Consider the following 115343-nt stretch of genomic DNA (forward strand, 5'->3'; position numbering starts at 1 on the left):
TCGTTTCTCAGAATCTTGACAGTGCAAGTATTTGGCTAAGCCAGACACTTACACCTATCGGTTATTCGTTCTGTTAAAGAGCAGTGCTGCGTCGCTTGTTTCGTTTGCGTCTGCAGCTGAGGAGACGAACTATAGCTAAGCGCAGAAGCAGCGTCAACAGGTTTTTTGCAGAAAAGTGCGGGTTTTGACAAAAAACACAGACAAGCCGCTGATTTGCAAACAATTACCCGATTAAACTATTTTGCAGACCATCGCAAAACCCGCCGCCTACCCGCCCGCCAGCCCCCTGCCCCGCCAGCCAAATATTCAAATCCCGCCTTTTTACGCCCGATTTTTATATTTACCCGCTTTTGAAACGTTAACGGCCGCCTGACGGCGGCCGCTGACGCGGACAACGTTGGCCGCAAACCTTGCGGCCAACCCTGGGCAACGCTTAGCTGCGGTAGTCGGCGTTGATCTTCACGTACTCATAGGAGAAGTCGCAGCTCCACACCGTGGCGTTGACCAGGCCGCGCCCCAGCACCACGCGCACGGTGATTTCGGCCTGCTGCATCACACGCTGGCCGTCCGCTTCCTGGTAGTCCGGATTGCGGCCGCCGTCCTTGGCCACCAGCACGTCGTCCAGGTACAGCTCGAGGCGATCAACATCCAGATCGTTGATGCCGGCGTAGCCGATGGCGGCGAGCAGGCGGCCGAGGTTGGGGTCGGAGGCGAAGAAGGCGGTCTTCACCAGCGGCGAACGGCCGATGGCGTAGCCGACGGCCTTGCACTCGGCGACGCTGCGGCCGCCTTCGACCTGGATGGTGATGAACTTGGTGGCGCCTTCGCCGTCGCGCACGATGGCCTGTGCCAGCTCGACGGAGACGTCCAGCAACGCGGCCTTCAGCTGTTCGTAGGCCGGGTGGGTGACGGAGTCGATGCGCGGCGCGCCGCTCTGGGCGGTGGAGATCAGCATGAAGCTGTCGTTGGTGGAGGTGTCGCCGTCGATGGTGATGCTGTTGAAGCTGAGATCGGCGACGTCCTTCACCAGCTGGCTCAGCACCGGACGGGTGATGGCGGCGTCGGTGGCGATGAAGCCGAGCATGGTGGCCATGTTCGGGTGGATCATGCCGGCGCCCTTGGCGATGCCGGTGATGTTGACGGCGTGACCGTCGATGTCGATGGTTCGGCTGGTCGCCTTCGGCGCGATGTCGGTGGTCATGATCGCCTCGGCGGCGTCGGCCCAGGTGGCGGCCTGCCGTGTCGGCAGCGCGGCGACGATCTTGTCGACCGGCAGCGGCTCGAGGATCACGCCGGTGGAGAACGGCAGGATCTGTTCCGGCAGGCAGTCCAGCTCGGCGGCCAGCGCCTCGCACACCGCGCGCGCGTTCTGGCGGCCGGATTCGCCGGTGCCGGCGTTGGCGTTGCCGGTGTTGATCACCAGCGCGCGGATCTGCACGCCGGCGTCGAGATTCTGTTTGCAGATCTGTACCGGGGCGGCACAGAAGCGGTTTTGCGTGAACACGCCAGCGACGGTATTGCCCTTGTCGATGCGGATGACCAGGATGTCCTTGCGGCCCGGCTTCTTGATACCGGCGCAGGCGTAGGACAGGTCCACACCGGCGATGGGCGCGAGCTGCGCGTTATCGATGGGCTTGAGATTCACTGGCATGACGTTTCTCCGTAATTTGGTGTCGCGTCATTGTAACTGAATCCGTGATCCCGGATCACGCCTCGCCGTCGCGCACCAGCGCCAGCAGCGCACTGCCGTAACGGGCGACCTTCAGCTCGCCGAGGCCGTAAATCTTCTTCAGTGCGGCCAACGTTTGCGGCCGTTGCAGCACCAGTTCCTGCAGGCTCTTGTCGGAGAACACCGCGTAGGCCGGCACGTTGTGCTCGTCGGCGGTGGCCTTGCGCCAGCGGCGCAGCGCCTGCCACAGCCGCTCCTCGCGCTCGGTGCGCAGCCAGCGCTCGGCGTGCACGCTCTGCCGTTTCTTGTCGTCGGCCAGCGGCCGCAGCGCGATCTGCTGCTGCCCCTTCAGCAACGGCCGGCAGGCGTCGGTGAGCAGCAGCGACTGGCCGCGCACGATGTCGACCACCAGCAGCTTGCGCGCCACCAGCTGGCGGATGATGGAACGCCAGCCCTTCTGGTTCAGCTCGCGGCCGATACCGAAGGTGGACAGCTTGTCGTGACCGAAGTGGGTGACGCTCTGGTTGGCGCGGCCGAGCAGCACGTCGATGACATGGCTGGCCGCGAAGCGCTGTTCCACTCTATAGATGCAGGACAGCAGTTTCTGCACCGGCACGGTGGCGTCGAAGGTGGCCGGCGGGCGCTGGCAGTTGTCGCACTGGCCGCACGGCGCCGACGCCTCGCCGAAGTAGGCGAGGATCTGCTGGCGGCGGCAGCTGGCGGTTTCGCAGTAGCCGAGCATGGCGTCGAGCTTGGTCAGCTCCACCTGCTTCTGCTGCTCCGCGCTGTCGCCGGACTCGATCATCTGCGTCAGCTGCACCATGTCGTTGAGGCCGTAGCACAGCCAGCTGGTGGCCGGCAGGCCGTCGCGGCCGGCACGGCCGGATTCCTGGTAGAAGTTCTCCGGGCTTTTCGGCAGGTCGATGTGGGCGACGAAGCGCACGTCCGGCTTGTCGATGCCCATGCCGAAGGCGATGGTCGCCACCATCACGATGCCGTCCTCGCGCAAGAAGGCGCGCTGGTTGGCGTCGCGCTCGGCGTGGCTCATGCCGGCGTGGTAAGGCAGCGCGCGCAGGCCGTTTTCGCACAGCCAAGCCGCGGTGTCGTCCACCCGCTTGCGCGACAGGCAGTAGACGATACCGGAGGCGCCGGGGTAGTCGTGCTCGATGAAGGCCAGCAGCTGCTTCTTGGCGCTGTCCTTCTCCACCACCTGGTAGAACAGGTTGGGGCGGTCGAAGCTGGTGACGAACTGGCGCGCGTCCTGCAATTGCAGGAAGTGCAGCATGTCGGCGCGGGTCTCGGCGTCGGCGGTGGCGGTCAGCGCGATGCGCGGCACCTGCGGCCAACGTTGGAACAGCAGCCCCAGCTGCTGGTATTCGGGGCGGAAATCATGGCCCCACTGGCTGACGCAGTGCGCCTCGTCGATGGCGAACAGCGCGATCTGCGGCAGGCTGGCCAGGAAATCGAGAAAGCGCGGGCTGAGCAGGCGCTCCGGCGCCACGTACAGCAGGTCCAGCTCGCCGCTGCGCGCCATGCGCGCGATCTCGCGGGCGTCGTCCGGTGCGGTGGCGGAGTTGAGGCAGGCGGCGGCGACGCCGGCTTCCTGCAGTGCTGCCACCTGGTCCTGCATCAGCGCGATCAGCGGCGACACCACCAGCGCCACGCCGTCGCGCAGCAGGGCCGGGATCTGGTAGCACAGGCTTTTGCCGCCGCCGGTGGGCATCAGCACCAGCGCGTGGCCGCCGTCGGCGACATGCTCGATGATGTCGCCCTGCATGCCGCGGAACGCCGGGTAGCCGAAAGTGTTCTGAAGTATCGAGAGCGCGTGCTGCATCGGTGATTTCCATTGGGGGCGTCCATTGTACGCCAAAGCGGCGCGCCGCCCGCGACTCGCCACTTTGGCTTTATCGGCAGAGTGTGCGAGACTTTCCCATGTCTTTAGAAAGTAGCCGTGATATGCGATTGATTTTCCTTGCCGCCGCCAGCCTGCTGCTGGCCGCCTGCGCCACCCAGCCGCGTCCGGGCAGCACCAAGCCGGTCCGGCCCGGCACCGCCAAACCGCTACCGGCACCGGTCACGGTGCCCAACGCCGAGTGGCAGATCATCGGCGTGTCGCCCAACGGCAATATCCTGCACGAGGTCGACGTGCTGAGCATTCGCCGCGAAGGCGCGCTGACGGTGTTCCGCGACCGCAAGACCATCTTCAATCCACGCAAGGAAAACTTCCTCAACACGCCGCAGCACAAGTATTCGCTGAACCAGTGGGAAGTGAACTGCACCGCCAAGACCTTCCGCCTGCGCAGCATGGCGCTGCTCGACGACGGCGGCCGCCAGCTGCTCAGCCGCAGCTTCAGCGAGGCAGAGATCAAGCCGATGCCGGTGGTGAAGCAGTCCGCCGCCTTCCAGCAGGTGGAATTCGTCTGCCAGCGCAGCCGCTGAGCGGCCTAACGATTTCGTGATTTGACCCCCGGGGAGCCAGCATGCGTCGCGTTGTATTCAATCAGAAGGGCGGGGTCGGCAAGTCGACCATCACCGTCAACCTCGCCGCCGCCGCCGCTGCCGCCGGGCGCCGCGTGCTGGTGGTCGATCTCGACCCGCAGGGCAACAGCAGCCACTACCTGAGCGGCAGCACCACGCCGCCGCCGGTGTCGGTGGCCGGGCTGTTCCACCAGATGCTCAACATCAGCATGTTCGAAAAGCCGGTGACCGACTTCGTCACCGCCACCGCCCACCCCAACCTCAGCCTGCTGGCCTCGCACCCGGAGCTTTCCGAGCTGATGGTGAAGCTGGAAGCGCGCTACAAGATGTTCAAGCTGCGCGACGCGCTGGAACAGCTCGATGGCGACTTCGACGAGATCTGGATCGACACCCCGCCGGCGCTGAACTTCTACACCCGCTCGGCGCTGATTGCGGCCAACCGCTGCCTGATCCCGTTCGACTGCGACAGCTTCTCGCGCCACGCGCTGCTGGGGCTGATCGACAGCGTCGGCGAGATCCGCGCCGACCACAACAGCGGTCTCAGCGTGGAAGGCATCGTCGTCAACCAGTTCCAGCCGCGCGCCAGCCTGCCGCAACGGCTGGTGCAGGAGCTGCGTGACGCCGGCCTGCCGGTGCTGGACCCGCCGCTGTCGGCGTCGGTGAAGATCCGCGAATCGCACGAGCGTAGCCTGCCGATGGTGTACCTCGATGCGCGCCACAAGCTGTCGCAGGAATTCGCCGCGCTGTACCAGACCCTGCGCCGCCAGTAACCGGACAGGGCCGCCCGGTGATAACCGCACGCTCGCCGCGCATCCTGTGGCTGCTGGGCACCTGCAGCGGCCTGCTGCTGTGGCTGGGCGCCAGCTGGCTGCAACAGGACAGCGAACGGCAGCAGCTGCGCAACCAGCAGCTGCGCGAAGCGGAACTGCTGGTCGACAACGCCGCCAACCAGCTCAACTACGCGCTGCTGGCCGGCCAGGCCGCCACCGAGCTGCTGCTGTCCGACAACGGCCACAACGGCCAGAGCGCGTTCCAGCGCTTTGCGCCGTTCATCCTCTCCGACAACACGCTGTTCGATTTCGTCGCCACCGCGCGTCGCATCACCCCGCCGCAGCGGCTGCTGTACGAGCGGCAGCAGACGGTGATCCTGCGCGAATACCGCGACAACCGGCTGACCACCGCGCAGCCGCGGCCGCTGCACTTCCCGGTGGAGCAGCAATACCCGGAAAACAGCAAGGCGCTGCCGGCACAGCTCGACCTCGCCTCGCAAGGCAATGTCGAGGCCGCGCTGCAGCGGGTGAGCAAGACCGGCCGCCCGGCGATCGCGCTGATCCAGGCCGGCAACGCCAGCCGCCTGTCCGCCTTCTTCAGCGCCCGCGGCCGCCCCGGCGACCAGCTGCTGGTGATGGGCATCAACCCCGGCGGCCTGATCAGCACGGTGCCGATGGCCGGCGACGTGTTCCGCCCGGCACTGCCCTACCGCCTGCGCGTGCTGCTGAAGGATCGCGCGCAGACGGTGATCCTCGACAGCGTGGGGCTGGATCATCCGCCGCCGCCGGAACAGCCGGCGCTGTCCTCCACCCGCACCATCGGCGGCCAGCCGTTGATCTTCGAGCTGTACCCGACCGCCGACAGCGACAGCGGCCACCACTACGGCCAGGACGCGGCGATACTGCTGGCGCTGGTGATCATGGCCACGCTGTCCGGCCTGATCGTGCGCCACAGCCAGCACAGCCAGCAGGCACAGCGCCAGCGGCTGCAGGCACAGGGCACGCAGAACGCGCTGCTGCAACAGCAGCTGCAGCAGCAGCAACAACAGGAAGACGGCTACAAACAGACCATCCTGCGCCTGCGCGCCATCGTCGAGGGCAGCGGCGACGCCATCCTGGTGATCGGCCGCGACGGCCTGATCCGCGACCTCAACCGCGCCGCCGAGGCGATGCTGGGCCAGTCGCGCGACGTGCTGCTGGCGCTGCCAGCCGGCGCGCTGCTCAGCGAACTGCATCCGGCGGAGCCGGCACTGGGCTTCGAGCACCACGTCGCGCCGCGCATCGGCCGCCCGTTCGAGGCGCTGATGATCTGCAGCGCCTCGCAGATGCTGCAGGTGGAAGTGTCGCTGACCCACGTGGTGATCGAGCAGGACGCGGTGTACATCGCGGTATGCCGCGACATCTCGGCGCGCAAGGCGAGCGAGGCGGCGCTGATCCAGCTGAAGGACTCGCTGGCGGAACAGGTGGAAACGCAGAGCCGGCAGCTGTCGGCGCTGCTCGACGCCAGCCCGATGGCGATGGCCTACATCGTCGAGCTGGAGTTCAAGCAGGTCAACCACGCCTTCCTCGAACTGTTCCACCGCCGCGAGGACGAGATCATCGGCCAGTCGACGCGCATCCTGTACGACAGCGACGAGCACTTCGCCCGCACCGGGCGCCAGGTCTACCCGGTGCTGCACAGCGGCCAGGTGTCGCAGGGCGAGATCTGCCTGCAGCGCGGCGACGGTGCCGCGCAGTGGGTGTACATGTACGGCAAGGCGGTCAGTGCCGACAAGCCGGCACTGGGCTCGATCTGGCTGTACCAGGACATCTCGGCGCAGCGCACGGCGGAAGACAACCTGCGCCACGCCAAGGAGCTGGCCGAGGAAAACAGCCGCGCCAAGACCGAATTCCTCGCCAACATGTCGCACGAGCTGCGCACGCCGATGCACGCCATTCTCGGCTTTGCCGAGATGGGGCAGAACCGTGTCGAGCGCGCCGCCGCCGACAAGCTGCGCCACTACTTCGAGCGCATCCACAGCAGCGGCACCCGCCTGCTGACTCTGCTCAACGACCTACTCGACCTGTCGAAGATGGAAGTGGGCAAGATGATCTACACCCTGGCGCCGTGCGACGTCGCCCAGGTAGCACGCGAGGCGGTGGACGAGCTGCGCGGCATGGCGCAGCGCCACGACGTGCACCTGCAATTGGTGGTGCACGGCAACGCCGCGCTGTACGCCGAGGTCGATGCCTTCCGCATCGGCCAGCTGCTGCGCAACCTGCTCAGCAACGCCATCAAGTTCAGCCCCGCCGGCACGCCGGTACAGATTGACCTCGCCATCGACACGGCGGCCAACCTTTGCCTCAGCGTGCGCGATTTCGGCCCCGGGGTGCCGGCCGCAGAGCAGGAGCAGATCTTCAACACCTTCATTCAAAGTTCGCTGACCAAGACCGGCGCCGGCGGCACCGGCCTTGGGCTGGCGATCTGCCGCGAAATCGTGCACGCCCACCGCGGCCGCATCGAGATCCTACCGGTTGCCGGCCACGGCGCCCATTTCCGCGTCACCCTGCCGCGAGGCAGCGTTGGCGCCAGCGAGGAATCAGCCTGATGAAAAAACGCCTGTTACTGGTCGACGACGAACCGTTCAACCTGGAACTGATGACCGACCTGCTGGAAGACGCCGGCTACGATACGCAGCAGGCGCTGAACGGCGAGGACGCGTGGCAGATCCTGCAGCGCGAGGGAGAACAGTTTTCCGCCATCCTGCTCGACAAGATGATGCCCGGCATCAGCGGCGTCGACCTGCTCAAGCGCATCAAGGCCACCGAGCGGCTGGCCTTCCTGCCGGTGATCATGCAGACCGCGGTCGGCGCCGCCGCCAGCGTGCAGGAAAGCCTGGCCGGCGGTGCCTTCTACTATCTGACCAAGCCGTTCTCGCGCGACATGCTGCTGGCAGTGGTCGCCGCCGCCACCGAGCACTGGGACCGCCACCAGTACTTTGTCGAGCTGGCCAACCAGCAGCTGGACGCGCTGCAGCATCTGGAGCAGGCCAGCTTCGGCTTCCGCCAGCTGCATGAGGCGCGCTGCGTCACCGCGCTGCTGGCGCGCACCAGCAGCAGCCCGGAAAAGACCGCCACCGGCCTGTTCGAGCTGATCGTCAACGCCATCGAGCACGGCAACCTGGAGCTGGACTACCAGGAAAAAACCCAGCTGCAGCGCGAGGACCGCTGGCAGGAGACGCTGCAACAGCGGCTGGCCGACCCGGTGCTGGGCGCGCGCGAGGTTCGCGTCAGCATGCAGCGCCACGGCGGCGACCTGCACTTCACCATCAGCGACCAGGGCAACGGCTTCGACTGGGCGCGCTACCTGGTCGACGACCCCACGCAGCTGATCAGCAGTCACGGCCGCGGCATCCTCATCGCGCGCAAGCTGTCCTTCGACCAGTTGCACTATCAGGGCAACGGCAACCAGGTGCTGGCCATCGTTCACGGCTGAGAACCTGTTCACGATCTGCTGTGACGGATGTCCACAGGGCGATGCGGCGTTGAAAACGGCTTCGGCATGCGGGTTTATCTCCCGCTAAACGCTGCGTCCTCTGCCGTTTTCGCCTTGTCTCGTGTGAGCGCGCGAGACTTTGAACTGGTTCTTAAGACGACGGCCGCCAGTAGCGTGCCGCCTGCGCCCGCCGCGCCTGCAGTTCGCCCTGTCTGGGCCCCAGCCGCAGCGCCAGCGCGCCGTCGTGATCGCTGCGCCACAGCGTGATGCCGGCCGCGTCCAGCCGTGACAGCACCTGCGGGTGCGGATGGCGGTAACGGTTGCGGTAGCCGGCGCTGACCAGCGCCATCTGCGGCTGCACCTGCCGCAGCCAGTCGTCACCGCTGGAGGTACGGCTGCCATGATGGCCGAGCACCAGCCACTGGCTGCGCAGCGCGCTGCCGTAACGCGCCACCAGCGCCTGCTCCACCGCCAGCGGCGCGTCGCCGGACAGCAGCAGCGCCTGACCGGCGGTGGCGACCCGCAGCACGCAGCTGTGCGCGTTGTCCTCGCCCTGCCACGCCGGTGGCGGCCACAACACGTCGAAGCGCACGCCGTCCCACACCCAGCTCTGCCCGCCACGACACGGCTCGGCGCCGGGATAGAACCGCGGCTGCCCGGCGAGGATGCGGCCAACCTTGATGCCGTCGCGCAGGCTGACGGCGGCACCGTCGTGATCGCTGTCGTGGTGCGACAGCAGCAGGGTGTCCAGCTGCCGCACGTCCAGCGCGCGCAGTGCCGGCAGCAGCACCCGCGTCGCGTCGCCGGCGCCGGTGTCGTACAGCAAGGCGTGCTGCCGCGTGCGCAACAGCACCGCCAGCCCCTGACCGACATCAAGCAGCTCCACCGCCAGCGTGCCGCTGGCCGGCGGCGGCACCCGGTACAGCAGCAGCGGCAGCAACAGGCAGCCGCCCAGCGCGCGCCCGCTCCACGACCACGGCAGCAGGGCCAGCAGTGTGCCGGCCAGTGCCGCCAGCAGCAGCGGCCACGGCAACAGCGGCACCGCGTACAGCGGCGCGCCGGCCAGCAGATCGACCCACCACCAAAACAGCTGTGCCGTCCAGACCGCCGCATCAAGAAGCCACGGCCACGGCAGCAGCGCCGCCAGCAGGGCCAACGGCGTCAGCAGCAGCGACACCAGCGGCGTGCCCAGCGCATTGGCCAGCGGCGACACCAGCGGCAGCTGGCCGAAGAACAGCGCCAGCGGCAGCGTCGACGCCAGCGTCACCAGCAATTGCGCCTGCAGCGCGGTCTGCCACTTGCCGCCCGGCGCGCGGCGGCCGGCCACCATCACGATCAGCGCCGCCACCAGCCCGAACGACAGCCAGAAGCCCGGCGCCAACACCGCAAACGGATCGAGCAGCAACACCAGCGTCAGCGCCGCCAGCCAGATCTGCAACGGCGACAGCCCGCGCTGGCTGGCCAGCGCCAGGGCCGCCACCAGCAGCATCCACAGGCTGCGCTGCGTCGGCACCGAAAAACCGGCCAGCGCGGCATAGGCGCCGGCTGCCAGCATCGCGCCGCCCAGCACCCACCACAACGGCCGCCGCAGCGGCGGCAGATGGCGCAGCACGCGCCGCAACAGCCACGCCACCAGCAAGGCGATCATCGTGATGTGCAGCCCGGAGACGCTGACCACATGGGTCAACCCGGTAGCGGCCAGCTGCTGCCAGTCGTCACGCGTCAGCGTCTGCTGCGCCCCCACCGCCAGTGCCGCCACCAGCGCCGCCGCGCGCACCTCGTCACTGCCGGCCAGCAGCCGCTGCGCCACCCGCTCGCGCAGGCGGTCGATGCGCGCCGGCCAGTCCGTCGCCATGCCCAGCGCCTGCCGCCCCTTGAGCACGCTGCCGGTGGCCAGCACCCCTTCCGACCAGTACCACGCCTCGGCGTCGAAACCGGCAACGTTGGCCGCACCGCGCGGCGGGCGCAGGCGCGCGCCGAGGCGCCAGCGGCTGCCGGCCGGCCACGGCTGCTGCCGGTAGTCGCTCAACTCCAGCAGTGGCGGCAGGCGGAGGCCCGGTGCCGCGTCCTCCACCTCGAAGCGCAGCCGCACGCCGAATTCACCGGGCTTGGCCAGACCGCGCACCACGCCGCTGAACTGCACCACCTCGCCAGCCAGCGCCGTATCCAGCCGCTGCGCGAGGCGCAGCTCCGCCCGCCACGCGGCGTAGCCCAGCCCCAGCGTGGCGGCCACCAGCGCCAGCAACCACAGGCGGCGCGTGCGCCACCACAGCGGCCACGACAACAGCAGCACGGTCAGCAACAAGGGCCAGCTCGGCAGCACCGGCAAAAACGCGCACAGCACCACCCCGGCACAGAAACAGGCAAGCAGCAACATGCCACCATTTATTCACATTGCATCAAGAAAGGCAAAGCGCTTGCTGCCGCCACCGCGATCCCGTATCGTCGCCGCGTCAATGAAGGAAGCCGCATGCAACCCACTCCCCTGTACTGCGCCGAAAGTGCGCGCCGCGACACCGCCGAGCAACTGGCCAGCCGCTTTGCCCTGCCCTTGGTACGGCAGCGGCCGACGGACGGCTACTGGCTGGAACTGGGTGCAGAGCGGCTGGAGCTGGTCACCAACGCCAAGCACGGCGCGGTGTACGCGGAGTTCGTCGAGGGCGCCGCCCGCCACCGCCGCGAACAGGGCGGCGGCCGCGGCCAGCCGGTGGCCAAGGCGGTGGGGCTGAAAGGCGCCAAGGACCTGCCGCGGGTGGTGGATGCCACCGCCGGCCTCGGCGGCGACAGCTTCGTGCTGGCCACGCTGGGCTGCCACGTCACCATGCTGGAGCGTTCTCCCGTCGCCGCCGCGCTGCTGGCCGACGCGCTGGAGCGCGCCGCGCGCGATTCCTCCACCGCCGACATCGCCGCGCGCATGACGCTGGTACACGGCAACGCCATCGACTGGCTGGCACAACAGGCCGCCCTGCCACGCGAGGCGCGCCCGGACGTGGTGTTCGTCGACCCGATGTTCCCCGATACCGACAAGAAATCCGCCGCTGCCAAGAAAGGCATGCAGGCGTTCCAGCACGTGATCGGCGACGATCTGGACAGCGCCCAGCTGCTGGAGGCCGCCATCGCTGCCGCCACCGTGCGCGTGGTGGTGAAACGGCCGCAGCGCGGCGTGGCGATAGCGGGTGTCAAGCCGTCGGTGGTGCTGGACGGCAAGTCCACCCGCTTCGACCTCTACATCATCAAGGCACTGCGGCCGCAGGACTTCGCGGACGCGGACTGAGGCAACGGCCAGGGTTGGCCGCAAGCCTGAACCCAGCGCCAGCCCGCTTGCCATTCCGCGCCGAGCACCCCTTGCGTTACACTGCCCTCCCCGTGCGGCACGCCGCCGCTTGCCCGCCGCGAAGCACAAGGCGGTGCGGTGCGCGCTGCCGTCAACCCCGATCAGGAGCCATAGCGATGTCCGTGTTTGCCGTTGAATTCAAGGTGCGTGATTACGAGTGTGATATGCAGGGCATCGTCAATAACGGTGTCTACTTCAACTACCTGGAGCACGCGCGCCACGAATTCCTGCTGCACAAGGGCATCGACTTTGCCGAGCTGGCGCGGCAGAAGGTGAATCTGGTGGTGGTGCGCTCGGAGCTGGACTACAAGGCGTCGCTGACCAGCGGCGACCAGTTCGTGGTTACCGTGGCGTTCGAGGCGGTGTCGCGCGTGCGCTTCGGCTTCCGCCAGCAGGTGATCCGCCTTGCCGACCAGAAGGTGGTGTTGGAGGGGCTGATCATCGGTACCGCCGTCAACGAGCGCGGCCGCCCGGCGATCCCGGAAGCGTTCGCCGCACAGCTGGCCGGCTGAAGCCGCCGCCAGGCAAAACGCCCCGCGCTGCGGGGCGTTGTCGTTTGCGGCCAACCTTGGCCAGCGCCGACGTCAGCCGTGATGCTGGCGGCTGTCACCCGGCGCCGCCGTCCGCTCGCTCATGCCGTAATCACGCACCACCGCCGTCACCCGCAGGCGGTAGTCGGCAAACACGCCGCCGCGCCCGGCGGCTTGCGCCATGCGGTGCGCCTCCAGCTGCCGCCATTGCGCCAGCGCCGCCTCGTCGCGCCAGAACGATAGCGACAGCAGTTTGTCCGGCTCGCTCAGGCTGGCAAAGCGTTCGATGGAGATAAAACCGTCGATCTGCTGCAATAGCGGGCGCAGCTCGGCGGCGAGCTGCAGATAGCGCGGCTGCTGCCCGGCCGCGAGGCTGACTTCGAAGATCACGGCGATCATGGCGTACTCCCTGCGGCAGCGGCATCGGCAAACAGGCGAATGCGGGCATTCAGCGACGCCCGGAAGCGGTGGCTGCGCGCCAGTGCCGGCCAGTCCGGCGCGCGGTGCAAGCACTGTTGCACGAACTGCCGTGCGATGGACAAGGCAAGGCTGCTGCCGGGACAACGATGCGTGGCGGCACCAAAGCCGAGCTCCTGCCGTTCGCGCTGCAATTCGAAGCGCAGCGGCTGCGGATGCCGGGCCGGATCAAGGTTGGCCGCAGCCAGTAACAGCAACACGCCATCCCCCGCCCGCAGGGTATGGCCGGCGATCTCGGCGTCGGCCGCCAGATAGCGGCGCGTGTTGTGGATGGCGGCATCCAGGCGCTGGCTTTCCGCGATGCAGTCATCCAGCCATGCCGGTTGCTGCCGCAGGATTTCCCGCAGCCCGGCGTCAACGGCCAGCCGGTACAGCACATTGCCGATCAGCCCGGCGCTGGCATCCCAGGTTTGCAACAACAGACCCAGTGCATTGGCGTGCAGGCTGGCCGGTGGCGTGATGCGGCTGGCCAGCGCGGCATGGAGCGGCGAGACCGCGGCAGGCAGCGCGGCAAACTGCGCCAGCAGCGGCGTGACGGCCGCACTGCCGCGTGCGATGTCGGCGGCGGTGGCCAGCGGCGACAGTGCCGCGACAAAATCGCGCATCAGCGCCAGCCGGTCTGCGTCGGGCGGCAAGCCCAGCAGGCGGGCCATGATCTGCAGCGGTGCCGCAAACAGCCAGTCATCCAGCGCCGCACCGTCCAGCCGTGCCGGCATGGAGGCCAGCACCTGCGCACAGCAGTCGTCCACACTCGGCGGCGGCAGCACCGCCAGCGCAGTCGCCAGCGCCGGCTTGAGCCGGGCGTGATACTCGCCGTCGCTCATGCGAATCAGGCGCCCGAAGACCCCGGCCAGCGGGGTGTCCCGCAACGCGGCCGGCAAGGGCTGCAAGGTTGGCCGCACGCGACAGGCCGGATGGGCCAGCACGGCCTCGACCACGCTTGCGCTGCTGGCCACCCACAGCTGCAGCGCGCGATCGAAATACAGTGGCCGCGTGGCTTGCAGCTGCTGGTAATACGGCGCCGGATCGGGGTGGGTGACCGCGGCCAGCGGGTCGGACGGGAAATCGCGCATGGGGCATCCTTGGGGTTGATGACGAGTGGCGCTATGGTAGGCTCGCGGCTCTGTCCACGTTTCAGCCCGGAGTGAACCATGAGCGACGACCTGCCCGACATCAGCCGTCTGGCCAGCCTGCTGGCCGACCCCGGCCGCTCGCGCATGCTGCTGGCGCTGCTGGGCGGACAAATGGCCACGGCAACCGATCTGGCACAGGTGGCCAACCTGTCGCCACAGGCGGCGAGCAACCATCTGGCACGCCTGCTCGACGGCGACGTGCTGCGGGTGGAAAGCCGTGGCCGCTACCGTTATTACACGCTGGCCAATGTCCAGATCGCCCATGCGCTGGAGGCACTGGCGGTGGCCGCCCACGGCCACGACCTGTCGCGGCCAACCTTGCGCCGCAAGGGCAATGGCGAGATCCGCCTGGCTCGCACCTGTTACCGCCATCTGGCCGGCCGGCTGGGCACCCTGTTGTGCGAGGCGATGGTGGCCAAGGACTATCTGCAGCCAGACGCCGAGGCTCGTGCCTTTGCCGTGACCGCCAGCGGCCAGCAGTGGCTGCAGGCCACGCTGGCCATCGACAGCACCGCCTTGCCGCTGAAACGGCGCGAGCTGGCACGCGCCTGCCTGGACTGGAGCGAGCGGCGCGACCATCTGGCCGGCGTGCTGGGCGAGGCGCTATGCACGGCCTTTGTGACGCAGGGCCTGGTACAGCGCCGCAGCGGCAACCGCTCGCTGATCGTGACCGCGGCCGGACACCATTTTCTGCGGCAGCACTTCGACCTCGTGCTGTAAACCGCGGCGGCGGTCTGGCCTGGCCGCCGCCTTGCCCCGTTCTCCCGCCATCCGCCGTTTCCCGCCTCGACACCTGTCGCCTCGACACCTGCCGCCGGACGCGCTACCCTTGCGCCCTTTTTTTCATTTCAAATCAGTACTTTGTATATACAAATGAATGCCATCCTGATCGCAGTAACCCTGATGCTGGCGCTGACCCTCGCCCGCACCCATGTCGTCATCAGCCTGCTGCTGGGCGCCCTCGTCGGCGGCCTCAGCGGCGGGCTGGATCTGGCGCAAACGCTGGCCGCCTTCAACAAGGGCATCACCAATGGCGCGGCGGTGGCGCTGTCCTACGCGCTGCTGGGCGCCTTCGCGGTGGCAATCGCCAAGTCCGGCCTGCCGCACGCGCTGGCCGATGCCGCGGTGGCGCGGCTGGCGCGCAGCGACGGCAAGACGCGGCTGAAATGGCTGCTGATCCTGATGCTGGCCGTGGTCAGCGTGATGAGCCAGAACCTGGTGCCGATCCACATCGCCTTCATCCCGCTGCTGGTGCCGCCGCTGCTGTACGTGATGGCGCGGCTGCAGCTGGATCGCCGCGCGGTGGCCTGCGTGATCACCTTCGGCCTGGTGACGCCGTACATGCTGTTCCCGGTCGGTTTCGGCGACATCTTCTTGAACCAGATCCTGCTGGGCAATATCACCAAGGCCGGCATGGACGTCTCCGGCGTCAACGTGATGCACGCGATGGCGATCCCGGCCGCCGGCATGCTGGTCGGCCTGCTGCTGGCGGTGTTCGTCAGCTACCGCAAGCCGCGTTCGTACTCGCTGGGCAAGATCGAGAACGCCGAGCGCACCGGTACCCGCATCAGCCGCAAGGGCACCGTCACCGCGCTGCTGGCCATCGCCTGCGCCTTCGCGGTGCAGCTGTACAGCGATTCGATGATTCTGGGCGCACTGGCCGGCTTTTTGCTGTTCATCGCCACCGGCGCGCTGAAATGGCACGAGGCCGACGACGCGTTCAGCGACGGCATGAAGCTGATGGCGATGATCGGCTTCGTGATGATCACCGCGCAGGGCTTTGCCGAGGTGCTGACCGCCACCGGCCAGATCGGCGAGCTGGTCAGCGCCTCCGCCAGCCTGTTCGGCGACAACCGCGGCATGGCCGCGTTCGCGATGCTGTTTGTCGGGCTGGTGGTGACCATGGGCATCGGCTCCTCGTTTTCCACCGTGCCGATCCTGACCGCGATCTACGTGCCGCTGTGCCTGCAGCTCGGCTTCTCGCCGCTGGCAACGGTGGCCATCATCGGCACCGCCGGCGCGCTGGGCGATGCCGGTTCGCCGGCGTCGGACTCCACGCTGGGGCCGACTTCCGGCCTCAACGTCGACGGCCAGCACGACCACATGCGCGATACGGTGATCCCCACCTTCCTGCACTACAACCTGCCGCTGCTGGCCGCCGGCTGGGTGGCGGCGCTGGTGCTGTAAGCCAAAAAAATGACGCGGGGACTTGCCAGATAAACAATCTTCGGCAATAATGCACGCCTCTTCGCCGGTGTAGCTCAGATGGTAGAGCACCTGACTTGTAATCAGGGGGTCGCGAGTTCGATTCCTGCCGCCGGCACCAGGATTTACGGGGTTTCCAGAAATGGAAACCCCGTTTTCCGTTCTATGATCAGAAAAGCACCACCACACTCAGCGGGTACCAATCATGGAATCACGCCTCATCGAACTGGAAATCAAGGTCGCGCTGCAGGAAGACCTGCTCGACGCGCTCAATCTCACCGTCACCCGCCAGCAGCAGCAGATCGACCTGCTGCAGGAACAGCTGCGCCACTTGTACCAGCTGCAACAGGGTGCCAGCCAGGATGAAAACGTCGGCTCGCTGCGCGACGACATTCCGCCGCACTACTGAACCGCCACACTCACTGCGTCGCCCCGCTTGCGGCCAAGGTTGGCCGCAACGGCGCCGCGCTTGCCGGAACCACCGCATGAGCACACCCCGCGCCTTCATCACCGCCCTCGCGCCGCAGCTGGCCGGCCTGAGCTGGGCCATCGGCGGCAGCACCCTGCTGCAACAACTCGGCCTCGTCGACGAGCCGCGCGACCTCGACCTGATCACCACTGCCGAGGACTTCGCCGCCGTCAAGGCACTGCTGCTGCAACACGCCAGCGACATCACCCCGCCACCGCACCCGCTGTACGCCACCCGTCACTTCGCCCGCCTGCAGAGCGCCGACGGGCTGGAGATCGACCTGATCGCCGGGCTGGCCATCCGGCTGGACAAGGGCCAGTTCCGCTGGCCGTTCGACGCTGCCGCCTGCTGGCAGGCGGACGGCCTCAACTGGTGCATGGCCGAGGACTGGGCGCTGCTGTACCGGCTGATGGGCTACAGCGAACAGACCGAGGCGCTGGACGAGTGGCTGGACGAGCACGGCGTCACCCACCCGCAGCGCATCGCCGCCAACCTGTTCGCCGGCTACCCGGAAAAATACCTGAAGCCGGCGCCGGACTGGTGGCCGTGGGAAGAATGAAACCCCCGCGTTTCACGTGAAACCGGCCCCCGCCCCGCCTTTATCCATCTCACGAGCACCCGCATGAGCCGCTACCAAGACGCCGAGATTGCCACCGTCTACCGCGTGATCCGCGAACGGCGCGACATGCGCCACTTCCGCCCGGCGCCGCTGGACCCGGCGCTGCTGCAACGGCTGCTGCAGGCTGCACACCACGCGCCCAGCGTCGGCTACATGCAGCCGTGGCGCTTCATCCGCATCAGCGATGCCGCGCTGCGCCAGCAGCTGCACACGCTGGTGGAACAGGAACGGCAGCGCACCGCCGCCGCCCTCGGCCAGCGGCAGGAAGAATTCATGCGCCTGAAGGTGGAGGGCCTGCGCGAGTGCGCCGAGGTGCTGGTGGTGGCGTTGATGGACGGCCGCGAACGCCACGTCTTCGGCCGCCGCACGCTGCCGGAGATGGATCTGGCGTCGGTGGCCTGCGCCATCCAGAACATGTGGCTGGCGGCGCGCGCCGAGGGCATCGGTCTGGGCTGGGTGTCGATCTTTGATCCGGACGCGCTGGCCGCGCTGCTGCGGTTTCCGCCGGGCGCACGCGCGGTGGCGATCCTGTGCATCGGCCACGTCGACGCCTTCTACGACAAGCCGATGCTGGAGCAGGAAAACTGGGCGCAGCGCCAGCCGCTGGCGGCGCTGCTCAGCGAGAACGGCTGGGGCGACGTGCCAGCCGCCGCCAGCGAGTAGCCGTCGCCCAAAACACTGCGGCCAACCTTGTGCAAGGTTGGCCGCAGTGTTTTAACGCCTGAGTTTAAAGGCTTAGCGCTTGCCGGCCGCCTCTTCGCGACGACGCTTGGCCTCTTCCAGCAGGTAGACCTGGTAGTCGTCCAGATCGCCCTCGAAATCGCTGACCCCGCCGCGCGACACCATCCAGAACTCGTCGCACACCGCGCGCAGCAAGGCGCGGTCGTGGCTGACCAGCATCACCGAGCCTTCGAACTCGTTCAGCGCCACGCTCAGCGCCTCGCGGGTGGCGAGGTCCAGGTGGTTGGTCGGTTCATCCAGCAGCAGCAGGTTGGGCCGCTGCCACACGATCATGCACAGCACCAGCCGCGCCTTCTCGCCGCCGCTCATGCTGCCGACCGCCTGCTTCACCATGTCGCCGCTGAAGTTGAAGGTACCGAGGAAATTGCGCAGCCCCTGCTCGCGGCAGTCGTTGGCCGACGGCCGCATCGCCGCCGGGGTGTCGCGCGCCAGGCGGAACATGTGCTGCAGCGGATCGTCCTCCGGCCGCAGCACGTCCAGCTCCTGCTGCGAGAAGTAGCCGATGTTCAGCCCCTTGCCGCGGATGATCTCGCCGCCGACCGCCTGCAGCGCCTCGGCCACGGTTTTCACCAGCGTCGACTTGCCCTGGCCGTTGGCACCGAGAATGCCGATGCGCTGCCCGGCCAGCACGGTGCGATTGACGTTGCGCACGATCACCGTCGGCGGCGTGTCTGCCGGCGCGCCCTCCGGTGCCGGATAGCCGAACACCGCGCCGGTCATCGACAGCATCGAGTTGGGCAGGCTCTGCGGCTCCTTGAATTCGAACTGGAAGTCGGCATCGGCCAGTACCGGCGCGATCTTCTCCATCCGCTCCAGCGCCTTGACGCGACTCTGCGCCTGCTTGGCCTTGCTGGCCTTGGCCTTGAAGCGGTCGATGAACTTCTGCAGGTGCGCCATCTTTTCCTGCTGCTTGGCCTGCGCCGCCTGCTGCAGGATCAGCTGTTCGGCACGCATGTCCTCGAACTTGCTGTAATTGCCGCCGTAACGCACCAGCTTGGCGTTGTCGACGTGCAGCGTCACCGTGGTGACGGCATCGAGGAATTCGCGGTCATGGCTGATCACCACCATGGTGCCGGCGTACTGCTTCAGCCACGCCTCCAGCCATACCAGCGCGTCCAGATCCAGGTGGTTGGTCGGCTCGTCCAGCAGCAGCAAATCGGACGGGCACATCAGCGCGCGCGCCAGTTGCAGCCGCATGCGCCAGCCGCCGGAGAAGCTGTTCACCGGCTGCTGCAGCTCGGCGACGCTGAAGCCCAGGCCGAGGATCAGCGCCTGCGCCCGGGCCGGCGCGTCATGGGCGCCGGCATCGTTGAGCGCGGTATAGGCGTGCGCCATGCGCATGTAGTCTTCGCCGGCCTCGGCCTCGGTCACCTCCTGCTGCGCGGCCAGCAGCGTGGTATCGCCCTCGACCACGAATTCGGTCGCCGTTTGCGCCGTTTCCGGCATGTCCTGCGCCACCTGCGACATGCGCCACTGCGACGGGATCGACACATCGCCGCCGTCTTCGTGCAGCGAGCCGTTCAGCACCGCGAACAGCGAGGATTTGCCGGCGCCGTTGCGACCGACGAGGCCGACTTTCTCGCCGGGATTGAGCGTCACCGACGCGTTGTCGAGCAGGACTTTGGTACCGCGGCGCAAGGCCACGTTTTTCAGAATGATCATGGGAATCGCCGTGCGGCGGCAGGAAACAGGTTAGGCCGCGACCGGCGACAAGGCGGGAAGACGACAGAAAATGCGGCCAACGTTGGCCGCATCAGGGTAAGGATGCTGCCGTGGCAGCGTGGCGCCACCGTATGCTGCAAAGCAATAAAAACGGCGCGGCGCAGATGGTAACACGCCCCCTGCCCGAGCGCCGGCCTGTCCATAAAAAACAGGCGCTTATGACGGGGACGACATGAAAGCGCGCGGCGGCCAAGCGCTGCCAGCGCGCCGGCTACAGCGGCACCGCGTGGGTCAGCTTCACCGTCTCCATCGGCACCTCGGTTTTCACGCTCTGCACGCTGGCGATGCGCGTCAGCTGCTCGGCGTGAAACTGGCGGTACGACGCCAGATCCCGCGTCACGATGCGCAGCAGCGCGTCGCACTCGCCGGCCATGATGTGGCACTCCACCACCTCTGCCATGTCGCGCACGCTGGCGATGAAATGGTTGGTGGTGTCGGCATCCTGCGCCTTGAACCACACCCGCGCGAACAGCGACAACCCGGCGCCGACCTTGGCGCCATCCAGCACCGCCACGTAGCGCTTGATCACGCCGCGCGCCTCCAGCAGCTTCACCCGCCGCAGGCACGACGACGGCGACAGGCCGGCCGCGCGCGCCAGCTCCACGTTCTGCAAGCGGCCGTCACGCTGCAGCGCGTGCAGGATACGGCGATCAATACTGTCCAGCTTTACGGCATCCACTGCGGCAATCTCCCAGATTATTCGCAGCCGATTCTATTTCAACGCTGCCACCCGCGTCACAACACAACCCGATTTCAGTGCGAAAACCCTAGAATTTTCGGCAGTAATTTGCCCTTGCCCGCCCGGCAACGGCCCCCTCCAATCTGCCCGAGAAAGTCCGTCCCATGCCCAGCGATACCCTGCTGCTGTTCGCCCTCACCGTGTTCCCGCTGGTCTGCAGCCCCGGCCCCGACATCCTGTTCGTCGCCTCGCAAGGCCTGTGCCGCGGCCGCGCCGCCGCCCGCAGCGCCACGCTCGGCATCCTCGCCGGTTACAGCGTGCACGCGCTGCTGGCCGCCTTCGGCATCGCCGCCCTGCTCGGCGCCTGGCCGCCGCTGCTGCACGCCATCCGCTGGACCGGCCTTGCCTACCTGCTGTACCTGGCGTGGCAGATGTTCCGCGCCGCCAGCCGCCCCGGCAGCCTGCGGCTGGACAGCCGCCCGGTGCACGGCCTGTTCCGCAAGGGCCTGCTCACCAGCCTGCTGAATCCGAAAGGCCTGCTGATCTACCTGTCGATCCTGCCCAACTTCATCCGCCCCGACGCCAGCGTGGCGACACAGGCGCTGCTGCTGTCCGGCATCTTCATCGGCTCCTGCGCGGTGGTGTACAGCGTGATCGGCTACAGCGTCGCCGGCATGGCAGGCAACGGTCGTTTCAGCGACCGCAAACGGCGGCTGGCGGAAGCGACGGCGGGAGGATTGCTGCTGCTGGCAGCGGGGAAGCTGGCGAGCTGAGGACTGCGGCCAAGGTTGGCCGCAAATTCGGCTTAATCAATCACTAACCATTGATCAAAGGCCAGGCTTCAAACACAGCCGTCCCTCTGACAAACTCCGACAACCAATCCAGATCTGGCAAGCTTCTATTCTTCAGACCGCACTCCCAAATTTCCAGAACTCGCCATCCGGACTTCAACAACGCGTCCTTTGCCTGTTCGTCGCGTATCTTGTTGACGCGAAATTTTTCCTGCCAAAACTCTGTTCGCGTTGCAGGCATAGTCGCAAACCGGCAGCCAAGATGCTGATGCCAAAAGCAGCCATGGACAAAAATACATAATCTGTACTTGGGCAAAACAATATCAGGACAGCCCGGCAATGCAGACACATGCAATCGAAAGCGAAAACCTTTCGAATGCAGATAACGTCTGATGCAGATTTCAGGCTTGGTATCTTTTGCCCGAATACCAGACATCATTCGCGAACGCGTCTGCTGATCAACTATATCCAATTGTTTCTTTCCGCTTCAGTAGCTTCCTGGTATCCTGGCATTTTGTTTTCGCCCTGACTTTACTCATATGAAACCGGCTGTAGCACCCATTCCTATCATCGACCTTTTTGCTGGCCCTGGCGGTCTTGGTGAAGGATTTTCCTCATTAGAGGATGGTACGTCATTTCAGATCGCGGTCTCAGCAGAACGTGACCCTATCGCCCATCAGACCCTTCGCCTGCGTGCTTTCTATCGCCTGCTGAGAAACAATCGGCCTGATTGCCTAGATGATTACTATCGTTACTGCAATGGGCTCGCACAATCGCCTTTCGGCGAAAAAATTCGTGACTTGTGGCAGCAGGCAAACGAAGAGGCACTTTGCCTGGAAATCGGCAGCAAAGAGGGTAATGCACGTCTAGATGCTGCCATTCAGGCAGCACTCGGGAGTACAACTGAGCAACCTTGGGTCCTGATTGGCGGCCCACCTTGCCAAGCCTATTCACTGGTTGGTCGATCCCGCAATATGGGGAAGGCCGATTACAAGGCAGAAGAAGACAGTCGTCATTTTCTTTACAAGGAATACCTGCGGATCATCCAGCAGTATCAGCCGCACATTTTTGTTATGGAAAATGTAAAAGGTATTCTTTCCTCCAAGGTCAACGGTGGTCAGATCTTTCACCAGATACTCAAAGATCTGGCGAACCCCGACAAGGCACTCAAGCAGCCTGAAACTGGCCACAAGTACCGGATTGTCTCGATCGTTGATGATCTCACCTTCCAAGATGGGGATGACCCTGCATTGCTTGATGCCCGCAAGTTTGTGATACGCGCAGAAGAGTACGGCATTCCGCAAGCCAGACACCGCGTTATTCTGATTGGTATCCGTGATGATATCTCATGCAAAAAGCTGCCAAAGCTGCAAGCTGCAGACCCTTTGAATGTTTCTGACGTTATTGGCGGCCTGCCCAAATTGCGAAGCCAGCTCAGCAAGCAAAAAGATTCTGCCGATGCGTGGACTCACATGGTAGCCCAACAACTCAGAAAACTCGCTGTATCGGCAGCAGGCAAACCACACAGCACAGCCTTCAGGCTGGCGAGCAAGCTCAGTGATACCGCCAACCAGCTTGGCGCACACCGCTCTTTTGGTGCAAACCAGTTAGCCAAAACCGAAAGCAATGAGGTTGGCGCAACCGGCAATCCCAGACTGGATGAATGGCTGTTGGACAAGCAGCTGACGGTCTGGCTGAACCACGAAGCGCGCGGTCACCGAATTGATGATCTCGGCCGATACGGCTACGCAGCCATCTTTGCTGAGAAACTTGGCAGATCACCAAAGGGACATGAAGAGTTTGATCTGCCTGAATTGACGCCAGATCACAAAAATTGGGAGAGCGGAAACTTTTCAGATCGGTTCCGGGTACAGACGGCTAAAGGTCCATCAACAACTATCACCAGTCATATCTCAAAAGATGGGCATTACTTTATTCACCCGGATCCTCTGCAATGCCGCAGCCTGACTGTACGCGAGGCAGCACGCCTGCAGACCTTCCCTGATAACTACTTTTTTCAGGGCGGACGCACGCAACAGTATCACCAAGTCGGGAATGCTGTGCCGCCACTTCTAGCAAAGCAGATAGCTCAAGTCGTTGCAGTTATCTTGGCATAAATAGCGAATTCTCACCTTGCCTAGGATGTCACCATGCTTGCATAGGTAACGTTGAAAATTATCTTTGCTACAGAATAATTTTTGAATATTTATGGAATATTTATGGAATGTTTATGGGATATTTATGGAATAATCATACTGCCAAATGAATACTTGCTAGGTGTCAAAATGGAAGAGAAACGTGAAAAGTTTGTTCGACTAGCGGAACAGCGAGTGAATCGTGCGCTGAACGATCTCCGTCTGATCGGCAATCTGTCGAACCGGAACGCTTATAGTTTCACTGATGAAGACGTGAAAAAGATCTTCAGAACGCTACAGAAAGAGCTTGACCAGGCCAAGGCGCGCTTCTCCGATGCTGACGGGATGTCTGCTGGGGATTTCAAGCTGTGACAGGAACCAACTTCTCAGGGACGAGTAAGTGAACAATCCAGATTTGGAATTTCCGGCGAACAATGCTGGTGAGCGAGATGGCCTTGGCGATGCCGGCATCGAAACCTTCCGTGATGCACCCTATGCAAGTTGCGCTCGTGAAGCTGGGCAGAACTCGCGCGATGCTGCAGCAGGGCAAAACAATCCAGTCAAAATGAGCTTTGACCTACTAGAAGTGAATCGCGCCCAGATTCCAGGAGTAGAGCGCCTAGAGGAAACCCTCAGCCTGTGCCTGGAGCAGGCTCATGATGACAAGGAAAGTGAGTTTTTCAAAAACGCTCTCTCTATCATTCAACGGCCTCAGATACCCGTACTACGCATTGCCGATTACAACACTACCGGGCTGGCGGGGCCACCGGATAAGTTAGGGACACCATTCAACTCTCTCCTCAAGGCTCGCGGAGTAAGTAGCAAGGAGAGCTCTACCTCTGGCGGCTCATTCGGCATCGGCAAGAACGCCTCCGTCGCGGTATCTGAACTCCAGACAGTTTTTTATTCAACTCGTTATGTAGATCCAGAGAGTAACCAAGATTGTTTTGCCGCTCAGGGTAAGGTGATACTCGTTTCCCATGATGGGAAAGATAGTCAACCACGCAGAGCCACCGGATACTGGGGGCACCCTGATGGGTTCCGCGCGGTAACAGATGAGAATCTAGTCCCCGACTGGATGAGACGTACCGATATTGGTACATCTATCTTCAGCATTGGCTTTCGCGGACATAGCAGCAACTGGGAAGAGCTGATGGTCTGCTCTCTAGTTGCCAACTTCTTTGCCGCTATTCAGCAGGGGCAGATGGAGTTCACGGTTGGGAAACACACTATCAATACAAACACCCTAGAATCTCTTCTCACATCTGATGAACTGCTTGCTGCTGCTGAAGGTACAGCGCTTCGAGAAGAACTTGAATTTGCACGTTACCTGCATCGTTGCCAAGTTTCCGCGCTCTCCGCCGAAGAGCTGATCGAGATTCCGTCTATTGGAAAAGTTCGGGTACGTATCCTTTCGGACAAAGACTTGCCGCGTCGTGTGGGCTTCATACGTAACGGAATGCTCATCACTGACAACCTCGGCTACTTCGGCCATAAGTTCGCCCGCTTTCCCCGTGCACGTGACTTCATCTGCCTAGTTGAGCCTGCAGATGACGATGCGAGCCGCCTAATGAAGAGCCTAGAAAACCCTCAACACAGGGATTTTTCTGCGGACCGCATTCCTGACCCTGAAAAGCGTCAGACTGCAACCAAAGCGATGCAGAATCTCGGAGTCCGAATCAGATCCTTGATAAACAGCAAAGCCGGTGTAGAGCTCGCTGACTCGGTGGTTGTGGAGGAGTTGGCTCATCTCTTCGGAGAGGGAGCAACTAATAACGCCAACAACCCTAGTTCTGAAAAGACCCCAGAGAAATACACTTACAGTGCGGTACGGCAGGTACCAAAGCGTACAGCCCCCCAAAACTCAATTGGTGCGGAAGAGGGACGATCAGGCGCTCATCAACCCGGAAATGATTCCAGTGCCATAGACTCAGGCAACAACAACAATGGCAAAAGAGATGGTAACGGCCAGACCGGATCATCTGATCGTCGCAAGCACGTTTACCTGAAAGACGTACGCAATAAAGTCTTGGCTGATGGCACATCAGAATATGGCAAGAGGGAGTTGTATTTCACCTCAGAAACCTCAGGTCAGGTCGAGCTAGGTGTTCAAGCATTGGGGGTCAATAATCCTGAACCTCTGGTGATTAAAGATGCCTATCCTCATAAGCCTAAAAATGGAGTCGTGCTTCTTAGTGTGGAAGCCGGGAAGCGCCAAAAACTCACGATTCAACTGGATGAGCCCTATGAAGGGCCGATTGAGGTCATCGCTGTGCAAGTTGAAGCTGCGGGGGGTACGCAATGAGGCTGTCTGACGAAACCCGTTATCCGCATCCGGTACTCGGACCACTAACCAATGACTACACAGTGGGTGAGTTCAGCGTTTCGTTTTCGGTCAGTGAGAACGTCGGGACAAGTGCATTGACGCTCATCCACGAAATCACCCTCACGGAGCCCTCTTTACTTGAGCTTGTCAAGTCAGGCAAAGCTACTGTTGGTTGTATAGTCGTGTGCAGAGATACCTATTACAACCAGCTTCACAAGCTCAGTTTCGAGAATGGGTCAACGGATTTCCAAGCTGGAAGCCTCCTCAATCGTGTGACCCTGCGCCCGGTGATCTGGTTAAATGACGAAAAGGCTGAGCTGACTTCGGAGTTCATTCACCCTGAATTCGGTTCATCCATTACCGTTACACAAGGCGACATTATTGCCATTGATATGGAGTACGTAATTACCGTCGGAAAGGCGAAGCTCGCTACGATGGAAAGTATCTTCGAGCTGACCAAGGTCCCTAACATGGAAGAGGGCAAAGTTGAGATTGATCTCGAATGTGAGCGTATTGCCATACTTCTTGGGCCAAAGACATTCGAAGCAATCAACCTGCTCCGAGGGCAGAGCATGCATCAGTCGGTAATGCTGAGCGCAGTTTATCTCCCGGCAGTAATGGAGGTATTGGATCAGCTGCGCAGCAATGCTGGCACCTATGCCGACCGGCGCTGGTACACACCATTTATCGCCAAGTGTGATCTGAAAGGTATCACCCTGAACGAAAATACCCCTTTACTTCAAGGGGGGCAGGCACTTCTGAATAACCCAGTAGCCAAGTTGGAACAACTGATGGAAGGAGACTCCAAAAATGGCGACTGAATCTTTCAAGTATCTGTCGGAAGCACGTCTAGCTCAGTTGCTGCGAGACGTCTCTGAAAATCGGGAGCGATATAGATCGGGGGATTTCATCGATCTTGCCAAAGAAAATGGCTGGGGAATCGAAAGCTCACTGATGAAGATAAATTCGGCAGCTCTCTCTGATCTTGATGGTACTAGCCAGACTGCCGAGGCCGATGCCAAGAATTCGTTGATCGTCTACCAAGCACTGCAGGGAATGACCCCTGCTCTTGCCATGGAGGAATGTGTCTGGACTCGTCTTACGCACACTGAGTGCATTGAATACACCCGCGCTCGCTGGTTCTCCAAAAGCTCATCTTACGATAATGAGAAATTCGACAAGCATGTTCTGCTACATTTCTTTGCTCGTGGATTGACTGGCGCTCGCGACGACAATGCCATTGCTCGCCTTTGGTGGAACATGCACATCGCGACCATGCTTTCGCCATCGTCCCCCAAAGATGCCCTAGATTGTATCCTCAAGACAGCTGATATTCGATCAAACCTAGTAGAACGATCTTGGACCGGGGCAAGAGTGCCTCTTTCTCGTGCGATTGTGGAGAAGATGAAGAAGGAAGCATGGTTAACCGCAAATGAAGACAACTTTCGTAGATTCATGAAGATTCTTAACCGAGTTGGCGGCGGGATTCTTCTTGAGGCTTTTCCTAATGAAAAGAGAGAGGATGCGGTTAATAAAATTATGGAGTACTGCCTGCTCAAGGCAAAAGAAACATGACCTGCGATTAGTATTACATAGCAAATGGCCCCCAATCGTGGAGGCCATTTGCTTATCTGAGCACTGATAGAAGAATCCCAAAAATCTAGAAAAGTGGGAAATACCTAGATATTCGTGGGATCCTGTGCCTTCGCATTATTGCTGCCAGCTGATACTCATGAAATCAGGCACTTGCGCGATAATTTAGCGAGGTTTCTACCATGGATTTCGCATAATTCATGCTCGTATGGTTCAAGTTTCGCCGAGTTCGTGCACAGCTGTTTTCGCATCACTTTTCCCTTGCATCGTTCAGCTGGCGGGGGCTGACGTGGGTATGACACGTAGTGCGGACGTTCCTGGATGGATTGGCGTGTCGGCTGACTGGTCGCTGACATGACGGACGTTTTTCCGCTACTCTTGGTTTGTTGCACGTCCCATAACTCAGCAATCGGAGCTGCGCCATCGTGTGCAACACCTCCATAGCAAAAAGCCCGCGTAAGCGGGCTTTTGCGTTATTGGCTGTGCCATCGCCGGATCTCTTCTCGGCGGTAGAAGTACTTGCGGCAGCCATCGACTTTGGGGCCTGTCACGGGGTAGATGGGCTTCAGCTCATCCAGCAAATCCCTTGGACGTCGCCTTTGCTGCTGCGCTAGCCAACTCAGCGAGACGTAGCTGGATTTGAAGCGTTCCAGCTCCTCCCTCGCAACCCGTCGGGCTGCTCCGATGCGTTGACTGGGGCTGACTGTTCGTAGCAGCCCCTTTTTCACCAGTTGGAAGACCACCTCATCCTTCTCTCCCAACAAGCGAGCGGCCTCTTCTATCGCCAGTTCATCCAGCTCTTTCGTTCGATACTGCAGCAGCCAGTCTGTCACTTCGGCCCTGTCCAGTAGCAACTTCCCGAAAGGCATGTCAGGTACACCATAAAGGTGTACTTGGTGATTTTGAAGCTGAGTGAAGAAGGCTTGAACCTCTTGGTCTGACAGTTTGTGAAACCGCAAGAAGTGGTAAGCAGTGAGCGGTTTGCCTGGAGGAGTCGCATCGATAATCAGGAAGCGGGCCATAAACGCGGTAATGTCACTCTGGCTGAAATGCCACCGTCGATCAGGCGACTCTTTCGCACATCGGTTTGCCTGAAGGATGTTGCTCTTCCACAGTTGCCTTACACGCTCTTGGTGAAGACCCAGCAGCTTGGCACTTTCCTTCAAGTCATGGCCAGTGTGTTCATCTAGCTGACAGCGATCCACCAGTGCTGCGAAGTCGGCAGTAAATGGCTTGTTGTGGTCTGTACCAGCAAATTGCACATCAAACGCATTCGGCATGTTCAGCACCAGCCGTACTGCCCTGCGAGAGTACTTTTCCATGATGGCCCGCTTATTTAGCCGGGGATGGCTCTCGATAATATGCGGTGGCAGCCTGCGGTTTTTCTCGTTGAGACTGCCTTTCCAGTTGCGGTGGATATAGCGCTCGGTTGCGGTACGTAGTGGTTCGAAGATCGGTGCACTGCAGTAGATGTAAGCTATCCGCATCCAGCAGCCCATCACTCGCTGTAAGCTGAAATCATTCGGTGCGCGTTCGTAAAGCAGATCAAGGCAGTGGTACAGATTTCTGGGCCAATCATTCAGAAGTTCGATGGCAGCTTCAAATACGAGCCGACCTACCGATCCATTCAGCATGTAATGGCTGGAGGGTGCATTTCTGGTGGTTTCTAGCCAGAATCTGCCCAGCTTGGTGATCAGGTGGCATACCTGCATGGGTTCGGGATAATGGGTCACGATAGGGAGCACATCGCTATGCCACGGTAGGCCGACGCATGATCCATCAATCAGCTTGCCAAGGGAGGCGGCAACGGTATCGCAAGACTCACCGACCTCTGGCAACGTGCCCAGCCATGAGCAGTCGCGTGTCGTCTCCAACGATTCAGCAGCGACAAGCCAGCAATGATGCTGATGGCAAGTCCAGTTCAGGCGAAGTCCCCAGCTCGACCTGACCCATGGGTCGGCCTTCCAGCATTCGGGGCAAACCTTGTAGTCGGTGATAGCGACCTGATGTGACGCATTGCCGTAGCTCTCGGTGGAAAGAGAAAAGCCTGTCGGTGGCATACCTCGCAGTCGGAAGCGTTCCGTCGTATTGATGGCCTGGGCGAGTCCGAAGTTACTGTTGCCATGTACGGTCTTGATGTATGCCGTCAGCCCGCTGACTGTGTGGAAACCATTGATGAACGCCAGCCGTTCGAGATACCCGAAGCAGTGCTCGTGATGTCGAGGTTTGGGACGGATGGGCAACATCATGCCGCCCTCCTGCGTTGTACCTTCGGTGCCATATTGGCTTGGGCAAATGGCTCTCCGACCAGCTTCAATTCTCGCCCGCAGAATGACATGGAGAACGGGTTCAGCTCGGCGTTGGCATCTGGCCAGACTTGTTCGGTAAAGGCCCGCTGCAGGACTTCATAGCCAACAGTTTGCCGGCATTCCTGCTGGGCGAGGCGCAGCGCACCAATCGCCAGAATCTTGAGGTAGCCGATTCGCATGTTGCTGGCAAAAGCCAGGCGTCTGGCCAGGTCTGCCCAGCTATCGACAGACAGTGTGACCTGCTGATAATCCAGCATGCCTTTGAACAACTCCAGGCAGATGCGCTCCTTGCTGTAACCGGCGTGTTCGGTGATTTCCAGACGTGACGATTGCAGAAAACGCCGGCGCAGTTGTTCATTGATACCGAGCAACCCAGCCGTGTGCGGAAGGCCGAACAAAACGAAGGGAACGCCGCTGGCGTCGATCAGGCTTTTGAGCCAGTCGGCTACCTGATACTGCGTGCGCTCTGTCCCCTTTTCCAAGATGTGCTGTACCTCGTCGATGATGATCATCTGCACCTGGCAGTTCTTGATCAGCCGAACAATCTGAGTGGTACTGCGGGTGTTGTTTTCGGCCTTCTTTTGCAGGCCCATCGCATTCAGCATCGCTTCGGCCATCGCCCCGATGGTGGCGCTGGCCGGCACACTGAGCGACAACACGGGGAAAGTAGTGGCCTCCGGTGTATCGACGGGTAGATAACTATCGGCAAACAGCCTGGCGAGGGTGGTTTTACCGGTGCCACTTTCGCCAGTCACCAGCAAGTGTCGGGCGATGCCTGTTTGCTGATATAGCGTGAGGTTTTCCTGGATTTTTTGTTTGGCCTGCAAGAATGCCGGGAAGTCCTGATACACACTGGCCAATATGGCTTCTGGTGCAATCTTTGTCATACATGTGCCTCCTGGCACTGTGGGCCATGTACCGGGAACAGCCCGATGGGGCTGCCCATGAACTCTTCCTCCAAATCATCGATGGGTGACAGATGAGCGTGGGGCGGACTACCCGTTGGCTGGCACGGGGTGGCGGTGGCATCAATCGTGAACTCGCGTTCCGGCGTGCTGCTGGTTTTGCCCTTGAGGTGGGCGGCCTTATGGCGATTGCGCTGCTTTTTACTTTCCTGCAGCGTATCAATCGAATCTGAGAATGCGATCTTGTTGGTCATCAGCACTTCGCGATCCTCTGGGGATTGGGCGGCTGCATGTACCCTGGCGATGATGTGCTTGTGCTGCAGCTCCGTCAGGCCTTTGGCATAGCGTTGATCAACGGCCGGAATGGTCAGCGGATCCTGGCTGTTGGGTAGCCAGACTTCGATACTGCCCAGGTCTTCGGGGTTGTAGCAGATGCGATACTTGATACCAAAGCCAAACTGCCGCAACGCCTGCTCCAGTACGGGGCTGGAGTAGCGGATATGGTTAATTTCAAAGCCTTCACGTCGAAGCATGCGCTCGATGACTTTACCAATCCGGCGATTCAATACGCTCATATCCGCCGGTAAACGGGGTTTGTGTCTGAGTAGCCCTTCTTGCCATCTGGCCCATGGCGTTGCGTGGGTATCGCTGTGGACGGTATGGGCATAGATGTCCAATAGCCACTTCTCAAAAGCATGCTTGAACTCCCCCAACGTCAGCAGGGCATGTTCTTCTGGCTTGTATTCACCGCGTTCCATGTAGTACGCCATCGACGTACCAGGCAGTTTGTGGACAAAGCTGTAGTTCACCGTCTTGATCAGCCGTTCAATCGTGCCCTTCAGCCACGGCTCCCTGACCCTGCAGAACACCAGGTTAAAACCCAGATCCAGCGCAATGGACGCCAAGGCAAGGCTGTGAAATTCCGGCCCGTTGTCTGTCACCAGATTGTAGAAAAGCCCATAGCATGGCCAATGGTTTTGTACGATCAAGCCCGGAATCACGGCCTTGGCGGGCTCTTTCGGCAGGATGGCGTGGCGCAGCGCCCCCATGACTGCTTGGGTCGAGCCACCTCCGAAACTGATGTAGTAGCCGAGAGGCATGCGGCTGTAGCAATCCACGACGAGGGTAAGCGTGGCTTTGCCCAGTACCATCCCGGTTTCATCGCAAACCAGAAAGATATCCAGTTGGGTATGGTCGATCTCTACCCGTTCCAGAATGTTGGAAACCAGAATCTGTTTCCTGACTAGCCGGTATTTGCGCTTGGCGACGTTCTTGCCATTCTCATAGCTATACGTCAGAAAGCCTTCAAGTTGATCGTACTTGCGGTACAGCGTCGAGATATGGGGCGGTTTGAGCTGTTTGTCAGTCGGGCGAGTCAGGTTGGCCAGGCGGATTTTCTTGTGCAGCCGTTCTTCAATGTCTGACATCGTGGCGCATGGACTACGCTCGAATACCTCTTCAACGGCCGAGAGAAACATGTGGGTGATCTCTTCCCCAATCCTCGGCTTGTGTGGCCCTCGCCGATGGAATTGCGGTATCAGTACACGGTAGTCGCCACCGGCATTGATCAGCTTGCGGTGCCACCGGAATACCGTACTGGGATGAGGAGGTTCAGGGTCGTTGCACGATTTACCGGCCTGTTGAATCTGCAATTGAATGGTACTGCGAGAGCAGAACTCCTCCAGATTGCCCAGATAGTCCAGGTAGAACTTGCATCTGAGAACCGCTTTCAGTTGCTTCTCAGGGAGATCTTCAAGGGGACGTGTCCAGTCAGGCTGCGGCACTGGATAGGATGTCACTGACGGCAGAAAGGACAGCTCTTGCCGGCGATAGCTGTTGAGCAAATCCGCCATCTGATGCAGCGAGAATGCCCCCGTTGCATTGTCGGTCAGTACGATCTGTTCGTGGGCACTGATCTGATTAATCGTGAACGCCGCCCCTTTCAGGGCGATGGCTTGGCCTACTTTCCAGGTATAGCTATGCATCTTCTCGCCCCTCTTGTTCTGTCCAGAAGAGGGTCTGGCTGATATCCAGCTGCCCCAGCCGTGACTGCATTTCGCTGGTGCCGTATGCGATCAGCGTTTCGTAGCTCAGTGGTTCCGACGCATCAAGGGCATGCAGGTAGCCTGCCAGCATCAAATATTCGGCATTGATGCGTTGCCCTGTCAGGTGGATGTTCGCGGTAGCGATAGAACACGGCAGGTATCGGGCTAACTTGCCCAAGGCCATGCGTGCCTCCTGCTTTCCTGGCTGCACATAGCTGGCGTTCTGGAATAGCCAGCGTAACTGTGCCAGGCAAGGCTGCTGACGGATGAACTTGTCTGTCAGCACAACGAACGGTTGGTGGTGTCGGCGGTAGTACTCATTCAGGCAGGCCAGACGGTGCTTGGTATCCGTTTCCAGGGTTTTGGCGAAGGGTTTGACTTCGATGCAGACCGATACCCCGCTAGTCAGGGTGGCGACGATATCTGGGGTATAGCGCCGCATCCTGCTGCCGTTGGGGTAGTAAATCTGTTGGCACTGTTCGCGGTACTCCACCACGTCAGGCGAAGCTTCCAGCCAATGAAAAGCATCAAACTCCAGCAGGCCTTCGGAATGCACCATGCGGCCGTTTTTCAGACTGCAAAACGCCGCGCACATATTGGTATAGGTATGCCGCAGCACTTCGCGGTCACGGGTGTGGAACTGCTGTCCAGGGGTTGCTGCAATGTGGCCAGGTTTGGCTTGCAGTATCGAACTCATGCATTTCTCCAGGGCGCAAGGATTCGCCACCAGCGTGCAGAAAAAAGCGCAGGCTGGTGGTGTGTGGAGGTGTAAAGGGAATAGGAGGGCTTGCGCGCCAGGAGGAAGGCTCAGATACTCAGGTTTCCACACGAGAGTATTTGATACTTCACCTGACGGGCTGCCTCTCCGAGGTAGTCCGTTTTGCTTTTCTACATGCTGTTCTCCTTCAAGGCGGTGCGGTGCTGTTCATCGGCCATCTGCATCACCAGCCGGATCATCGCGATATGTGTCTCCGATAACTGGCCGACTCTCCCCACCAGCTCGTGCAACAAGCCGTACTCCTCTTTGCTGGTTTCCTCTGGCAACTCAAGGTGACGCTGCGAAATCTTTGCCGCGTACTGCAAGGTGGCGGTTTCCTCCGCTGTTAGTTGCAGGGCACGTGCGATCTGGTCGACTCTTTCCGGTGACGGGGCATCTCTGCGCCCTACTTCCAGGGCGCTGATGAAGTTGCTGCCAAGGTGCAGCCTGGCAGCCAGGTCTTTTTGCCGCAGGCTACGGGCACGCCGCAGCTGGAATAGCAGGTCTGAGAACGGAGTCATGGCGATAAATGCAACACTTCAGGCTGCGAAATCCTGAAGAAAATTGTGGTAACTACAGAAGATTACGTAGCTTGGACACGGCTGTCGAAGCCCGAGAAGGAGACGTTTTAGACATGGGGCATTTCCATGAATGGAGATACCCCATGTCAATCCATCGGTATGCAAGGCATGAAAAAAGCCCTGATAGATCAGGGCTTTAAAGTGTCGTATTTGTACAATGCTTTTGCAGCTACGGTGCCGGAAGCGAGGTAACGTTTTGCCAGGTTTCACCGTCCCAGGCGGCAGTAAAGCCGGCCGTATTACGGATGGCCTGCGTATGCTCCAGCTGCCGGAAAAGCTGCATGGTTTTGCTGCTGACGTCAGGGATCGTACCGTCCATGACAGCGCGTAGCGCCTGCAGAAACTGGCCATGGCCCACCATCGCGACGTTATGTATCCCCGTTCCAGCCAGGCTTGCCAGCCTTTGCTGCGTATCAAAAACACGTCCCATCAGCTGGGCGAAGCTTTCTGCGCCCTCCCCATCGACATAATCTACATCAGCACGATGCCAATAGGTCTCGACCATGGGCCGACGAGTTGCTACTGTCATGCCTGAGCACTTCGCCGGTGGCAGATAGGTGAACTCGTGGATGGGCCAGGTCTCGACAGGCACATCAGCAAACTTTGCCATCAGTGGCGCAGCAGTTTGTTGTGCACGCAAGAAAGGCGAAACCACGATGAGGTCAGGCCGGAGTGAGAAGGCATCGGCAAGGTTTTGGGCCTGGCGATGCCCTGTTTCTGTCAGCGCGATGGTTGCCGGATCCGTAGTAGCAGATCCGGCATTCGCATCGCTTTCGCCGTGGCGGAAGGCGAGAAGGTGCAGCATGGGATGGGACTCATCTGTGGATATACCATTTAGATGGTACTCCATCTGCGCGGGTCAAGTGACCTGCCTGCAAGTCTGCAGCGGATTTTGAGCCAATAGAAAAAACTGTCCGCCCTCAAGTCTGTGGCTTGGAAACACAGCATGTATTCATCAGCCTGGCTGAACTTAAGGCAAAGCTTGACCAGACCAAATCTGGGCATGACTCAACCCTTCCAGACTAAGACTAACCCAATCACAACAGACCAAACCCGTTTTTAACCGGCCGGAAATGACGTAAACTATGGTCAGTTGCCGCCATTCTGGCGGTAAATTTCTGTTTGGATGCAGATATGGATGACCGCTGGCTCTCTGTTGATGAAATTGCTGAATATCTAGGGGTCGCTAAAGACACCATTTACACTTGGGTGACCAGCAAGGATATGCCAGGGCATAAAGTCGGACGATTCTGGAAGTTCAAGAAAACGGATGTTGATGCTTGGGTGCGCGCAGGGGGTGCAGCAGATGGGCTATCAGGTGCGAAAGAGGCAAGCTTGTGAAATTGGAAACCGAAAGTAGCAACCTGATCACTCACGGCGTCGAGCATCGTGAGGAACTTAGTATGACGACGATTTCATGTGTTGATTTGTTTTGTGGTGCTGGAGGATTGACACACGGATTGATCAAGGAAGGCCTGCCTGTGGTTGCGGGGATTGATCTTGATCCTGCATGTGAATTCCCCTATGAGGCGAACAACCCAGGTCGCTTCATCAAGCGTGATGTCAAAGACTTGACCACTGATGAGCTCGCGCAGCTTTTTGGCGATGCGGAGATTCGGGTACTGGCTGGATGTGCACCGTGCCAGCCATTTTCGACTTACGCTCAACGCTATGAGTCGGATGGTAAGGAAGGCAAGTGGGGGTTGCTCTATCACTTCGCACGCCTTGCTGAAGCGACAATGCCGGATATCGTCACGATGGAGAACGTTCCTACTGTCGCCAAGCATGTCGTTTTTCATGACTTCGTTGAGTCATTGAAACACCTTGGCTATAAAGTCTGGTTCGATGTCGTCGACAGTTCTCAGTATGGCGTCCCGCAAATGCGTAGAAGAATGGTTCTGCTTGCTTCTCTGCATGGTCAAATCGAAATGATCGCACCTACCCACAACAAACCCATAACGGTCAAGCAAGCCATTGGACGATTGAGAGCGATACGGGCAGGAGAATCTGCACCCCGAGACAAATTGCATACTTCCTCGTCGCTCACTGAGAAAAATTTGTTACGCATCATGCATTCACGCCCTGGCGGCACTTGGCGAGATTGGCCAGAAGACTTGGTTGCAGATTGCCATAAGGCGGATACCGGTCGCACCTACCCCGGCGTTTATGGGCGAATGGAGTGGGACAAGCCCGCGCCGACCATGACGACGCAATGCTATGGATTCGGCAATGGAAGATTTGGCCACCCTGAGCAGCATCGCGCGATTTCATTGCGAGAGGCGGCCATCCTGCAAAGTTTTCCTCGCAACTACAAATTTGTTCCGAAGAGAGGGGCGGTTAGCTTCACCGTTCTCGGACGGCTCATTGGCAATGCTGTACCGGTTGAGCTTGGTCGTGCCATTGCAAAGAGTATCAACGCGCATCTCGCATCAGTAAAAGCCCAATGACGGTCTCGGAGGAGGAGTTCGATGCCGCACGTACCTCCTTCCTCAGCGAGAGCCAGTCGCCGCATGGCAAAGGTTCGTCAAAAGGATACGGATGCCGAAATCGCCGTGCGACAAGAGCCGTTTCGTTGTGGTCTGCGTTATAGGATCGACTACGTCGTACTAAAGAAGCCTCGCCGTGTTGCGGACATTGCCTTTCCCCCGGCTGAAGATCGCCATTTTCATTGATGGATGTTTTTGGCATAGTTGCCCTATGCACATCACATGGCCCAAGCAGAATGCGGAGTTCTGGCGACAGAAGATAGAAGCAAACCGCGCACGAGACGCCTACACGAATGCCCGTTTGTACGAAGCGGGATGGACCGTGTCCCGATTTTGGCGGCACGAATCCCCTTCTGACGCAGCTGCCATAGTTGCCCAATCAGTTGCTGCGGCAAAAGAAGCTTCGAAACAGTCTCCGTAATCGACATCTGTGGCAACTGCCACTGAAAGAGGAACTGAACATCCGCATGGAACTAATGAACAATAAAAATAACCAGGCTTACCGCGCCCGTCCAGAGCCTGGCCAGCTGGTCGAGGTTCGGAGGCGCCAATGGGTAGTTGCAGATATAGTCTCATCCAATCTGGCTATAACGTCTGTCCAGCAGAATGCGGTAACCCTCTCATCCATAGATGAGGATGGCCTCGGCGAGGAGCTTGAGGTCATCTGGGAGATCGAGCCTGGCGCACAGATCATCGAGCGATCTGGTCTGCCTTCGATTTCCGGTCAGGATGATTCGGACACGCTGGAAGCGTTCCTTGATGCAGTGCGCTGGGGTGCCGCCACCAACGCGGACAGAGGCTTTCTACAAGCGCCGTTTCGCAGTGGCGTCAGCATTGAGGACTTCCAGCTCGACCCCTTGGTACGTGCCATCGATATGGCGCGCGTCAATCTGCTCATCGCTGACGACGTCGGCTTGGGCAAGACCATCGAGGCGGGTCTCGTCATCCAGGAGATGTTGCTGCGGCATCGTGCCCGCACCGTCCTGATCGTCTGCCCCGCATCGCTGCAAGAGAAGTGGCGCGTGGAGATGCTGGAAAAGTTTGGCCTTGATTTCCGGGTTGTCGACACGGCTTACATCAAGCAACTACGCCGAGATCGCGGCATCCATGCCAATCCGTGGACATCTCATCCACGCCTGATCGCGTCCATGGACTGGGTCAAGAGCGGCGAAGGACTACGCGCCATGCGGGACGTCTTGCCCACGCATACCAGCTATCCACGCAAGTTCGACATGCTGGTCGTCGATGAAGCACACAACATCGCCCCGGCTGCCGGGGCGAACTACGCGCTGGAGAGTCAGCGCACACGCTTCATTCGTTCGATCAGTCCACACTTTCAGCATCGCCTGTTTCTCACCGCCACCCCACACAACGGTTACACCGAATCCTTCACTTCTTTGCTGGAGTTGCTGGACGACCAGCGTTTCGCTAGAAACATCCTGCCGGATGAAAAGCAGCTGAGTCAGGTAATGATCCGCCGCCTCAAAAGCGATTTGGTCGATCCCGAAGGCAAGCCACTCTACGCGCAGCGCAAACTACAAGCGCTGCAGGTCCCGTACTCAGCACAAGAGCGCGCCATTCACCAAAAGCTGAACGACTACTGTGTGAGCCGCGAGCAGGACGCAGAAAGGGTTGGTAATGCGTTCGGCACATCGTTCGTCAACCAGTTGCTCAAGAAGCGGCTCTTCTCTTCTCCCGCTGCTTTTGCATCCACCCTTGAGAAGCACACTGCCACCCTGGCCAATGGGAGCCAACGCAAAGAGAAGGATGCGATGGCCGACCGCATTTTGCGCAAGGCCATTCTGCGAGTCGAAGAGGACTACGCCAACGACCAGGAGGTCGAGAACGCGCAGTCCGAGGCTGTTGAAGAGGCCTCACGTCGCGCGCAGCCGCTGACAGCAGAGCAGCAACAAATACTGAGCGAACTACGGTCGTGGGCGCAGACGGCCAAGAATCAGGTCGATGCCAAAGCCAAGGCCATCCTCGACTGGCTTGAGGCCAATCTCAAGACCGACGGTCAGTGGAATGATCGTCGAGTCATCTTGTTCACCGAATACCGCACTACGCACCAGTGGATGCACGAGATCTTGGCCAGCCATGATTTCGGTGGCGATCGACTGGCCATCCTTCACGGTGGCATGGCGCAGGATGAGCGCGAGAAAGTCAAAGCGGCCTTCCAGACCTCGCCCAAGGATTCAGCGGTGCGCATCCTGCTGGCCACCGATGCGGCGTCAGAAGGTATCGACTTGCAGAACCACTGTAACTGCCTCATCCATCTGGAGATCCCGTACAACCCCAATGTGATGGAGCAGCGCAACGGTCGTATCGATCGACACGGTCAGCGCCAGAAGGAAGTCCTAATCTGGCACCCCGTCGATGGTGGAGAACAAGGCAAAGCAACCATTGGCGGTCACGGCGACGACATCATCCGGGCGCTGCGCAAACTCGAATCCATGCGTGCAGACATGGGTAGCGTCAACCCGGTCATCGCGCCGCAGATGTCGGGGCTGATCGAAGGCTCGCTCAAAGACCTCGATACCCGTCTCGCAGAAGCCAAGATCGCCAAGGCCAGATGCTTCGTGCGCGCCGAGCGCGAACTGAAAGACCGAGTCGCTAAACTGCACGAACGGCTCCTGACTACGCAGCAGGATTTTCACCTCACGCCAGAACACATCCTCATGGCGGTCAAGACGGGCCTCGCGTTGGCAGGCCGTCCGCCGCTCGAGCCGTTTGCCTTGGCCGACGCCCCGGCGGGCACCGTATTCAAGATGCCCGCGCTGTCGGGCTCGTGGGCGCGCTGCCTCGAAGGTTTGCGTCACCCCCACACACTGCAAATCCGGCCTATCACCTTCGATCACGCCGTCGCCACCGGGCGTGACGACGTGGTGCTTGTTCATCTCAACCACCGACTGGTGCAGATGTGCCTGCGTTTGCTGCGCGCCGAAGTCTGGGCACAAGACGATGTGAAGAAGCTGCACCGCGTCACAGTGCGCTCGGTGCCGGACGCACTGATTGATGGCCCTGCTGTGGTCGTCATCTCGCGGCTGGTCGTCACCGGCGGCAACCATCATCGCCTCCACGAAGAGCTGACCGTGGCCGGAGGCTATCTGGGCGACAAATCATTCCGTCGTGAGGAGGGCGTCACCAAAGTCCAGCAATGGCTGGATCAGGCCAAGCCGCTGACGGCCGCAGACTCTCTGTTTGACGCCATCCGAGTTCGCTTCGACCGTGCACAGAGCGCCATCCTGCAGGCGGTTGACGCCCGTTCGAAAGACAGACTCAAGTTCCTGACAAATACCCTGCAAACTCGCAAACAGCAGGAGGTGGCTGACATTGAGGCTGTGCTTGACGAGTTGGAGAAATCCATTCGAGCTGAGCTGAATAAAACCAACCAGCCGGAGCAGTTCAATTTGTTCTCAGAAGACGAACGAACGCAGCTAAGGCGCGACACCGCCGCACTGGAAGCACGTCTCGCCCGCATTCCGGCCGAGCGTCAGCAGGAGGCCGAGGCCATTGAAACCCGCTACGCAAAACTGAACGACCGCACCTTCCCGGTCGCCGTCATCTTTCTGGTGCCTGCATCTGCCGTTCAGGGAGGTGCAGCATGAGTGCTCCCTGCGTGCATGACGATTGGTTGTCGCTGATCGAGATCTCCGGCCCTTTCCTCGCCGTTCCCGTTCTGAAAGAAGCCTTTCCACAAGGGCTGGAAGAACTGGATGCCACCAAGCGCAAACGTCTGCGCCAAGCCTACGAGGAATGGCGCGAAGCGCTGGAGCTGGACGACGCGCAGTTTGCCGAGTTACACGCGGCATGGATCGACGAGGTATTGTCGCGTGGCCTTGAGCTTGATGAAGACGGTAAAGGCGACGTCCTCAAGCGCGCCGACTGGTGCGCCGCCAACCTCAAAGCCAGCTTGCCCGAACACGGCGTGACGCTGTCCCCCGATCTTGCCGTGATCGATGAGCAACACGCAAACAAACCACTGCTGCTGATCCAGACCTATACGCAGGATGTCGATCTCGATGCCACCCTGAAGCAAGATGGCTGGGCCGCCACACCCGCCGATCGCATGGTCGCGCTGTGCCGCGCGCTGGGCTGCCGCCTCGGCTTGGTGACCAATGGCGAGCGCTGGATGCTGGTGGATGCACCGGTGGGTGCTGTCACCACCTTTGCCAGTTGGTATGCCCGCATTTGGAGCCAAGAGCCCATCACTCTGCAGGCCTTCGTGCATCTGCTCGGCATTCGTCGCTTCTTTGTCGATGAATCCGAACAATTGCCCGCACTGTTCGATCGCTCCCTGAAGTACCAGGACGAAGTCACCGACGCCCTCGGAGAGCAAGTACGCCGCGCCGTCGAAGTATTGATTCAGACACTCGACAAGGCCGACCAGGATCGCAACCGCGAACTGCTGCACGACGTCAAGGAACCCGAGCTGTATGAGGCCGCGCTCACGGTGATGATGCGCTTGGTGTTCCTGCTCTCCGCCGAGGAGCGTGGCCTGCTCCTGATGGGCGACGAGCGCTACGAAGCCAACTACGCGCTCTCCACCTTGCGCATGCAGTTGCGCAAAGAGTCCGAGGAAATCCTCGAGCGCCGCTGGGACGCTTGGTCGCGCCTGCTGGCGATCTTCCGCGCGGTGTTCGGCGGCATCGAGCACGAAAACCTGCGCCTGCCAGCCTTGGGCGGTTCGCTCTTCGATCCCGATCGCTTCCCCTTCCTCGAAGGTCGGGCCAAAGGCTCGAACTGGCGCAGCGATGCAGCCAAGCCGCTCCCCATCGACAACCGCACCGTTCTGCTGTTGCTGGAGGCCATTCAGCAATTCCAAGGGCGCACGCTGTCTTATCGTGCGCTCGATGTCGAACAGATCGGCTACGTGTACGAGGGTCTGCTCGAACGCACCGTCAAGCGCACCGATGAAGTGACGCTGGAACTGGATGCCACCAAGAACGCCAAGACACCATGGGTCAAGTTGGCCGAGTTGGATTCGGCACGCTTGGATGGTGCTGCGCGACTGGCCGAGTTACTGCAAGAACGCTCTGGCAGCTCCACCAGCAGGGTGCGCAATGATCTGGCAAAACCCGTCGACGACACCTTGGCCGACCGCCTGCTGACCGCTTGCTTGGGCGACACCAAGCTGCGCGATCGCGTCAAACCCTATGCCCATCTGCTGCGTACCGATCCATGGGGCTATCCGCTGGTCTATCCCGCTGGTGCCTTCATCGTTACCACCGGTTCTGACCGGCGCGAAACCGGCACCCACTACACCCCGAAATCGCTGACCGAAGCGATCGTCGCCGAGACCCTCACGCCGGTGGCCTATATCGGCCCGGCAGAAGGAACGCCGCGCGATAGATGGGCACTGAAGTCGCCCGCCGAGCTGCTCGACCTCAAGATTTGTGACCCCGCCATGGGCTCGGGCGCATTCCTGGTGCAGGCCTGCCGCTGGTTGTCTGATCGCCTCGTCGAGGCTTGGTCACTGGTCGAAGCATCGGGCAAAACCGTGAGCGTGGATGGCGAGGTTCTAGATGCCGGAGCAACCAAGGAGCCGTTGCCTCGTGATAGTGAAGCACGCACGGTGATCGCACGCCGCCTCATCGCCGAGCGTTGCCTGTATGGCGTCGATCTGAACCCGCTGGCAGTCGAACTCGCCAAACTGTCGATCTGGCTGGTGACACTGGCTAAAGGACGCCCGTTTGGGTTTCTTGACCATAACTTGCGCTGCGGGGACAGCCTGCTCGGTATTCACAGGTTGGATCAGCTCACTCAGCTTTCGATGAACCCTACGGGTCAGGGCCAGCTACGCCTGTTCGGGCAGAACATTGATCAGGCAGTATGCGAGGCGATCGAATTGCGACAGCAGTTGCGCCGCATGCCCATCCGCGATATCCGGGATGTGGAAGCCATGGCGCATTTTGACGCTGATGCGCGCCGGAGGCTCGAAGTGCCGGAAAGCGTCGCCAATGCATTCATCGGAGAGGTATTTGTGTCTGGCGGCCATGGCGCGGGACTAGAAGACGCGCTGGCGTCTCTAGCCATTCAGGCCGGACAAGCCTTTGACGGCGATCTCGACGTGATTACCTTGTTGTGCAGGAGATCGGTCGCCACGTTATCTACCGACTTGCTTGCCGATAAGGCTGCGCGCCGGCCTTTTCATTGGCCTCTAGAGTTTCCCGAGGTGTTTCAGCGTCACGATGGCGGCTTTGATTGTGTTATCGGAAATCCGCCATTCATGGGCGGAAGAAAGATTAGCTCTAGTTTTGGTGATGCATATTTGAGATTTCTGACCACCATTCGATCGGATATAAATGGAATAGCCGATTTGGTTTGCCACTTCTTTAGGCGCAGTTTTGAAGTCTTATCGAATAATGGGGCGTTTGGCTTGTTGGCAACCAAGTCGATATCGGAGGTTGATTCGCGAAGGGGTGGGCTGGGCGCTATCGTTGCTGATGGTGGTTTCATCTATGGCGCAAATGTAAACATCCCTTGGCCTGGCAAGGCTGCCGTTCTGGTGTCTTGCGTTCATGTTTCAAAGTTTAATTTCCTGTGCAAGAAATTAAACGGCAACATGGTCAACGAAATTTCGCCGTCGCTCCAAGATGATGCTCAGACTGAGGGGGAGCCTCATATCTTGTCCGTTTACCTTGGGAAAGGTAGATCCGGCTCATTTTTGCTTGGCGATGGATTTAAGCTCACACATGCAGAAGCTCAAGAAATTGTCGATCAGGGTTATTCGGCAAAAACAATAATAAAGGAGCTGATAAGAGGGACTGATATAACGAATTCGCCTCAGCAAGAGGCTTCATTTCTTGTGATTGATCCCGGCGGAATGAGCGAGGAACAGCTAAAGAAATTTCCAATAATCTACGATCGACTTAAGGCAACCGTCTACCCGGAAAGACTCTTGATCAAGGATGCCGCAAAGAAAAAGAATTGGTGGCGGTATGCCGGGGTCAGTTCTGCATTGTATAAAAATATCGACACCCTGACGGATTGTATTGTTTGCAGCCGAGTGACCAAGTATCCGGTTTTTCAGTTGATGAAAACTACGTCAGAAGCGTGGGGACGCCGAGTTTTTGATAACTCAACAATTGTACTGGGCTTGGCAGAATTCTCTGTTTTTGCAATTCTCCACTCAACACACCACAGTTTGTGGGTTGCAAAGTGGGGTTCGAAAATGGGGGCAACGCAAAGGTATACGCCAACAGAGGTTTTCGAGACGTTTGCTTTTCCACTACATAGCGATGCTGAGCGATTAACTGATTTGGGGCGAAGCTTTAAAAGCGTAAGGGACCGGGTGCAACGGATTCGTGGAATAGGCTTGACCGAGCTATACAACGCTTTCCATGATCCGAACGTCGTCGATTCAGACGTTGTGGAGTTGCGAGACTTTCAAATAAAAATCGACGCTGAAGTGCAAAAATCTTATGGGTGGGACGATCTGGAGCTGAGGCACGATTTTCTTGAGGTTCCTTTGCTTTCGGATAAGAACAAAATCCGCTTCACATTTGATGAGCAAACACGCCTTGAGGTTCTGCGTCGACTATCGGCGCTAAATCTCAAGCGATACGAGCAAGAGGTCGCTCAAGGGATGCCTCCTGACGGCACGTCGCGCGCTTTGACTCGTGCCCCGCGCGCTAGTCACACCACCAGCGCCGCAACGGCCCAACCGTCTTTCGACTTCGAGAGCGGGACTGCCACTATCGTCAATCGCGAGATGCCCTCAACGGCGATCCTCGGTTTCCTGAAAGCTCACGTTAGCTGGCACGCCAAGGCTGACATTCTTGCTGCCACGCGTATCACAGATGGCCAGTGGAACACCGCGATCGCGGAGCTGATCACAGGCGGCAAGGTTGAACGCCAAGGCGAGAAGCGCGGAGCACGGTATCGAATAGTCGAAGTAAATTCCTCCAATGGAGACGGCATATGAATCAACTCAACTTCACGCGCGGGGCCAATGGCAAACCAGTCGTCTCGCATGAGCTTGAAACGGCTTTGTCCGAAACGGATGGCCTTTCAGGCGAGTGTTTTTTTGGCTACCCACTCATCGCAACACCTGAAGGTAAGTATTTCCTTGATGCGACGGTTGTGACATCGGAGAAAGGCATCATTCTTTTCGATTTGGTCGAAGGAACGGAAGTTGGTGATTACGGGGCAAGACAGGATGACCTGGCCAATAAAATCGAAGCCAAGTTGAAGTTGCACAAAGATCTCGTAAAAGGACGAAGCCTCATTCCACCGCTTCAAGTTGTGACTTTTGCACCTGCGGTGGGCGACATCACGCGCATCGCGATTGATGGGTACCCGATCGCCAACGCAAACAACTTAAATGATGTCGTCAACGGCTTGTCTTGGGATGGATCATCCGAAGATCTCTATCGATTGACTTTGTCGGCGATCGAGAGTCTTTCATCCATCCGAAAGAGCCGCTTGAAACGTGAGGTGCACAAGCCGGACTCTCGTGGAGCAAAACTCAAGAAACTTGAGGACTCCATCGCGACACTGGATCATCGTCAAAACCGTGCCGTCATCGAAACGGTAGATGGGGTTCAGCGCATTCGAGGCCTGGCGGGATCGGGCAAGACCATCGTCTTGGCCTTGAAAGCAGCATATCTGCACACTCAGCACCCGGATTGGCGCATCGCAGTCACTTTCAATACACGGTCACTGAAAGGTCAGTTCAAAAGGTTGATCAACAACTTCTGCATTGAGCAAAGCGGAGAAGAGCCTGATTGGACGAAGATTCGCGTCGTAAACGCATGGGGAGCACCAGGCGGTGATGAGCGAGATGGCATCTACTATGAGTTTTGCAGAGCATCCGGACATGAGTTTCACGATTTCCGATCCGCCAGCTCTCGCTTTGGCGGCAATGACAAAGCATTCGACGGCGCATGCACAGCAGCGCTGAATGCAGTCCAGAACCCATCCTCCGTCTACGATGTCATTTTGGTGGATGAAGCTCAGGACTTCACCTCCAGCTTCCTTCGACTCTGTTATTCGATGCTTCGCTCTCCGAGGCGACTCGTCTATGCCTATGACGAGCTACAAAACTTGTCGGGAACGTCGCTTCCGCCACCGGAGGAGATTTTCGGCAACGACGATAGCGGGCGACCACGCGTAACGCTTGGCAGTGATACACGTCGTGATGTGATTCTTCAGAAGTGCTATCGCAATTCTCGACCTGTTCTGGCGGCAGCGCATTCGCTCGGTTTCGGCATTTACCGTGCCCCCTCGAAGAGTGCCGAAACTGGCTTGGTGCAGATGTTCGATCAGCCTGCACTGTGGGAAGAGATCGGATATCGGGTTCAAGCAGGCCATTTGACCAAAGGCGATCATGTAGTTCTCGAACGCACGAACGACACCAGCCCTTTGTTCCTTGAACAACACTCCGAGATTGATGATCTCGTGAGTTTTCTGAACTTTGAAAATGAGGCGGCTCAAAACGCGTGGCTCATCGAACAAATATCTAAAAATTTGGAGGAGGACGAGCTTCGTCATGATGACATCATCGTCATTCATCCTGACCCGATTTCAGCTCGAGATCGCTTGGGGCCAATCCGTAAGTCCCTTTTCGATAAGGGCATCCAAAATCATCTCGCAGGCGTTGATACCAACGCCGATGTGTTCTTCAAGACAGAGACGCAATCCGTAACATTGACGGGAATCTTTCGCGCAAAAGGTAACGAAGCAGGGATGGTGTACATCATCAATGCTCAGGACTGTGATACGAGCGCCATGGGCTTGGCAAACCTGCGAAACAGGCTATTTACAGCCATCACTCGCAGCAAGGCTTGGGTTCGTGTCGTTGGTTATGGCCGAGGCATGGAAAGATTGCTTAACGAATTCAACACCCTAAAGAGTCACAGTTTTCGGCTCGACTTCACATACCCAACGGACGAAATCCTGTCGAAGCTTCGTGTCGTACATCGAGACCTGTCTCCGGCAGACAAAGCCCGGCTGGAGAGAAAGAAACAAAGTTTCGATCAGGCCATAGATGGGATTGTGTCTGGCGAACTCGATATCGACGATATTGCCTCCTCGCTTGGGAAGCTGGATGAGAAAAAGAGAGCGGAACTCTTGCGCTTGCTTGAGGGGCGCAAATGACAACTCCCCGGTGCCCACAAAATACCAAGAACGATCTCGAAGGATTGCTATCGTCATTGATCGAAAGGGGTGTGGCCGACGATCAAAATTTCCCTGTTCTTCGCCAATATTCGGCTGAGGGATGGGAGGTCTCCTTTGCTGGGGCCGAGCATGTCTCCTTCGCAATGGGAGACATCGACTATGGCGAAATTCATCGCGAACTCAGTGAAAAACGTTCGTACAACGCCAAGCTCATTGATGGCGGATTACTTCAGTTGATGTATCGCTTCAATGGAGACCTGCTTGTCAAACACCGGCTTGCGTTCTATCCATCACCAAGTCTTCGCCCCTTTCAAGATGATCCAGAGGCGTATATGCGAGATGAGCTCTTTATCGATATCGTCTCCCGTCGCATCGTTCCTTTTCCACTGCGTTTCGATTACGACGCTGAGGCTGCAAAGGATGTAGAGCATCCGCACTGCCATCTCACCCTGGGCGATATCAAGGGCTGCCGCATCCCCGTTTCTGCACCACTGACTCCCCGTTGGTTCATTGAATTCGTCTTGCGCAATTTCTATCAGACTGATGAACACGATTTCGTCAGCAGCCTGCCTAAGCATGGCCTGGATTTTCCTTCCACGATCACAGGGAACGAGGCTGCGCTGATGCACATGGTCGTTCCATACGGAGTGAGCGCATGACGAATCACCCAAACGCATGGATCGCCATTGATCATGGCCTTGCTACCGATCTCACGCTGGCACCCTACACGTTACGGCTGAAAGGTGAGCATTCGCTGTACCATGCCATCGCCGATGACGATTGGGTGTTGATTTTGAACACCACTGGGCACATCACGCGGGTCGGGCGGGTGCTGCGGGTTCGTTCTGATCTGGAAACTACCACGATCTACTTCGACCGCATGTTGTTGGTTGATCCGGCTGTCTCGATGGGTCTTACTTCGCTCACCCCGCCATCCACCGGCAGCGTTGGCCGCATTCAATGGACGGACTTTCTGGAGTCGCTCCCCAAGGCATTGCACAAGACCATCGCCGAAGTGCCGACCATAGAGGATCAGGCCTATATCCGCGAACTGCTGCAACTGGCCGTGATGGACGACCTGCTCGGCCCGGCAGGCGGCCCCCGTGAACGCATCGTCGATATGGGTGTGCGCGACCGCTACCTGGTTGGCAAACTGGCCCCGCGTGAGGCTGCACAGGGCGGCATTGAGGGGTTGGACGGGCCACTGGCCAATGACGACGCAGAAGAGCCCACGGAGGCCAAGGTGCCCGGACGGCACGAGCCGGGTGCTGAGTTTGGAACGGCCACCGGGCGTGTGGAGCCGGAATCGGATTCGTCTGACGAGATCGATGCCGCCAGCAATCAATCACTGGTGCCCAGCAGCCTGGGCATGACCTTCTGCGTGGATGGTGATGCTGACCGGATCGAGATCGAGGCGCGCTGGGGTCGGTACGAGCGCAGTGACGAGCACGAGATATTCCGCACCCGCAAGAACAAGGAAACCGGGACGGAAGTGCAGACCAAGGCCAAGGTCTGGCAACGCATTCCTTGTGGCGGCAAGATCGTGTTGCCGCTGACCGAAGGCGTGATTCCGCATCAGGCACCTGACAACGAGTTTCCCGAAGTGCGCGTGCAGGGTTCCATTCGGGCCAAGAATGCCAATGGCGATCGGCTGGTCACCTTGTTCCTGGTGAATGCACAAGAAGAGCCAGGCACCAATCGCGACACGGTGTGGGTGTTCCAGCCCGAGCTGATCGTTCGTTCGACCCAGGATGCCGCCAAGCGCGCCATCTTCCGGCGTAGGCCGGTGTTGGACGCAGACGGTATGGACCCCGAGCGCGAAGCGCTGGAGATGATTTACCGCAACCGCGTCGAGTTCGCAGTGGGCCATGGCGTTGCCGTCCATGCCGAAACGGCAGAGGACGTGACGCTGGCGACCGAGGTGCGCACCACTGTGATGCCGCAGTACGAGGTGCAGGTGACAGAGACGCCCGGGCTTGATCCAATCGATCGCCCGGCGATGCGCGAGATGGTCAACAGCGGCCTGCTCGATATGCAGCGCCTGGCGTCTTTGGACATCGACCCGCTGGTCGACGCCTTGAGTACATTAACCCGCGACTACGCCGCGTGGATTGATGAGCAGCGCGAACGCGTCGGGTCCGAGGTGACCGGCTACGACACCCAGTCGCAACAGGCGATGGACCGATGCCAGGAGATCCACTCCCGCCTGCAGCAGGGTATCGACACGCTGAAAGGCAATGACAAAGCGCTGGCCGCATTCCGGTTTGCCAACCGGGCGATGGCGACGCAACGCGTGCGCAGCCAATACGCGCTGGCCATGCGCCGGGGCGAGGATGTCACCATCGACAAGTTCGATCTATTGAAGAACCGCAGCTGGCGTCCATTCCAGTTGGCGTTTCTGCTGCTCTCGATTCCGTCACTGGCAGACCCTAGCCACCCGGATCGCGTTGAGCCTGTCGAGGCCTACGCCGATCTGTTGTGGTTCCCCACCGGTGGCGGTAAGACCGAAGCCTATTTGGGCGTGGCCGCCTTCACCATGGCCATCCGGCGCATGCAGGGCAATCTTGGCGGGTTCGACAGTTCGCGCGGTTTGGCCGTGATCATGCGTTACACGCTGCGCCTGCTGACGCTGCAACAGTTCCAGCGTGCCACGGCATTGATTTGCGCCATGGAAGTATTGCGCCGAGAGGCGCTGGATAAGGGCGACAAATCCCTCGGCACGGAACCCTTCACCATCGGCCTCTGGGTTGGCAACAAGGTCACACCGGGCACGACCGAGGACAGCCACCGCGCCATTGAGGATGTACGCAACCCCGGCAAGTACAACGCAGGAGCGGCATCACCCGCGCAACTCACCAGTTGCCCGTGGTGCGGCTCGGAAGTAGCACCCGGACGGGATGTGGAGGTCGACAAAGGCTCTGGCCGCACCTTCGTCTATTGCGGCGACAAGAAGGGCCGCTGCGACTTCTCTAAGGGCAAGTCCAGCAAGCAGCCGCATCCGGGGATTCCGGTGCTGGTGGTCGACGAAGAGATTTACCACCGCCCACCGACGATGATGATCGCCACCGTGGACAAGTTCGCCATGATGGCGTGGCGTGGTCAGGTGCGCACGCTCTTTGGTCGCGTCGGACAGGAATGCGAGCGCCACGGACTGCTTTGGCAAGGTGCCGATTGCAATGGCAACCACCAGGCTGGCAAAGGGCTTCCTTCTTCGAAGGTAAAGACCATCAACCCGATTCGCCCGCCTGACTTGATCATTCAGGATGAGTTCCACCTGATCAGTGGGCCGCTGGGCACCATGGTGGGCTTGTATGAGACCACCGTGGATGAACTGTGCGGCTGGACGCTCAATGGCAAAACGGTCAAACCGAAGATCATTGCCTCCACGGCGACGGTGCGCAAAGCCAAGGAGCAAGTGAATAACGTTTTCATGCGTCGTGTTTCGGTGTTTCCACCTCACGGTCTGGATGTGGAAGACAACTTCTTTTCGGTGCAACGTCCGATCGAAGACAAGCCGGGACGGCGTTACCTCGGGGTGTGCTCACCCGGCAGTTCACGCCCCGCGATGTTGATCCGCGTTTACACCGCATTCTTGACGGCAGCACAGGAGTTGTTCGACCACTTTGGCGAACCCGCTGACCCGTACATGACCATGGTCGGCTATTTCAATTCCCTGCGTGAGTTGGGCGGCATGAAGCGATTGGCAGAGGACGACGTGCAAACGCGTTCCTACCGCGTGCAGATGAGCATGGTGGAGCGACCCGCACTGGCACAACGCAGCATCAGCAACATTCGCGAGCTGACGTCGCGGGTGTCGAGTCAGGACATTCCCAAGTACCTCGACAACCTGGAGGTCAAGTTCAAGTCTGAGTTCGACACCGCTACCGGCAAGTATGTGACCCGCTGGCAGGAAGGTGACACGCGCGCCATCGACGTGGTGCTAGCGACCAACATGCTGTCAGTGGGTGTCGACGTGAACCGGCTTGGCCTGATGGCCGTGAACGGACAACCCAAAGGAACCGCCGAGTACATTCAGGCCACCAGTCGTGTCGGGCGTTCCTTCCCGGGCTTGGTCTGCACGGTGCTGACGTGGGCGAGACCGCGCGACCTGTCACATTACGAAACCTTCGAGCATTACCACGCCACGTTCTACAAACACGTCGAGGCGCAATCGGTAACGCCATTCTCACCACGCGCAATGGATCGTGGTCTGACGGGCTCGCTGTTGAGCCTGATGCGTCTGGAGAACGACGAGTTCAGCCCAAACGAAGGCGCTGGCCAACTGAGCATGTCCAATCAGGCCGAGATCATTGATGCCATCAAAGTATTGGCTACTCGCGCAGGCAATGTCGCTGAAGACAACTCGCGTAAGCAGTTGGCAGAGACAGAACTTAAGGAGCGTGCCGACGAATGGGCGAAAGAAGTCAGCAAGGGTGGACGGATCTTGGCGTATGAGAAGCGCGGCCCCGAAAAAGACAAGACCGTGGCATTGATCAAGTCGCCAGGACTTCAAGCCTGGGACAACTGGACCGTGCCGATGTCGATGCGGGAAGTCGAGCCAGGCGTGCGCCTGATTATGAACACGAGCCATATCACGGACGATCACGATTGGAAGCCTCGTCCCGCAACGAAGGATGAGGATTGAACATGATCATCAACAACAAAACGCCAGTCGGCGAAGTGCGCCCTAGCCAATTGCTGTGGACTTATGGCCCCGGTGCGCTGATCGACCTGCCCAGCCTTTCCGTCGTGACGCTTGGTATCGACCGCTGGGAAAAGGATCGCTGCCAGCCGATTCAGGAGGCGCGGCTGCTCGCTGCAGTTCGGAAGGTTCTAGGCGCGCAGGTTGAGAACCTGCGGATGCCGCCTTTCCAGAAAAGCGAACTCAATGACGTCTGGTCGGCAGAGGCTAATATCGGTGTTCCCGTGCGGCCATTCCCGCGCTGGATGCGCTGCGTGAAGTGCGGCCTGCTGTCGCCCTTTGATGCTGGTCTGTTCGAGATCAAGGAGAACCGCTTCAGGCCAGAACGAACCCGTTTCGTGCACAAAGGCTGCCGTGGCTCCAAAGGCGACCAACCGGCCAAGGACGCGGATGCCGTCCCAGCGCGTTTTCTGCTGGCCTGCCGCGATGGCCATCTCGACGACTTCCCTTGGCACTACTTCGTCCACGGCGGCAACAGTTCTTGCAAAGGCACATTGCGCTTCTTCGAGAGTGGTGCATCGCTGCAAACCGAAAATCTGTGGGTGAAGTGTGATGCCTGTGGGGCGTCTAGAAGTATGGCGCACGCCTTTGGAAAAGCCGGAAAAGAGAATCTGCCGGGTTGCCGAGGGCGTCACCCACACTTGGATCACTTCGATAACGAATGTGATGAAGAGGCTCGCGCAGTTCTGCTGGGTGCCACGAACAGCTGGTTCCCGATCACGCTCTCCGCACTTGCAATCCCCCAGACCAAGGACCCGCTCAGTCAACTGATCCAGGATGGCTGGGAGTTTTTCGACGAACTTGAATCCGAAGCCGAGGTGTCGGTGACGGTGAAGACCTTGAAGAAGACCGGGGCGCTGCCAGGAGTCGACAAGTATCCGGCTGCGTCGATCTGGTTGGCCGTCGAAGCACACCGCAATGGCGGCGGACAGGAGGTCGTGGGTGAGGTCGAAATCAAAGGGCCCGAGTGGGATGTTCTGACAGAGGCCAACCCGCCCACGGACTACCCGCATTTCATGAGCAAGAAGGTCGGTACGCCAACGGGACTCGGTGGCCATATCAGTCGAGTCTTGCTGCTCGAACGTTTGCGCGAGGTGAATGCGCTGCTGGGTTTCACTCGGGTCGAAGCACCCGAAGAGTCTGGCGACCCCGGTAAGCGTCCGCAGATGGCCAGCCTTTCACGTAGCAAGCCCGATTGGGTGCCCGCCAACCAGGTTCATGGTGAAGGAATCTTCATACAGTTCGATGAGGCTGCGCTCGTCAAGTGGGAAGCTCTGGATGGCGTGAAGAAGGTCGACCAGATGCTCCGTGGTGGTCATAGGGGATGGCGCAATTCGCGTCATCTCGACCCAAGCGAGGGCTACCCAGGCATTCGTTACGCGATGCTGCACACGCTGTCTCACTTGCTGATTCGTGAGCTGGCACTGGAGTGCGGATACAACGCCGCGAGTATTCGTGAACGCATCTATGCCGATACGTCGGGCGCTAACCCGCAGGCAGGTATCCTCATCTACACGGCAGCAGCCGATTCTGACGGCACGCTGGGTGGTCTCGTCGATCTTGGCAAGCCTGAAAATCTTGGCCGCTTGCTGCAGCAAGCGCTGAATCGCTCGAAGATCTGCTCCTCTGATCCTCTCTGTTCGGAACATGATCCAGAAAAGGATCGATCACTGCATGGCGCTGCCTGCCATGCCTGCAGTTTGGTAGCGGAGACCTCTTGTGAGCGAGGTAACCGCTATCTGGATCGATCGCTGCTCGTACCAACACTCGAACGCACCGACGCTGCTTTCTTCAAGGGTTTCTGACATGGATGAACTCTTGGATGCCATTGCAGCTTTGGTCTCTCTGATTTCGCCTGAAAAGGTACAGGCCATTGCTACCCGCGTTCGTCGAACCGATGCCTGCAAAGCTGCGACGACTCTGTCGAGTGTAGTTGGAACCCCTGGGGCCAGAACCGTGGTCGAGCAACTCGCAGCTGCGTGGCAAAACACCACGGTCGGTTCAGATGAACTGGCTTCGATGCTTCTCGCCGCCAGCCACGTCCACACCAAAGCCGCTTTGGAGCAGTCCACCGAACTCGTGTGGACTGGCCCGACGACACCGTTCGTGTCGGCGCGTCGAACAGAGCAAGCGCTTCTGCAGGTCATCAATTCCGCTGAACAGTCGTTGTTCATCACCAGCTTCGTAGCCTATGACGTGTCGACCATCGTTAAAGCCTTGAATGCCGCCGCTGGGCGCGGGGTGAGCATCACTATGTTGCTGGAGTCCTCGCAAGACCATGGTGGCAGCATCAACATCGACGTCATTGGCAAGATGCGAGGCTTAGTGCCTGACGCACAGCTCTATGCATGGCGCGACAAAACCAGTGATTTTGCTGATGGCCGTGTGCACTCGAAGGTAGTAGTCGCTGATGATCGCTCCTGCTTCATTACCAGCGCCAATCTCACCGGCTATGCGATGGAGAAGAACATGGAGGCCGGAGTTCTGATCACTGGAGGGCCCATTCCGCACCTCTTCGATGCGCACTTACGTTCACTGATCGATACCAAAATCATTGAGCTTGCTTGAATCTTACTGATCAAATTGTCAATCCCGACCGCGTCGCGAAGAGGTATACCACCGCTTGATTTTTTTCGCTAGGACGACTGCTTAGCATCTCAAACTTCCCAGATAACCTCGCAAGCCAAGTACTCACCAATGACAAATTTGATACGTACAAAGCCTCCATCATCAATAGCTTGATATCTATAACGGCCTTCTTGAACCTCAACCCAATCGTTGAGGATTAAATGCAAAAGATGTTCATCACCGTCGGAATTAGCCAGCTTTACCGTGACTACACGCAAGCGTTGTATCCCACGTGAGCCTATCTCTCCGTAGGTCTGAATTGCGTAAGGGGAGTTGAACTCTTCCAAAAATTCCTCAGATAGCAGCGCCATGGGCTGCCACCATACAGAAGCAGGCTCTCCGCGACACTCTTGCCTTAATTCGTAGGCCGCATGGCATCTCGCTAGCTTTAGAAGAACGCGCTTTACTCTTTCATGCTCGACTTCAAATATTATCCGTGTCCCGTCGAAAGTCTTGGATGACGCAATACGAGCCTGCAGAACTGGTGACCTGTCTAGTAGCGCTGCAATATTTGATCGTCGGATTTTTGTGGGATCCGCAGAGCCAGCAATGACAGCCTCAATTAGGCAGGCAACATATTCCTCATCTTTGGAAAACCCATTATTGCAAGGATAGCAAGCGCCGACTATGGGCAGATTTTCAGGGTATGGCTTGTCCAGAAATACACGCGAAGGAACATGCTCACGCGTGTTGTCTTGAGCCCCGCAGTAAATGCAGCCCTGTAGCAGCCGCTCGTCAGAGTAGTCCCTTAACTGTTCCATCGTGCTTTCTCTCTGCCTATTTGTCTAACAGGATTTACACAAACATGATTACCCGTATATCAACCGATATTGCTTACAGTCATCATCCAACATAAATGTCATTATTTTCAACCATTAGTCAAGGGCTGACCACCCACAATCTACCGGATACCATGGCCTTGTCTCTATCATTCGCGGTAGCGGTGGCGGCCATGTTTCAAGTCGGCGAAATGATAGTGATTGTCAGACACGAAGCTATGGCAGTTTTGTGGTGAGAGCTAGTGGAGGACGCCGTGCGAATACTCATTGAAAGTCTGGCGCACACCAGTCGGGTAATTGCCGACTGGATAGGGTTCTACAACCACCGGCATAGGGATGAAGACGCCAGCGATGATGTACCAATTAGCAGCCTGACTTGTGCTGAAAAGGCTGGGTCATTACAAGTCTGTACTCACTAGCTTCAAGGTCTCTTCCAGACACGTGTCTCCCAAAAGTTGAAGCCCCCATCTTTGGGGGCTTCTGCTTTTGCGCACTATCTCTGCGAACTGGTGAGCACTAATGTGCGAAAAGTCGCATTAATTGTGCGAACGTACACCTACAACATCACACGTCAATATTCCGCGCAATCAAGGCGTGGCTTTCGATGAAGGCACGTCTTGGTTCCACGTTATCGCCCATCAGCGTGGTGAACACGTCGTCGGCGGCCATTGCGTCTTCGATGCGTACTTTCAGCAGGCGGCGTACGGTCGGGTCCATGGTGGTTTCCCACAGCTGGCCGGGGTTCATCTCGCCCAGACCCTTGTAGCGCTGGATGGACAGGCCCTTGCGGGTTTCGCCCAGCAGCCAGTCGAGGCCGTCGCCGAATTCGCTGATCGGCTTCACGGTCTCGCCGCGCTTGACGCTGGCGCCGTCGCGCAGCAGGCCGTGCAGCATGTCGCGGGTCTGGCACAGGATGTCGTAGTCGGCGGTGGCGAGGAAGTCCTGATCCAGCGCGGTGACCAGCACGTTGCCGTGCAGCTGGCGGGTGATCTTCAGCATCCAGGCGTCGTTCTTGTCGTCGCGCAGCACGTTGAGGCGGATCAGTTCCGGCGGCAGTACCGCGGCCAGTGCGGCAACGGCGGCATTGGCCGCGGCTTCGCTATCGAGGGTGATGCGGCCAACCTTGAGGAAGGCGTGCAGTACCAGCGGATCGACAACGCGGCTTTCGCGATCGATGGCGGCGCGGGCGAGCAGGAACTGGCGCGCCACTTCGCCCAGCGTGTCGCCGGACAGTGCGGCTTCGCCGGCGGCCGGGATCAGTTCGGCCTTGTCCAGTGCCAGTTGCAGCAGGTACTGGTTTAGCTCGTAGTCGTCCTTCAGGTAGCGTTCCTGCTTGCCGTGCTTGGCCTTGTACAGCGGCGGTTGCGCGATGTAGATGTGGCCGCGCTCGACCAGCTCCGGCGTCTGGCGGTAGAAGAAGGTCAGCAGCAGGGTGCGGATGTGGGCGCCGTCGACGTCGGCGTCGGTCATGATGATGATGCGGTGGTAGCGCAGCTTGTCCGGGTTGTACTCGTCCTTGCCGATGCCGCAGCCCAGCGCGGTGATCAGGGTGGCGACTTCCTGGCTTTGCAGCATCTTGTCGAAGCGCGCGCGCTCGACGTTGAGGATCTTGCCCTTCAGCGGCAGGATGGCCTGGAACTTGCGGTCGCGGCCCTGCTTGGCGGAGCCGCCGGCGGAGTCACCCTCGACCAAGTACAGTTCGGACATCGCCGGGTCTTTTTCCTGGCAGTCGGCCAGTTTGCCGGGTAGGCCGAGGCCGTCCATCACGCCCTTGCGGCGGGTGATTTCACGCGCCTTGCGCGCGGCTTCGCGGGCGCGGGCGGCGTCGACGATCTTGCCGATGATGATCTTGGCGTCGCCCGGGTTTTCCATCAGGAAGTCCTTCAGCGCTTCGCTGATCACTTCGTTGACCACCGGACCGATTTCGCTGGAGACCAGCTTGTCCTTGGTCTGGCTGGAGAATTTCGGGTCCGGCAGCTTGACCGACAGTACGCAGGTCAGGCCTTCGCGCATGTCGTCGCCGCTGGTATCGACCTTGGCCTTCTTGGCGGCATCGGATTCCTCGATGTAGCCGTTGAGGGTGCGCGTCATCACCTGGCGCAGTGCGGTGAGGTGGCTGCCGCCGTCACGCTGCGGGATGTTGTTGGTGAAGCACTGCACGTTTTCCTGGTAGGAATCGTTCCATTGCATCGCCACTTCCACGGTCATGCCGTCCTTTTCGCCAGTGGCGTAAAAGGTCTTCGGGTGCAGCACCGACTTGTTGCGGTTCATGTACTGCACGAAGCCGGCGACGCCGCCGGAGAAGGCGAAGCTTTCTTCCTTGCCGCTGCGCTTGTCGAGCAGGGTGATCGCCACGCCCTGGTTGAGGAAGGACAGTTCGCGGATGCGCTTGGCGAGGATGTCGAAGTGGAATTCGATGACGCCGAAGGTTTCTTCGCTGGCACGGAAGGTGACTTCGGTGCCACGGTAGGTGGTGTGACCGGTCATGGTCAGCGGCGCCACGGCTTCACCGCGGCGGAATTCCATTTCGTGCACCTGGCCGTTGCGCCAGATTTTCAGCTTCAGCCAGTCGGACAGCGCGTTAACCACCGACACGCCGACGCCGTGCAGGCCGCCGGAGATCTTGTAGCTGTTGCTGTCGAATTTGCCGCCAGCGTGCAGCACGGTCATGATCACCTCGGCGGCGGAGCGGCCTTCTTCCGGGTGGATGTCAGTGGGGATGCCGCGACCGTTGTCTTCCACCGAGATCGAGTTGTCGGGGTGGATGGTGACTTTGATGGTATCTGCGTGGCCAGCCAGCGCTTCGTCAATGGCGTTGTCCAGCACTTCGAACACCATGTGGTGCAGACCGGTGCCGTCCTGGGTATCGCCAATGTACATGCCGGGGCGCTTGCGTACTGCATCCAGACCCTTCAGGACTTTAATACTGTCCGCGCCGTATTCCTGTTCGCTCATAAAACCACTCTTTTGTCAGCCAGTGCGTCCGGGGCGGTTGCCCCACTGTTGAAAACTGTTGCCGTGCCGGCCTAACCGGCGTGCGGCCAACGCTGGACAAAGGTTGGCCGCAGTGCGATGCCGCCCGCCACCGTTGCCGGTGGCGGATGGCCTGTCGTCAGATGCGCATCGGCATCACGACATACTTGAAGTTGCTGTTGTCGGGGATGGTGACCAGCGTGGAGCGCACGCTGTCGCCAAACGCCATCTGCAGGGTGTCGGCCGACAGGTTGGTCAGCACGTCCAGCAGGTAGTTGATGTTGAAGCCGATTTCCAGCTCGCCGCCCTGGTAGGCGATTTCCAGTTCTTCCTGCGCTTCTTCCTGCTCGCTGTTGGTACACAGGATCGACATCGCGCCCGGCTTCAGCACCAGCCGCACGCCGCGGAATTTCTCGTTGGCGAGAATGGCGGCGCGCTGCAGCGCGTGCAGGAAGGTCACGCGCTCGATCAGGAAGATCTTGTCGTTATCCAGCGGCACCACGCGGTTGTAGTCGGGGAACTTGCCGTCGACCACCTTGCTGATGATCACGGTGTTGCCGAAGCTGAAACGCACCTGGTTGGACAGCAGCTCGATGTTGATCGTCTCGTCACTGTCCTGCAGCAGCTTGTACAGCTCCAAGATGGTCTTGCGCGGCAGGATCACCTCGGCCTTGTCGAGGCTGGCCTCGATGTCGGCGCTGGCAAACGCCAGGCGGTGGCCGTCGGTGGAGATCAGCCGCACCTGGTTGCCCTCGGTCTGCAGCAGCAGGCCGTTGAGGTAGTAACGGATGTCCTGCACCGCCATCGCGTACTGCACCTGCGAGATCAGGCGCTTCAGGTCGCGCTGGCTGAGCTGGAAGCTGGCTTGCGCGGCACTGCCGGCCGACAGCAGCGGGAAGTCGTCCGCCGGCAGCGTCTGCAGGTTGAAGCGGCTCTTGCCGGCTTTCAGCATCAGGCGGCCGTCCTGCTGTTCCAGCGTGACCATGCTGTTGCCGGGAATGGCGCGCAGGATGTCCTGCAGCTTTTTCGCCGAGGTGGTCAGGCGGAACGCGTCGCCGGCGATGTCGTCCGGACTGGCGGTGGTGATCTGGATTTCCAGGTCGGTCGCCAGGAAGCTGACGGCTCCTGCCTGTTTTTCGATCAGCACATTCGACAGAATGGGCAGGGTGTGGCGGCGCTCGACGATGCCGGTAACAGCCAGCAGTGGCTTGAGCAGGGCATCGCGTTCGGCTTGCAGAATCAGCATGTGCGGACTCCCGAAGGGTTACAGTGTCGTTATCAAATGAATCAGTTGCGCAACATCGCGAGCAACGTATCGTAATCGTGCGCGATTTCGCTGTCATTACCGCGCATTTCGGCAATGGTCTTGCAGGCGTGCAGCACGGTGGTGTGGTCGCGGCCGCCGAAGGCGTCGCCGATGTTCGGCAAGCTGAGCGAGGTCAGCTCCTTGGCCAGCGTCATCGCCACCTGCCGCGGCCGCGCGATGTCGCGCGAGCGCTTCTTGCTGTGCATGTCGGACAGCTTGATCTTGTAGTAGTCGGCCACCGTCTTCTGGATGGTCTCGATGGTGACCTGGCGGTTGCCGGCGGCGAGGATATCCTTCAGCGCTTCCTTGACCAGCTCCATGGTGATGCTCTGGTTGCTGAAGCGGGCGTAGGCCACCACGCGCTTGAGCGCGCCTTCCAGCTCGCGCACGTTGCTGCGCACGTTCTGGGCAATGAAGAAGGCGACGTTGTGGTCGAGCTTGGTGTTGTCGGCCTCGGCCTTCTTCATCAGGATGGCGACGCGCATTTCCAGCTCCGGCGGCTGGATTTCCACGGTCAGGCCCCAGCTGAAGCGCGAGATCAGGCGCTCTTCCATGCCCTCGATCTGCTTGGGGTAGCTGTCGCAGGTCATGATCACCTGCTTGCCGCCCTCGATCAGCGCGTTGAAGGCATAGAAGAACTCTTCCTGGGTGCGGTTCTTGCCGGCAAAAAACTGGATGTCGTCGATCAGCAGCAGGTCCAGGCTATGGTAGTAGCGCTTGAACTCGTCGAAGGCCTTGTGCTGGTAGGCACGCATGATGTCGGCTACATAACGCTCGGCGTGAATGTAGCGGATCTTGGCCTGCGGATTCTTCAGATAGACGTGGTTGCCGATGGCCTGGATCAAGTGGGTTTTACCGAGGCCGACACCGCCGTACACGAACAGCGGGTTGTAGGCTGGATCGCCCGGATTCTCGGCAATCTGCATCGCCGCGGCGCGCGCCAGCTGGTTGCCCTTACCGGTGACCAGCGTGTCGAAGGTGAAGCTCGGATTGAGGCGGGTGCTCTCGTGGCCGCCGCCGATGGCCTTGACCGCGGTCTGCTTCGCCGTCGGCGCTACCGCCGGGGCGTTGGCGGCGACCTTGGCCACCGCGCTTTCCACATCGACGCTGGCGGCAGGGGTGCCGTTGCTGCGCGGCGCACTGCTGGCCGGCGCCGGACGCGCCACCGCGACCGGTGCCCCGGCGGCGGCGCCAATGCGCAGCTCCACCGACACTTCGCCCAGCAGTTCGATCGCCAGCGCCTCGATGCGCGCCAGGAAACGATCCTTAATGAACTGCAGGATAAAGCGGTTTGGCGCGTACAGCACCACACCCTCGTCGCCTGCCTCGGCAGAGAGCGGGCGGATCCAGGTGTTGAATTGCTGTGAGGACAGTTCTTCCTCAAGACGCGTCAGGCACGCAGGCCAGAAGTTTTCCGGTTCAGTCATCAATGCTTCATGTTAAAAACGAAATGCCGCCGCAGACTAACGGGTAGTTCGGGGGCGGCGGGGAGGCTGCGCGCGCGGCGGGTGCCGGGCGGCAGTCACGATGTTTGGTGTGGAATCGCCCTGTTTCTGGTGTCTGGCGGGCGGCGATCCGGCGCTGCCGATGCCGTCCGGGCGGACAGGGTCACAAGCGATACATTCTACTGGCTTTGCCAAAAGTTATCCACAGCACCGGCAAAATATCGCCGCCGCCCACAACGATGGCTAACGGCAACAGCCGGATCGCCGCCTGCGCCACAGCATCGCCGACAATCGGGGCCGCAAACTGTTAATTAGGTTGACAATTCCGGCATTTATCTATGTAATCACGCGTTTATTTCCGTTTCGAAACAGGAAAATTATCATGAAACGTACTTACCAGCCTTCCACTACCCGCCGCAAGCGTACCCACGGCTTCCTCGTTCGCTCCAAGACCCGTGGTGGTCGCGCCGTTCTGGCCGCCCGTCGCGCCAAAGGTCGCAAGCGTCTGGCTGTATAACGCTTGGACAACACATTTCGCCGTGCGCACCGGCTTTTAAAAACGGATGAGTTCTCATCCGTTTTTCATTTGCGCAACGCGCGCAGTAACCAATTGTTCCAGGTGTATGCCCGCCCGAACGGTCTGACCCACGCCCGTCTCGGTCTGGTGGTCGGCAAGAAGGTGGCCAAACGCGCCAACCGCCGCAACTACATCAAGCGCACCGTGCGCGAGTGGTTTCGGCTGCACCGTCATGATCTGCCGCCGATGGATTTTGTCGTCAGATCACGCCAGGCCTACTATCGCGGCGAATATCACGAAGCGGTAAAGGCATTGGCTGCGCTCTTTGCTAAACTAGCCCGATGTCGCGACTCTTCGTCCTCTTGATCCGCTTTTACCAGCTGGCGATCAGCCCCTGGCTGCCGCCGCGTTGCCGGTATCAGCCAACCTGCTCCGGCTATGCCATCGAGGCATTGCAAAAGCACGGCGTGATCAAGGGCAGCTGGCTAGCGATACGACGGATTAGTCGTTGCCACCCGCTCGGTGGCAGCGGCCATGACCCGGTTCCCTGACTTTTCCGGTAAGTAAGATGGATTCCAAACGACTGATCATCTTTATCGCGCTGTCATTCAGCATCCTGTTGCTATGGCAAGAATACTTTGCGCCGAAACCCGTCGCCAAGCCTGCCGTGACACAGCAAGCCAGCACAGCCGCGAGCAGTAGCGATACCCCTGCCGCCAACGCCAGCAACGTCGCCCAGCCTGCCGACAGCAGCAGCCTGAGCCGCGGCCAGCGCATCACCGTCACCACCGACCTGGTCAAGGCCGAAATCGACACCACCGGTGGCGATCTGCGCAGCCTGCAACTGCTCAAGCACAATGCGGCGGAAGACGCCAGCAAGCCGTTCGAGCTGTTTACCGACAAGGGCGCCCACCTGTACGTGGCGCAGACCGGCCTGATCGCCGCCGGCAACGCCGCGCTGCCGACCCACAAGACCCAGTTCAGCGCCGAAAAGACCGCCTACACGCTGCAAGGCAACAAGGTCGAGATCAAGCTGACCGCGCCGGAAGCCAATGGCGTCAAGGTGAGCAAGGTGTACACCTTCCACAAGGGCAGCTACCTGATCGATGTGCGTTACGACATCGTCAACGCCGGCACCACGCCGCTGGCCAGCACCGCCTACTTCCGCCTGCTGCGTGACGGCAAGGCACCGGAAGGCGAAAGCCGCTTCGCACAGACCTTCACCGGCCCGGCGGTGTACACCACCGAAGGCACCTTCCAGAAAGTCGCCTTCTCCGATCTGGACAAGGGCAAGGCCGAGTACGTGAAGAGCGCCGACAACGGCTGGGTAGCGATGCTGCAGCACTACTTCATGAGCGCCTGGATCCTGAAACCGCTGGACGGCAAATCGGTATGCGCCAACGCACAGGCCTGCCAGTTCCAGCTGGAACCGAAGAACGGCGCCTACTCCGCCGCCGCCATGGTCAACGTGGCACCGATCGCGGCCGGCCAGAGCGCCAGCATCACGGTACCGCTGTACGCCGGCCCGGAAGAGTACAACACCATCACCAAGGTGGCCGACGGCATGGAGTTCGCCAAGGACTTCGGCATGGTGCACATCTTCGCCTCGCCGCTGTTCTGGCTGCTGACCAAGCTGCACTCCATGGTGCAGAACTGGGGCTGGGCCATCATCCTGCTGACGCTGATCGTGAAGGCGGTGTTCTACCCGCTGACCGCCGCTTCCTACCGCTCGATGGCGAAGATGAAGGTGCTGGCACCGCGTCTGGAAAACCTGAAGCAGCAGTTCGGCGACGACCGCATGAAGTTCCAGCAGGCGGTGATGGAGATGTACAAGACCGAGAAGGTCAATCCGCTCGGCGGCTGCCTGCCGATGCTGATCCAGATCCCGGTGTTTATCGGCCTGTACTGGGCGCTGCTGGCCTCGGTCGAGCTGCGCCAGGCTGACTGGCTGTACATCGCCGACCTGGCCCGTCCGGATCCGTACTACATCCTGCCGGCGCTGATGGCGATCACCATGTTCGCGCAGACCTTCCTCAACCCGCCGCCGGCCGATCCGATGCAGGCGAAGATGATGAAGATCATGCCGGTAGCGTTCTCGGTGATGTTCTTCTTCTTCCCGGCCGGTCTGGTGCTGTACTGGGTAGTCAACAACCTGCTGTCGATCACACAGCAGTGGTATGTGAACCAGAGCATCGAAAAAGCCCGCAAACTGGCACTGCAATCGTAAGCAGCCGCCAAGCTGGCGTAAAATCAAAGCCCGGCCGTCATGGCCGGGCTTTTTACCTTGTTGAGGGTCTCCAGCCAAGCGCGCACCGCTTGCCTCGACACCTTCGCCTTGCGGCCAACGTTGGCCGCAAGCAACCGACCCGACGGACCCCGCGATGAACCTTGCCTACACTCCCAGCACCATCTGTGCCGTTGCCACCGCCCCCGGCCGCGGCGGCGTCGGCGTGGTGCGCATCTCCGGCCGCGCGCTGCTGCCGCTGGCCCAGGCCCTCAGCGGCGGCAAGACGCCCAAGCCGCGCTACGCCACCTACACCGATTTTGTCGCCGCCGACGGCACGCCGATCGACAACGGCCTGCTGCTGTTCTTCCCCGGCCCGAACAGCTTTACCGGCGAGGACGTGATCGAGCTGCAGGGCCACGGCGGCCCGGTGGTGCTGAAGATGCTGCTGTCGCGCTGCGTCGAGCTGGGCGCACGCCTCGCCGAACCCGGCGAATTCACCAAGCGCGCCTTTCTCAACGACAAGCTGGACCTGGCGCAGGCGGAGAGCGTCGCCGACCTGATCGACGCCGCCAGCGAAAGCGCCGCCCGCAGCGCGCTGAAATCGCTGAAGGGCGCCTTCTCCGGCGAGATCCACACCCTGGTCGACGAACTGATCACGCTGCGCATGCTGGTGGAGGCGACGCTGGACTTCCCCGAGGAAGACATCGACTTTCTGGAAAAAGCCGACGCCGTCGGCAAGCTGCAGCGCCTGCGCGGCCAGCTGGGCAAGGTGCAGGCCACCGCCCGCCAGGGCGCGCTGCTGCGCGAAGGCATGCACGTGGTGCTGGTCGGCCAGCCCAACGTCGGCAAGTCCAGCCTGATGAACGCGCTGGCCGGCGACGACATCGCCATCGTCACCGACATCGCCGGCACCACCCGCGACACCGTGCGCGAGGAAATCGTCATCGACGGCGTGCCGGTGCACATCATCGACACCGCCGGCCTGCGCGATACCGACGACGTGGTGGAAAAGATCGGCATCGAACGCACCTGGCAGGCGGTGGAACGCGCCGACGTGGCGCTGGTGCTGGTCGACAGCCGCGACGGCATCGTGCCGGAGGTCGAGGCCATCCTGGCCAAGTTGCCGCCGCGCCTGCCGCGCGTGCACGTGTTCAACAAGGTGGACCTGTCCGGCGACCAGGTTGGCCGCAGCGAGGAAGATGGCCACCCGGTGGTGCGGCTGTCGGCGCGCACCCACGCCGGCGTCGACGACCTGCGCGCACTGCTGCTGGAGATGATCGGCTACCAGGGCGACAGCGAGGGCGTATTCCTGGCCCGCGAACGCCACCTGGATGCCATCGCCCGCGCCGCCGGCCATCTCGACCTCGCCGCGCAGGACTGGCAGCAGGTGGAGATCTTCGCCGAGGAGCTGCGCATGGCGCAGAACGCGCTGTCGGAGATCACCGGCAAGTTCACCCCCGACGACCTGCTCGGCGTCATCTTTTCGCGCTTCTGCATCGGCAAGTAAACGCCCCGCCCTGCCGCAACCGTACCCCACAAGCACCCGCCGCCATGGCGGGTGTTTGCTGTCTGCCGGCGCGCGGCGCCGCTATGCGGGCTAGCGCACCGACCGCCACCAGCGGGCGGCGCAGTGTGGCAGTCGGGCCCGCTGCGGGTCCGGCGTTGCCGCATCATGATGATGCGGCAACCGCAGGCACCCACGCCTGCCATCACGCTGAGGTCCGGCTATGACAGAAAACGAGATAATGGCAAAACTGAAGAGTATTCGCGGCGGGCGCGACCGTGCCGTGCTGGCCGGCTTCTGGCTGATGATGGGCTCGCGACAGGGCGTGAAAACGCTGGGCTTCGCCGAGCTGCGCAGCCTGAGCGGCGACAGCCGTGCGCTGTTTCATGCCATCAGCAACGGCCTGCTGTCGCACCGCCTGCCGCAGCTGTCCAGCCGCCACACCAGCGAGCTGTTGCACATGCTGCACGCCGACCACGGCCTGCCGGCACTGCATTAAGCCACCGCCATCCCGCGCCGCCCCCACGGCGGTGCCTCCCTGACCAGCAATCCGCCCGCGTGGCGGATTGTTGCTGCCTACCCTGCCTCAGCCTACCGCCAGCGCCGACGCGACAAAGGCCGCCACCAGCGGTGACGCCTCCGCCCCGGGCGCCTGCGCCAGCACCACCCGCTGCGCCGGCAGCGCCTCTGCCAGCGGACGGCAGGCGATGGCCCGGCCGTCGTAGCTGCAGTCGCCGGCCGGGCGGGTGCACGACAGCGCCACACCCTGGCCGTGCGCCACCAGCCCGCGCTGCATCTCGAAGCTCTGCACCGTCTGCGCGATGCGCGGCGTCAGCTGCTGCTGCCAGAACAGCGACAGCAGGTACTCGCGGGTGTGCGGAATGTCCTCCAGCACCAGCGGCTGGCTGGCCAGCTGCGCCAGCGACACCTTGTCCTGCGCCGCCAGCGGATGATCCGCCGGCAGCAACGCGTACGGCGCCAGCTCCGCCAGCGTGCAGCGCGCCATCTGCGCGTCGATGGCCAGCTCGTAGGTCAGCGCCAGTTCCGCCTTGCCGCTGCGCAGCGCGCGTTGCACCGTGGCCAGATCGCCTTCCAGCAGCGTGACCGCCACCTGCGGATGGCGCGCGCGAAAACCGGCCAGCAGCCGCGGCGCAAAGTAGGGGCCGAGATCCTGGAAGCAGATCAGCGCCAGCTGGCCGCGCAGCTCGCCGCTCGCACCGCCAGCGCCGAGTGCCGCCGCCTGGCCGAGGATGTCGCGCGCCTGCAGCAGCACGCGCTGGCCGGCACTGGTCAGCTCCACACCACGGCTGGCCTGGCGGCGGAACAGCGCGCTGCCTAGCGCCGCTTCCAGTTGCGCGATGGCCAGCGACACCGACGGTTGCGATACGTGGCAGGCGCGTGCGGCGGCGCTGACGCCGCCATGCTCGACGGTGGCGACGAAGTACTGCAGCTGGCGCAACGAGAAATTGATCATGTTTTCCAATAATGAAAAATAGGAAATATATATTTTCACTATGATAGCGCCGGATCCGATACTGAGGCGGCCAACTCGGCATTCCCCACCGCAAGCAAGGAGTCACAGATGCAGGCAGTCACTATCGGTAATGAACAGATCGCGGCGTTCCAGCGCGACGGCGTCATCGTGTTGCGCGGCGTGTTCCGCGACTGGATAGAACCGCTGCGCGACGGTTTCGAGCAGGTACTGGCCGCGCCCGGCCCGTTCGCGATCGAGAACGTCGGCAACAACGAACGTGGTCGTTTCTTCGAGGATTACTGCAACTGGCAGCGTATCGAACCATTTTCCCGCTTCATCCAGCAGTCACCGGCGGCGGCGCTGGCCGGCCAGCTGATGGGCGCGCACCAGGTGCAGATCTTCCACGAGCACATCCTGGTGAAGGAGCCGGGCACCGCCAAGGCCACGCCGTGGCATCAGGACATCCCCTACTACTGCGTCGATGGCGAGCAGACCGCCAGCTACTGGATTCCACTGGATCCGGTGACGCAGGACAACACGCTGCGCGTGGTGCTCGGCTCGCACCGCTGGCCCAAGCTGGTGCGCCCAAAACGCTGGGCCAGCAACGAGAATTTCTTCGCCGGCGACGATGACTACATGGAGATGCCGGACGTGGAGGACGGCAGCTACACCATCCTCGCGCCGGAGCTGGAGCCGGGCGACGCGGTGCTGTTCGATTTCCGCACCGTGCACGGCGCCGCCGGCAACCAGGGTGGCAACCGCCGCCGCGCCTTCTCGGCGCGTTTCCTCGGCGACGACGCGTGCTATGCCGAACGCCCGGGGCGCACCTCGCCCCCCTTCCCCGGTATCAACCAGCGCCACGGCGAACGACTGCGCGAGGACTGGTTCCCGGTGGTGTGGTCGGCCGACTGAGGCGGCAACGGTCGTAGGCGCGGCCGTCGTGACCGCCCGCGGCCAACGTCAGTGCCAATATCAACGCCGGCATCCGCACCGGGGTTGGCCGCAACCATGTCAAAGAGATACGTTGCCATCGGCAAGCCGGCACGGCGTGTTACGCTGTGCCACGGCGTACCCTCCCGCCACGGCGGGAGGCAACACGCCACGTTGCCAACCCTTGCCCCGCCCCCTGCCCATGATCGTCCGCACCCTGCTGTTTGCCCTGCCCCTGCTATGGCTGGCCCCACCGGCCAGTGCCGCCGTCACGCCCACCCCGACGTTGGTGTACGCCTTCAGCCGTTTCGAGCCGTACAAGACCGTGGACACCGACGGCAAGCCGGGCGGCCCCTATACCGTGCTGCTGCAGGAGCTGGCACGGCGCAGCGGTGTGCAGCTCGACATCGTGCACTGCCCGCTGCAACGCTGCCTGGCGCTGCTGCAGCGCGGCCAGGCCGATCTCAGCATCGGCATCCGCGGCAACGCCGAACGCGACCGCTATCTGGATTTCCTCGATCCGCCGTTCGCGCCGCCTACCGCCACCATGGTGTTGCAACGGCACGACGATCCGCGCCCGATCCGGCACTACGACGACCTGTATGCGCTGCGTGTCGGGGTGGTGGAAGGTGCCAGCTATTTCCAGCGTTTTGATGACGACAGGCTGATGCGTCGCGATGCCGCGCCCAGTGCCAGACTGGCGCTGCGCAAGCTGGCGGCAAAGCGTTTCGACGTGCTGCTGATCAATGCGCAACAGGGCCGCCAGCTGAGCCGGGAGCTGGGCGCCAGGCAGTACCGCCGCGCCGAATTGCAGTTTCCCGGCGAGCTGCCGCGCCGCATCGCGCTGTCACGGCTGTCGCCGGCGGTACAGGCCGCCAAACCGCGACTGGCGGCACAATTACAGCAGATGCTGCGCGATGGCAGCGTGCGGCGCATTCTGGACGGCGCTGCCGTTCAGGCCGCCCACGCCGGATCGAAGCGGTCGGGACGGTCGCTGCACAGCATGTCGACCCCCCACTGACGCAGGCACTGCATCTCCTGCGGCTGGTTCACCGTCCACGCCATCACCGCCAGGCCGAGGCCGTGCAGCTGCGCCACCCACTCCGCGCTCAGCGCACGGTGGCAGACATGCAGCGCGCGGCAACCGAGCGCCTGCGCCTGCGCCACCAGCGCCGGGTTCAGCTCTTCCACCAGCAGCGCCAGCGGCAGTTCCGGCGCCGCCTGGCGCACCCCGGCCAGCGCCTCGGCATTGAATGACGACACCAGCGGCAACAGCGCCGCGCCCTGCCAGTGCTGGCGGATCTGCGCCGCGCACAGCTGCCCCATCTGCCGCGCGTCGCCAGCCGGCTTCAGCTCCAGATTGACCGCCATGCCCAGCCGCCGCAGCGTGGCGGCCAGTTTTTGCAGGCTGGGCAGCGCCTCGCCGGCAAACGCCGGATGGTGATAGCGGCCGGCATCCAGCTGCAGCAGTTCTGCCGCGGTGTGCGCCGCCAGTGCGCCGTTGCCGCTGGTGGTGCGCTCCAGCTCGGCGTCGTGGGCGATCACCGCCACACCGTCGGCGCTGAGCTGCACGTCGCACTCCACCGCCGTCACCCCCAGCCGGTGTGCCAACAGCAGGCCGGCGAGCGTGTTTTCCGGCGCCAGCGCGCCGCCAAGGCGGTGGGCAAACCCCACCGGATAAGGCCAATGCATGAGCGTCTCCTTGTCATGAGAATGTCGCCGGTCGGCGACTTGGCGCCGCGAACAAAACCTCGCAGCGCACCTGAGACTAGGCGCGCCGACGCAGACCGTACACGTCGTACGGCAAGAAGGCGCAACGCAGGATCAGGGGTTTGGTCAGTGGCGCTTAGCGTTATCCCTTAAGCGTAAGCCCTTGTTTACAGCATGGCAGGCAAAACGGTTTACTGAAACGGCTATTGCGGCGCAATAAATCGCCTTGACATGAGAAATGCGGCCAACCTTGGCTGCCGGCCGGCGACAAGCACCGCCACGGCGTCCGGATGTTGCCCCGCAGCAACGTACAAAAATGGCAACAGTTGTGTGCTATCAAGCCGTGATTGATGAAAATACATCGTCAAATCATTTGATTAAAAAACTGTCAGACAGTATTCCTATAGCCAACTGCAACGTGCCCGGCGGCCAACGCCGGCAAGCGGATGTCGCTTTTATGTAAAAGCATTGCGCCAAATCACAAATTTGTGATTAATTACCAATTCAAACGCTCGTTCGAAATCAAGCCTCGCACGGGCGTTCGCTATCTCTGTCGTTTTTACATTTTTCATTCAACATTTGCAGAAAGGAAGACCATGCAAATCGCTATTGCCACCGAACGGCTGGCAGGTGAACTCCGCGTGGCCGCAACACCGGAAACGGTGAAGAAACTCGTCGCCATGGGTCACACCGTGGTGATCGAGGCCGGGGCTGGGCGGCATGCCGCGGCACCGGATGCGGCCTACTCGGAGGCCGGCGCAACGTTGACCGCATCGCGCGCCGCGGCGCTGGGCCAGGGCGACATCGTGCTCACCGTGCGCCCGCTGCCCGCCGATGCCATTGCCGAGCTGAAGGACGGTGCGGTGCTGATCGGCCAACTGGCGCCCTACCACAACGACACCTTCCCGCTGCTGGCGGCCAAGCAGGTGTCGGCCTTCGCCATGGAGCTGCTGCCGCGCACCACCCGCGCGCAGAGCATGGACGTGCTGTCCAGCCAGAACAACATCGCCGGCTACCGCGCGGTGTTGCTGGCCACCCACTACTACCCGCGCTTCATGCCGATGCTGATGACCGCCGCCGGCACGGTGAAACCGGCACGGGTGCTGATCATGGGTGTCGGCGTCGCCGGCCTGCAGGCGATTGCCACCGCCAAGCGCCTCGGCGCGGTGGTGGAAGCCACCGACGTGCGCGCCTCGACCAAGGAACAGGTGGAATCGCTGGGCGGCAAGTTCATCGAAGTGCCGATGAGCGAGGAGGAGAAAAAAGCCAACGACGGCGTCTACGCCAAGGAGATGTCCGACGACTACAAGCAGCGCCAGGCCGAGCTGGTGGCCAAGCACGCACGCCAGGCCGACATCATCATCACCACCGCGCTGATTCCGGGCAAGAAGGCGCCGACGCTGCTCAGCGCCGAGGTGGTGCAGGCGATGAAACCGGGCAGCGTGATCATCGACCTCGCCGCCGAAGCCGGCGGCAACTGCGCGCAAACGGTGCCGGGCGAGGTGATCACCACCGACAACGGCGTCACCGTCGTCGGCCTCACCAACCTGCCGGGCATGGTGGCGGCGGACGCCTCCAGCCTGTACGCCAAGAACCTGTTCACCTTCCTCGGCCTGATGCTGAGCAAGGAAGGTTTCACCCTGAATCTGGAAGACGACCTGCTGGCGGCCACCCTAGTCACCCACGCCGGCGAAGTGCGCTTCCCTGCGGCCAACGTGGCCAATCCGGCAAAGAAGGAGACCTCTCATGGTTGATCCGTTCATCACCAGCTTCACCATCTTTGTCCTCGCCGTGTTCGTCGGCTACCACGTGGTGTGGAACGTCACCCCGGCGCTGCACACGCCGCTGATGGCCGTCACCAACGCCATCTCCGGCATCATCATCGTCGGCGCCATGCTGCAGGTGGTGGACATCAATGGCAGCGAGCTGAGCGTCACCTCGGTGCTGGGCACCATCGGCATCTTCCTCGCCAGCATCAACATCTTCGGCGGCTTCCTGGTCACCCAGCGCATGCTCGACATGTTCAAGAAGAAGAAAAAATAAGGGACACACGATGGAAAATCTCTCGGCAATACTTTATCTGGTCGCGGCGGTACTGTTCATCCTGGCACTGAAGGGGCTGTCGTCGCCCACCACCGCCATCCAGGGCAACCGCTACGGCGTGATCGGCATGCTGCTCGCGGTGGCCACCACCTTCATGGTGATGGACAAGCCGGTGCTGGCGCTGATCATCGGTGCCATCGCCGCCGGCGGCGCCATCGGCGCCTGGAAGGCGAAGACGGTACAGATGACCGGCATGCCGGAACTGGTGGCGGCGATGCACTCGCTGGTGGGCCTCTCCGCGGTGCTGATCGCGGTGGCCGCCATCTTCCACAGCGGCGTCGAACACACCGCGGTGCAGAAGGTGGAGCTGTTCATCGGCGCCTTCATCGGTGCCATCACCTTCACCGCCTCGGTGATCGCCTACGGCAAACTGTCCGGTAAATTCGGCGCCAAGGCGATCAACTTCAGCGGCCAGCATCTGCTGAACCTGGTGCTGGCGCTGTCTATGGTCGGCTTCGGCGTGCTGTATTTCGTCAGCGACAGCCACGCCGCCTTCCTGGCAATGGTCGCCATCGCACTGGTGCTGGGCGTGACGCTGATCATCCCGATCGGCGGTGCCGACATGCCGGTGGTGGTGTCGATGCTGAACAGCTACTCCGGCTGGGCGGCGGCGGGTATCGGCTTCACGCTGAACAACCCGGTGCTGATCATCGCCGGCGCCTGCGTCGGTGCGTCCGGTGCCATCCTGTCCTACATCATGTGCAAGGCGATGAACCGCTCCATCGTCAGCGTGCTGCTCGGCGGTTTCGGTGCCGAGACGGCCAGCGGCGGCAGCAGCGACGCCGGCGGGCCGAAGCACTACAAGTCCGGCTCCGCCGAAGATGCGGCCTTCCTGATGGGCAACGCCGACAGCGTGATCATCGTGCCGGGCTATGGCCTGGCGGTATCGCGCGCGCAGCATGCACTGCAGGAATTCGCCGAGCTGCTCTCCGAGAAAGGCGTCAACGTGCGCTACGCCATCCACCCGGTGGCCGGCCGCATGCCGGGGCACATGAACGTGCTGCTGGCGGAAGCGGAGGTACCGTACGAGCGGGTGCAGGAGATGGAGGAGATCAACTCCGACTTCGCCAATACCGACGTGGTGCTGGTGATCGGCGCCAACGACGTGGTCAACCCGGCGGCGCAGAAGGACAAGGCCAGCCCGATCTACGGCATGCCGATCCTGGAAGCGCACAAGGCGCGCACCGTGATCGTGGTCAAGCGCTCGATGAACGCCGGCTACGCCGGTCTCGACAACGAGCTGTTCTACATGGACAAGACCATGATGGTATTCGGCGACGCCAAGAAGGTGGTCGAGGATCTGGTGAAAGGCGGCGGCCACTAAGCCACCCGCTGCAGCCAAGGTTGGCCGCAAGCAAAACCCCCGTCGCGTGGCACGCAGCGGGGGTTTTTTCATGGAGCTGGCGGTGTGGACAGCGCACGGGTCAGTGCAGCGCGACGCCGTACAGGAACGGCCCGGCCGCCTCACCCGGCGGCGGTGCCGACAGCAGCCGCATCCCCAGCCGCGCGCACAGGCGGTGTGCCGCCTGCTGGCTGTCGGCCACCGGCACGCGGATGTCGCGCACCTGGTAGTGGCCAAAGGCCAGCACCAGCATGCGCTCCACCGCCTCGGTGAACAGCCCCTGCCCCTGCCAGTCGCTGTGACCCCAGAACTGCAGCAGCCACGACTCGTCCGGCTGGTGTTGCAAGCGCAGCCAGCCGACCACCTCGTCGCCCAGCCACAGCAACGCCACCTTGCTGTCGCCGCGCTGCCAGTTGCGCTGCACCTCGTAGCAGTAGCGCTCCACCAGCGCCACGTCCAGCACCGGCTGCGACCACGGCAGATCGGCGGCAAAGCCCTGCAACTCGTGCTGCGAGGCGACGATGGCCTGGAACAGCGCCGCGCCGTCGCCCGCCTGCGGGGCCACCAACACCAGCCGCGGGGTTCGGATGCCATCCAACAGCGGGTCAGACTGGGTAATCACTGCCATGGCGGCCTCCCAGGTTTATTGATCAAGCTGGCTGGCCAGCAGCGCGACGATGCGCGCGCTGGCGCCACGATGCTGCGCGGTAAACGCCAGGCCGGCGTCGCGCATCGCCGCGCGCTGCGGCGCGTCGGCCAGCAGTTGCAACACCAGCGCCACCAGGGCGCCGGCGTCAGCCACCTGCCGCGCGGCACCGGCAGCCAGCGCCAACTGGCTGGCCTCGGCAAAATTATAGGTCGACGGCCCCAATAACACCGGCACGCCGATGCTGGCCGGCTCGATCAGGTTCTGCGCGCCGAAATCCAGCAGCGAGCCGCCGACAAAGGCGACATCGGCGGCGGCGTAATAGCCGAACAGCTCGCCCATGCTGTCGCCGAGCCACACCTGCGTTTCACGTGAAACCGGCAACTGGTCGCTGCGCCGCTGCACGGCAAAGCCCTGCTCCGCCGCCAGCGCGGCAACCGTGCCGAAGCGCTCCGGATGGCGCGGCACCAGCAGCAACAGCGCGTCGCCAACGTTGGCCGCACGCCACGCCGTCAGGATCAGCGCTTCCTCGCCGTCGCGGGTGCTGGCGCACAGCCACACCGGCCGCTGGCCGATGCGTTCGCGAAACTGCGCCCCCAGCGCCAGCTGCGCCGATGGCGGCGTGAAGTCGTACTTGGTATTGCCGCACACGCGGATATTGCCCGCCCCCAGCGTCCCCAGCCGTGCGGCGTCGGCCTCGCTCTGCGCGGCGATGGCGCGCAACTGGCGCAACGCCGGGCGGATCAGCGCACCGATACGGCGGTAGCCGCGCAGCGATTTTTCCGACAGCCGGGCATTGACCAGAAAGGCCGGTACGCCGGCCTGTGCGCAAGCGTGCAGCAGATTGGGCCAGATCTCGGTTTCCATCAGGATCAGGCAGCGCGGCCGCAGCGCGGCGACGAAACGGCGCATCACCCGCGCGTTGTCGTACGGCAGGTAGCGCACCTCGGCGTCGGGGTACAGCTGCTCGGCGGTGGCGCGCCCGGTCGGCGTCATCTGGGTGATGACGAAACGCGCCTGCGGATACCGTTCCCGCAAACGGGCCACCAGCGGCTGTGCCGCGCGCGTCTCGCCCACCGACACCGCGTGCAGCCAGATCACCTCGCCACCGGCCTGCGGCAGCAGGTCGCCGAAGCGCTCGTCCCAGTGTTCGAGATAGGCCGGCGCCTGGCGCGCGCGTTTTCGCAGGTAGCGCCTGAGCAGCGGCGTCGCCAGCGGCCACAGCAGGCTGTACAGCGCGCGAGCGATCATGCGCCGCGTACCCGCGCCAGCAGCGCCAGCACCGCGTCCACCGTCGGGATTTCTCCGGCACGGCCGATGTTGGCCGCACGCGCGGTTTCCACCACCCCGGTCAGCGCCGGGTCGGTATCGGTATAGATCGCCACCAGCGGCACATCCAGCGCGTTGGCGAGATGAGTCAGCCCGGTATCGACGCCGATCACCGCCGCGGCGTGGCCCAGCAGTGCCGCCGCCTCGCGCAGGTTCATCTTCGGCGCCAGCACGGCGCCAGGGATGGCCGCGGCCAACCTTTGCGCACGCTGCTGCTCCGCCGCACTGCCCCACGGAATGACGATGGCCAGATCCTGATTCTGCAGCGCCTGTGCCAGCTCAATCCAGTGCGCCTCCGGCCACAGCTTGCTGTCGCGGCTGGTGGCGTGCAGCAGCACCGCGTAGTCGCCGGCCGGCAACCACGCCAGTCGTTCACCGCAGCGGATGCCGAACACCGGCGCGCCCTCGGGCCGGTAACCGAAGGCGGCGCCGAACAGCTGGCGGTTGCGTTCGATCGCCGACAGCTGGCGGCTGACCGCGTAGCGGCGCTCGTAAAAGCGGCTGGCCAGCGGCTCGCGGATGCTGGCGCGGTCGTAGCCGGCCAGCGGGCCGTTGGCCCAGCGACCGGGAATGGCACTCTTCAACAGCCCCTGCGCGTCCAGCACCAGCTCCCAGCGCGTGGCGGCCAACGTATGCCGCAGCGCCGCGATCTCGCGCCAGGTGGCGGCCTTGAACAAGGCCTTGCGCCAGCGTCGCCAGGCAATGGGAATGGTGCGGCTCACCAGCGGATGCAGGCCGGGAATGTCGGCAAAGCCTTCTTCCGCCAGCCAGCTGACGCTCAGCTCCGGACGGTGACGTGCCAGATCGGTCAGCGCCGGCCAGGTGTGGATAAGGTCGCCCATCGACGATGTGCGCAGCAACAGGACGTTTTTCATGCGCCGGATTTTACGGGCAGCCCTGTGGTTAACCAAGTAAAATCAGGGCTACCGCTTTGTGGATAACTGGCAGTGGATAAATATCGCCAAAACTGTCCACAAGCTGTCCTGTTGCTGGCAGGCCCTTCAAAGACCCAGCCCCCAACAGGGCAAACTGTTGAAAACATTGGTCAATAGCGGGTTATCCACAGAAAAGTGTCCACTACATCAGTATCTTCATATTTAAAATAGGCAAACAATGAAAAGATGAGGTGCAGACCCAAACGGCTGGAAACACTGTTTGCGTCATTGCTGGCAAGAGATTGTGGATAAGCGGGCAGCACGGCAAGATGGCAAAATTGTCCACAACTGATGCACGCCATTCCAGCTGCGGCAACGACAAGCTAGGCGACATCTCAAGTCATTGAAAAAAAACGTCTTTAGCGTGTTATCCACAGACCGGCACTGCCTTCTACTATCCTTATCCTTTATATAACTAGAAAGTACTAGAAAGAATGTCGCGCCAACTTAGCGTGGTTCTGATCACCAAAAATGCCGAAGCGTTGCTGGAAAAATGTCTGCAAAGCTGTGCCTTTGCCGACGAGATCGTGGTGGTGGATTCGGGTAGCACCGACAGGACATTGGCAATAGCCTCTGCCTATAAGGCAAAAGTTATCCACCAAACGTGGTTGGGATTCGGTCCGCAGAAGCAATTCGCGGTACAGCAGGCCAGCCACGACTGGGTGCTGTGTCTGGATGCCGACGAGTGGTTGTCTGAAAAATTGCGCCATGAAATCAGTAACTTGCTGCACAATCCGGCGCTTGGCGCCTACCGTTTTGCACGCAGCAACAAGTTCATGGGCCGCTTCCTGAAGTTTGGCGAAGGCTATCCCGATTACAGCTTGCGGCTGTTCGATCGCCGCCAGGCACGCTGGTCCGACGACGTGGTGCACGAGTACGTGATCGCCGACGGTGACGTCGGCACCCTGCCCGGCGACCTGATGCACGAATCCGGCGAAGACATCGCGCTGTACCTCGGCAAACAGAACCGCTACACCAGCCTGCAGGCAGAAACGCTGTATCAGCGCGGGAAAAAGGCGGGGATTGCCAAGCTGCTGCTCAGCCCGCTGCTGCGCTTCGTGAAGTTTTACCTGCTGCGGCAGGGTTTTCGCGACGGCCTGCCCGGACTTGTCCACATCAGCATTGGCTGCTTCAACAGTTATCTCAAATACGCGAAGCTGATCGAACTGCACCGGCTTCGCCCACAGGAAAAATGACGATGAAAGTACTGGTCACCGGCGCCGCCGGTTTCATTGGCCGCGCGGTATGTGAAAAACTGCTGGATCGCGGCGATGTGCAAGTGATTGCTGTGGATAACCTCAACGACTACTACGCGGTGGCGCTGAAACACGCGCGCCTGGCCACGCTGCAGGGCCGTGCCGGTTTTGTTTTCCACAAGCTGGACATCGCCGACTGGGCCGCCATCGACGCGCTGTTTGCCGCCGAGCGCCCGGACTACGTGATCCACCTCGCCGCCCAGGCCGGCGTGCGCTACAGCATCGACAACCCGCACGTGTACGCGCAGAGCAATCTGGTTGGCCACACCAATATGCTGGAAGCCTGCCGCCGCTACCCGGTGCAGCACCTGGTGTTCGCCAGCTCTTCCAGCGTCTACGGCAAGAACGCCAAGGTGCCGTTCAGCGAAGACGACCGCGTCGACGAGCCGGTCAGCTTCTACGCTGCCACCAAGAAGGCCAACGAGGTGATGGCGCACAGCTACGCCCACCTGTACCAGCTGCCGATCACCGGCCTGCGCTTCTTCACCGTCTACGGCCCGTGGGGCCGCCCGGACATGGCGCCGTGGCTGTTTACCGAGGCCATCCTCAACGGCGACCCGATCAAGGTGTTCAACCACGGCCAGATGCAGCGCGATTTCACCTACATCGACGACATCGTCGAGGGCGTGCTGCGGGTGATGGCGCATCCGGCCAGCGGCGACGTGCCGTTCGCGGTGTTCAACATCGGCAACCACAACCCGGTGCCACTGATGGACTTCATCCAGGCCACCGAAGCCGCCTGCGGCCGCGAGGCGGTCAAGCAGTACCTGCCGATGCAGGACGGCGACGTGCCGGTCACCTACGCCGACACCGCGCGGCTGCGCGCCGCGGTCGGTTTCTCGCCGGACACGCCGCTGCGCGACGGCATGCAGGCCTTTGTCGACTGGTATCGCGACTACCACCAGCGTTGAGTCTTATCCAGTCCAGTGTGGCGGCAACGGCGGCCTTGCGCCCCGTTGCTGGCCGGCGGCCGCGGCTTCACACACGTACCATCGTGGCTGCCGGGCCGTAAACCGGCCGCCAGCGCCCGCTGTCGTTGCCAACACCTCGTGCTGACGGAAGCGCACGCCAGGCGCGTGGCGGGCCGCTGTGGCGCCGCGATACCGCCTTGCCGCGCCATCCTGCCGCCGCTGCCGGCGTGGCGGCCAACTTTATCCACAGTTGGCCGCGCCGTTTCCGCCGCCGTGATGCGGCAATTTTTCCGCCACGGTCTAAGCTGAACTGATGAATTTTCCAGCGCGGGAGGCGGCAATCATGGATACCGGGCATCACGAACTGACCGAGCTGTTTGCACAGCTCGGGCTGGACAACAGCACCAAGGCGATCAACCAGTTTGTACAGAGCCATCCGCTGCCGGAGCATGTGGTGCTGGCGGAGGCGCCGTTCTGGAGCGCGAGCCAGGCCGCGTTCCTGCGCCAGTCGCTGGCCTGCGACGCGGAATGGTCGGACGCGGTCGATACCCTGGCGACCCTGCTGCAGCAACGCGGTTGAAGCGGTCATCCGGCGCAGAGGCTACTAGCATTGCGTCGGCGATAAATGACAGACAGATAAACGGTTTGCCGATGGCTGCGGCCAACGTTTGGTGTCGCGGCGGCATGGTCTATGCTGGGTTATCACAGTCGTTGAGGAGCCCGTCATGCTGATCGCCCGCTGGAGTATCGAGGCCAAGTTTGGCCACAAACCGGAAGTCATCGCCGAGATGCAGCGCTGGCTGCGCGACATCGGCTCGCAGGCTGGCTGGACGCCGCAGCGCGTGCGGCTGCTGAACGGCTCGATCGGCGCCAAGGAATCCACCATCCTGTCCGAAATCGAGATCGCCGATCTGGCCGAGCTGGACGCCGCCTGGCACAAGCTGGGCACCCTGCCCGAGCACGCGGCGTGGAGCAAGGCGCTGGAGCCGCACGTGGTGTCCGGCACCCAGCGCTGGGAAATCTTCCGCGTCATCGGTTAACCGCCGTCACCGCAGCCGCACCCGGGGATGACCGCGTGTCATCCCTTGGCTTTGCCGTGTCTGGCAGTACGGCCTTGCGGCCAAGGTTGGCCGCAACATCGATCCCACCCAAGTGTCTGATTCTGCTATCATTCCGCGCCTTGCCCCCACCCACCGCAGGAAGTATTCATGAGTCTGTTGCCGCACCAGGTTGAGCTGTTGTCCCCCGCCAAGAACATCGACATCGGCCGCGAGGCGATTTTGCACGGTGCGGATGCGGTCTATATCGGCGGGCCGAGCTTTGGCGCGCGGCACAACGCCTGTAACAGCGTGGCCGAGATCGCCGAGCTGGTGCAGTTTGCCCACCGCTACCACGCGCGCATCTTCACCACGCTCAATACCATCCTGCACGACGCCGAGCTGGACGCCGCGCGCACGCTGATCTGGCAACTGTACGACGCGGGTGTCGACGCGCTGATCGTGCAGGATATGGGCATCCTGCAGCTGGACCTGCCGCCGATCCAGCTGCACGCCTCCACCCAGTGCGAAATCCGCGATGCGGCCAAGGCGCGTTTCCTGTCCGATGCCGGCTTCTCGCAGGTGGTGCTGGCGCGCGAGCTGACCATCCCGCAGATCGCCAAGATCTCGCAGACCGTGGCTGAGGGGCATGACCCGGCCGCCATCGAATACTTCATCCACGGTGCGCTGTGCGTCGCCTTCTCCGGCCAGTGCTACATCAGCCACGCCGACAACGGCCGCAGCGCCAACCGTGGCGACTGCTCGCAAGCCTGTCGCCTGCCGTACACCCTCACCGACGAAAAAGGCGGTGTGGTCGCCTTCGACAAGCACCTGCTGTCGATGAAGGACAACAACCAGAGCCGCAACCTCGAGGCGCTGCTCGACGCCGGCGTGCGTTCGCTCAAGATCGAAGGCCGCTACAAGGACGTCAGCTACGTCAAGAACATCACCGCCCACTACCGCCTGCTGCTCGACGAAATCATCGAGCGCCGGCCGGAACTGGCGCCCGCCTCCAGCGGCAGCAGCGAAATCTACTTCGCGCCCGATCCGGACAAGACCTTCCACCGCGGGGCAACGGATTATTTCGCCACCGGCCGCAAGATCGACATCGGCGCCTTCGATTCGCCGAAATTCGTCGGCGTCGAGCTGGGCAGCGTGCACCAGGTCGGCGATAACTGGCTGGAGATCGCCACCGCTGACAGCATGGCCAACGGCGATGGCATCAACTACATGAAGAAGCGCGACGTTGTCGGCATGCAGCTCAACACCGTGAAGCAGATCGGCCACGTGCCGGGCGGCGAGCTGCTGTGGCGCTGCGTGCCCAACGACCCGGCGGTGCTGGCCGGCCTCAAGCCCGGCACCCGCATCAGCCGCAACCGCGACCACGCGTGGGAGCTGTCGCTGCTGAAAAAATCGGCAGAACGCCGCATCGGCGTGTGGCTGAACCTGGACCAGACCGCCGACGGCCTGGCACTGACCATCACCGACGAAGACGGCTGCAGCGCCACCGCCCACGCGACACTGGCGCTGGAACCGGCCAAGGACGCCGCCCGCGCCGAAGCCGGCCTGCGCGACGCCGTCGCCAAGCTCGGCAACACGATGTTCGTGGCCAACGACGTGGCGCTGAACCTGGCGCAGCCGTGGTTCGTGCCGTCATCGGTGATCAACGCGCTGCGCCGCGACGCGGTGGAAAAACTGGAAGCCGCCAGGTTGGCCGCCTGGCCACGCCAGCCGCGCAAGGCGCCGGTACAGCCGCCGGTACCGTATCCGGAAAAAAACCTCAGCTACCTCGCCAACGTCTACAACGCCAAGGCCTGGGATTTCTACAAGAAACACGGCGTGGAAGTGATCGAGCCGGCCTACGAGGCGCACCAGGAAGAAGGCGAAGTCAGTCTGATGATCACCAAGCACTGCCTGCGCTTCTCCTACAACCTGTGTCCGAAGCAGGCCAAGGGTGTCAAGGGCGTGATGGGCCAGGTGCGCGCCGACCCGATGGTGCTGAAATCCGGCGACGAGACCTACACGCTGAAATTCGAATGCCGCCCGTGCGAGATGCACGTGATGGGCAAGATGAAGAAGCACATCCTGAAATCGCCGCCACCGAGCGAGATTCCGGCGACGGCACCGATCACCTTCTTCAAGCAGCGACCTGCGTCGTGAGCTAGTGGGGGATGCGGCCAAGGTTGGCCGCAGGTTTGGATGACATAGAGCAAGGGCAAGCCGGATGGCTTGCCCTTTTGTCATTGTCTTGCCGTATGATGATCGGGTTTGTAGGTTGGCGCAGCACATAGCCAAGATCAACACTTGATGAGCATGGCGCGGTAAACATTGAGTTTCGCAGGCTCAGTCCAGTCTACCCTGCTTATGGAGAAGTAATGAGAGCAATTAATAAGATATTATTTTTGATAATTACTTTTTCAATTATGGCATGTAGTAAAAACCATGTTGAACCAGTTGTTCTTAAGCTGAATGGTGACTCCTCTTTATTTATTGAAGTGAAAAATTGTAATTTCCCTTTTCAAGGGGAGTCAATGATATCTTTTTATGCCGAGCTTGATCGATCTACCCGTAATTTTGTGTGTGGTGATGGCAGCAATAAGGATGATGTTTTTAGAATACAAATTGGAAATTTTAGATTTGAATATAGTCTTGGCTATTACATGAAGATTGAAGAAACAGAATATTATTCTTTGTACAAAGAACGAAATAATGAAACATCTATTGGATGGGCTATTTTTTCGAAAAAACATGGTTTTCTGGTGAGAAAATCAAATATTAAGAATAAAATTGTTGAAGTAACTTCAGATATGGGTGGCCGGTTTTACATGGAGGCACTGATTGATGTGAATTCATTTGAACCAGATAACGTTATATATCAGGCTAATCGAGTAGTTGAGCTTCTAAATGCTAACGTAAGAAACGGTAAGCCGGACTGAGCTTGTGAAGCCCAATTTTTTATCGCAATGAATTGGAAAGGTTGGCCGCAAGCCGTCATGGGCTTTGCGGCCAACCTTTTTTGAAATATGGCATCCGCTGCGCGGATATTTTTTTATCTGCCGCTTTCCGCACGGCGGCGGGATACTTTCTTTTGCTTCGCCAAAAGAAAGTATCCAAAGAAAAGGCGACCCGAAGGCGCAAGCATTCCCGTGAAAACCGCCGCCATCCCGGCGCCGCCCATCCGCTGCGCTCAAAAGAGGGCGGCTTGTTTCCGGGCTGGCGGCCGTTTCCACGGCTTGCGCCAACGGTGATGGGAGCGTCGGTTCGGTTTTGGCTGGTGATATTGGAGTGAGAACCGTAGGGTGCAACACCCCGGCTTTATCGAGGCGTTGCACCGTTTTTCGGGCGGGTGAAACGTGTAGCCAGAATAAGCTGCAGGCGCATCCGGGTAGGTGCGGGGTAAATCTCAAGGCGGGTTACTAGCGATTGGTTGGTCACTCCCACGGTAATAATATATTTTTGAGGTTGGAATGAGAAATTATTTTGATGTGGTGGTTATTTGGATGGTAATGATTTTGGTGTTTGCTTTTTTTTGTACAGCATGCGCCTCTGATTATGAAACAATAAAGATACCTAAAAATAAATATGGTGTTTTTTATATTAATCATTGCCCTACAAGATTTTTTTCAGGCGCACCACTAATCGAGTTTAAATTTTATTCATCGGCAGGTGATCTTGAGAAAATTATGAATGAATTAGGCAGAGACTCTGCAAAAGGAAGAGTGGTTTTTGAAAGTTTTGAAACTAATCAACGTCAAGTATATGGCAAGAGCTCTATGTATGGTGGGTATGTCGCTAAGGATAGTGTACGTGTTAGTATGGACTTCATAAAATCAGCTAGTTGTCAAAAATATAAAGTGATAGTTGAAGAGGCATTTAATGAAGATGTGGATATATATGTTGGTAATCGCTATCTTTAGCACTGTAATTTGTGCTTCGTTTGCAAATCCCAATGTTGATCACGAATGAATGACCAAGGTTGGTCGCAAGCGATAACAGCTTTGCGGCCAACCTTTTTTGAAATATGGCATCCGCTGCGCGGATATTTTTTATCTGCCGCTTTCCGCGCGGCGGCGGGATACTTTCTTTTGCTTCGCCAAAAGAAAGTATCCAAAGAAAAGGCGACCCGACGGCGCAAGCATTCCCGTGAAAACTGCCGCCATCCCGGCGCCGCCCATCCGCTGCGCTCAAAAGAGGGCGGCTTGTTTCCGGGATGGCGCCATTTTTCACGGCTTGCGCCAACGGGGATGGGCGAGTTGGTGCGGTGTTGGCTTGTGGGTATAAGTTATCCACAGGTGGTATCGCGGTCGCTTGCACTGACCCTGCGAAGCCCATCTCTACCGCGATCAAATCAAAAAGGTTGGCCGCAAGCCGTCATGGCTTTGCGGCCAACCTTTTTTACGATGCCGCGATGTAGCGATCCGGCCGGTGGTAGAAGCCGATCACCAGGCTCATCGCGGCGGCGCCGATCAGTGAGCCGATCAGCTGCGGCAGGCTGCACAGCAGCAGCGACGCGAGCAGGATCGCAAGGTCGATGCCGAATTGCAGCTTGCCGGCGCGCAGGCCGTAACGCTGCTGTACGTACAGCGCCAGGATGTTGATGCCGCCGACGCTGGCCTTGTGGCGGAACAGCGCGATCAGGCCCATGCCGAGCAGCAGTCCGCCGAGCAGGCCGGTGGAGTACGGGTTCAGCGTGCCGGCAAACGGGAACAGCTCGCGGCATTGGGTGGACAGCAGGGACACCAGTGCGACGCAGACAAAGGTGCGCACGGTGAAGGCGGCGCCCATGTGGCGCAGCGCCAGCCAGTAGAACGGCAGGTTGATCAGGAAAAACAGCCAGCCGAAGGGCGCCAGGCCCTGGTAGTGCAGCAGGAAGGCGATGCCGGCGGTGCCGCCGGTGAGCAGGCCGGCCTGCACGAACATGGCCATGCCGAAGCCGATGAAGGAAGTGCCGATCAGGATGGCGAGCAGGTCTTCTGCCCGGCTGTGTGCCAGCGGATTGTGTCCGCTTGTCAGGCGCGTGGTGTCGGTAGTCATGTGGATACCGTTGGGGGCGATTTGTCAGAAACGGCGCGCCGGGTAAGGGCGCCGCACCGGTAGCCGGCGCAGCAAGAAGCCTGCCAGCGCCGCGGGGTCGATGCGTGGCGCTGGCGGGCTTGCGGTGCCTTGTGGCGGGGCAAACGGCCAGTGCCGGCCGGTCTGCCGCGCCAGAGTGGTGCATGGCCGCGCTGTTTGCTGCTGCGGCCAACCCTGGCCACCGGCGTGGCTGTGTTGCCGTCGCTGGCGAGGCCGGCGCGGAATGTCGCCGCATTTCGTGCTACAACGGCAGCATCTGCCCCTTTCTGTTGCCGTGCCGCCCATGGATTTCCTGCGCCGCTTTTTCCTGCGTCACTACCGCGATCCCTACACCCGCTTTTCGTTGCTGATGTGTGGGCTGATGCTGGCCTTGCTGCTGCTGGTGTGGCTGTTCGATCTCGATACCCCGGCGCGCGAGCCGGTGCCGTTGCCGCCGCCGGCGACCATCGGCGTGCCGGTGTAGTCGCGGTGCTCTTGCGCGGCTTGCCAGCCACGGTTGATGGCAGGATCATCGGTGGCTTACTGCGGGGGATGAGGCGATGAACGGGCTGTTACTGGCGCTGGCGTTTGTGATGGGGGTGGTGGTGCCGCTGCAGGCGGCGATCAATCACCAGCTGAAGCTGCTGATCGGCGGCAGCCCGGTGCTGGCGGCGCTGGTGTCGTTTGCGGTGGGGCTGGTGACGCTGACCATCGCCGCGCTGCTGAGCGGGCAAAAGTGGGTTGGTCTCGCCGCCTTGCCGCGCGCGGAGTGGTGGATGCTGAGCGGTGGCGCGCTGGGGGCGCTGTTCGTGTTCGGCACCACGCTGCTGGCGCCGAGGCTGGGGGTGGCGGTGATGCTGTCGCTGATCATCGCCGGCCAGGTGTGCGCGTCGCTGTTGTTCGACCGTTACGGCTGGCTGGGCATGCCGCTGAAGGAGATCAACAGCTGGCGTCTGCTGGGCGCGCTGCTGGTGGTGGCCGGGGTGTTGCTGGTCAATCTCGGCGACCGCATCGGCCGGTAGCGGCCGGCGCGGCGTTTCACGTGGAACGGCCCGGCCGCCGCCGACAAACAGCACAATGGCAACAGCGGATTGCGTTACAATCCGCTGTTTTTCATTGCGGCGGCAGAAATGCTGCCGAATCAGGGTTTTAAGGAATCAGTGTGGCCGATATCGAGCGCCTCGATACGTGGGTAAAGTACAAGAATGGCCTGTGCAGCGACTGCATGGGCAGCTGTTGCAGCATGCCGGTGGAAGTGAAGCTGCCGGATCTGGTGCGCATCGGCGTGGTGGACGAGTTCGAGCTGGGCGAGCCTATCAAGAACATCGCCAAACGTCTGGAAAAGCAGCGCATCATCCAGCATTTCAACTTCAAGAGCGGTCTGTTCACGCTGACGCAGCGCGCCAACGGCGATTGCCAGTACCTGGATCAGAAGACCCGGCTGTGCAGCATCTACGCGCTGCGGCCGAATACCTGCCGCAATCACCCGCAGGTCGGTCCGCGACCGGGGTTTTGCGCCTATACCCGTAATCCGCAGCATGGCCGCAAGGTGAGTACATGAGCGACAAACAGAGCAACAACCCGCTGCACGGCGTGACGCTGGAAGCGATGCTGACCGAGCTGCACGGCCACTACGGCTGGGATGGCCTCGCCAGCCGCATTGCGGTGCGCTGCTTCAGCCACGAGCCGAGCATCAAGTCCAGCCTCGCCTTCCTGCGCCGCACGCCGTGGGCGCGCGACAAGGTCGAGGCGCTGTACCTGCAGCTGAAGAAGCCGAAGCGCAGCCTGGCGCCGAAGGCGGCCACCGCGCGCGCGCCGGCCGGCCACGGCGCGGCCAAGGCGCCGACCATCCTGTTTGCCCGCAAGACCCCGCCGACCGACGACGCCTGAGCCGGCTGCCACCCGAACCCTCCGGCCGCGACACGTCGTCGCGGCTTTTTGACGCAAGGAGCCGCCGATGACCGCGCCCGCCGTATTGCTCGATGCCCGTGGCCTGATCGCCGCGCAACGCCAGTTTGCCGCCGAGCGCGACTGGCAGCGTTTCCATACCCCGCGCAATCTGATGCTGGCACTGACCGGCGAGGTCGGCGAGCTGGCGGAGCTGTTCCAGTGGCGCACGGACGCCGAGGCGGCGGCGATGGCGAGCGAGCCGCAGGCCTTCGAACGGCTGCAGGAGGAAATCGCCGACGTGATGATGTACCTGGTGCGGCTGGCCGATGTCTGCGGCGTCGATCTCGACCACGCGCTGCAGGACAAGCTGCACAAGAATGCGCTGAAATATCCGGCCGGCGGGCGGGAATAAATTGCCACAGTTTTGCCGCAGTACCCGGATGTTATTTATAGAAAGCGGCGGCAATTGATAATCCAATACTTTTCTATCCGGCGCGGCAGCGGCAAGCAAACATGCCGTTGGCTTAGCCTGTGCTAAGCTGGCCGATTGTGTTTGCCGCAGATCCCGACCGATGAACCAAGCCGACACGCTGTCTTTCCACGCCGCCTCGCTGCCGCCTGCCGCCCGCCTGCAGCAGCTGTACGCGGCGCTGCCCTACCCGGTGCTGCTGTTTGACGTGCACGGGCAGCTGGAGTTTGCCAATCACGCCGCGCAGTGCTGTCCCGATGCGCAGCCGGCGCTGCAACAGCTGGCCGCCGGCGCCACGCTGGCGACGGTGACGCTGCCGGGGCTGAGCGCCGACAGCTTCGCCCAGGTGCTGGCCACGGCCGCGCCGCAGAGCATGGAGCTGAGCCTGCCGCAGACCGATGGCAGGCCGGGACACTACCAGATCACGCTGACGCCGCTGTGTGATGCCAGCGGCAAGGTGGACGGCGTGCTGCAGACCCGCCACGACGTCACCCGCCAGCGCCAGGAAGCGCAGCGGCTGCAGCTGTTGCAGGGGCACCTGCTGGAGATGGCGCACCGCGACGCGCTGACCAATCTCGCCAACCGCCGCTATCTGGAACTGAAACTGGAAAGGTTGGCCGCAGACAGCGCGTCCAGCCTGTGCGCGCTGCTGTTCATCGATCTCGACCGTTTCAAGCCGATCAACGACGCCCACGGCCACGACACTGGCGACGCGGTGCTGTCGGCGATTGCCGCGCGGCTGAAGCAGGCGCTGCGCGGCACCGACCTGCTGGCGCGCATCGGCGGCGACGAGTTTGCCATCCTGCTGGAAGGCGTCACCGAGAGCGGCGCGCGCGCGGTGGCCGGCAAGATCATCCAGGCACTGGACGAGCCGTTTGCCGAGCTGTCGCCACCGAACCGGCTCGGCCTGTCGGTCGGCATCTGCCTGTTCAAGAGCGGTGCGACGATGCCGGCCGAGGTGCTGGCCGAGGCCGACCAGGCGATGTACCGCGCCAAGCGCCGTGGCGGCCGCCAGTTCGAGCTGCAGCAGCTGTAAGAACCTGTTCACGATCTGCTGCGCGTCGGCGATACCGCGTTAAAAACGCCTTCGGAATGCTCATTTACCACTTGTAAACTCCGCTTCCTCAGCCGTTTTCGCCTTGTCTCGCTCTAGCTCGCGAGATCGTGAACACGTTCTAAGCATGCGCGCATGACAAAACGGCCACCCGCGTTGCCGGTGGCCGTTGTTGTTTCACATGAAACGCAAGGGGTTGATGCCCCACTTTTCCGGCGCCTCGTGGCGCACGATCTTGTCGCCGCCGCCAAAGCCGAGCGGTCGCGACAGGTCGATGATTTCCGGCTGCAGGTAGGTATTGCTCTTGCTGCTGAACATCACCTTGATCTTCGGCGTCAGCAGGTTGCTGTCGTGCTGCTCGATCACCACCCCCAGCTTGCCGGATTCCAGCAACACCAGCGTGCCGACCGGGTAGATGCCGACACAGCGCATGAAGGCCTGCACCAGCTTGGGGTCGAAGTGGTATTTCGACCATTCGAAGATCTTGCGCAGCGCATCGGTCGGTGCCATGCCCTTGTGATAGCAGCGATCGGCGGTGATGGCGTCGTAGACGTCGACGATGGCCGCCATCTTGGCCAGTGTGCTGATGGTGTCACCCTTGAGATTGTGCGGGTAGCCGCTGCCGTCGACGCGTTCGTGGTGATGCAGGGTGATGTCGAGCGGGATCTCGCTGATGCCCTCGGTGCGGCTGAGGATGTCGAAGCCGTCGCGCGGGTGGCGCTTGATGATGTCGAACTCCTCCTCGGTCAGGCGCCCCGGCTTGTTGAGGATCTCGTCCGGCACCAGCGCCTTGCCGGTGTCGTGCAGGATGCCGCCCAGCCCGGCAAGGTGGATAGTTTCCATGTCCATGCCCACCGAGCGGCAGAACGCGATCATCAGCGTGCCGACGCTGACCGAATGCAGGAAGGTGTAGTCGTCCTTGTTCTTGATGCGCAGCAGCGTCAGCAGCGCGCCGCTGTTGCTGAGCACCGATTCGGTGATCGATTCGATCATCGGCTCGACCTGCTCCAGCTCCACCGCCCGCCCCAGGCGCACATCCTGCATCACGGTCTTGACCAGCGCGTGCGCCTGGCTCTTGATGCGGTTGGCGCGGCCCAGCTCCTCGGCAAACGACAGCGCGATGATCGGCGCCGGCTTGCTGGTGACCGCCTCGATCATCTGCTGCTGCAAGCTGGCGTTGACCTCGTCCACGCTGCGCGCATGGCTGACATCCAGCCCCTTTTCGGTATCGATATAGAGTTCGTGAATACCGGCTTCGACGATCTTGGCGATTTCGGCATCGTTCTTGATCAGGAAGCGCTTGCGGAAAAACGGATGAGAGGTCCAGTCGCAGTTCAGGTCATGCACATACATGCCGATCTTGATGTCGGCAATATCGATATTTTTGATCATGGCGTTGTTTTCTTGGAGTCTGGTCTGGCAAAAAACGGTGTAAAAACAGCGGTCAGGCTGCTGGTGGCAGCGCTGCGACGGTGGTGTGGTGTGCCACGACAGTTTGTGCCAGAAACCTTATCCGACGATTATCGCGCCAATCGGCGATGCAAACAGGGTTTTATTTGTATTGATATTGGTTATCATTATTTTATTCAAATAAATAGTGATCGATAATAATTATGGCAATTGATAATCAATGATCAGTGCTTTTTTATTATTACGTATTGGTGATAGTCAATTTTCATGCAAGCGGATATTCTAGGTATAAATACCTAGAACAAAAAACCGGATTTCGCGAGCTACAGGAGTGCAAGGCATGACGCAGAGTACACGTTGGGGGCATCTGGGCAACCGCATCATCGGCGTTGCCGCGGTGGCGGTGGCGGTTGGTTTTGCGGTGATGATCGCCATCATCGCCAAGCAAAGTTATGACGCCGCGGTCGAGCAGGGTAACCAGCTGGCCTCGGAGCAGGCCGGCCGCGTGGCGGACAGTGTCGAGGCCAAGCTGGCCAACGGCTTTGCCATTCCGCGCAGCATGGCCGCCAGCGTGCAGGGGCTGCAGCGCGCGCAGGCGGTGGAGCGCAAGGTGGTCGACAACATCCTGCTCAGCTCGCTGGACAACGCGCCGGGCATCATCGGCGCGTGGATGATCTGGGAGCCGAACGCACTGGATGGCCGCGACGACGAATTCCGCCGCGACTGGCCGAAGCACGACCCGAGCGGGCGCTACACGCCGTACCTGACGCGCGGTGGCGACGGCAAGGCGGCGCTGGACGTGATGATGTCCAGCGACCGGGTGGCGAAATTCCCGGAGTGGCAGGACAGGCTCACCGAGTACGCGCCGGACTATGAAAAATCGGGCTGGGGCGATTTCTACTTCGTGCCGAAATCGCGCGGCCGCGACACCATCACCGAGCCGTTCTTCTACGAGGTGCAGGGCAAGCAGGTACTGGAAAGCTCGCTGGCGGTGGTGATGAAGGACGCGTCCGGCAAGCTGCTGGGGGTATCCGCCGTCGATCTAGCGCTGGACGACCTGCAAAAGCAGTTCGGCGCCATCCGCCTCTATGACACCGGCTATGTGCGCATGGTGTCCGAGGGCGGCCTGTTCGTGGTCAACCCGCAGGCGGAACTGGTCGGCAAGGCGGTGGCCAGTGGCGATCCGCTGGCGGCCAACCTCGACAAGATCAAGAAGGGCGAGCGCTTCGTCTACGAAGACGGCGGCTTTACCCACTTCTTCTACCCGATCAAGGTGGCAGACAGCGGCCAGTTCTGGTCCGCCGGCGTCAGCGTGCCGACCGCGGCGATTACCGCGACCGCCAACAGCCAGCGCAATACCGCCATCGTGGTCGGCGTCATCGCGCTGGCGCTGATCATCCTGGTGCTGACGCTGCTGATCCGCACCCTGACGCGGCCGCTGAACACGCTGGCGGAAACCATGGAACAGTTCGCCAGCGGCAAGGGCGATCTGACGTTGCACCTCACTGTCAGCAACCGTGACGAAATCGGCCGCACCGCCGCCGCCTTCAACCGCTTCATCGAGAGCCTGCGCGAGATGTTCATCGAGGTGCGCGAGCAGAGCCTGGCGGTGAGCCGTTCCGCCGGCCAGCTGGCCGACTCCGCGGTACAGGTGGAGCAGTCGTCGGCGCAGCAGTCGGACGCCGCCAGCGCCACTGCTGCCGGCGTGGAGCAGGTCACCGTCAGCGTGCACCACATCGCCGATACCGCGATGCTGGCCGAGAGCATGGCGCGCGAAACCGGCGTGCTGACCGAGCACAGCGTGGCAACGGTGGATAAGGTCACCGGCGAGATCCAGCGCATGACCAGCAATATGCAGGCGCTGGCCGGGCGCATGGGCGCGCTGGGTGCACGTTCGGCGGAGGTCAGCACCATTGTCGGCGTAATCAAGGACATTGCCGACCAGACCAACCTGCTGGCGCTGAACGCGGCCATCGAGGCGGCGCGCGCCGGCGAGCAGGGGCGCGGCTTTGCGGTGGTGGCGGACGAGGTGCGCAACCTCGCCGGCCGCACCGCCGAGGCCACGGTGCAGATCAGCCGCATCGTCAACGCCATCAGCAGCGAGACCAACGACGCGGTGGACGAGGTGAAGCGCAGCACCGAGCTGGTGTCGGTCAGCGTCGGCATCGCCGAGGAGGCCAACGTGGCGATGAAGGGTGTGTACGAGAAAAGCGTCGATCTGGTGGACAATATCGGTGATATCGCGTCGTCGACGCGGGAACAGTCGAACGCGACCTCGGAAATCGCGCAGAACGTGGAGCGCATCAGCACCATGGCGCAGTCCAACAGCGAAGTGGCGCGCGAGGTACGCGCCGCGGTGGAGCAGCTGCGCGAGCAGTCCGCCAGCCTGGAAGCGCTGGTCGGCAATTTCCGACTCTGAGTAGCCGGCTAGCCGCAGCCAGCGCCGCCCGTCACGGGCGGCGCTTTTTTATTGGCGGTTTTGGCCTGACAGCGCGCGGTGATTTTCGTATAATCCGCCGGTTTGCTTTGCGAGACCCGCCATGTCGCCCTTACCCTGCCCGCTTCCTTGCCCCGCCGCGCTGTCTGCGCGTCGCCAGGCGTTGCCGGTACGGGGTCGACACGACGCCGGGCCGCTGCATTGATATATAAAGAAGCTCCTGATCCGGCATCAGGGGCTTTTTTTTCAGCCATTGATTCTGTTATTGCCAAAGGTGACCGCCATGCCCAACCCGCTTTATCGCAAGCACATCATTTCGATACCGGATTTCACGCGCGAGGAACTGGAACTGGTCGTGCAGACGGCGGCACAACTGAAGGCCGCGTCGCGTGGTGACCTGCTCAAGGACCGCCTGCTGGCGACCTGCTTCTTCGAGCCGTCGACCCGTACCCGGCTGTCGTTCGAGACCGCGGTGCAGCGCCTGGGCGGCAACGTGATCGGTTTTGCCGACGGTGCCAACACCTCGGCGAAGAAGGGCGAAACGCTGGCCGACACCGTGCGCATCATCAGCTCCTACACCGACGCCATCATTATGCGCCATCCGAAGGAAGGCGCCGCGCGTGTGGCCAGCGAGTTTTCCAGTGTGCCGATCATCAACGGCGGCGACGGTGCCAACCAGCACCCGTCGCAGACGCTGCTCGACCTGTTCACGCTGCAGGAAACCCAGGGCCGTCTCGACAACCTGACGGTGGCCTTCGTCGGCGACCTGAAATACGGCCGCACCGTGCACTCGCTGGCGCAGGCGCTGTCGCTGTTCGGCGCGAAGTTCTACTTCGTCGGCCCCGAGGCGCTGGCGATGCCGGACTACCTGTGCGAGGAGCTGGACGAGCGCGGCATCAGCTACAGCATTGCCGCCACCATCGAGGAAGTGATCCCGCACATCGACATCCTGTACATGACCCGCGTGCAGCGCGAGCGCTTCGACGAGGCCGAGTACAAGAAGATCCAGGGCCAGTTCGTGCTGCGTGCCGACATGCTGCGCAGCGCGCGCCCGAACATGAAGATCCTGCACCCGCTGCCACGGGTGGACGAGATCACCACCGACGTCGACGCCACCCCGCACGCCTACTACTTTGAGCAGGCCAAGAATGGTGTCTACGCCCGCCAGGCGCTGCTGTCGCTGGTGCTCAACGAAACGGTGTGAAAGGAAAAACCATGACTGAAAAAGTGTATGCCCGCAATGTCGAGGCACTGAAATCCGGCACCGTGATCGACCACATTCCGGCCGGCCAGGGCCTGCGCATCCTGCGCCTGTTCCAGCTGGCGGAATACCGCGAGCGCGTTACCGTCGGCCTCAACCTGCCCAGCGGGCACATGGGCAGCAAGGACCTGATCAAGATCGAGAACGTGGTGCTGAGCGAGGAGCAGGCCAACGAGCTGGCACTGTTCGCGCCGCGCGGCACCGTCAGCGTGATCGAGGATTTTGCCGTGGTACGCAAGCAGAAGCTGGCGATCCCGGACACGGTGGAAGGCATCTTCGCCTGCCCCAACTCCAACTGCGTGTCGCACGTGGAGCCGGTGCAGAGCCATTTCAGCGTGCGCGTCACCGAGCACGACACCAAGATGAAGTGCAAGTACTGCGAGAAGGTGTTCAGCAAGGACATCGTGGTCGACGTACGCTAAGCCGGCCGGTATCGGCATCGGGCGGTCGCGGGCAACCGCGGCCGCCTTTTTCATGGCTGCGGCCAACCTTGAGCGCCCGTGGCGGGAACTCGCCGCCGCGGCGGGCTTTCCAAGCGCTTATTTGCCCTGTGGAGAACATCATGTGGCGTCCCCTGCTGTTGGCCGCGATCGGCCTGCCCCTGTTGCTGGCCTGTAGTGACGAACAGGTCGGCAAGCTGCAACAAGACGCGTCCGCCGCCATCGGCGTGGCCGGTAATAAACTGCAGCAGGCCAGCGCGCCGCTGGCCGAGATCAAGCAGCAGGCGGCCACGGCGCTGGACAAGGCCGGCACGCTGGCCGGGGAGCTGCAGCCCAAGGTGCAGCAGCAGGTGGAAGAACTGAAACAGCAGGCCGGCGTGGTGCGCGAGGTGGTCAGCGCGTGGCAGGGCAAGGGCGACTGGACGGTGCTGGAAAAGCAGGTCGGCCAGTATCCGCGCGACAGCGGCCTGTTCGACAAGCCGCCACTGGCGGCACCGCTGAAGGCCTTGCTGGGCAAGGACCTGGCCAAGTTCAAGTTGTTCATGGATACCCAGGGGCCGTTGCAGCAGGACCGGCTGCTGTTCGTCACCGGCAACAAGCGCCACGCGGCGCAGGATGGCGCGGCCTACCTGCTGATCGACGTGTCGCAGCGCAAGCTGGAGGCGGGGCTGATCGAGAACGGCCTGCTCAAGGTCTACGCCAGCGAGGGCACACCGTTGCAGCCGCCGGCCGAGGTGCGCACCTTCATCGGCAACCTGCAGCGGCAGTAAGCGGCGCCGGCGCAAGGTTGGCCGCAATGAAAAACGCCACGACCGGGGTCGTGGCGTTGTGCTGTCGGCGCGCGGTTCAGCGTTTGCGCTTCAACGACTTCTTGGCGTAGAAGGTCTTGCTGGCGGCCTTGCGGCGGGTGCTGCTCTTCAGCTGGCGATCCAGTTCCGGCAACAGGCGGCCGGCGACGTTCATGCGTCGCGACAGCTCCTGCGCGCTGGCGATCTGCTCCGGCTTCATCTCGTGCTGCAGCTGGTTCAGCTTGCTGGCGGCCTGGGCATTGCCCTGCGCCCGTGCCAGGTTGTGCAGCGCGTAGGCCAGCACCTCGTTGTGCGGGATGCCCTGGTAGCTGTAGGCGGTGTAGGCATGGCCGAGGCTGTTCAGCGCGTCGACCTGATACTTGGCGGCGGCCTTGCGATACCAGCTCAGTGCCAGTTTCAGGTCGCGCGACACGCCCTGGCCGTTTTCGTACAGGCTGCCGAGCTGGAATTGCGCTTCGGCGTTGCCCTGCTTGGCGGCCTTGGTGTACCACTGCGCGGCGTCGAAATAGTCCTGCTCCACGCCCTGGCCCTGACGGAACAGGTTGCCGAGGCTGGCCTGGGCGCCGGCATGGCCTTGCTCGGCTGCCTTGCGCAACCACAGCGCGGCCTGGCTGGCGTCCTGCGGCACGCCCTTGCCCTGTGCGTACAGCTGGCCGAGGTTGGCCTGCGCGTTCATGTCGCCCTGCTCGGCGGCCTTCTGATACCACTGGGTGGCGTCGCTGAGGCTCTGCGTGACTTCCACGCCCTGCTCATACAGCTGGCCGAGCGCGTTCTGTGCCTGCAGGTGATCCTGCGCCGCGGCTTTCTGATACCAGCTGGCGGCTTCCGCCAGATCCGGGTTCACGCCGTTGCCCTTCTCGTACAGTTCGCCCAGGCCGTACTGCGCCTCGGCATCGCCCTGCTCGGCGGCCTTGCGATACCAGCTGGCGGCTTGCAGCTCGGCACCCTTCTGGTACCACTGCAGCGCCTGCGCCGGGTCTTTCGGCACGCCGCGACCGCTCTGGTACAGGCTGGCCAGCGCCGTCTGCGCGTTGGTGTGGCCCTGCTCGGCGGCCTTGCGATACCAGTTGGCCGCCAGCGCCAGGTTGCGCGGGGTGCCGCGACCGTTCTGGTGCAGCACCGCCAGTGCGTACTGGGCATCGGCGATGCCCTGCTCGGCGGCACGGCCGAACCAGATCGCGGCGGCCGCCAGATCCTGCGGCATGCCCTGGCCGTTCTGGTACATCAGGCCCAGTGCGTGCTGCGCCGGGGCGTAGCCCTGCTGTGCGGCCTTGTGCTGCCATTGCGCGGCATCGATCAGGTTGCGCGGCACACCCTTGCCGGCGAGCAGCAGGTTGGCGTAGTGGTACTGCGCCTCGGCGCTGCCCTGTTCGGCGGCACGGCGGTACAGCACCGCCGCCTGATTGCTGTTTTGCGTCACGCCGACGCCATTCTGCGAGATCTGTGCCAGCTGGGTCCGCGCCAGCGCGTTGCCCTGCCGTGCCGCCTGCTGGAACAGGCTGGATGCCTGCGCCAGATCCTGCGGCACGCCGCGGCCGTACTGGTACATCAGGCCGAGGCTGGTCTGTGCGGCGGTGTTGCCCTGTGCCGCGGCTTTCTGATACCAGCTGACGGCGGTGGCGTAGTCCTGGCGCACGCCGAGGCCGTTTTCATACAGGCCACCCAGCTTGTGCTGGGCGTCGACATTCCCCTGCGCCGCGGCCTTGTCGTACCAGCGGGCGGCTTCGGCCAGGTCCGGCACCACGCCCTGACCCTTGCGGTACATCTCGGCCAGCAGCAGCTGAACGCGCGGATTGCCCTGCTCGCCGACCGGGGTCAGCTCTTGCAAGGCGGTGGCAAAATCCCCTTTGCCATAGGCAAGACGGCCTTCTTTCAGACCTGCCATCGCGGGCGCAGCCAGCAGCATGCTGGTCAGAAGGACGGAAGTAGCAAAATGTCTGTTCATGTGCGTTTCTTCATTTTGTAGAGAGGCCGTGCCGATCGTGTGCGGGTAATGAAACCTGATCCGCGCGGGGTAACATTTTATTCTGCATGATTAACGGCTAGTTTAACGGCTAATCATAAGCTGTTAAAGGATTGTCCCTGCCAAGACGCGGGTATTTGATAGCAAAGTGTTGCAGCCGTGGTGTCCGGCACGGTTTTGTCATGACTTTGCGCTTGATCGTGGCATGAGTCACCCGCCAGCGGCGTGCCGGCGCAGCAATAGTGGTGCCGGCGGGCGCGCGATCACGCGCTGCGCGATGATAAGGATGCCGCCAGGGCGCAACCTTGTCCATGATCAGGCAATGGCAACACTGCGGCCAACTTTGATTGCTTTGACATAAAAGGCGCCACCGATTTGCTGCGGAAAAGCGCGCCAGCCTCACCTATGATGAAATCTCGGCGCCTGTTGCGCCGCTGCCGGATGACTGTGTGACAGCACAGGGGGGGCATCATGTTTGACAGTCGGTTCTATTTCACCGGGGCGACGATCCTGGCGGTGCTGTCCACGCTGGCCACCGCCTGGACACTACTGATGTTTTCCGTGCTACTGATCTTTGTCGGGCTGTGGCAGGCCGACCGCGAGCAGATCCGCGAGCTCTCCCCCAGCACCGCGGTGATGTTCGTGATGCAGGACGACAGCTCGCCGCGCTCGCTCGACGATTTCATCGGCCACCACCTGATGTTCTATCAGGACGGCATCCCGGTTTATCGCGACCTGTTCGACGGCGATCACTACTGGCAGCTGCTGGAAGCCGACAGCCAGGCGCTGAGCGGCGACGACATCATCCGCGTGTTCCCCGGCGTCAGCTACCGGCGCAAAGCCTGATTCTGCGCCATCGCCACAAGCAAGAGCAGCCACTGACGGCTGCCGTTTTGCTGTCTGGCACCAAGCTTGGCCGCAAGATGGTGGCCGGGTTTAGCGTGGTGCCTTATCCATGATGCTTTCGGATTCTGCAATCATCTTTTTGCCATCTTCGGCTCGGCCATTTTTATAGTAGAGCCAGCCAAGACCGTTTAAGGCCACACCATAGGCATAGTGCTGCGTGCCAAGCACTTTTCCCAGAGTACCCAGGGATGCCTTGTAGTAGCGTTCTGCTGCTTCGATTTGCCGTTGGTAATGGTAAACATCGGCAAGCTCGCGTTGCGTGATACCGGCAATGACACTTTCTGCCATGCCGTTTTCTTGCATGCCATCCATCACCGCGTTTAGTGTCGTGATCGCTTCCGGATAATGCTTTTTGTCCGTGTACACCGATCCCAGTCGTGACAGCGTATTGAGTATGCGCGGGTGGTTTGGCCGGAGTATTTTTTGCTTGATGTGCAAGGCGGACAGCAACTGCTGCTCGGCATCGTCATATTGTTTTGCTCTCGCGTACAAGGTGCCGAGGTTATGCAAGGTTTCGGCGGCTTCGTAACTCTCCGAGCCGGCTATTTTCTGCCGCATTGTCAGTGCTTGTTGATAAAGAACTTTTGCGGTGTCGGTTTTTTTCATGTCGACCAACAACAGTGCCAAATTGTTCAGCGATTCGGCGACCAGCAAGTGTTCCTCGCCAAGCAGTTTGCGACGCAAAGCCAAGGCCTGTTCCGCGTAGGGCAATGCTTCCTTGCTGCGGAGTGTTCTCCTTAGTACCGAGACCTGTGCATCCTGGATGTCCGCATAGAGCAGCGTGTCGGGTACGACGACATCATCACCGTGCAGCAATTCATGCAGCAGGGATTCGGCCCGCTGTAGTTTGTCCTGCTGGATCAATACTCGGGCCAGATCCCGTTTTGCCTGTTGCCGAGCAGTGTTGTCGCTTGCTGTCGCCAGTGCCTGATGCGCTGTTTGGTACGCTTGCGAGTACTCCCCATTGATGATCATGGCGTCGATGGCGCTTGCCCCGGCAATGGCCGGGAGTTGGAGTGCGGTGATGAGGAGCAGGGTTATGCGTTTCATCGGGAGATTTCTGACGTGATGGCGAGGTAAGCATTGCATTACAGCACATCATTTTATGCAAATAAAATTGTGATGTTCATGCCCGGTCATGTGGTTGTTTCTATGTGCGATAACAAAAAAGGTTGGCCGCATCGCTGCGGCCAACCTTTATCGTTTCAGCTGAAGCAAAACCGGCTTACACCTTGTCGTACAGCTTGCCGCCGCCCTTCACGAACTCGATCGACTTCACCTCCATGCCCTTCTGCAGCGCATCCTGCTCGCTGATGCCCTGTTTGGCGGCGAATTCGCGCACATCTTGCGTGATCTTCATCGAACAGAAGTGCGGGCCGCACATGGAGCAGAAGTGCGCCACCTTGGCGCTATCTTTCGGCAGCGTTTCGTCGTGGAATTCGCGCGCCTTGTCCGGGTCCAGGCCCAGGTTGAACTGGTCTTCCCAGCGGAACTCGAAGCGGGCCTTGGACAGCGCGTTGTCGCGGATCTGTGCGCCGGGGTGGCCCTTGGCGAGGTCGGCGGCGTGCGCGGCCAGCTTGTAGGTGATGATGCCTTCCTTCACATCGTTCTTGTTCGGCAGGCCCAGGTGCTCTTTCTGGGTGACGTAGCACAGCATGGCGGTGCCGTACCAACCGATCTGCGCGGCACCAATCGCACTGGTGATGTGGTCGTAGCCCGGCGCGATGTCGGTGGTCAGCGGCCCCAGGGTGTAGAACGGTGCCTCGTGGCACCACTCCAGTTCCTTGTCCATGTTCTCCTTGATCAGCTGCATCGGCACGTGGCCGGGGCCTTCGATCATCACCTGCACGTCGTGCTGCCACGCGATCTGGGTCAGCTCGCCCAGCGTCTTCAGCTCGCCCAGCTGCGCGGCGTCGTTGGCATCCCAGGCGGAACCCGGACGCAGGCCGTCGCCCAGCGAGAAGGCCACGTCGTAGGCCTTCATGATTTCGCAGATGTCTTCGAAATGGGTGTACAGGAAGTTTTCCTGGTGATGCGCCAGGCACCATTTGGCCATGATCGAGCCGCCGCGCGACACGATGCCGGTCATGCGGCCGGCGGTCAGCGGCACGTACTGCAGGCGCACGCCGGCGTGGATGGTGAAGTAGTCGACGCCCTGTTCGGCCTGCTCAATCAGGGTGTCCTTGAAAATTTCCCAGGTCAGGTCTTCGGCCTTGCCGTTCACCTTTTCCAGTGCCTGGTAGATCGGCACGGTGCCGATCGGGACCGGCGAATTGCGCAGGATCCACTCGCGGGTTTCGTGGATGTTCTTGCCGGTGGACAGGTCCATGATGGTGTCGGCGCCCCAGCGGATGCCCCAGGTCATCTTGTCCACTTCTTCGCTGATCGACGACGTTACCGCGCTGTTGCCGATGTTGCCGTTGATCTTCACCAGGAAGTTGCGGCCGATGATCATCGGCTCGGATTCCGGGTGGTTGATGTTGTTGGGGATGATGGCGCGGCCGGCGGCGATTTCCTGGCGTACGAATTCGGCGGTGATGGTGTCCGGCAGGTTGGCGCCGAAGCTGTGGCCGGGGTGCTGCCGCGTCATCAGCTCCAGCAGGCGGTCGTTCTTGCCGCCGGCCGTTTTCAGGCTCTCGACATAGGCCTGGCGGTTCAGGTTTTCGCGGATGGCGACGTATTCCATCTCCGGGGTGATGATGCCCTGCCGTGCGTAGTGCATCTGGCTGACGTTGCGGCCAGGCTTGGCGCGGCGTGGCTTGCGCTGCAGGTTGAAGCGCAGGTCGGCCAGTTTCGGGTCGGCTTCGCGCTGGCGGCCATAGTCGCTGGACAGGCCGGCGAGCAGCTCGGTGTCGTCGCGTTCGGCGATCCACGCGGCGCGCAGCGGGGCGAGGCCGTTCTGGATGTTGATGCTGGCGGCGGGGTCGGTGTACGGGCCGCTGCAGTCGTAGACGTAGATCGGCGGGTTGCGCTCGCCGCCGAACTGGGTCGGGGTGTCGGCCTGGCTGATCTCGCGCATCGGCACGCGGATGTCGGGGCGGCTGCCTTCGACATAAATCTTGCGGGAATTCGGCAGTGGCGCGATGGCGGCGGCATCGACCACCATCTGTTGGTTGGGCTTGTGGCTATCGGGTGTGGCAGGCGCGTTCATCGGGCAGGTTCTCCAAGGCGATGAAACGGCGCAAGGAGCGGCCCGGGTGTCCGGCTGCAAGGTTGGCCGCAAGCCGGGCGGGAACGCAGCGCGGCGGGCGGTGTCTGGCAGATTACGCTTCCCTACGCCGGTATTATCCGGGTCAGGTTCTAAGGGTAACTCTCACCCGCCCTGTTTATGCCATACGCGTTTTGGTGCGAATGGTACACAACAGGAGCAGGACCCCTAGCGATGCTGTGAAGGTAAGGTAAATGTGGGATAATCGCAAGTTACGAATTGCTCGGGCGGTTGTGAAATGCGGGTTGAGGCAGCCTGTTTTTCAGAGTCGTCCTTGATATTGTCTAGAATCCAAGCCGGAGTTTCCGATGAATTTCGAACAAGCCCGCTTCAATATGGTTGAGCAACAGATCCGTCCGTGGGACGTGCTCGACACCTCCATTCTCGATCTGCTGTTCCACGTGAAACGCGAAGATTTTGTCGGTACCGACAAGCGCGCGCTGGCCTTTGTCGACACCCAGCTGCCGCTGGACAACGGCTGCACCATGCTGGAGCCGAAGGTCGAAGCCCGTCTGGTGCAGGACCTGCAGGTGAAAGCCAGCGACAAGGTACTGGAAATCGGCACCGGCAGCGGCTACCTGACCGCGCTGTTGGCCGCCGTCGGCCAGCACGTGTACAGCGTCGACATCGACGCGCAGCAGCTGCAGCACGCTGCGGCCAACCTCAAGACCGCCGGCATCAAGAACGTGACGCTGAGCCAGGGCAACGGCATTGACGGTCTGGCGGCGCAGGCGCCGTTCGACGTGATCTGCGTCGGCGGTTCGGTACCGGTGGTGCCGGAAGCGCTGAAGGCGCAGCTGGCCGTCGGCGGCCGCATGGCGGTAATCGTCGGCGACGCGCCGGTAATGATCGCCAAGATCATCACCCGCGTGTCCGAAACCGCGTATCAGGAAAGCGTCAGCTTCGATACCAACATCGCGCGCCTGCAGCAGCTGGACGCGATCGAACCGTCGCGCTTCAGCTTCTGATGATCCGCGAAATCAACGCCCGCGAGCTGGCCGACTGGCTGGCCGACGCGTCCCGTCCGCAGCCGGTGCTGCTCGACGTGCGCGAGGACTGGGAATACGCGCTGTGCCGCATCGACGGTTCGCGCCAGATTCCGATGAACCTGATCCCGCTGCGCCACAACGAGCTGCCGGATGACACCCCGGTGGTGACCATCTGCCACCACGGCGTGCGCAGCTACCAGGTCGGCCTGTTCCTGGAAAACGCCGGTTTCGAGCAGGTGCTGAGCCTGCGCGGCGGCGTGGCGGCGTGGGCGGACGAGGTCGAGCCGGCGATGGCGCGCTACTGAGCCGACGTTGGCCGCAAGCAAAGCCGTTCCCTGTGGAGCGGCTTTTTTATTGGTACCGCTCCGGCACGGCATGCCCGCGTGTGCTGGCCGTTGGCGGTCGCTATTGCTGCTGCGGGTTCGGTGGCAGCAACGGGGGGTGACTCCCCCGCTGCCGGACCCTGAATTTTTCGTGATTCCGATGGTTAATAACATGACTTATCTCGCCCCCGCCCTCGCCACCCTGCCCGCCGCCTGGCAACAGGTGCTGGCAACGCCGGCCATCAGTGCGCAACTGGCGCTGATCGACGCGCAACTGGCCGACCGCGCCGCCGCCGGTGCGGTGATCTATCCGCCGCGCGAGCTGGTGTTCAACGCGCTGCGCCACGTGGCGCCGGCCGACATCCGCGTGGTGATCATCGGGCAGGACCCGTATCACGGCGCCGGCGAGGCGATGGGGCTGAGTTTTTCGGTGCCGGACGGGGTGAAGATCCCGCCCAGCCTGCGCAATATCTACAAGGAACAGCTCAGCGACCTCGGCCTGCCGCCGCCGGCCAGCGGCAACCTGACGCACTGGGCGGCGCAGGGCGTGCTGCTGCTCAATGCCTCGCTGACGGTGGAGGCCGACCGCGCCGGCAGCCACGGCAAGCTCGGTTGGCAGCCGGTGACCGACGCGCTGATCGACGCGGTGAACGCGGCCAACCCCGGCTGCGTGTTCCTGCTGTGGGGCAACTGGGCGCACGGCAAGGCCGAGCGCATCGATGCCGCCCGCCACTGCGTGCTGAAGGCGGCGCACCCGTCGCCGCTGTCGGCCAGCCGCGGCTTTCTCGGCTGCCGTCATTTCTCGCAGGCCAACCAGTGGCTGGCCGAGCGCGGCCGCGGCGAGATCGCCTGGGGTGGCGCGGTGGCACAGGGCGGGCTGTTCTAGCACGCACGCTGCGGCCAACGTTGGCCGCAGCGGCGCCGTGCCGCTTCAAGGCCGGCCCGGATGGCAAGCGGCTGATACGGCGTTAGCGGCACCGGCACCCGGCGTGCGCGCGGTCACGCCGCCGTTGTCGTGTTGCCGCGCGCGGCTTGGCGCCACCGTTTACAGGCAGCTGGTTGCCGCATCCAGGATGTAGCCCTCGCCGCGCACGGTGCGGATCAGCCGCGGGTTGCGCGGGTCGTCCTGCAGCTTGTGGCGCAGGCGCGAGATCAGGATGTCGATGCTGCGGTCGAAGGCGTCGACGGTACAGCCGCGGGTCAGGTCCAGCAGCAGCTCGCGGTCGAGGATGGTGCGCGGTCGCTGCAGCAGCACCGACAGCAGGCGGAATTCGGCGTTGGACAGCGGGATCACCACGCCCTGCTTGTCCTGCAGCTGGCGCAGGCCGACGTTGAGGCGCCAGTCGCCGAACTGGATCTGGCGCGGCGGCTTGTCGCTGCCGTGGCTGGCGGCCGGCTGGCGCCCGGCCTGGGTGCGGCGCAGCACCGAGTGGATGCGCGCCACCAGTTCGCGGATATCGAACGGCTTGCTGACGAAGTCGTCGGCGCCCACCTCCAGGCTGATGATGCGTTCGATCGGCTCGCCGTGGGCGCTGATCATCAGGATCGGCACGCTGGACTGGCTGCGGATCTCCTTGCACAGCGTCAGCCCGCTTTCGCCGGGCAGCATCAGGTCGAGCACGATGACGTCGAACTGGCGGCTGGCCATCGCCTCGCGCATGGCGCGGCCGTTGCCGACGCCGACGCAGCTCATCGCGTAGCCGTGCAGGTACTGGCAGATCAGGCTGCGGATGTCTTCGTCGTCGTCCACCACCAGCACGTGCAGCATGGCTGGTGCGGCGCCGGGGGCAACGGTGAGAGCGGGACTGCTGGAAATCATGGGAATCAGGGCCTGCGCCGGAACACGATCGCGCCAGCTTAAACAGCGGCTGCAACGCCGGTGTGTGCGTTGTGTACGGGAATGGATACAAAGCGACAAACTGCCCGCTACATCGCCGCGCGTAGACTGCCGGCTGGCTCTCCCCGTTACCGCCTGGCGCGGCCGTCCCCATGCCCCACTCCTGCTCGCGAACCGCCCGCCTCGGCCTGCTGCTGGCCTGCGCCAGCCTCGGCGGCTGCATCACCATCCAGGCGCTGCCCAACCCGGTGCGCGAGGTATTCACCTTCGGCTTTTCCACCGCCACCGAGATGCAGGCGATGGCGGAAAAGGAACGCCAGGCCAGCGAGCGGCGGCTGGCGCCGTACCCGCAGCTGTGCATCGAGTGGAACGAACGGGTGACGGTGCCGGATTTCCTGCGCGTGGTGGAGGACGGCCTGCGCCGCCGCGGCGTGGCCAGCCAGGTGTACGCGCCGGGCACCCTGCCCGCCGGCTGCGTGGTGCTCAGCTACGCCGCCAGCCGCGCCTGGGAACAGGATTTTGCCTACATGAGCTACGCCACGCTGGCGCTGCGCAAGGACGGCAACGTGCTGGCCAAGGTGGTGTACGAGCCGCGCCGCCTCGGCTTCGACAAATGGGCCAGCACCGAGGCCAAGCTGATCTTCCTGCTCGACCAGCTGCTGTTCAGCGGCGGCCCGCGCGACGTGCGCTAGCTGCCTGCGGCCAACCTTGTGCGCAGAACCTGTGGATGATTTGTAGCGAATGGCTGTAAATGGGGCGATACGGCGTTGAAAACGGTGCCGGAATGCGTGTTCCTGTCTGGCGCAACGCCGCTTCCTCCGCCGTGTTCGTCCTGTTTTGCGTGAGCGCGCGAGATCGTGAAGCGCTCAGTACAGGCTGACCGCGGCGCCGAACAGTAACTGCACCCACGCCAGCACGCCGGCATCCAGCGGCATGTTCTGGTTGACCTGGTCCAGCCGCGCGTTGATCACGTACTTCGACGAGATGCTGTTGCCGGGCTGGATGTGGTTGCCGTTGACGATGCCGGAGAAGCGCAGCACGCTCTGCTTGCCGTTGACCAGCACCGCCTTGTCGCCGCCGACCACCAGATAGCCGTTGGGAAGCACGTCCAGCACCGACACCATGATGTTGCCGTTGACCTTGTTGCTGTTCTTGACGCTGCTCTGGCCGTTGTCGTTGATGCTGTAGTCGGAATCGACATCGACCTCGAACAGCTGCTTGATCAGCCCCGGCATGGTGTGCAGCGCACCGGGGCCGTTGATGCTGGTGGCGCCGCTGGCCTTGTCGTTCAGCTGCCGGCTGCTGCTGCTGCTGACGTCTTCCTCGATGGTGACCACGATGCTGTCGCCGACGTGCTTGGCGATCTGGGTCTCGAAGAACAGCCGCGCGGTGACCGGATTGAAGATGCCGCCGCCGCTGTCCTGCGTCAGCAGCGGCCGCAACTGCGGGTAGCTACTGGTCGGCAGCTGCACCACCGACGGCGTGGTACAGGCCGCCAGCAGCAGCGGCAACAGCAGGGAGACGACACGGTGCATGGCTCGGATCCGGCAAAGTTGACCCCACCATTCAAGCATGCCGCGGTTGTCGCATTACGGCACTTTCGTTTCAAAATGCCGTACTTTGGCTACATATCGCCAACAATGGCGATATCTACCCGCTTGCAGGTGCCGGCGTCGGCCGGCCAGTGCCGTGCCCGGTGGCGACCGGCGCGCATGCTAAAATGCGGCATCGACAGCCACCCGCGAGTATCCCCATGCGTATCGGAACCCCTCTTTCCGCGTCGGCCCGACGCGTCATGCTGCTGGGCAGCGGCGAACTGGGCAAGGAAGTGGTCATCGCCCTGCAGCGCCTTGGCGTGGAAACCATCGCCGTCGACCGCTACCCCGACGCGCCGGCGATGCAGGTGGCGCACCGCAGCCACGTCATCAACATGGCCGACCCTGCCGCGCTGCGTGCGTTGGTGGAGGCGGAGCGGCCGCACCTGATCGTGCCGGAGATCGAGGCCATCGCCACCGAGGAATTGCTGCGCATTGAGGCCGATGGCCTCGCCGAGGTGATCCCCACCGCGCGTGCGGCCAACCTGACCATGAACCGCGAAGGCATCCGCCGCCTGGCCGCCGAGGAGCTGGCACTGCCGACCTCGCCGTACGCCTTTGCCGCGAGCGAGGCTGAGCTGCAGGCCGCCATCGCCGCCGGCATCGGCTACCCCTGCCTGGTGAAGCCGGTGATGTCGTCCAGCGGCAAGGGCCAGTCGCTGCTGCGCGGGCCGGCCGATGTCGCCGCCGCCTGGCAGTACGCGGTCAGCGCCGGCCGCGTCGACAAGGGGCTGGTGATCGTCGAGGGCTTCATCGACTTCGACTACGAAATCACCCTGCTCACCGTGCGCGCCAGTGACGGCGCCGGCGGCATCGCCACCCACTTCTGCGCCCCGGTCGGCCACCTGCAGCAGCGCGGCGACTACATCGAAAGCTGGCAGCCGCAGCCGATGTCGCCGCTGGCGCTGCAGCGCGCGCAGGACATGGCGGCACAGGTCACCGCCGCGCTCGGCGGCCGCGGCCTGTTCGGCGTCGAGCTGTTCGTCAAGGGCGACCAGGTGTGGTTCTCCGAGGTCAGCCCGCGGCCGCACGATACCGGGCTGGTGACGCTGGCCAGCCAGATCTACAGCGAATTCGAGCTGCACGCGCGCGCCATCCTCGGCCTGCCGGTGGACGTCACGCTGCGCAATGCCGCGGCGTCGGCGGTGATCTACGGCGGGCTGGACGAAGCCGGCATCGCCTTCGACGGCGTCGCCGAGGCGCTGGCGGTGCCAGGCGCCGACCTGCGCCTGTTCGGCAAGCCGGAAAGCTTCGAACGCCGCCGCATGGGCGTGGCGGTGGCACGCGCCGACGATATCGCCACCGCGCGCGCGCGCGCACGGCTGGCGGCGGGTAAGGTCAAGCCGGTCAGCGGCAACTAGGCGTTGCGGCCAACCTTGGCCGCACGCGGCAGCACAGAATCAACCAGGAGTGACAGACAGCATGAATGACGAATTGCAGATTGAAGACCTGCTGCCCGGCGACGGCAAGGCGGTGGTCAAGGGCGCGCTGATTACCACCCAGTACCGCGGCTGGCTGGAGGACGGCACCTGCTTCGATTCCTCCTACCAGCGCGGCAAGCCGTTCCAGTGCGTGATCGGCAGCGGCCGCGTGATCAAGGGCTGGGACCTGGGCCTGATGGGCATGCGTGTCGGCGGCAAGCGCAAGCTGTGGGTGCCGGCGCACCTCGCCTACGGCGAACGCCAGATCGGCGCCCACATCACGCCGCACTCCAACCTGATCTTCGAGATCGAGCTATTGGAAGTACTGACCCGCGACGACTGAACGTCACCGCGGCATGAAAAAACGCCCGTTACCGGCTGCCGGTAACGGGCGTTTTGCTGTGCTTCCCTGCTCTGGCGTCAGCCGGCGCTGGTGGCCAGCGCCGGCTGGCGACGCTCGACCAGCAGCAGGTAGATGCCGACCAGTACCCCGAGCGCGCACAGGCTGCTGACATAGTGTGACGGTGCCAGCGGATCGGCCTTCATCCACAGCGTCACCACCATGGGGGTCAGGCCGCCGAAGATGGCATAGGACAGGTTGTAGGAGAACGACAACCCGCTGAAGCGCACCACCGGCGGGAAGGCATGCACCATCACGTAGGGCACGGCGCCGACGATGCCGACTGTGAAGCCGGTCAACGCATACCAGCCGTACAGCGCGCCGCTGCTGATGCTGCTATCGAGTTGGTGATAGAAGTGGTAGCTTGCCAGTCCCAGCAGCAGGCTGCCGACGATAAAGGTGATGCCGCTGCCGATACGGTCGATGATGGCGCCGGCCAGCACGCAGCCGAAGGTCAGCGCCACGATGGCGAGGCTGTTGGCCTTCAGCGAGGTGGCGGCGTCGATGGCGAACTGCTTCTGCAGGTAGGTTGGCGTCATCAGGATCACCACCACGATGGCGGCGGACAGCAACCAGGTCAGCAGCATCGACACCACCACCGCCGGCTTGTGATCGCGCAGCACGGTTTTCAGCGGCATTTCCTCGGCCAGCGCCTTGTTGGCCTGCATTTCGGCAAACACCGGCGTCTCTTCCAGCCAGCGGCGCAGGTACATCGCCATCAGGCCGAAACCGCCACCGAGAATGAACGGAATACGCCATGCCCAGTCGGCGATCTCCGTCGCGCTGTAGCTGGTATTGATGGCGGTGGCGATCAGCGAACCGAGCAGGATGCCGGCAGTCAGGCCGGCGGTCAGCGTGCCGCAGGCATAGCCGATGTGGCGCTGTGGCACGTGTTCGGAGACGAATACCCACGCCCCCGGCACCTCGCCGCCGATGGCGGCGCCCTGCAGGATGCGCAGCGCCAGCAGCAACAGCGGCGCGGCAATGCCGAGGTTGGCATAGGTCGGTAGCAGGCCCATCAGCAAGGTGGGCAAGGCCATCAGCACGATGCTGAGCGTGAACATGCGCTTGCGGCCAAGCAGGTCGCCAAAATGCGCCATGATGATGCCGCCCAGCGGTCGTGCCAGATAACCGGCGGCAAAGATGCCGAAAGTCTGGAACTGGCGCAGCCAGTCCGGCATTTCCGGCGGGAAGAACAGGTTGCCGATCACCACGGCGAAAAAAACGAAGATCACGAAATCGTAAAACTCCAGCGCACCGCCGAGGGCAGCGAGCGACAGCGTCTTGTAATCCTGGCGGTTGAGGGGGCGTGCCGCATGGGCCACGCTACGGTGTGGGTTCATAACGGTAATCTCTTTGGTCTTATTGGTGGTGGGTGCTAACGGTCGGCCTGCCTGCGGCGGCAATGTCGCAATGCGGCAACCGAGTCTGGCAGACTAAACGGCTGTTTCACGATTGGCAATTGTCATTTATGACGTCATGAAGTATGGCATGTGGATCACGTGCGATGGACGGCGCACGGAAAGGATCAGCGGGAAGCGGTGCGGCCAACGTTGGCCGCAAAAAAACCGCCGGCGGGTGCACGGCGGTGTTGTGTATGAGCGATGTGTGATTCGTGACCGGTCTGTGTCACGAATCACACTGTCGTGCCTGTCATTCCATTCAGAACTCGACGGTCACCTTCTTTGCTCCCATCGCCTTGGCGCGGGCGATCAGCTGTTCCAGTGTGGCGTCGGCCAGCAGGATGCCGGCGGCCAGCGGCGCAGCCGGCTCCGCCGCGGTGGCGGCTACCACGGCCACGGGCGGCGTCACCGGGGGTGGCGGGCTGACCGCGGCGCTGGCGCTGTCGGCGAGCAGTGTCGCCAGCACCTTGCTCAGCCGTTCGTAGGCTTCGCGGCTGGGCTTGATGTTGCTGCCGTCCTGCGCCTCGTAGCGCTGGATGGCTGCGGTGGACAGTCCGACCTGGGCCGCCAGCGCGGTGCGTGACAGCTGCAATTGCTTGCGGATGGCTTTCAGCGCCGGGGCAAATTCGGCACTTTCAAAGTCGGGCAGTACGGGCATCGCGCTCTCCAGCAGACGGGAATAAGCGTTGATCATACACAGGATGCGCCGATTAATACAATAAAACATACACCAAACGGTGTCACGCCAAGGTGTGTGTATGGTGTTTGCCACATCTGGCAGATAAATCATACATGAACAGCGATGCGCTGCCGATTAATCATTTCGTTATCAATGGCTTGCGTTTGTTGTGTGATTTATTGCGAAAACACAATCACACCGTGGCAATACAAGTAATCCGGGGGTAAGTCCACCCAAAAGTATGGTTTGTATGATTGTATGAAAGTCGTACCGTGCCCTATTAATACAGTGGTGGCGGCTGGGAGTGGCGCAGCGTTGCTGCCGGTGATGACGGACGCGAGCACCCTGCTGGCGCGATCGATGACAGGTGCACGGTGGCAGGCTGTCATGGCCTGCTGCCAGCGGCTGACAACGGGCGCTCACCCTCAAACGGTGGCTGCCACCGGTGCGTCAGGCTTGGCCGCCACGCCGGCGGCGGTTCAGGCCGCACAGCCGTCCAGTGCCAGCAGCAGCTCGTCGATTTCCTGCAGATGGGTGTCGTCGTGCGCCACCATGTCGGCGACCAGCTCCGCCAGCGTCAGCCGCTGCCGGCCTTCCCAGACGCCGATGCGGGCCTGGGCATCGGCGTCGCAGCCCTGCAGCAGAGCCAGCAGCTCGCCGCGCGCGCGCAGCATGCCGCTGGCCGCCTGCGCGTAATCCTGTGCCTGGTAGTCGCGGGCGATGGCCCACTCGCTGCCGTTGACGCCGTGCAGCAGCGGCTGCGGCTGTTCGAGGATGGCGCGCACGCGCGGGCGGAAGGCGTCGTCGTCGAGATCGCGCAGGTGGCAGAGGTGCTCCAGCGCGGAGAAGCCGATGCCGGCCGGCCGCGTGCGCTGGCGCGCCAGTGGCAGTGCCGCCAGCCGCTGCAGCACCTGTTGCGGCATCGCGGCGAGGCTGGCCAGCAGCTGGTCGAAGCTGCGCGGCTGCGGCAGCGGCGACCACACCGCGCCGTAACTGAAGTAGCCGCCCGGCACCCGCCCGCGCGGGCGCAGCAGCTGGTGGCCGTGGCGGCGCATCACGTCGCCGACCATGGCACCACAGAACTGGCGCGCGCCCTGGTCGGCGGTGACTTCGGCGAACTTGTGCTGTAGTTCGTGGACGATGGCCGTCACCGCCGGGATGCCGGCGCGCGACAGCGCCGCGTATTCGAGGTAGCGCTGCGGGGTGTCGATCAGCTGTTCCAGCTGCTGGCCGAGGGCGCTGCGGCGGAACTGGTCAAAGCGGTTGTGCATGGTGGCAGGCCTAGTAACGTATCAAAATGATACGTTACTTGCTGGCGGCTACCACGGCAAGCCGTTTCCGCCGTGAGCTGACTCGGCCGGGCCGCGCGCCACCATTGCGAACCCGGCTGGGCTGCGCGGGGGCTGGCGATGCCGTCAGGCCTGCGGCCAACCCTGGCGGCGGCTTGCGCGGTGCGAGCCACTACCCGGTCGCGACCTCGCCATACCGTGCGCGCCCGGCCGTGGCCCGGCGCTACAGCGTGCGCGCCAGCGCGATCATCTGTTCCATGCAGCGGCCCCAGCCGTCGTGGAAACCCATGTCGGCGTGGGTCTGGCGGTCGATGGCGTCCTTGTGCAGCACGCGCGCGTTGTAGCGGGTGCCGCCGTCGGCCAGCGCGTCAAAGCTGATGATGGCGGTGAAGAAGGGCTTGCTGGCGGGGCGGAAGCCCGGTTGCAGCGCATCGCTGAACACCAGCCGCCGCTGCGGCACGATGTCGAGGAAGCAGCCGCTGGTCGGGTAGCGGGCGCCGTCCGGCGCCTGCATCACGGTGCGGAACACGCCGCCCGGCTGCAGTTCCATTTCGCACTCGGGGGTGGTCAGCGGCGCCGGTGCCCACCATTGCTGCAGCAGCGCCGGCGTGGTCCACACCCGCCACAGCAGCGCCGGCGGCAGCGCGATGTCGCGGCCCAGTTCCAGGTCCAGGTGTTCGTCGAAGGGTGGCAGGGTCATGGTTGCTCCTTGCTTTGGCTAGGCGCCGGCGGCGGCCAGGGTTGGCCGCAGGCGCGGGTTCAGACGTGCGGGAAATCCGGGTTCCACGCCACTTCCCACAGGAAACCGTCGGCGTCGGCGAAGTAGCCGCTGCGCCCGCCCCAGAACGCGTCCTGTGCCGGCTTGACGATGCGGCCGCCGCGGGCGGCGACTTCGGCCAGCAGCGTGTCCACCTCGGCCGCGCTGCGCACATTGTGCGCCAGCGTAAAGCCGGGGAACGCCGCCGCCGGGCTGTCCGCCACGCCGGCATCGGCGGCCAGCGCCGCGCGCGGATACAGCGACAGCCAGGTGTGGCCGAGTTCGAAAAAGGCGACGCCGGCGCCGTCCGGCATCGCGATCTGCGGCAGCTGCAGCACGTCGCGGTAGAAGGCGGTGGCGCGCGCCAGATCGGCGACGCCCAGGGTGACAAAGCTCAGTCTTGCTTCCATGCGTGGTACTCCCGGTGCCAGGGTTGGCTCATTTGTTGTTGCAGGTGCCGCCGCGCCGGCTCGCCGACGTCGGCGTGGTGCAGGAAGGCATCCAGTGAAATGTTGTCCGGCCACGGCGTGTCGTTTTGTTGTATAGCCTGCATCCGGTCAACACGAAAATGGCGATAGTCGTGGCGCAGCAGGCACCACGCCGCCAGCGTCCAGCGGTCGCCCCAGAAGAACAGCCCCAGCGGCGCCAGTGTGCGACAGCTGGCCTGGCCGGCCTCGTCGCGGTAGTCGATGGCGAGGCAGCGCCGTGTGTGGATGGCGGCGGTGATGCCGCCCAGCCGTTCGCGCGGATAGCCGTGATGGCGCGCGGCAAACAGCGGCGCCGGCGCCAGCCCGGCGGAGCCGAGCACGGCGTGGATCTTGGCCAGCGCGCTGGCGGCCGCGTCGGCGGTGGCATGATCCGCCCACGCCGCCAGCATGCGGGCGCCGACTTCCAGTGCCGACAGCTCGGCCGCGGAAAAGCTCAGCGGCGGCGGGGTGAAGCCGGCTTCCAGCCAGTAGCCCTCGCCGGCCTCGCCGTTCACCGGCGCGCCGCTGGCCATCAGGTCGGCCATGTCGCGGTACACCGTGCGCGGTGACACCTCCAGCCACTGCGCCAGCTGTTGTGCGGTGGTGCGGCGGCGGCCGCGCAGCAGCAGCAGGATCTGCATCAGGCGGTCGGCACGGCGCATGTCAGCCGCCGTCCTGTTGCCGGGCCAGCCGGATCACGGCACGAATGGCGGCGCGCGCCTGCGGGCTATTGCCCCAGCAACTGCTGCGCAGCATGAGGGCGATCTGGCGGCACAGTTCGGCCTCGTCGCTGTCGCGCAGCTGCGCCAGCGACTGGTAGCCCAGCTGTTCCAGCCGCGCGATCACGCTGTCGCCGACGCCGTGCAGGGCGCGCATGGCCTGTCGTTCGTGCTCGGGAAAGGCCATGGGCACTCCTTCAATGCTGAATGGATGACAAGGATAAACCGCGAGCCATGGCGGCGGGATGTTTTGTCAGGCCACACGCTGGTAAAACGCCAGCAGCGCGCTGCCGGGGGCGAGCAGCGACAGGAAGTGCGCGCCGTGCGGATCGTCCGGCCACAGCTCGCACAGCGCGACGGCGCGTTCGCGGCTGTCGGCCAGCACCAGGTCGACATAGCTGTCGTCGTCGCCGCGCCACAGCGTGTGGCTGACAAAGCCGGGCTGGTGGCGCAGCAAGTGCTGTTCCACCGCCTGTGCTGCCTGGCGCAGCGTCGCTTCGCTGACGCCGGGGCGCAGCCGGAAACTGGCGAATTCGAGTCCGCCGATGGGGGGGAGTGTGGTCGTCATGGTGCGGGGCTTTCGTCAAAAAGGGGATAGGCCGGCGCTGGTGGCAACGTGGCCGGCAGCGCGGCCTGCATCGCCGCGGCAATCAGGTAAAAATCGGCGGCGCTGATCTGCAGCTGGCCGAAACGCAGCGGATAGCCCCAGCGTGCCGGGTCGGTGATGAAGGCCAGCTGCGTGAGCAAAGGCCGGATCGGCGCCGCTTGCGCGGCGACAAAGGCGACATCGCGGCGCCACGGCCGGAAGTGCGCGTCCATGCTGACGCGGTACGGCGCGCCGGCGCCGACGCTGCCGATGGCGGTGAACGCCTGGCACCGGCGCGGGCTGCCCAAGGCGTCTTGCGGCGAGTAGTACACCAGGCCGTCGCCGGCCGCCATGCGCGCCAGCGGTGCCGCCTTGCCGTGGCACAGCTGGGCAAAGCCGCCGGCCACACCGCGGGCAACGTGTTCGCGGCAGGCGACGCCGATCCAGTAGCGCCGGCTCATGGCGCGTGGTGCAGGCCGATGTGGTTGCCCTCGCTGTCCTGGAACAGCGCGATGTCGCCGTTGCCGTCCGGCAGCGTCAGGCGCGGCTGCAGGATCACGCCGCCGGCGGCAGCGATGCGCACCAGCAGCGCGTCCATGTCCGGCCCGCTGTCGAGATAGACGCGGCTGCCGGCACTGCCGGCTTGCAAGCGCGGGCTGGCCATGATGCAGCCGGGGTGCTCGCCGCCGGCGGTGCGGAAGACGGCAATCTGTTCGCCCATGAACGGCTCGACGTGCAGTTCCACGTGGAACGTGTCGCGGTAAAAGGCGACCGCGCGCTCGAAATCGGTGGCGGGAATTTCAAACCAGTGAACAAAGGCAGACATGGTGTGGCTCCGGTAGCAGGTTGGCGGCAGGGTTTGCCGTTGCCCAGTATCGCGACCGGCTGCTGACAGCCTGCTGTCAGTAGTCTTTTGTCATGGTGAAATTATTTTCGCCGGCGGCGGCCAGAGCTAGCGTGGCGCTCGTGTCCGGCGCGGCCGCTGGCGCCATGGCCAAGCCGGGAGCATGGCGGCGGGATCGGCAACGGCAGGCCGGCTGCACCGCCAGCTTGCTGGCGGCACCTTCGCCGCTCCGCCGGTGAGTCTCAGCCCTGGCGCAGGCGGCGGTAGAAGGTGCTGCGGCTGATGCCCAGCGCGCGGGCGGCGGCGCTGGCGTTGCCGCCGTGCTGTTGCAGCAGTTGCGCCAGTTGCCCGCTGGCGGCGCTGGCCGCCGCCGGATGGTGTTCGCGCAGGGTGTCCGGCAGATGGGCCAGCCCCAGCTCGGTGCCGTCGTCGACCAGCGCCAGCAGCGTCTTCAGCAGGTTGTCGAGCTGGCGAAGGTTGCCCGGCCACGGGTAGCGGCGGATGAAGTCGGCCAGCGCCGCCGACAGCGTCACCCCGCGCCGCGCGCCGCCGTGCTGCGCCAGCAGGTTGGCCGCAATCTGCGCCACGTCGCCGCGCTCGCGCAGTGGCGGCAGCCGCAGTGGATAGTGGCCGAGGCGGTAGTAGAGGTCGGCACGGAAGCGGCCGGCGGCGACTTCGTGCTCCAGGTTGCGGTGGGTGGCGGCGACGATGCGCACGTCCACCTTCTGGCCGATGCCGCCGCCCAGCGGCACCACCAGCCGCTCCTGCAGCACGCGCAGCAGCCGCGCCTGCAGGCTGGCCGGCATGTCGCCGATCTCGTCGAGGAACAGGATGCCGCCGTCGGCCTCGCGCAGGCGCCCCTTGGCACCCTGCTTGCGCGCGCCGGTAAAGGCGCCCTCCTCATAGCCGAACAGCTCGGCCTCGATCAGCCCCTCCGGAATCGCCGCGCAGTTGACCGCCACCAGCGGCGCAGCGGCGCGGCTGCTGGCGGCGTGCAGCGCCTGCACGAAGCGCTCCTTGCCGACGCCGGTTTCACCCAGCACCAGCACCGGGATGTCGGCCTCCAGCAGCCGCTGCCCGCGCTGCAGCAGGCCGTCCGGCAGCGCACCGGCGTCGTTGCGGCCAACCTTGCTGTCGGCCATCCGGCCGGGGCGCGCGGCGGCGTGATCGGTCGGCACCGCTGCGGGCGCCGCCTGCCGTGGTGTGGGCGGCAGCAGCCGCGCCGAGTACAGCTGGCCGCCGTGACGCAAGGAGGCGGCGCCGATGCCGTGGCGGCTGAGCCAGTGTTCCAGGCTCTGCCCGGCCAGCGCGGCAAAGCGGCTGTGGCCCAGCGCCGGCCAGTCCAGCCCCAGCGCCGCCAGCGCGGCACGGTTGGCCGCGCGCAGCACGCCGTCGTCGTCGAAGCCCAGCCGCCCGCAGCGCGGCGTGGTCAGCGTGGCGGCGTCGGGCGCGAAGCGCAGCTCGAACAGTGCGCCTGCCTGCTCGTCGAACAGGCGCTGCTCGATATGGCGCACCGCCGCCTGCACCTGCTGCTGCTGCGCGTCGCCCAGCTTGCGCGGCAGGCCGGAGACATCGACCACGCCCAGCAGCTCGCCCTGCGGGCTGACGATGGCGCCGGCGGTGCACGACAGCTGGCGGTTGCGCTCCAGGTAGTGCTCGCTGCCGCGTACCCGCACCGGGCCGCCGAGCACCAGCGCGGTACCGATGGCGTTGGTGCCGCGCACGTCCTCGCGCCAGTCCATGCCCGGCAGCAGCGCCACCCGCTCGGCACGGTCGAGAAAGGCCGGGTGCCCCATCTGGTCGAGGATCACGCCGTGGCGGTCGGCGACGATCACCACGTGGCCGTCGTCGACCACGCTGTCGAACAGCGCGTCAATCGCCGGCCGCGCCAGCTGCAGCCAGTCGGCGTTTTCCTGCTGCCGACTGCCGAGGCTGGCGGTGTCCAGCTTGTCCGGCAGCCGCAGCCGCGCCGCCGACAGGCCGAGGCCGAGGCAGCGCCGCCACGAGTGCAGGATCGGGCTGGGCACGCTGTTGTCGGGCAGGGTTTCGCCCTCGAAAAAGCGGCGGCGGATTTCGGCTAGCGGCAAGGACGACATGGTGGCTCCGGCTTGTGTCAGTGTGTCGCGACAGGTGTGTCAGGCTGCGACAGCGGCGCTCGGCTCGCTCCGCCGATTATGCGCGCCCGGGCGTGGCGAACAAGCGCTAAAAAAACAGCGCCGCTGGCGCGCTGCAACATCGGCACGCGGCGGTGGCCGCCGTTGCAAGGTTGGCCGCACGCTGCGGTGCAGCATCAGAAAACGCTGGCACGCGCCGTGCACTGTTGCAGCCACACCCGCTTGAGGTGAGCCAAGACAACAGGAGAGAGACGATGAGCACCATTACCCCGGCCCAGTACGGCCTGAACCTGAAATCCCGCTACGACAACTTTATCGGTGGCCGCTGGTTGCCGCCGGTCAATGGCCGCTACTTCGAAAACCTGACCCCGGTCACCGGCAAGGCGCTGTGCGAGATCGCCCGCTCCGACGAGGCCGACATCGAGCTGGCGCTGGACGCCGCCCACGCCGCCAAGGCCGCCTGGGGCAAGACCAGCGTGACCCAGCGCTCGCTGATCCTGCTGCGCATCGCCGACCGCATGGAGCAGCACCTGCACACCCTGGCCACCGTCGAAACCTTCGACAACGGCAAGCCGATCCGCGAGACGCTGGCCGCCGACATCCCGCTGGCCATCGACCACTTCCGCTACTTTGCCGGCTGCATCCGCGCGCAGGAAGGCAGCCTCGGCGAGATCGACGCCACCACCGTCGCCTACCACTTCCACGAGCCGCTGGGCGTGGTCGGCCAGATCATCCCGTGGAACTTCCCCATCCTGATGGCGGCGTGGAAACTGGCGCCGGCACTGGCCGCCGGCAACTGCGTGGTGCTGAAACCGGCCGAGCAGACGCCGCTGTCCATCCTGATTTTTGCCGAGCTGGTGGGGGATTTGCTGCCGCCGGGCGTGCTCAACATCGTCAACGGCTTCGGCACCGAGGC

Annotated in this window: 104 protein-coding genes, 1 tRNA gene and 1 riboswitch (1 of these 106 running past the window's edge); of the genes, 64 read left to right on the forward strand and 41 right to left on the reverse strand. The window is 62.1% G+C overall.

The window, feature by feature from the left end; all coding sequences use genetic code 11:
- Positions 1-433 precede the first annotated feature (433 nt).
- On the reverse strand, positions 434-1651 hold the full coding sequence (argJ, locus tag C8E02_RS16350) for a bifunctional glutamate N-acetyltransferase/amino-acid acetyltransferase ArgJ (protein ID WP_120812588.1): 1218 nt from the start codon (positions 1649-1651) through the stop codon (positions 434-436).
- Positions 1652-1706: 55 nt separating this feature from the next.
- The gene (gene recQ, locus C8E02_RS16355) at positions 1707-3503 is read right to left on the reverse strand and encodes a DNA helicase RecQ (protein ID WP_120812591.1); all 1797 of its coding nucleotides are present in this window, start codon (positions 3501-3503) and stop codon (positions 1707-1709) included.
- Between the two features lie 122 nt (positions 3504-3625).
- On the opposite strand from recQ, the gene C8E02_RS16360 reads away from it, so the two are divergent.
- Genes C8E02_RS16360 through C8E02_RS16375 form a run of 4 tightly spaced genes read left to right on the forward strand, consistent with a single transcriptional unit; the run spans position 3626 to position 8392 of the window.
- Complete coding sequence (locus tag C8E02_RS16360) at positions 3626-4108, forward strand: surface-adhesin E family protein (protein ID WP_047967493.1); 483 nt, start codon at positions 3626-3628, stop codon at positions 4106-4108.
- A 41-nt stretch (positions 4109-4149) separates the two neighbouring features.
- Entirely contained in the window at positions 4150-4917 is a 768-nt protein-coding gene (locus C8E02_RS16365) for a ParA family protein (RefSeq protein WP_120812593.1), read from the forward strand.
- 17 nt (positions 4918-4934) lie between these two features.
- Complete coding sequence (locus C8E02_RS16370; RefSeq protein WP_120812596.1) at positions 4935-7505, forward strand: ATP-binding protein; 2571 nt, start codon at positions 4935-4937, stop codon at positions 7503-7505.
- A complete protein-coding gene (locus C8E02_RS16375; protein ID WP_120812598.1) occupies positions 7505-8392 on the forward strand; it encodes an ATP-binding response regulator in 888 nt (295 codons plus the stop codon). The genes C8E02_RS16370 and C8E02_RS16375 overlap by 1 nt, the downstream gene beginning before the upstream one ends.
- A 151-nt stretch (positions 8393-8543) precedes the next feature.
- On the opposite strand, the gene C8E02_RS16380 is transcribed toward C8E02_RS16375, so the two are convergent.
- Positions 8544-10769, reverse strand: coding sequence for a DNA internalization-related competence protein ComEC/Rec2 (locus C8E02_RS16380; RefSeq protein ID WP_120812601.1), 2226 nt, complete (start codon positions 10767-10769; stop codon positions 8544-8546).
- Positions 10770-10862: 93 nt separating this feature from the next.
- On the opposite strand from C8E02_RS16380, the gene C8E02_RS16385 reads away from it, so the two are divergent.
- Both C8E02_RS16385 and C8E02_RS16390 read left to right on the forward strand, forming a co-directional pair.
- The gene (locus tag C8E02_RS16385) at positions 10863-11666 is read left to right on the forward strand and encodes a class I SAM-dependent methyltransferase (RefSeq protein ID WP_120812604.1); all 804 of its coding nucleotides are present in this window, start codon (positions 10863-10865) and stop codon (positions 11664-11666) included.
- A gap of 176 nt (positions 11667-11842) precedes the next feature.
- Complete coding sequence (locus C8E02_RS16390; protein ID WP_047967488.1) at positions 11843-12238, forward strand: acyl-CoA thioesterase; 396 nt, start codon at positions 11843-11845, stop codon at positions 12236-12238.
- Between the two features lie 72 nt (positions 12239-12310).
- Here C8E02_RS16390 and C8E02_RS16395 read toward each other — a convergent pair whose 3' ends face one another.
- The gene (locus C8E02_RS16395) at positions 12311-12655 is read right to left on the reverse strand and encodes an antibiotic biosynthesis monooxygenase family protein (protein ID WP_120812606.1); all 345 of its coding nucleotides are present in this window, start codon (positions 12653-12655) and stop codon (positions 12311-12313) included.
- Entirely contained in the window at positions 12652-13806 is a 1155-nt protein-coding gene (locus C8E02_RS16400; RefSeq protein ID WP_120812609.1) for a cytochrome P450, read from the reverse strand. Before C8E02_RS16400 ends, C8E02_RS16395 begins: the two co-directional genes overlap by 4 nt.
- Positions 13807-13884: 78 nt before the next feature.
- Here C8E02_RS16400 and C8E02_RS16405 point away from each other — a divergent pair, with 78 nt between their 5' ends.
- The 6 genes from C8E02_RS16405 (at position 13885) to bluB (ending at position 17822) form a co-directional block, all read left to right on the forward strand.
- A complete protein-coding gene (locus C8E02_RS16405; RefSeq protein WP_120812613.1) occupies positions 13885-14586 on the forward strand; it encodes an ArsR/SmtB family transcription factor in 702 nt (233 codons plus the stop codon).
- 153 nt (positions 14587-14739) lie between these two features.
- The gene (locus tag C8E02_RS16410) at positions 14740-16053 is read left to right on the forward strand and encodes a Na+/H+ antiporter family protein (RefSeq protein WP_120812615.1); all 1314 of its coding nucleotides are present in this window, start codon (positions 14740-14742) and stop codon (positions 16051-16053) included.
- A gap of 63 nt (positions 16054-16116) precedes the next feature.
- A tRNA-Thr gene (locus C8E02_RS16415) sits at positions 16117-16192 on the forward strand.
- An 84-nt stretch (positions 16193-16276) separates the two neighbouring features.
- Positions 16277-16480, forward strand: a complete 204-nt coding sequence (locus C8E02_RS16420) for a SlyX family protein (RefSeq protein ID WP_120812618.1) — start codon at positions 16277-16279, stop codon at positions 16478-16480.
- Between the two features lie 76 nt (positions 16481-16556).
- On the forward strand, positions 16557-17099 hold the full coding sequence (locus tag C8E02_RS16425) for a hypothetical protein (protein WP_120812620.1): 543 nt from the start codon (positions 16557-16559) through the stop codon (positions 17097-17099).
- A gap of 63 nt (positions 17100-17162) precedes the next feature.
- Entirely contained in the window at positions 17163-17822 is a 660-nt protein-coding gene (gene bluB, locus C8E02_RS16430) for a 5,6-dimethylbenzimidazole synthase (RefSeq protein ID WP_120812622.1), read from the forward strand.
- Positions 17823-17894: 72 nt separating this feature from the next.
- On the opposite strand, the gene C8E02_RS16435 is transcribed toward bluB, so the two are convergent.
- Together C8E02_RS16435 and C8E02_RS16440 are read right to left on the reverse strand one after the other, a co-directional pair.
- Positions 17895-19562, reverse strand: coding sequence for an ABC-F family ATP-binding cassette domain-containing protein (locus tag C8E02_RS16435; RefSeq protein WP_047967481.1), 1668 nt, complete (start codon positions 19560-19562; stop codon positions 17895-17897).
- Positions 19563-19833: 271 nt separating this feature from the next.
- Positions 19834-20301 (reverse strand): Lrp/AsnC family transcriptional regulator, encoded by a 468-nt coding sequence (locus tag C8E02_RS16440; RefSeq protein ID WP_120812624.1) that lies wholly within the window; start codon positions 20299-20301, stop codon positions 19834-19836.
- Between the two features lie 164 nt (positions 20302-20465).
- Here C8E02_RS16440 and C8E02_RS16445 point away from each other — a divergent pair, with 164 nt between their 5' ends.
- Positions 20466-21074 carry a LysE family translocator gene (locus tag C8E02_RS16445; protein WP_120812627.1) on the forward strand — a complete coding sequence of 203 codons (609 nt, stop codon included), beginning with the start codon at positions 20466-20468 and terminating at the stop codon, positions 21072-21074.
- 43 nt (positions 21075-21117) lie between these two features.
- On the opposite strand, the gene C8E02_RS16450 is transcribed toward C8E02_RS16445, so the two are convergent.
- Complete coding sequence (locus tag C8E02_RS16450; protein ID WP_120812629.1) at positions 21118-21564, reverse strand: very short patch repair endonuclease; 447 nt, start codon at positions 21562-21564, stop codon at positions 21118-21120.
- 67 nt (positions 21565-21631) lie between these two features.
- On the opposite strand from C8E02_RS16450, the gene C8E02_RS16455 reads away from it, so the two are divergent.
- The 5 genes from C8E02_RS16455 (at position 21632) to C8E02_RS16475 (ending at position 27128) form a co-directional block, all read left to right on the forward strand.
- Positions 21632-23209: a DNA cytosine methyltransferase gene (locus tag C8E02_RS16455; protein WP_120812632.1), complete on the forward strand. Its 1578-nt coding sequence runs from the start codon at positions 21632-21634 to the stop codon at positions 23207-23209.
- A 168-nt stretch (positions 23210-23377) separates the two neighbouring features.
- Positions 23378-23599 carry a hypothetical protein gene (locus C8E02_RS16460; protein WP_120812906.1) on the forward strand — a complete coding sequence of 74 codons (222 nt, stop codon included), beginning with the start codon at positions 23378-23380 and terminating at the stop codon, positions 23597-23599.
- Between the two features lie 28 nt (positions 23600-23627).
- Positions 23628-25532 carry a hypothetical protein gene (locus C8E02_RS16465; protein WP_120812635.1) on the forward strand — a complete coding sequence of 635 codons (1905 nt, stop codon included), beginning with the start codon at positions 23628-23630 and terminating at the stop codon, positions 25530-25532.
- Positions 25529-26374, forward strand: a complete 846-nt coding sequence (locus C8E02_RS16470) for a hypothetical protein (RefSeq protein ID WP_147424511.1) — start codon at positions 25529-25531, stop codon at positions 26372-26374. Before C8E02_RS16465 ends, C8E02_RS16470 begins: the two co-directional genes overlap by 4 nt.
- Positions 26364-27128 carry a DUF6339 family protein gene (locus C8E02_RS16475; RefSeq protein WP_147424512.1) on the forward strand — a complete coding sequence of 255 codons (765 nt, stop codon included), beginning with the start codon at positions 26364-26366 and terminating at the stop codon, positions 27126-27128. Before C8E02_RS16470 ends, C8E02_RS16475 begins: the two co-directional genes overlap by 11 nt.
- A gap of 491 nt (positions 27129-27619) precedes the next feature.
- Here C8E02_RS16475 and C8E02_RS16480 read toward each other — a convergent pair whose 3' ends face one another.
- The 6 genes from C8E02_RS16480 to C8E02_RS16505 all read right to left on the reverse strand — a co-directional run bounded on the left by C8E02_RS16480 (position 27620) and on the right by C8E02_RS16505 (position 34548).
- On the reverse strand, positions 27620-29395 hold the full coding sequence (locus C8E02_RS16480; protein WP_120812643.1) for a TniQ family protein: 1776 nt from the start codon (positions 29393-29395) through the stop codon (positions 27620-27622).
- On the reverse strand, positions 29392-30342 hold the full coding sequence (locus C8E02_RS16485) for a TniB family NTP-binding protein (RefSeq protein ID WP_120812646.1): 951 nt from the start codon (positions 30340-30342) through the stop codon (positions 29392-29394). The genes C8E02_RS16480 and C8E02_RS16485 overlap by 4 nt, the downstream gene beginning before the upstream one ends.
- Positions 30339-32345, reverse strand: a complete 2007-nt coding sequence (locus tag C8E02_RS16490) for a Mu transposase C-terminal domain-containing protein (RefSeq protein WP_120812650.1) — start codon at positions 32343-32345, stop codon at positions 30339-30341. Before C8E02_RS16490 ends, C8E02_RS16485 begins: the two co-directional genes overlap by 4 nt.
- A complete protein-coding gene (locus tag C8E02_RS16495; RefSeq protein ID WP_120812652.1) occupies positions 32338-33102 on the reverse strand; it encodes a TnsA endonuclease N-terminal domain-containing protein in 765 nt (254 codons plus the stop codon). Before C8E02_RS16495 ends, C8E02_RS16490 begins: the two co-directional genes overlap by 8 nt.
- A 191-nt stretch (positions 33103-33293) precedes the next feature.
- Positions 33294-33683, reverse strand: coding sequence for a helix-turn-helix domain-containing protein (locus tag C8E02_RS16500; RefSeq protein ID WP_120812655.1), 390 nt, complete (start codon positions 33681-33683; stop codon positions 33294-33296).
- Positions 33684-33912: 229 nt separating this feature from the next.
- Complete coding sequence (locus C8E02_RS16505) at positions 33913-34548, reverse strand: histidine phosphatase family protein (RefSeq protein ID WP_170152180.1); 636 nt, start codon at positions 34546-34548, stop codon at positions 33913-33915.
- Positions 34549-34877: 329 nt separating this feature from the next.
- On the opposite strand from C8E02_RS16505, the gene mads1 reads away from it, so the two are divergent.
- The 9 genes from mads1 (at position 34878) to drmC (ending at position 53621) form a co-directional block, all read left to right on the forward strand.
- Positions 34878-35084 (forward strand): methylation-associated defense system helix-turn-helix domain-containing protein MAD1, encoded by a 207-nt coding sequence (mads1, locus tag C8E02_RS16510; protein WP_120812661.1) that lies wholly within the window; start codon positions 34878-34880, stop codon positions 35082-35084.
- Complete coding sequence (locus tag C8E02_RS16515; RefSeq protein ID WP_245961184.1) at positions 35081-36190, forward strand: DNA cytosine methyltransferase; 1110 nt, start codon at positions 35081-35083, stop codon at positions 36188-36190. The genes mads1 and C8E02_RS16515 overlap by 4 nt, the downstream gene beginning before the upstream one ends.
- A 410-nt stretch (positions 36191-36600) precedes the next feature.
- Positions 36601-39837 carry a DISARM system SNF2-like helicase DrmD gene (drmD, locus tag C8E02_RS16525; protein WP_245961185.1) on the forward strand — a complete coding sequence of 1079 codons (3237 nt, stop codon included), beginning with the start codon at positions 36601-36603 and terminating at the stop codon, positions 39835-39837.
- Complete coding sequence (locus C8E02_RS16530; protein ID WP_120812666.1) at positions 39834-44156, forward strand: Eco57I restriction-modification methylase domain-containing protein; 4323 nt, start codon at positions 39834-39836, stop codon at positions 44154-44156. Before drmD ends, C8E02_RS16530 begins: the two co-directional genes overlap by 4 nt.
- The gene (locus C8E02_RS16535; protein ID WP_120812669.1) at positions 44153-46330 is read left to right on the forward strand and encodes a DEAD/DEAH box helicase; all 2178 of its coding nucleotides are present in this window, start codon (positions 44153-44155) and stop codon (positions 46328-46330) included. The genes C8E02_RS16530 and C8E02_RS16535 overlap by 4 nt, the downstream gene beginning before the upstream one ends.
- Entirely contained in the window at positions 46327-47010 is a 684-nt protein-coding gene (locus C8E02_RS16540) for a DUF2290 domain-containing protein (protein ID WP_120812673.1), read from the forward strand. Before C8E02_RS16535 ends, C8E02_RS16540 begins: the two co-directional genes overlap by 4 nt.
- On the forward strand, positions 47007-50996 hold the full coding sequence (gene drmA / locus C8E02_RS16545) for a DISARM system helicase DrmA (RefSeq protein ID WP_120812676.1): 3990 nt from the start codon (positions 47007-47009) through the stop codon (positions 50994-50996). Before C8E02_RS16540 ends, drmA begins: the two co-directional genes overlap by 4 nt.
- 2 nt (positions 50997-50998) lie before the next feature.
- Positions 50999-52858 (forward strand): DUF1998 domain-containing protein, encoded by a 1860-nt coding sequence (gene drmB / locus C8E02_RS16550; protein WP_120812679.1) that lies wholly within the window; start codon positions 50999-51001, stop codon positions 52856-52858.
- A gap of 1 nt (position 52859) precedes the next feature.
- Positions 52860-53621, forward strand: coding sequence for a DISARM system phospholipase D-like protein DrmC (drmC, locus tag C8E02_RS16555; protein ID WP_120812682.1), 762 nt, complete (start codon positions 52860-52862; stop codon positions 53619-53621).
- 89 nt (positions 53622-53710) lie between these two features.
- Here the strand turns inward: drmC and C8E02_RS17290 are convergent, their stop codons facing one another.
- From C8E02_RS17290 to dnaA, 4 genes are all read right to left on the reverse strand, one after another.
- On the reverse strand, positions 53711-54442 hold the full coding sequence (locus C8E02_RS17290; protein WP_147424513.1) for a hypothetical protein: 732 nt from the start codon (positions 54440-54442) through the stop codon (positions 53711-53713).
- A 582-nt stretch (positions 54443-55024) separates the two neighbouring features.
- Complete coding sequence (gyrB, locus tag C8E02_RS16565; RefSeq protein ID WP_120812687.1) at positions 55025-57415, reverse strand: DNA topoisomerase (ATP-hydrolyzing) subunit B; 2391 nt, start codon at positions 57413-57415, stop codon at positions 55025-55027.
- Between the two features lie 157 nt (positions 57416-57572).
- A complete protein-coding gene (dnaN, locus tag C8E02_RS16570) occupies positions 57573-58679 on the reverse strand; it encodes a DNA polymerase III subunit beta (RefSeq protein ID WP_120812689.1) in 1107 nt (368 codons plus the stop codon).
- Between the two features lie 41 nt (positions 58680-58720).
- The gene (gene dnaA, locus C8E02_RS16575) at positions 58721-60166 is read right to left on the reverse strand and encodes a chromosomal replication initiator protein DnaA (protein ID WP_047967467.1); all 1446 of its coding nucleotides are present in this window, start codon (positions 60164-60166) and stop codon (positions 58721-58723) included.
- A gap of 400 nt (positions 60167-60566) precedes the next feature.
- Between dnaA and rpmH the strand changes: the two genes are divergently transcribed.
- The 6 genes from rpmH (at position 60567) to C8E02_RS16605 (ending at position 64931) form a co-directional block, all read left to right on the forward strand.
- Complete coding sequence (rpmH, locus tag C8E02_RS16580) at positions 60567-60701, forward strand: 50S ribosomal protein L34 (RefSeq protein WP_008955801.1); 135 nt, start codon at positions 60567-60569, stop codon at positions 60699-60701.
- 3 nt (positions 60702-60704) lie between these two features.
- Positions 60705-61067 carry a ribonuclease P protein component gene (gene rnpA, locus C8E02_RS16585; RefSeq protein WP_047967466.1) on the forward strand — a complete coding sequence of 121 codons (363 nt, stop codon included), beginning with the start codon at positions 60705-60707 and terminating at the stop codon, positions 61065-61067.
- Positions 61043-61252 carry a membrane protein insertion efficiency factor YidD gene (yidD, locus tag C8E02_RS16590; protein WP_082133746.1) on the forward strand — a complete coding sequence of 70 codons (210 nt, stop codon included), beginning with the start codon at positions 61043-61045 and terminating at the stop codon, positions 61250-61252. Before rnpA ends, yidD begins: the two co-directional genes overlap by 25 nt.
- A 17-nt stretch (positions 61253-61269) precedes the next feature.
- Positions 61270-62928 carry a membrane protein insertase YidC gene (yidC, locus tag C8E02_RS16595; RefSeq protein WP_120812692.1) on the forward strand — a complete coding sequence of 553 codons (1659 nt, stop codon included), beginning with the start codon at positions 61270-61272 and terminating at the stop codon, positions 62926-62928.
- Positions 62929-63082: 154 nt separating this feature from the next.
- Entirely contained in the window at positions 63083-64435 is a 1353-nt protein-coding gene (gene mnmE / locus C8E02_RS16600) for a tRNA uridine-5-carboxymethylaminomethyl(34) synthesis GTPase MnmE (protein ID WP_120812694.1), read from the forward strand.
- Positions 64436-64673: 238 nt separating this feature from the next.
- Complete coding sequence (locus C8E02_RS16605; protein ID WP_047967463.1) at positions 64674-64931, forward strand: hypothetical protein; 258 nt, start codon at positions 64674-64676, stop codon at positions 64929-64931.
- A gap of 87 nt (positions 64932-65018) precedes the next feature.
- Here the strand turns inward: C8E02_RS16605 and C8E02_RS16610 are convergent, their stop codons facing one another.
- Positions 65019-65906: a LysR family transcriptional regulator gene (locus C8E02_RS16610; RefSeq protein ID WP_120812912.1), complete on the reverse strand. Its 888-nt coding sequence runs from the start codon at positions 65904-65906 to the stop codon at positions 65019-65021.
- A 108-nt stretch (positions 65907-66014) separates the two neighbouring features.
- On the opposite strand from C8E02_RS16610, the gene C8E02_RS16615 reads away from it, so the two are divergent.
- On the forward strand, positions 66015-66818 hold the full coding sequence (locus C8E02_RS16615) for a phytanoyl-CoA dioxygenase family protein (RefSeq protein ID WP_120812697.1): 804 nt from the start codon (positions 66015-66017) through the stop codon (positions 66816-66818).
- A 220-nt stretch (positions 66819-67038) separates the two neighbouring features.
- Positions 67039-67857 carry a substrate-binding periplasmic protein gene (locus tag C8E02_RS16620; RefSeq protein WP_170152181.1) on the forward strand — a complete coding sequence of 273 codons (819 nt, stop codon included), beginning with the start codon at positions 67039-67041 and terminating at the stop codon, positions 67855-67857.
- Here the strand turns inward: C8E02_RS16620 and ugpQ are convergent.
- Positions 67791-68528, reverse strand: a complete 738-nt coding sequence (gene ugpQ / locus C8E02_RS16625) for a glycerophosphodiester phosphodiesterase (protein ID WP_120812703.1) — start codon at positions 68526-68528, stop codon at positions 67791-67793. The genes C8E02_RS16620 and ugpQ overlap by 67 nt on opposite strands.
- A gap of 614 nt (positions 68529-69142) precedes the next feature.
- Here ugpQ and C8E02_RS16630 point away from each other — a divergent pair.
- From C8E02_RS16630 to C8E02_RS16640, 3 genes are read left to right on the forward strand one after another with little or no spacing between them, the layout of a single operon-like run.
- On the forward strand, positions 69143-70300 hold the full coding sequence (locus C8E02_RS16630; protein WP_120812706.1) for a Re/Si-specific NAD(P)(+) transhydrogenase subunit alpha: 1158 nt from the start codon (positions 69143-69145) through the stop codon (positions 70298-70300).
- Positions 70293-70589: a proton-translocating transhydrogenase family protein gene (locus tag C8E02_RS16635; protein ID WP_047967458.1), complete on the forward strand. Its 297-nt coding sequence runs from the start codon at positions 70293-70295 to the stop codon at positions 70587-70589. The genes C8E02_RS16630 and C8E02_RS16635 overlap by 8 nt, the downstream gene beginning before the upstream one ends.
- 10 nt (positions 70590-70599) lie before the next feature.
- Complete coding sequence (locus tag C8E02_RS16640; RefSeq protein WP_120812708.1) at positions 70600-71973, forward strand: NAD(P)(+) transhydrogenase (Re/Si-specific) subunit beta; 1374 nt, start codon at positions 70600-70602, stop codon at positions 71971-71973.
- 100 nt (positions 71974-72073) lie between these two features.
- On the opposite strand, the gene C8E02_RS16645 is transcribed toward C8E02_RS16640, so the two are convergent.
- From C8E02_RS16645 to waaC, 3 genes are read right to left on the reverse strand one after another with little or no spacing between them, the layout of a single operon-like run.
- Positions 72074-72619 (reverse strand): GNAT family N-acetyltransferase, encoded by a 546-nt coding sequence (locus tag C8E02_RS16645; RefSeq protein ID WP_120812711.1) that lies wholly within the window; start codon positions 72617-72619, stop codon positions 72074-72076.
- A 15-nt stretch (positions 72620-72634) separates the two neighbouring features.
- Positions 72635-73888, reverse strand: a complete 1254-nt coding sequence (gene waaA, locus C8E02_RS16650) for a lipid IV(A) 3-deoxy-D-manno-octulosonic acid transferase (protein ID WP_120812714.1) — start codon at positions 73886-73888, stop codon at positions 72635-72637.
- The gene (gene waaC, locus C8E02_RS16655) at positions 73885-74841 is read right to left on the reverse strand and encodes a lipopolysaccharide heptosyltransferase I (RefSeq protein ID WP_120812716.1); all 957 of its coding nucleotides are present in this window, start codon (positions 74839-74841) and stop codon (positions 73885-73887) included. The genes waaA and waaC overlap by 4 nt, the downstream gene beginning before the upstream one ends.
- Positions 74842-75335: 494 nt before the next feature.
- Between waaC and C8E02_RS16660 the strand changes: the two genes are divergently transcribed.
- The 8 genes from C8E02_RS16660 (at position 75336) to C8E02_RS17305 (ending at position 82022) form a co-directional block, all read left to right on the forward strand.
- Positions 75336-76097, forward strand: a complete 762-nt coding sequence (locus tag C8E02_RS16660; protein WP_120812719.1) for a glycosyltransferase family 2 protein — start codon at positions 75336-75338, stop codon at positions 76095-76097.
- Positions 76098-76099: 2 nt separating this feature from the next.
- Positions 76100-77068 carry an NAD-dependent epimerase gene (locus C8E02_RS16665; protein ID WP_120812721.1) on the forward strand — a complete coding sequence of 323 codons (969 nt, stop codon included), beginning with the start codon at positions 76100-76102 and terminating at the stop codon, positions 77066-77068.
- A gap of 343 nt (positions 77069-77411) precedes the next feature.
- On the forward strand, positions 77412-77648 hold the full coding sequence (locus tag C8E02_RS16670; protein WP_047967496.1) for a DUF2789 domain-containing protein: 237 nt from the start codon (positions 77412-77414) through the stop codon (positions 77646-77648).
- A gap of 145 nt (positions 77649-77793) precedes the next feature.
- Positions 77794-78108 carry a hypothetical protein gene (locus tag C8E02_RS16675; RefSeq protein ID WP_120812724.1) on the forward strand — a complete coding sequence of 105 codons (315 nt, stop codon included), beginning with the start codon at positions 77794-77796 and terminating at the stop codon, positions 78106-78108.
- A 168-nt stretch (positions 78109-78276) separates the two neighbouring features.
- A complete protein-coding gene (locus C8E02_RS16680) occupies positions 78277-80265 on the forward strand; it encodes a peptidase U32 family protein (RefSeq protein WP_120812727.1) in 1989 nt (662 codons plus the stop codon).
- A 215-nt stretch (positions 80266-80480) separates the two neighbouring features.
- Positions 80481-81041, forward strand: a complete 561-nt coding sequence (locus C8E02_RS17295; protein WP_147424514.1) for a hypothetical protein — start codon at positions 80481-80483, stop codon at positions 81039-81041.
- 41 nt (positions 81042-81082) lie between these two features.
- Positions 81083-81394, forward strand: coding sequence for a hypothetical protein (locus C8E02_RS17300; protein WP_170152182.1), 312 nt, complete (start codon positions 81083-81085; stop codon positions 81392-81394).
- Between the two features lie 178 nt (positions 81395-81572).
- The gene (locus C8E02_RS17305) at positions 81573-82022 is read left to right on the forward strand and encodes a hypothetical protein (protein WP_147424516.1); all 450 of its coding nucleotides are present in this window, start codon (positions 81573-81575) and stop codon (positions 82020-82022) included.
- Positions 82023-82500: 478 nt separating this feature from the next.
- Here C8E02_RS17305 and C8E02_RS16685 read toward each other — a convergent pair whose 3' ends face one another.
- Positions 82501-83139 carry a YitT family protein gene (locus C8E02_RS16685; protein WP_120812730.1) on the reverse strand — a complete coding sequence of 213 codons (639 nt, stop codon included), beginning with the start codon at positions 83137-83139 and terminating at the stop codon, positions 82501-82503.
- Positions 83140-83461: 322 nt separating this feature from the next.
- On the opposite strand from C8E02_RS16685, the gene C8E02_RS16690 reads away from it, so the two are divergent.
- The 6 genes from C8E02_RS16690 to C8E02_RS16715 all read left to right on the forward strand — a co-directional run bounded on the left by C8E02_RS16690 (position 83462) and on the right by C8E02_RS16715 (position 86552).
- Positions 83462-83641, forward strand: coding sequence for a hypothetical protein (locus C8E02_RS16690; RefSeq protein WP_120812733.1), 180 nt, complete (start codon positions 83462-83464; stop codon positions 83639-83641).
- Positions 83642-83717: 76 nt separating this feature from the next.
- On the forward strand, positions 83718-84179 hold the full coding sequence (locus C8E02_RS16695; RefSeq protein ID WP_120812736.1) for a DMT family transporter: 462 nt from the start codon (positions 83718-83720) through the stop codon (positions 84177-84179).
- A gap of 140 nt (positions 84180-84319) precedes the next feature.
- A complete protein-coding gene (locus C8E02_RS16700; RefSeq protein WP_120812738.1) occupies positions 84320-84718 on the forward strand; it encodes a YkgJ family cysteine cluster protein in 399 nt (132 codons plus the stop codon).
- Entirely contained in the window at positions 84715-85047 is a 333-nt protein-coding gene (locus C8E02_RS16705) for a VF530 family protein (RefSeq protein ID WP_120812741.1), read from the forward strand. Before C8E02_RS16700 ends, C8E02_RS16705 begins: the two co-directional genes overlap by 4 nt.
- 67 nt (positions 85048-85114) lie before the next feature.
- Complete coding sequence (locus C8E02_RS16710; RefSeq protein WP_047968237.1) at positions 85115-85459, forward strand: nucleotide pyrophosphohydrolase; 345 nt, start codon at positions 85115-85117, stop codon at positions 85457-85459.
- A gap of 160 nt (positions 85460-85619) precedes the next feature.
- The gene (locus C8E02_RS16715; RefSeq protein WP_120812743.1) at positions 85620-86552 is read left to right on the forward strand and encodes a GGDEF domain-containing protein; all 933 of its coding nucleotides are present in this window, start codon (positions 85620-85622) and stop codon (positions 86550-86552) included.
- A gap of 195 nt (positions 86553-86747) precedes the next feature.
- On the opposite strand, the gene C8E02_RS16720 is transcribed toward C8E02_RS16715, so the two are convergent.
- Positions 86748-87962, reverse strand: coding sequence for an HD-GYP domain-containing protein (locus C8E02_RS16720; RefSeq protein WP_120812746.1), 1215 nt, complete (start codon positions 87960-87962; stop codon positions 86748-86750).
- A gap of 358 nt (positions 87963-88320) precedes the next feature.
- On the opposite strand from C8E02_RS16720, the gene C8E02_RS16725 reads away from it, so the two are divergent.
- The 4 genes from C8E02_RS16725 (at position 88321) to C8E02_RS17545 (ending at position 92888) form a co-directional block, all read left to right on the forward strand.
- On the forward strand, positions 88321-90399 hold the full coding sequence (locus tag C8E02_RS16725; RefSeq protein WP_120812748.1) for a methyl-accepting chemotaxis protein: 2079 nt from the start codon (positions 88321-88323) through the stop codon (positions 90397-90399).
- 301 nt (positions 90400-90700) lie between these two features.
- Positions 90701-91621: an aspartate carbamoyltransferase gene (gene pyrB / locus C8E02_RS16730; protein ID WP_120812751.1), complete on the forward strand. Its 921-nt coding sequence runs from the start codon at positions 90701-90703 to the stop codon at positions 91619-91621.
- A gap of 11 nt (positions 91622-91632) precedes the next feature.
- A complete protein-coding gene (gene pyrI / locus C8E02_RS16735) occupies positions 91633-92100 on the forward strand; it encodes an aspartate carbamoyltransferase regulatory subunit (protein WP_047968234.1) in 468 nt (155 codons plus the stop codon).
- Between the two features lie 140 nt (positions 92101-92240).
- Entirely contained in the window at positions 92241-92888 is a 648-nt protein-coding gene (locus C8E02_RS17545; RefSeq protein ID WP_211329273.1) for a hypothetical protein, read from the forward strand.
- A 76-nt stretch (positions 92889-92964) separates the two neighbouring features.
- Here the strand turns inward: C8E02_RS17545 and C8E02_RS16745 are convergent, their stop codons facing one another.
- Positions 92965-94872: a tetratricopeptide repeat protein gene (locus C8E02_RS16745; RefSeq protein ID WP_120812755.1), complete on the reverse strand. Its 1908-nt coding sequence runs from the start codon at positions 94870-94872 to the stop codon at positions 92965-92967.
- A 489-nt stretch (positions 94873-95361) separates the two neighbouring features.
- On the opposite strand from C8E02_RS16745, the gene C8E02_RS16750 reads away from it, so the two are divergent.
- Entirely contained in the window at positions 95362-95736 is a 375-nt protein-coding gene (locus C8E02_RS16750) for a hypothetical protein (protein ID WP_120812757.1), read from the forward strand.
- A 90-nt stretch (positions 95737-95826) separates the two neighbouring features.
- On the opposite strand, the gene C8E02_RS16755 is transcribed toward C8E02_RS16750, so the two are convergent.
- Entirely contained in the window at positions 95827-96846 is a 1020-nt protein-coding gene (locus C8E02_RS16755; RefSeq protein WP_170152183.1) for a tetratricopeptide repeat protein, read from the reverse strand.
- A gap of 175 nt (positions 96847-97021) precedes the next feature.
- Complete coding sequence (gene thiC, locus C8E02_RS16760) at positions 97022-98902, reverse strand: phosphomethylpyrimidine synthase ThiC (RefSeq protein WP_147424520.1); 1881 nt, start codon at positions 98900-98902, stop codon at positions 97022-97024.
- 147 nt (positions 98903-99049) lie between these two features.
- A riboswitch (TPP riboswitch) is annotated at positions 99050-99184 on the reverse strand.
- Positions 99185-99312: 128 nt separating this feature from the next.
- Between thiC and C8E02_RS16765 the strand changes: the two genes are divergently transcribed.
- From C8E02_RS16765 to C8E02_RS16775, 3 genes are all read left to right on the forward strand, one after another.
- A complete protein-coding gene (locus C8E02_RS16765; protein WP_120812765.1) occupies positions 99313-99972 on the forward strand; it encodes a protein-L-isoaspartate O-methyltransferase family protein in 660 nt (219 codons plus the stop codon).
- The gene (locus C8E02_RS16770; RefSeq protein WP_047968229.1) at positions 99972-100298 is read left to right on the forward strand and encodes a rhodanese-like domain-containing protein; all 327 of its coding nucleotides are present in this window, start codon (positions 99972-99974) and stop codon (positions 100296-100298) included. The genes C8E02_RS16765 and C8E02_RS16770 overlap by 1 nt, the downstream gene beginning before the upstream one ends.
- A gap of 190 nt (positions 100299-100488) precedes the next feature.
- On the forward strand, positions 100489-101202 hold the full coding sequence (locus tag C8E02_RS16775) for a uracil-DNA glycosylase (protein WP_120812768.1): 714 nt from the start codon (positions 100489-100491) through the stop codon (positions 101200-101202).
- 159 nt (positions 101203-101361) lie between these two features.
- On the opposite strand, the gene C8E02_RS16780 is transcribed toward C8E02_RS16775, so the two are convergent.
- On the reverse strand, positions 101362-102135 hold the full coding sequence (locus tag C8E02_RS16780) for a response regulator (protein WP_245961186.1): 774 nt from the start codon (positions 102133-102135) through the stop codon (positions 101362-101364).
- 170 nt (positions 102136-102305) lie between these two features.
- Here C8E02_RS16780 and C8E02_RS16785 point away from each other — a divergent pair, with 170 nt between their 5' ends.
- A complete protein-coding gene (locus C8E02_RS16785; RefSeq protein ID WP_120812775.1) occupies positions 102306-102845 on the forward strand; it encodes a hypothetical protein in 540 nt (179 codons plus the stop codon).
- A 174-nt stretch (positions 102846-103019) separates the two neighbouring features.
- Here C8E02_RS16785 and C8E02_RS16790 read toward each other — a convergent pair whose 3' ends face one another.
- Positions 103020-103688 (reverse strand): flagellar basal body L-ring protein FlgH, encoded by a 669-nt coding sequence (locus tag C8E02_RS16790; protein ID WP_170152184.1) that lies wholly within the window; start codon positions 103686-103688, stop codon positions 103020-103022.
- Positions 103689-103906: 218 nt separating this feature from the next.
- Between C8E02_RS16790 and purT the strand changes: the two genes are divergently transcribed.
- Both purT and C8E02_RS16800 read left to right on the forward strand, forming a co-directional pair.
- Positions 103907-105109: a formate-dependent phosphoribosylglycinamide formyltransferase gene (gene purT / locus C8E02_RS16795; protein WP_120812780.1), complete on the forward strand. Its 1203-nt coding sequence runs from the start codon at positions 103907-103909 to the stop codon at positions 105107-105109.
- 61 nt (positions 105110-105170) lie between these two features.
- Entirely contained in the window at positions 105171-105512 is a 342-nt protein-coding gene (locus C8E02_RS16800) for an FKBP-type peptidyl-prolyl cis-trans isomerase (protein ID WP_120812915.1), read from the forward strand.
- A 77-nt stretch (positions 105513-105589) separates the two neighbouring features.
- On the opposite strand, the gene C8E02_RS16805 is transcribed toward C8E02_RS16800, so the two are convergent.
- The 11 genes from C8E02_RS16805 to C8E02_RS16855 all read right to left on the reverse strand — a co-directional run bounded on the left by C8E02_RS16805 (position 105590) and on the right by C8E02_RS16855 (position 114409).
- Complete coding sequence (locus C8E02_RS16805; protein ID WP_120812783.1) at positions 105590-106912, reverse strand: MFS transporter; 1323 nt, start codon at positions 106910-106912, stop codon at positions 105590-105592.
- 319 nt (positions 106913-107231) lie between these two features.
- The gene (locus C8E02_RS16810; RefSeq protein WP_120812917.1) at positions 107232-107630 is read right to left on the reverse strand and encodes a helix-turn-helix domain-containing protein; all 399 of its coding nucleotides are present in this window, start codon (positions 107628-107630) and stop codon (positions 107232-107234) included.
- Between the two features lie 500 nt (positions 107631-108130).
- Positions 108131-108922, reverse strand: a complete 792-nt coding sequence (locus C8E02_RS16815) for a DinB family protein (RefSeq protein WP_120812785.1) — start codon at positions 108920-108922, stop codon at positions 108131-108133.
- Between the two features lie 241 nt (positions 108923-109163).
- Positions 109164-109640, reverse strand: coding sequence for an SRPBCC family protein (locus C8E02_RS16820; protein ID WP_120812788.1), 477 nt, complete (start codon positions 109638-109640; stop codon positions 109164-109166).
- Between the two features lie 59 nt (positions 109641-109699).
- The gene (locus C8E02_RS16825) at positions 109700-110107 is read right to left on the reverse strand and encodes a VOC family protein (protein ID WP_120812791.1); all 408 of its coding nucleotides are present in this window, start codon (positions 110105-110107) and stop codon (positions 109700-109702) included.
- Positions 110092-110826, reverse strand: a complete 735-nt coding sequence (locus tag C8E02_RS16830; protein WP_120812793.1) for a helix-turn-helix transcriptional regulator — start codon at positions 110824-110826, stop codon at positions 110092-110094. The genes C8E02_RS16825 and C8E02_RS16830 overlap by 16 nt, the downstream gene beginning before the upstream one ends.
- Before the next feature lies 1 nt (position 110827).
- Positions 110828-111070, reverse strand: coding sequence for a helix-hairpin-helix domain-containing protein (locus tag C8E02_RS16835; protein ID WP_120812796.1), 243 nt, complete (start codon positions 111068-111070; stop codon positions 110828-110830).
- Positions 111071-111136: 66 nt separating this feature from the next.
- Positions 111137-111451, reverse strand: a complete 315-nt coding sequence (locus C8E02_RS16840) for an antibiotic biosynthesis monooxygenase (RefSeq protein WP_120812799.1) — start codon at positions 111449-111451, stop codon at positions 111137-111139.
- Positions 111448-111930 (reverse strand): EVE domain-containing protein, encoded by a 483-nt coding sequence (locus C8E02_RS16845; protein ID WP_120812801.1) that lies wholly within the window; start codon positions 111928-111930, stop codon positions 111448-111450. The genes C8E02_RS16840 and C8E02_RS16845 overlap by 4 nt, the downstream gene beginning before the upstream one ends.
- Positions 111927-112295 carry a VOC family protein gene (locus C8E02_RS16850; RefSeq protein ID WP_120812804.1) on the reverse strand — a complete coding sequence of 123 codons (369 nt, stop codon included), beginning with the start codon at positions 112293-112295 and terminating at the stop codon, positions 111927-111929. The genes C8E02_RS16845 and C8E02_RS16850 overlap by 4 nt, the downstream gene beginning before the upstream one ends.
- Positions 112296-112555: 260 nt before the next feature.
- Positions 112556-114409, reverse strand: coding sequence for a sigma-54-dependent Fis family transcriptional regulator (locus C8E02_RS16855; protein WP_120812807.1), 1854 nt, complete (start codon positions 114407-114409; stop codon positions 112556-112558).
- Positions 114410-114681: 272 nt separating this feature from the next.
- On the opposite strand from C8E02_RS16855, the gene adh reads away from it, so the two are divergent.
- Positions 114682-115343: the 5' end (the start) of an aldehyde dehydrogenase gene (gene adh, locus C8E02_RS16860; protein ID WP_120812810.1), read on the forward strand. The gene runs 853 nt beyond the window's last position; 662 of the gene's 1515 nt are visible here — the first part of the coding sequence; it begins with the start codon at positions 114682-114684; its stop codon lies off the right edge, out of view.

It is taken from the genome of Vogesella indigofera (genome assembly GCF_003633895.1).
Lineage (GTDB): Bacteria > Pseudomonadota > Gammaproteobacteria > Burkholderiales > Chromobacteriaceae > Vogesella > Vogesella indigofera.

Coding starts and splice junctions, on each gene's coding strand:
- C8E02_RS16620 (WP_170152181.1), top strand. CDS start 67,039: ATGATCGTCCGCACCCTGCTGTTTGCCCTGCCCCTGCTATGGCTGGCC.
- dnaN (WP_120812689.1), bottom strand. CDS start 58,679: ATGCTGATTCTGCAAGCCGAACGCGATGCCCTGCTCAAGCCACTGCTG.
- C8E02_RS16395 (WP_120812606.1), bottom strand. CDS start 12,655: ATGATCGCCGTGATCTTCGAAGTCAGCCTCGCGGCCGGGCAGCAGCCG.
- C8E02_RS17290 (WP_147424513.1), bottom strand. CDS start 54,442: ATGGAACAGTTAAGGGACTACTCTGACGAGCGGCTGCTACAGGGCTGC.
- C8E02_RS16645 (WP_120812711.1), bottom strand. CDS start 72,619: ATGGCAGTGATTACCCAGTCTGACCCGCTGTTGGATGGCATCCGAACC.
- C8E02_RS16470 (WP_147424511.1), top strand. CDS start 25,529: ATGAGGCTGTCTGACGAAACCCGTTATCCGCATCCGGTACTCGGACCA.
- C8E02_RS16610 (WP_120812912.1), bottom strand. CDS start 65,906: ATGATCAATTTCTCGTTGCGCCAGCTGCAGTACTTCGTCGCCACCGTC.
- C8E02_RS16810 (WP_120812917.1), bottom strand. CDS start 107,630: ATGCCCGTACTGCCCGACTTTGAAAGTGCCGAATTTGCCCCGGCGCTG.
- C8E02_RS16750 (WP_120812757.1), top strand. CDS start 95,362: ATGTTTGACAGTCGGTTCTATTTCACCGGGGCGACGATCCTGGCGGTG.
- C8E02_RS16780 (WP_245961186.1), bottom strand. CDS start 102,135: ATGATTTCCAGCAGTCCCGCTCTCACCGTTGCCCCCGGCGCCGCACCA.
- C8E02_RS16840 (WP_120812799.1), bottom strand. CDS start 111,451: ATGACGACCACACTCCCCCCCATCGGCGGACTCGAATTCGCCAGTTTC.
- mads1 (WP_120812661.1), top strand. CDS start 34,878: ATGGATGACCGCTGGCTCTCTGTTGATGAAATTGCTGAATATCTAGGG.
- C8E02_RS16675 (WP_120812724.1), top strand. CDS start 77,794: ATGCTGATCGCCCGCTGGAGTATCGAGGCCAAGTTTGGCCACAAACCG.
- C8E02_RS16770 (WP_047968229.1), top strand. CDS start 99,972: ATGATCCGCGAAATCAACGCCCGCGAGCTGGCCGACTGGCTGGCCGAC.
- C8E02_RS16790 (WP_170152184.1), bottom strand. CDS start 103,688: ATGCACCGTGTCGTCTCCCTGCTGTTGCCGCTGCTGCTGGCGGCCTGT.
- C8E02_RS16535 (WP_120812669.1), top strand. CDS start 44,153: ATGAATCAACTCAACTTCACGCGCGGGGCCAATGGCAAACCAGTCGTC.
- C8E02_RS16505 (WP_170152180.1), bottom strand. CDS start 34,548: ATGCTGCACCTTCTCGCCTTCCGCCACGGCGAAAGCGATGCGAATGCC.
- yidC (WP_120812692.1), top strand. CDS start 61,270: ATGGATTCCAAACGACTGATCATCTTTATCGCGCTGTCATTCAGCATC.
- C8E02_RS16405 (WP_120812613.1), top strand. CDS start 13,885: ATGAGCGACGACCTGCCCGACATCAGCCGTCTGGCCAGCCTGCTGGCC.
- pyrI (WP_047968234.1), top strand. CDS start 91,633: ATGACTGAAAAAGTGTATGCCCGCAATGTCGAGGCACTGAAATCCGGC.
- C8E02_RS16815 (WP_120812785.1), bottom strand. CDS start 108,922: ATGCACAACCGCTTTGACCAGTTCCGCCGCAGCGCCCTCGGCCAGCAG.
- C8E02_RS16705 (WP_120812741.1), top strand. CDS start 84,715: ATGAGCGACAAACAGAGCAACAACCCGCTGCACGGCGTGACGCTGGAA.
- yidD (WP_082133746.1), top strand. CDS start 61,043: ATGTCGCGACTCTTCGTCCTCTTGATCCGCTTTTACCAGCTGGCGATC.
- C8E02_RS16820 (WP_120812788.1), bottom strand. CDS start 109,640: ATGACCCTGCCACCCTTCGACGAACACCTGGACCTGGAACTGGGCCGC.
- C8E02_RS16375 (WP_120812598.1), top strand. CDS start 7,505: ATGAAAAAACGCCTGTTACTGGTCGACGACGAACCGTTCAACCTGGAA.
- ugpQ (WP_120812703.1), bottom strand. CDS start 68,528: ATGCATTGGCCTTATCCGGTGGGGTTTGCCCACCGCCTTGGCGGCGCG.
- C8E02_RS17295 (WP_147424514.1), top strand. CDS start 80,481: ATGAGAGCAATTAATAAGATATTATTTTTGATAATTACTTTTTCAATT.
- argJ (WP_120812588.1), bottom strand. CDS start 1,651: ATGCCAGTGAATCTCAAGCCCATCGATAACGCGCAGCTCGCGCCCATC.
- C8E02_RS16710 (WP_047968237.1), top strand. CDS start 85,115: ATGACCGCGCCCGCCGTATTGCTCGATGCCCGTGGCCTGATCGCCGCG.
- C8E02_RS16845 (WP_120812801.1), bottom strand. CDS start 111,930: ATGAGCCGGCGCTACTGGATCGGCGTCGCCTGCCGCGAACACGTTGCC.
- C8E02_RS16480 (WP_120812643.1), bottom strand. CDS start 29,395: ATGATGTTGCCCATCCGTCCCAAACCTCGACATCACGAGCACTGCTTC.
- C8E02_RS16680 (WP_120812727.1), top strand. CDS start 78,277: ATGAGTCTGTTGCCGCACCAGGTTGAGCTGTTGTCCCCCGCCAAGAAC.
- C8E02_RS16830 (WP_120812793.1), bottom strand. CDS start 110,826: ATGCGCCGTGCCGACCGCCTGATGCAGATCCTGCTGCTGCTGCGCGGC.
- C8E02_RS16540 (WP_120812673.1), top strand. CDS start 46,327: ATGACAACTCCCCGGTGCCCACAAAATACCAAGAACGATCTCGAAGGA.
- C8E02_RS16420 (WP_120812618.1), top strand. CDS start 16,277: ATGGAATCACGCCTCATCGAACTGGAAATCAAGGTCGCGCTGCAGGAA.
- recQ (WP_120812591.1), bottom strand. CDS start 3,503: ATGCAGCACGCGCTCTCGATACTTCAGAACACTTTCGGCTACCCGGCG.
- C8E02_RS16460 (WP_120812906.1), top strand. CDS start 23,378: ATGGAAGAGAAACGTGAAAAGTTTGTTCGACTAGCGGAACAGCGAGTG.
- drmB (WP_120812679.1), top strand. CDS start 50,999: ATGATCATCAACAACAAAACGCCAGTCGGCGAAGTGCGCCCTAGCCAA.
- C8E02_RS16490 (WP_120812650.1), bottom strand. CDS start 32,345: ATGCATAGCTATACCTGGAAAGTAGGCCAAGCCATCGCCCTGAAAGGG.
- thiC (WP_147424520.1), bottom strand. CDS start 98,902: ATGGTGGTCGATGCCGCCGCCATCGCGCCACTGCCGAATTCCCGCAAG.
- C8E02_RS16670 (WP_047967496.1), top strand. CDS start 77,412: ATGGATACCGGGCATCACGAACTGACCGAGCTGTTTGCACAGCTCGGG.
- C8E02_RS16455 (WP_120812632.1), top strand. CDS start 21,632: ATGAAACCGGCTGTAGCACCCATTCCTATCATCGACCTTTTTGCTGGC.
- C8E02_RS16785 (WP_120812775.1), top strand. CDS start 102,306: ATGCCCCACTCCTGCTCGCGAACCGCCCGCCTCGGCCTGCTGCTGGCC.
- C8E02_RS17305 (WP_147424516.1), top strand. CDS start 81,573: ATGAGAAATTATTTTGATGTGGTGGTTATTTGGATGGTAATGATTTTG.
- C8E02_RS16725 (WP_120812748.1), top strand. CDS start 88,321: ATGACGCAGAGTACACGTTGGGGGCATCTGGGCAACCGCATCATCGGC.
- C8E02_RS16755 (WP_170152183.1), bottom strand. CDS start 96,846: ATGAAACGCATAACCCTGCTCCTCATCACCGCACTCCAACTCCCGGCC.
- C8E02_RS16400 (WP_120812609.1), bottom strand. CDS start 13,806: ATGCGCGATTTCCCGTCCGACCCGCTGGCCGCGGTCACCCACCCCGAT.
- C8E02_RS16685 (WP_120812730.1), bottom strand. CDS start 83,139: ATGACTACCGACACCACGCGCCTGACAAGCGGACACAATCCGCTGGCA.
- mnmE (WP_120812694.1), top strand. CDS start 63,083: ATGAACCTTGCCTACACTCCCAGCACCATCTGTGCCGTTGCCACCGCC.
- C8E02_RS16435 (WP_047967481.1), bottom strand. CDS start 19,562: ATGATCATTCTGAAAAACGTGGCCTTGCGCCGCGGTACCAAAGTCCTG.
- purT (WP_120812780.1), top strand. CDS start 103,907: ATGCGTATCGGAACCCCTCTTTCCGCGTCGGCCCGACGCGTCATGCTG.
- C8E02_RS16365 (WP_120812593.1), top strand. CDS start 4,150: ATGCGTCGCGTTGTATTCAATCAGAAGGGCGGGGTCGGCAAGTCGACC.
- C8E02_RS16360 (WP_047967493.1), top strand. CDS start 3,626: ATGCGATTGATTTTCCTTGCCGCCGCCAGCCTGCTGCTGGCCGCCTGC.
- C8E02_RS16775 (WP_120812768.1), top strand. CDS start 100,489: ATGACTTATCTCGCCCCCGCCCTCGCCACCCTGCCCGCCGCCTGGCAA.
- waaC (WP_120812716.1), bottom strand. CDS start 74,841: ATGAAAAACGTCCTGTTGCTGCGCACATCGTCGATGGGCGACCTTATC.
- waaA (WP_120812714.1), bottom strand. CDS start 73,888: ATGATCGCTCGCGCGCTGTACAGCCTGCTGTGGCCGCTGGCGACGCCG.
- C8E02_RS16745 (WP_120812755.1), bottom strand. CDS start 94,872: ATGAACAGACATTTTGCTACTTCCGTCCTTCTGACCAGCATGCTGCTG.
- C8E02_RS16765 (WP_120812765.1), top strand. CDS start 99,313: ATGAATTTCGAACAAGCCCGCTTCAATATGGTTGAGCAACAGATCCGT.
- drmA (WP_120812676.1), top strand. CDS start 47,007: ATGACGAATCACCCAAACGCATGGATCGCCATTGATCATGGCCTTGCT.
- C8E02_RS16850 (WP_120812804.1), bottom strand. CDS start 112,295: ATGTCTGCCTTTGTTCACTGGTTTGAAATTCCCGCCACCGATTTCGAG.
- pyrB (WP_120812751.1), top strand. CDS start 90,701: ATGCCCAACCCGCTTTATCGCAAGCACATCATTTCGATACCGGATTTC.
- C8E02_RS16715 (WP_120812743.1), top strand. CDS start 85,620: ATGAACCAAGCCGACACGCTGTCTTTCCACGCCGCCTCGCTGCCGCCT.
- C8E02_RS16690 (WP_120812733.1), top strand. CDS start 83,462: ATGGATTTCCTGCGCCGCTTTTTCCTGCGTCACTACCGCGATCCCTAC.
- C8E02_RS16855 (WP_120812807.1), bottom strand. CDS start 114,409: ATGTCGTCCTTGCCGCTAGCCGAAATCCGCCGCCGCTTTTTCGAGGGC.
- rpmH (WP_008955801.1), top strand. CDS start 60,567: ATGAAACGTACTTACCAGCCTTCCACTACCCGCCGCAAGCGTACCCAC.
- C8E02_RS16380 (WP_120812601.1), bottom strand. CDS start 10,769: ATGTTGCTGCTTGCCTGTTTCTGTGCCGGGGTGGTGCTGTGCGCGTTT.
- C8E02_RS16410 (WP_120812615.1), top strand. CDS start 14,740: ATGAATGCCATCCTGATCGCAGTAACCCTGATGCTGGCGCTGACCCTC.
- bluB (WP_120812622.1), top strand. CDS start 17,163: ATGAGCCGCTACCAAGACGCCGAGATTGCCACCGTCTACCGCGTGATC.
- C8E02_RS16660 (WP_120812719.1), top strand. CDS start 75,336: ATGTCGCGCCAACTTAGCGTGGTTCTGATCACCAAAAATGCCGAAGCG.
- C8E02_RS16445 (WP_120812627.1), top strand. CDS start 20,466: ATGCCCAGCGATACCCTGCTGCTGTTCGCCCTCACCGTGTTCCCGCTG.
- C8E02_RS16495 (WP_120812652.1), bottom strand. CDS start 33,102: ATGAGTTCGATACTGCAAGCCAAACCTGGCCACATTGCAGCAACCCCT.
- C8E02_RS16635 (WP_047967458.1), top strand. CDS start 70,293: ATGGTTGATCCGTTCATCACCAGCTTCACCATCTTTGTCCTCGCCGTG.
- C8E02_RS16425 (WP_120812620.1), top strand. CDS start 16,557: ATGAGCACACCCCGCGCCTTCATCACCGCCCTCGCGCCGCAGCTGGCC.
- dnaA (WP_047967467.1), bottom strand. CDS start 60,166: ATGACTGAACCGGAAAACTTCTGGCCTGCGTGCCTGACGCGTCTTGAG.
- C8E02_RS16530 (WP_120812666.1), top strand. CDS start 39,834: ATGAGTGCTCCCTGCGTGCATGACGATTGGTTGTCGCTGATCGAGATC.
- C8E02_RS16800 (WP_120812915.1), top strand. CDS start 105,171: ATGAATGACGAATTGCAGATTGAAGACCTGCTGCCCGGCGACGGCAAG.
- gyrB (WP_120812687.1), bottom strand. CDS start 57,415: ATGAGCGAACAGGAATACGGCGCGGACAGTATTAAAGTCCTGAAGGGT.
- C8E02_RS16390 (WP_047967488.1), top strand. CDS start 11,843: ATGTCCGTGTTTGCCGTTGAATTCAAGGTGCGTGATTACGAGTGTGAT.
- C8E02_RS16485 (WP_120812646.1), bottom strand. CDS start 30,342: ATGACAAAGATTGCACCAGAAGCCATATTGGCCAGTGTGTATCAGGAC.
- C8E02_RS16385 (WP_120812604.1), top strand. CDS start 10,863: ATGCAACCCACTCCCCTGTACTGCGCCGAAAGTGCGCGCCGCGACACC.
- C8E02_RS17545 (WP_211329273.1), top strand. CDS start 92,241: ATGTGGCGTCCCCTGCTGTTGGCCGCGATCGGCCTGCCCCTGTTGCTG.
- C8E02_RS16605 (WP_047967463.1), top strand. CDS start 64,674: ATGGCAAAACTGAAGAGTATTCGCGGCGGGCGCGACCGTGCCGTGCTG.
- C8E02_RS16695 (WP_120812736.1), top strand. CDS start 83,718: ATGAACGGGCTGTTACTGGCGCTGGCGTTTGTGATGGGGGTGGTGGTG.
- C8E02_RS16500 (WP_120812655.1), bottom strand. CDS start 33,683: ATGACTCCGTTCTCAGACCTGCTATTCCAGCTGCGGCGTGCCCGTAGC.
- C8E02_RS16640 (WP_120812708.1), top strand. CDS start 70,600: ATGGAAAATCTCTCGGCAATACTTTATCTGGTCGCGGCGGTACTGTTC.
- C8E02_RS16825 (WP_120812791.1), bottom strand. CDS start 110,107: ATGGAAGCAAGACTGAGCTTTGTCACCCTGGGCGTCGCCGATCTGGCG.
- drmC (WP_120812682.1), top strand. CDS start 52,860: ATGGATGAACTCTTGGATGCCATTGCAGCTTTGGTCTCTCTGATTTCG.
- C8E02_RS16720 (WP_120812746.1), bottom strand. CDS start 87,962: ATGATCAAAAATATCGATATTGCCGACATCAAGATCGGCATGTATGTG.
- C8E02_RS16665 (WP_120812721.1), top strand. CDS start 76,100: ATGAAAGTACTGGTCACCGGCGCCGCCGGTTTCATTGGCCGCGCGGTA.
- C8E02_RS16615 (WP_120812697.1), top strand. CDS start 66,015: ATGCAGGCAGTCACTATCGGTAATGAACAGATCGCGGCGTTCCAGCGC.
- C8E02_RS16805 (WP_120812783.1), bottom strand. CDS start 106,912: ATGAACCCACACCGTAGCGTGGCCCATGCGGCACGCCCCCTCAACCGC.
- C8E02_RS16630 (WP_120812706.1), top strand. CDS start 69,143: ATGCAAATCGCTATTGCCACCGAACGGCTGGCAGGTGAACTCCGCGTG.
- C8E02_RS16475 (WP_147424512.1), top strand. CDS start 26,364: ATGGCGACTGAATCTTTCAAGTATCTGTCGGAAGCACGTCTAGCTCAG.
- C8E02_RS16835 (WP_120812796.1), bottom strand. CDS start 111,070: ATGGCCTTTCCCGAGCACGAACGACAGGCCATGCGCGCCCTGCACGGC.